This is a genomic window from Bacillus sp. FSL W8-0848 (assembly GCF_038007805.1).
GTDB lineage: Bacteria > Bacillota > Bacilli > Bacillales > Bacillaceae > Bacillus > Bacillus glycinifermentans.
The window spans coordinates 3670735-3786077 of sequence record NZ_JBBOYB010000001.1 but is presented as its reverse complement, the minus strand read 5'-3'; the positions used below and the strand labels follow the sequence as shown (position 1 = coordinate 3786077).

The window sequence follows — 115343 nt, the reverse complement described above, 5'->3', positions numbered from 1 at the left end:
GCACTACTCGATGTATCGAACGAGAGGCTGTGTGAACGAGTACGCAAGCACCATCGAAGATTGTTGGAGTTTGCCAATGCAAGCGGCGCCTTAACTGCTTCTGTGAAAGGAGCGATACACGGTGCACCGGGCAGACAGCATGTGATGAATCTAATTTCAACAAGTGCAGATAGAGATTAATCTGAGAAAAAGCGGCTGCAGTGTCTTGCAGCCGCTTCCCGCTTTATTCGGTATTACGCTCTTTCCTCAAACAGCTTCGCAATCTCAACGACAACGTTCACAGCTTTCACCATATGATCCGCGGAAATGTATTCGTATTTGCCGTGGAAGTTTTCCCCGCCTGTAAAGATGTTCGGACAAGGCAGTCCCATGTAAGAGAGCTGTGAGCCGTCGGTTCCGCCGCGAATCGGTTTGACGACCGGCTCGATGTCCAGGTTTTTCATCGCCTGGTAGGCGATATCGACGATTTCCTTCACCGGCTCGATTTTTTCTCTCATGTTGTAATATTGGTCATTCATGACAACGCTGATGCTGTCTTTTCCGTATTGCGCCCTCAGGTCGTCTGCGATTTTTTCCACTGCTGCTTTCCGCTCGTTAAAACGGTCTCTGTCAAAATCCCTTATGATGTAGTGCAGCTTCGTTTCTGAGACATCGCCGTTGATCGAAAGCAGATGATAAAAGCCTTCATAACCTTCTGTACATTCAGGAGCTTCTGCTTCCGGAAGCCCCGCGTGGAATTTCATTGCGATTTTGGCGGCGTTGACCATTTTACCTTTTGCCGTACCCGGGTGAACGTTTGTTCCTTTGCACGTAATTTTCGCGGCTGCGGCATTGAAGCTTTCGTATTGCAGTTCCCCGAGCGGACCGCCGTCAACCGTATACGCGTATGAGGCGTTGAATGCCGTCACATCGAATTTATGAGGGCCTCTTCCGATTTCTTCATCAGGCGTAAACGCCACTCTGATCTTGCCGTGTTTGATTTCGGGATGGCTGATCAAATATTCCATCGCCGTCATGATTTCAGCGATGCCGGCTTTGTTGTCGGCTCCGAGCAGCGTCGTCCCGTCCGTCGTGATCAATGTTTGGCCTTTGTAACCGGCAAGCTCGGGAAATTCCTTCGGAGATAACACCACGCCGAGCGGTTCGTTGAGCACGATGTCTTTTCCGTCATACTGTTCAACGATTTGCGGATTGACATTCTTTCCGGTAAAATCGGTCGCCGTATCGACATGAGCCAAAAAACCGATCGTCGGCACCTGCTTCTCTGTATTGGCCGGAAGCGTTGCCATGACATAGCCGTTTTCATCGATCGTGACATCCTCCATGCCGATCTGCTTTAATTCTTCAACGAGCATATTGGCGAGCGTCAGCTGGCCCGGTGTAGAAGGGCACGTCTCACTGTTTTCGTTTGACTGCGTATCGACCTTTGCATATGTAATCAGCCGTTCAATCAATTTGTTCTTCATGCTTCCCTCATCTCCATTTGTTGGTTTTATGTTTATCTTATCATGGATGAAGAGAGTACCAGAACCTCAGAATAAACTTTACTGATTAAAAAAATGAGGTTTATGGTTTTGTTCTTTTAATCTATAATTATGAATTGTTTGAAATTATTTCATTATTTGTGTTTATAATCTAAGTGGTAAGGTAGAAGTTATTTATTATAAAAATTAGGGGTGAGAGGGTTGTCTACTTCATTAAAAGAAGTTTTTGGGATATCAAGCAATTTGCTGAAAAGTTATGTTTTAAGACATCATGTAGATGATGATTTCAAAGATAAGATTGAATTAACTGATCACCATATCGTTGTTTTTGGTGAAACTAAAGTAGGCAAGAGTCATTTAAGGAAGAAATATATTACTCCAAATAAAGAGACCGTTGAGATTGATTGCACCAAAGGAGTTGATTTATATGAGATTTATAATCAAATTTTATATAAATGTGGAATTGAAACTTCTGAAACTTTAACTAGCAGTATTGAAAGAGGTGCAAGGCTAAATAAAGATGCGGAAGCGAGTTTATTTCAATTTTTAAAAGCAAAACTTTCTGGAGAATTAACAGAGACACAAGTAATAAGTGAAGTTACCAGAAAAACTATACCTAAGACCACTAGTGTAAGACTAGTAGAAGCATTAAAAGAAAAAAATATAAAATTTATAGTACTTGACGACTTTCATTATTTAAAGCTTGTTGATCAATACTTACTCGCCTACGATTTAAAAATGTTTTATCAAAGTGGAATAAGATTTATTATTATTGGAACGAAAATCAATAAAGGGTATTTTGAAAAATTTAACGGAGAACTATCTCAAAGAATTGATTACATAGATGCTACTAGATGGTCAGAAGAGGATTTAAAGAAAATAAAAGAGCGAGGTTGTGATGTACTAAACATAGATATAAGTGACGAAATAATTGACTACTTTATTGATGCATCCAGTGGAATTGTTGCTGTTTACCAGCAGCTCCTTTCTCATTTTTGTATTGCTAATAATATTAGAAAGACAAATGAAGAATATATAGTTCTCAACGACTTAGACAAGGCAATAAAATGTAATGAAAGCTATTATTTAACGTTAAGTGAGCATTATCTTAAAAGAATTCAGGATATTGCTGATGGGGAAAGGAAAGCGAAATTAAAACTATATTATTATATAATAAAAGTAGTTTTAACATCTGATGTTGAAATTGCCAAAAAAGGATTTTCATTTCAATACTTATTTGATAATCTGAAAAACATCCATCCAATCAAATCAATAAATCATGGCGCTTTAACATCTGTTCTAAATCATTTTGACGAATTACAATCAAAAAAAGATATATTTCCAAAAGTTTTTACTTACTATGATAAAAGATTGTATGTTTCAGATTCATTATTTTATTATATTTTAAAACATTTTAATAAAGAAAAGATTGACGATGTCTTGCCACCTTATGATTTCCAATTGGAATTTGATTTTAATTAAGTGTAATTTAAGTGATAAAACTTTGAAGTCCCAGCGAAGTTTTTCGTTATATAAAAAGCTTCGCTGGTGACAGATATTTTGTCAATTACCTCCGTTCCATGATTAATCAAGTCTCACCAATAGTTGCAATGATGTAGGGTAATCGCCATGCCCCAACTGATTTCTAAACAAAAATCACTCTTCCCCTTATTATATTCGTAATCTAAAAATTTCCTCTCCCAAAGGAAAAAATGTGCATCAAAAAGAAAGCGTTTTCAATGTAAAGTAAAAGCAAACAACCAAAAAAAGGGGGAGGTCATGTGAGCAGGATGGCGAAGGTGACCGAGACGTTTGAACGGGTCGCTTTTAAAATAACAAGCTTCAAATATATCATGGCCATTAAATCGGCTTTTGTCACGCTGATGCCGGTTATCATTGCCGGGGCGTTTGCGGTTTTGATGCAGAATATGGTGATGAGTCCCGAGACGGGGCTGTCGGTTTTCGGGCCTTTTCGTTTTTTGTCTGCGCTTGAGCCGATTATGGCATCGATCAATTATGCGACGCTGAACTTTATCACGATCGGCGCGGTGTTTTTGATCGGGATCGAGCTCGGAAAGCTGAATGGGCATGAATCGTTTTTCCCGGGCTTGATGGCGTTGATGTCTTATATCTGCGTCATTCCATCGACAGTGCTGCTGGAAGTGAACGGTTCAATGCAGGAAGTGATGAACGTGCTGGCTAAGGAGTTTACGGACCCGAAGTCGCTGTTTTTAGGCATGTTTATTTCGATTTTGTCCGTTGAAATCTACAGCAAGCTTGCAAGCATGGACCGGCTCAGGATTAAAATGCCGGACAGCGTGCCGGCCAATGTCTCTGTATCGTTCGGGACTTTATTTCCTTCCATTATTACCGTCACGATCATCGCCAGCTTCGGATTTGCGTTTCATCGGATGACGGGCATATACCTTCATGAAGCCGTATACACTATCGTGCAAAAACCGCTTGAAGGCGCTATTCAAGGCCTTCCCGGCATTCTGCTGCTAGTGTTTGTTGCGCAGTTTTTCTGGGTGATCGGCATACACGGAAACCAGATGGTGAAGCCGATCAGGGAGCCTTTGCTGCTCGCTTCGATCACCGTTAATATGAATGCTTATGCAGCGGGTGAATCGATTCCGAATATCATTACGATGCCGTTTTGGGATGTGTACATGAGCATCGGCGGCTCCGGCGTCACAATCGGCCTGTTGATCGCGATTTTTATTGCGGGAAAACGGGAGGATTTGCGCAGCATTACAAAAATTTCGTTCGGTCCCGGCATCTTCAATATCAATGAACCGGTCATCTTCGGGGTTCCCGTTATGCTGAACCCGCTAATGGCGATCCCGTTTATTGTAACGCCGCTTGTGACGGGTACAATCGGCTACATCGCGACAGCGGCGGGTTTTGCCGGAAAAGCCGTCGTCATGGTGCCGTGGACGACGCCTCCGATTATCAACGCGTGGCTGTCGACAGGGGGAAGCCTCGGCGCCGTCGTCACACAAATCGTATGCATCATCGTTTCCGCGCTGATTTATCTTCCGTTTGTGATGTTGTTGAATCGAAGCCTTACGGTCAGTTCTGAAAAAAATGTTTCCATGTAAAGGCGATGAAAGGAGCGAACGAAATGGCCAGGCAAACGTGGAAGATTCCCGACGATTTTATTCTGGGCGCTGCAGCATCGGCATGGCAGACAGAGGGCTGGGACGGGAAGCGGCCGACACAGGATTCCTATTTGGATATGTGGTACAAGAATGATCCTGATGTATGGCATGACGGATACGGACCGGCGGTGGCAACCGATTTTTATAACCACTACAAAGAAGATATTCAATATATGAAAGACATCGGGCTAACCCACTACCGGACGTCGATCAACTGGTCGCGGTTTCTTTTGGATTATGAAACCGCCGAAGTTGACGAGGTGTATGCAGGCTACATTGATGACGTCATCGATGAGCTGAAGAGGTGCGGAGTAGAGCCGATGCTTTGTCTTGAACACTACGAAATTCCGGCTGTCTTGCTGGAACAGTACGGCGGATGGGGATCGAAACACGTGGCTGGCTTATTTGCGGCATATGCGGAAAAAGCGTTTGAACGGTATGGGGACAGGGTGAAATACTGGTTTACCTTTAATGAACCGATCGTGCCGCAAACTCGGATCTACCTTGACGCGATTCGCTATCCGTACGAGCAGAACACGAAAAAATGGATGCAGTGGAACTATCATAAAGCACTGGCGACGGCAAAGGTCGTGGAGCTTTTTCGGAAAAGGAAGCCAGGTTTCAGAGAAGGCGCAAAAATCGGCGTCATTTTAAATCCTGAGGTCACGTATGCGAGGTCGAGCGCGGTTTGAAACAGAGGAATTCCGGTATAAATAAAAACGTGGCAGCGTCCATCCCGCTTATAAACGGGATGGTCCTTCTTTATGGGGGAAAACAACCTTTATTTGAGTCCCGTGACTAGGTTTGCTGAAGATTTCAATATGACCTTCGTGTGCATGAATAATCTGCCTGGCAATTGCCATGCCCAGTCCGGTGCCTGATGTGTTGGAAGAAGCGTTCGTTCCTCTGTAGTAGCGGTCAAATAAATGCTCCAATGTTTCTTTTTCCATGCCAACTCCATTGTCTTCTATGATAACAGTTAAAGACTGAGACTCACTGTTTTCAATCAAGACCTTAATTTCAGTGCCAGGAGGGTTATGTTTAATACTGTTGGCAATCAGGTTTTCAAAGGCGCGCTGCATGTATTTTTCATCCATATAAAAAGCAATTGTATCTTGGTCCGCCTGAAACTCGAATTGTTTTTCTTTCGATTCAGGCAAGCTTTTCAGACCGGTTAAAGTTTCCCTTAACAAGCCCACTATGTCCTTTTCTTCTTTTTGAATCGGAAAGGCATCATTTTTCAAACGGAAGGTGAGATTGAATTCTTCTATTAATTCTTCCATATACTCTACCCGCTCGTTCATAATGTTTGCAAAATCCCTTACCTTTTCCTTGTTCCACTCATGTTTTTCAGATGATAAAAGAATGGTATATCCTTTAATGACTGACAATGGCGTTTTTAAGTCATGTGAAACGCCTGTCATCCATTCTTCCCTCGTTCTATCCAACTTTTCGCTTTCCGCTTTGTTTTTCTGAAGAATCACCGTAAGATTGCTCATTGCATTCATGAGTTCCTGATATAGTTTATATCCGGGTTTTTTCTTTTTCTTTGGTATGAAAGAGTGAGATGCCGGCTCGGCATATGTTCCTTTGGAGAGATTTTCGATCCATGAAACGATGTAAAGCAAAGGAGCCCCCAGCTGCTTTCCGAAATACAGCGCAACAATAACCCCGATCATGATCATGGAAAGAATCCAAAGCTGGTTTGTCCAATATAGAAACGGATTGTCGGATTTAAATGGTTCACCCATAATCCACGTCAATGTCTTCCCGTCTTTCGTGTCAAACCATGTTGATAGATGAAAGCCTTTTTTAGCGGGGTAAACATAATCAGAGACAAGCTCGCCGGGAATATAGTGGCTTGGAATATTGTCCGGCTTGTTGAAGGAATAAAGCTCATTTCCCTTTTCATCAAGAATCTGGATCCACATATGGTATTCCTTTAAATGGCTGATCGCCTCAGCTTCAACGGATATTTTTCCGCTTTTTACAGCTGTTTGCCGAACGACGCTTGATAACGAAAGGGGTGATTTGTGCGGCTCCCGGTCATTTAGAAAAAAAGTGAAAAAAAGCGTGCTGACGACGAACAGAGCGGTGCAAATCGCAATCAGCAGAATGATTCGGGATATAAAGTGAAACGCAATGCGGTCTCTTAGCTTCATTGCGTTTCACCCGTCTGCTGAACTTCAAAAATATAACCCAGTCCCCTAGCCGTTTTAATCCATTTTGGACGGCCCGGATCTTTTTCGATTTTTTCCCTCAGCCGGCACATGGACCATGACCGTACTATCGCCGTTGTAAAATTCACCCCATACATCCCTGTAGATCTTTTGCTTGCTTAATATTTGATTGGGATGGCTGCAAAAATACAACAACAGCTTAAATTCCTGCGCAGGGCATTCGATTTTTCTTCCATTCACAACAAGCTTCCCTGATGTTTCATCAACTTGAAAGTCCCCGAAATCATAAGACGGCTTGGACGGTGAGGGCGCGGCACCTTTAGATCGTTTTAACTGGGCTTTCACGCGGGCAACGACTTCAAGAGGGTTGAAAGGTTTGGTAATATAATCGTCTCCGCCAAAACTAAAACCTTGCAGTTTATCCAAATCAGACGTTTTCGCTGTAAGGAAAAGAACGGGGATATTCGTAAACCGGCGAAATTGATTGCAAAGAGCAAACCCATCGGTATCCGGAAGCATTACATCAAGCAGTACAATATCAGGCTGCTGCTGTTTTAACAGATAGAGCGCTTCCTCTCCATTTTCGGCATTTAAGACATGAGAGAACCCTTCATTTTCAAACACCACGTTTAATAAATTCAAAATATGCTGGTCATCATCGACGATTAACACTTTGCACTCTCCGAAAGAATGATTCATTTTATGACCTCCACAAATGATACGCTTTCATTTTCACATGAAATAGCTGGCAAAGGAAGTTATGCCGGCTTTAATTTAAGAGATGTTTAACTTTCTTACAATTTTTTATTTCTCACTGCAATCATAAAACGTTAAACAAACCTTTGGAACAGAAGAAAGCTTAGAATATGTAAGCTGCGTGTCCATATATTCGCAGCTGTTTTTGTGTGTTTAGGTAATGTTCAGAAAGAGTTTAAGGCGCATTTATGCAAATGGCTCTATGATAAAGGCGAGGTGAGGAACAGTGATACAAAATGTTGTATTGACAAAAAATTTAACGAAAAAATTCGGAAAGCAAACATCGGTCAGCGGATTAGATATGAGAATCGAAAAAGGGCAAATATATGGTTTCCTGGGCCCGAACGGAGCTGGAAAAACGACAACGATCAGGCTGCTGTTAGGCTTGATCAAGCCTACAGAAGGGAATATTCAGCTATTTGGCCAGGATATCCGCAAAAACCGCATGCAAATTCTGCAGAGAATCGGTTCTCTGGTTGAATCGCCATCATATTACGGAAATTTAACAGGAAGGGAATCTTGAGGTCATTCGCAGGGTTCGGAATTTGTCTGAAGCACGGATTGCAGAAGCGCTTGAGATCGTCCGTCTGTCAAAAGCGGCTGATCGGTTAGCAAAAGAGTATTCGCTCGGGATGAAGCAAAGATTAGGAATTGCGGCCGCTTTAATGAGCAAACCTGATCTTCTGGTGCTGGATGAACCGACGAACGGACTCGATCCTGCCGGCATTCACGAAATCCGGGAGTTGATCAAGGAGCTCCCGGATAGATACGGGATGACTGTTTTAGTATCCAGCCATTTGTTGAGCGAGATTGATCAAATGGCGACACAAGTCGGGATTATTATGAACGGTAAGCTCATTTTCCAAGATGACATCGAGGCGTTGAGGAAAAAGCAAAAACCGCTCCTGAAAATTGGCGTGAATAATATTTATGAAGCCCAATCTATCATACAGAACCGGGGATTGCATGCAGAACTTCGGGAAGGAAATTTGTGGATCAGCGAAACATCCCCCGAGTTTGTTTCAGAAGTCAACGGAATGCTGGTGAAATCGGGAGTTTCTGTTTACCGGTTAGAAGAAGTAAAACGTTCTTTAGAAGACATCTTCCTGGAGCTGACAGGTACGGAGGGGAGCTTATGAAACAAGTGCTGTACGGCGATCTCTTGAAACTCAAGCGTTCCTCTTTGTTTATCGCAGTCTTCTTAGTCCCCCTTGTTGTTCTGGCATATGAGCTGTTAAATCTAACTTACCGTGTGGAATATGTCCAAAGGCAAGCCGAAATGTTCAAGGCCTCTTCTATGTGGCAGTATATGCTTTTTGACAACAGCATGCTGTTTGGATTGGGTTTTCCGTTAGCCGTTACGATCATTGCTTCCATTATTGCAAATATAGAGCATCAGACAAATTCATGGAAGCAAACGCTGTCTCTGCCAATATCAAGAGTAAGGATTTATTTAAGCAAATATATTTGGCTTTTCAACAGTCTGCTTTTAACTGCGGCGGTATTTGCAATAGGCATGGTTGTCCTTGGGAAGGCTTTGGGATTTGAAGGGCCGGTACCGTGGGGGCTTCTATTCGGAGACAGCTTTGCCATGTTGCTTACGGCGCTGCCGATCATGTCTTTTCAATTATGGCTGTCCATCACATTTAAAAACCAGGCCTTTTCGATTCTCATCGGTACGATCAGCTCGATTGTCGGTCTATTTTTAGCTGCCGGAATGACAACGCGGTGGTTTCCGCTCGCTTACCCGAGCCAGTCATCGACCGTCATTTTGCAATATGAGGGTCTTGGGGTCAATCCGGACCTATCCGCTTTTGTCGTGATTAATGTTTTTGCCGGAGTGGCGCTTTTGTTCATGGGGGCCTTTCATTTTAAAAAGCGAGATGTGCTGTAGGAGGATGTATGATGTTAAAAAATATATTGGCTGCCGAAAGGTTGAAATTAAAACGCTCGAAAATCTGGGTGTTGTATGTTTTGGCTCCTTTTATCAGCGTCATATTGGCTTATACGAACTTTCACAATAACTATAAACTGTTTGTGCAGCCGGGCGACAACGAATGGATTGAAGCCTGGACTCAGGTTGCCGTTTTCATGGGATCCTTTGTACTGCCGATTCTTGTAGGCATTTATGCTGCATTTGTCTGCAGAGGAGAACATATAGGAGGAGGGTGGAAGCAGCTTTTGGCTCTCCCGGTTTTAAGATCCCGTGTTTTCTTTGCGAAAAGCGTCATGGTTGCGGTGATGGTGGCTGCGACGATGGGCATCTTATTCATCCTCTTTATGATGGTCGGCTTTCTTAACGGGCTAAAAGGAGATCTGCCTTTTTTCGCGATATTGGGATACGTTGCCCAAGGATCGATTGCCTGCCTTCCGCTTATCGTTCTGCAGCTGATCGTTTCCATCAGGTTTAAGACATTCGGGATCCCGCTTGCGGTCAGCATCGGCTTTACTTTGCCGTCCATACTTGCCGCAAATACGCTATTGGGGCAAATATACCCTTGGACTCTGCCTATGCTCGGGATGTCTCCTCCTGATGAGTCGCCTATTGATTCATACCTGTTGTTTTATGGTGTACTAATTGTTTTGTTTATCTTATTCACGGTGCCGGGGGTAAGAAATTTCTCACGGAGAGATATGGTTTAAGGTCATAAAAAAGCCGCAGCATCGGGCAAGGAACGCATTGATTGTGGAGGGAGCAGACAGGAAAGAAGCCGGAAAGGATTTCTCTATGATATCATCCCGAGAAACGGAATGATATCATAAATCGATATTGCCTATTACCGCAAACCGCTACGCAAAATACTCCGGCCGGTTGATCATAATTTGCTTGTTCATCTGGCTGATGATGCCTTCACAGCGGAGCTTTTTCAAGACGGCGCTGACGGTTTCGCGGGAGGTGCCGGAGATTTTGGCGATTTCCGCCGCCGTGATCGGGCAGCTGATGACGGTTGAGTCGCGTTCTTTTTCACCGAGGCTTTCGGTCAGGTAATAGATCGCTTGCGTCACCCGGTCGTGCGCATGCGAGAGCGTGATTCGCTTAAGCCTTTCTTCATGAAGGGCGAGAATGTCGGATAATTCATTGAGAACATCAAAAAGGAGCGTTTTATTGTCCCTTACGAGATCTTCAAAGATGTTCATGGGAATATAGTAGAGTTCGATATCTGTCAAGGCTTCGGCGGAATAATGGTAATGCTCGTCGCGAAACAAGCCGCCGAATGGAAAAAGCGTATGGGGGCGTACGTAGTCGGTATAAAACATCGATCCCGTTTCGTTTGATTTTTCGAGTTTAATAAAGCCGTCAAGAAGAAGATACATTCGTTCCCGGGGGTCATCTTCCATAAATAAAATCTGGCCTTTATGATAGGTGCGCCAATAGATGAACTGTTTGATGTTTTCCAGTTCTTTTTTATTCAGGGAAGCGAATAGAGGAAACTTTTTCAGATGATGTATGATGTCTTTGTTTTTCATATGAAACGACCACCCTTATCCGTTATTCTTATGATTGTGGCTTATCATTTTAAATTTTACATGTTTTGGGCGGCAGGCAAAAGGAAGAACCCTTCCCGAGCCCTTCCTCATGCCGCTTAGCCCTGTTCGACAATCGTGCCGGCTCTGCCTTCAAGGGCTTCTTTCGCCATTTGAAGGGAGGTGATCACCGCTTTGTTTCCCTTCGCTGCTTCGGCAAACTGAATGGCAGCTTTGACTTTTGGCAGCATGCTTCCTTCTGCGAATTGTTTTTCTTCTATATAGCCTTTCAGCTCTTCGGTTGTAACGCGTTTGAGCGCCCGTTCCGTCGGTTTTAAATAATCGATTGCGACATAATCGACGGCGGTTAAAATAATCAGTTCGGTTGCCTGAACCAGCTCTGCTAATTTGCAAGCGGCAAAATCCTTGTCGATGACCGCGTCGATGCCGCTGACGGCCCGGTTGTCTTCAATGACTGGAATGCCTCCCCCGCCGGCCGCGATGACAATATGGCCTTTTTCGACTAAATCGTTGATGACATCGTATTCAAGGATGGATACAGGGGCAGGTGACGGTACAACGCGGCGCCAGCCTCTTCCCGCGTCCTCTTTAAAGACGATGTCCCCGTTTCCGCTGTTCATCAGCTCTTTCGCCTCTTGTTCGCTGTAAAACGGTCCGATCGGCTTCGTCGGGTTGCGGAAAGCTTCATCATCGCCGCTGACAGCGACGCGGGTGATGACGGTTGCCGCATGTTTGTCTTTTCCTTTCGCATGGAGAGCTTCATCGATTGCGTTTTGCAGCCAGTAGCCGATCATTCCCTGTGTCATCGATACACACGTTTCAAGAGGCATTGCCGGCGTTTTTGGGGAGTCTGCCGCTTTTTGCTGAATCATCAGGCTTCCGACTTGCGGGCCGTTTCCGTGTGTAATAATGATGTCGGTTCCGCTGTCAAGCATATCAGCCAAATATGCTGCCGTTTCCTTCAATGCCTGCTGCTGTGCTTCCGCGCTTGCGTCCCCGGCTTGAATCGCATTCCCGCCCAGTGCAACCACGATTTTTCTTTTTTTCATAATGAAACCACCTCTCGTTCAGTGATGTTAGTTAAATGGAAATGCCTCCAGATGCCAATTTCACGATGGCAAATACAGCCAGGATCAGAATGGCTGCGGCAATCACAAGTTCAGCCCTGTTGAATGCCGGACCTTGCTTATTTTTGCGTACGGCCCGGTATACCAAAATGCCAGGCGCGTATAAAATCATGGTCAAAAGCAGGTAGTCAAGCCCCGCTGCATAGATCAGCCATATGCCGTATATGCTTGCGATCAGCCCGATGATGACGTTTTTCCAGCGGTCGGGCCCCTTGTGCAGCCAGCTGTATTTGAGCTGATATAATCCGGAAAATAAATACGGAATTAAGATGGCTGAGGAAGCGAGCGAAAATGCGAACCGGTAAGCCGCATCCGAAATGATGAACGTCAGCAGAAACAGCTGGATGATGGCATTTGTCAGCGCCAGCGCGTTTGTCGGCGCGCCGTTTTTATTTTCTTTGCCAAACCATTTCGGGAAGACGCCTTCCCGTGCGGCAATCAGCGGCAGCTCTCCGGCAAAAAGCGTCCAGGCCAGCCATGCGCCCAATACGGAAATCACGAGACCCAGGTTGATCAGCACGGCCCCCCATTTGCCGACGATATGCTCCATCATTGCGGCCATTGACGGGTTGGGAAGTCCGGCAAGGCTTTCTTGATTCATGACGCCGAGGGAGAGCATGGTGATCATCACATAAATGGCGAGCACGCTGATCAGCCCGATGACGGTCGCTTTGCCGACATCGCTCGATTTTTTGGCCCTGCTTGAAAACAGCACCGCGCCTTCAACGCCGGTGAACACCCAAACGGTGACAAGCATCGTGCTCTTGATTTGCGTTCCGATTGAGCCCAGCGACAACCCTTTTCCCCAGAAATCACCGGTAAATAAGTCAAGATGAAAAACAAAGATGACGGCGACGATAAAAGCAAAAATCGGCACCAGTTTCGAAATGGTCGTAATCAGATTAATCATGGCAGCGGATTGGACGCCCCGCAGGATCAAAAAGTGAACGCCCCAAAGAATCACGCTTGCCCCGATAATGGAAGCGATATTTTGGCCGTCGCCAAACACGGGGATGAAATACCCGACGGCGCTGAAGAGCAGCGTACCGTATGCGACATTGCCGAGAAGGGCTGCGAACCAGTATCCCCAGCCGCTGTTAAATCCCATGAAATGGCCGAATCCTTCCCGAGCGTAAGTGAAAATACCGCCGTCTAAATCAGGCCGTTTCGCCGTGAGATTTTGGAACGATAAGGCCAAGGCGATCATGCCGGCTCCGGTGATGACCCAGCCGATCAAAATTGCCCCTGCCCCGGCGCCAGCCGCCATGTCGCTTGCGATGTTGAAGGCTCCGCCGCCGATCATTGATCCGATGACAAGCGCAATGAGCGCAAACAGACCCAGTTTTTTTTCTTCCGCCATTTTTGTCACCTCATTCGGTTTAAAGATGGAAAAGGGAATGTTCCCTTTTCCGGTCAGTCAAGGTCGCCAAGTGTTGCCGCCATGACAGCTTTGATCGTATGCATGCGGTTTTCCGCTTCATCGAATACTTTGGAATGCTTGCTGCGGAATACTTCGTCTGTCACTTCCATTTCTTTGAGGCCGTGCTGTTCGTAAACGTTTTGTCCGTATGTTGTATGAAGGTCATGGAAGGCCGGCAGACAGTGCAGGAAGATGACATTGTCATTTCCGGTTTTCTTCACGAGTTCCATGTTGACTTGGTAAGGCTTAAGAAGCTTGATCCTTTCGGCAAACTTGTCTTCTTCTCCCATGGACACCCAGACGTCCGTATACAGCACATCAGCTCCGGAAACAGCCTTGTCTGTATCGTCTGTTACGGTCACGCGTCCGCCGGATTCTTTTGCGAACGTTTCCGCCAGCTTCACGATTTCCTTATCAGGGTAGAGCTCTTGAGGCGAGCAGATTCTGACGTCCATGCCGACTTTGGCTCCGCCGATGAGCAGGCTGTTGGCGACATTATTCCGTCCGTCTCCGATATAGGTCAGTGTGACGCCTTTTACACGTCCAAGGTGTTCTTTAACCGTCATAAAGTCGGCAAGCATTTGCGTCGGATGCCATAGATCGGTTAACCCGTTCCAAACCGGCACGCCTGAATGTTCGGCCAGAGACTCGACTTTTTCGTGTTCAAAGCCGCGGAATTCGATGCCGTCAAACATCCGGCCGAGAACTTTTGCGGTGTCTTCAATCGATTCTTTTTTGCCGAGCTGTATATCGTCTTTGCCGAGATATTCCGGATGAGCGCCGAGGTCAATACAGGCGGTTGTAAAGGCGCAGCGCGTTCTTGTTGACGGTTTTTCAAAGAGCAAAGCGATGTTTTTTCCTTCTAAATAGCGGTGTTTGATGCCCTGTGCTTTTTTGTCTTTCAATTCTTGGGCAAGGTCGAGCAAATAAAGGATTTCTTTTTCTGAAAAATCTTTTTCGGCTAAATAGCTTCTGCCTTTTAAATCGATTGTTTTCTCCATTTTGATTCTCTCCTTTTGACTGGATTGTTTATTTGACATCCTCGCGGTACAGCGGCATGCTCATGCAGCGCGGGCCCCCGCGGCCTCTTGAAAGCTCCCCGCTCGGAATTTCGATGACTTCGATGCCCTGTTCTCTCAAGCAGGCATTTGAGATGTAGTTCCGGTCATAGGTGACAACGACGCCTGGAGCGATAGCGAGCGTATTTGAGCCGTCATTCCACTGCTCCCGGGCCGAAGCGATTTCGTCTCCGCCTCCGCAGAAGATCAGATTCACATCTGAGAGACCAAGCGTTTTCTTCAGGACTTCCGGCAGATTGTGCTCTTCGGTAATTTGAATGTCGCCGTCTTCCGTTTTTCCGCGTTCAAGGACAAAGATCCGCATGTCTCCTTCAGGCCCCTGAATGGCCGGATGAATTGTAAACTGATCCCGGTCGACCATGGTAAACACGGTATCCAAGTGCATAAAGGCCCTGGTTTTCGGTATTTCTACGGCCAGCACCCGGCGGATTTGGCTTTGGCGTTTAAATAGATTTCTGACCAATTGCTCAATCGCCTGGGCGGATGAACGTTCAGAGACGCCGATTGCCACGGTTTCATGATTCAGCACGAGTTCGTCTCCGCCTTCGATATTGAACTTGATATCGCGGTCAAGCCAGATCGGAATATCCTTGTCCTTAAATCGCGGATGGTGCTGGACGATGTAGCGCATGAACAGCGACTCTCTCCGGCGGGCCGGTTCTTTCATTTTGTTGATGGTCAGCCCGCTGCCGATCGCGGCTGCCGGGTCTCTTGTGAAATAAAGGTTTGGCATCGGGTCGAGATAGAATGGATAATGATCATCCATCATCTCGTGCAATTGGGAACGAATGCCCTTTTCCAATTCGTTTTTTCTGATTCCGCTCATCACACGATCGACCATTGCATCCGTAGCGAACGAAAGCAGATACTCTTTTAATCTGTCGAAAGCGCCGTTTATGTCCGCTTTGCTTTCCGTCAAAAGCTCGCTGACAAACCGTTCGCGGACTGATTCGTCTTCAAGCGCTTCCGCTGCCAGCTTCTCTAAATAGAGAACTTCTACGCCTTGTTCTTTAAGAGTTTCTGCAAATTGGTCATGCTCGTGTTGAACGGCCGGTAAAAAAGGAATATCGTCAAAAAGAAGCCGTCCAAGATACTCGGGTGTAAGGTTTTCCAATTCCCGCCCGGGCCGCTTCAGCATGACCGTTTTCAAAGTTCCGATTTCTGAGTAAACGTGAATCGGTGTCGTCATGATCATCCCGCCTCCTAAGCTCTTTTTGTTACATGTACAGCTTAAAACAGCGGGAAAGATGACGCTGTGAAAGCGATAACAGCAAAAATGTGAACTATTTCACTTATTTTTTGATGGGGCAAAAGCAAAAATGAATAAATATGACAAAATGAATATAAACCTTTGTCAGGCCAACAAAGAAAACGTATAAACGCTGTATATTTTTTGCGGAGATTTTTCGAAAAAAATTTTTCGGGAATAAAAAAAGCCGGCCCCGTTTAGGGCGGCTCTGGAGGACGGCATCAGCACAAATTCTCGCAGAATGCTTGAGCCGTTTCAGGAGATTGAGAGATGACAAGGCATGTATCATTTCCGCAAATACAGCCCAGCATTTCGGGACGTCCGAGCTGATCGAGCAAAACACCGATCGTGTGGGCATTCCCGGGCATCGTTTTAATGATGACCAGATTTCCCGAGCGGGTGACCTGCAGGACGACATCCGAAATTTTCTCCTTCAAAATTTTTGAAGGGTTTAATGATAAAGAAGCGTTTGTGCGGTAGACGAGTTTTCCGTTTTCATCGATCTGTTTGACAAGGCACATCTCTTTCATATCCCTTGAAATGGTCGACTGGGAGGCCGAAATGCCGCGGCTCTTCAAAAGGCCGGTCAGCTGCTCCTGCGTTTCAACGGGATGTTCGAGAATGATCTGTTTAATGATCCATTGCCGTTTCTGTTTATCCATATTGGCGCCTCCTAAAAAAAGCAAGCACGTACATCTATTATTATAGGACGTTTTTTCGGTTATACATGGAAGCTATTTTACAGAAAATCAAATCTTTTATGGATGAGAAAGGGGGTTGATAGGCTGCCGAAATTCACTTATAATGCTTGGAGATGACAAATTGATAGAACGAAAGAAAAGGTGGTTTTCTAGGGTTCCGCAATGCCTAAAGCGTTGGTCTGGTCCGAGAGAAAACACATAACGATACATCGTTATGACACGGTGGGATAAAAGCCCAGGAGTTTTTGCTCGTTTCGAGCTCTCTCCTGGGTTTTTATTTTGATCATTTCATCATGGGAAAAGGAGCTGACAAATATGAAAAAGAAAGTCATTGATATCATCATGATTGTGATAGGCGCATTTTTCTTTGCGTTGGCTGTTAACTTGTTTGCGATACCGAACGATTTCGGAGAAGGGGGCGTTACAGGGGTCACCCTCATCTTGTATTACCTGTTTGAGTGGTCGCCGGGTGTGACCAACTTTATCCTGAACGGAATTCTCCTTATCATCGGCTATAGGTTTTTGGATAAAAAAACGACGATATACACGATCATCGCGGTAGCGGCGAATTCGTTTTTTCTGCACGTTACGGAAGGTTGGGCGATCCCCTCTCATGAACTGATCATCAGCGCGATTTTTGCCGGCGTATTTGCCGGCGTCGGAATCGGCATGATCATCCGCGTCGGGGGAACGACAGCCGGATCGGCGATCCTCGCGAGAATCGCCAATAAATACTTTGACTGGAATATCAGCTATGCTTTATTAATGATCGATTTGGTGGTCGTATTCAGTTCTTACTTCATCATCGGAGCCGAAAAGCTGATGTTTACGATCGTCATGCTCTACATTGCCACCAAGGTGATGGATTTCATCATTGAAGGGCTCAATACGAAAAAAGCGATTACGATTATTTCAGAGCGCAAAAACGACATCGCCGAACAAGTCAATACGCTGATGGACAGAGGCGTCACGGTCTTATCGGGCCGCGGCCATTATACGGGTGATTCGAAAGAGATTTTATATATCGTGATCAATAAGCAGGAGCTGTCCATGCTGAAAAAGATCATCAGAAGCACCGACAAAAAGGCTTTTGTCATCATTCACGATGTAAGGGATGTTTTTGGCGAGGGGTTTGTAGATATATCGAAATAGAAGGCTGCCGGATGCCGCCGGCAGCTTTTTTAGCAAAAGCATTAAGTCACTTTACAGAATGGCGATTTTGAACAATGATGAAAAGAAGCATCGGAAAAATGGAAGCATCCTGAAATAAAAAGGAGTTTTCGGTTTTGCATGCCGAAAAAGAAAAAATACGGTTGCTGATGTTAAGGAGGTCTATGATTGGTAAAGGGGAAAAAACGGACAATTGAAGTGAAAAGCAAAATGTTTTTCAGGATTTGGCTTTTTCTTGGTTCATTTGGAATGGGAGCAGCGAGTCTGTGGGTATTCTATATGGGGATCACGTTTCAAACAAAATTTTATCTGTCAGCTATACCTCTAGGGCTAGTATGCAGCTTATTTTTCTTTGTATTATTTTTATCGGCTTTTCCCGCTTTCACGAAAAGAGGAAATGTCATCTTCCGCATCGAAGAAGGAGACTGCGGCCGGCTGTTCACGGAGAAAAAATCGGTGGACATCAAAGATATTAATAGTATCAGAATGGACCGGCATCCCTACAGTCTGAAGGGCATTTTCTTCATGGATGTCCTGATCCAGACGCGAGGGAACGGATTGGTGAGGATTCCGACGTACAACATCCTGCCCGAGCCGGAGTTTTACAAAGCGGTCGAGCTTCACGTCCTCTCATATATGACGGAGGAAGCGCGGCGGGATTGGATCGGCCAGTTTACCGAAGCGCAGAGAAAGGCTTATCTGAATCAGTTTCATAAAAATGCGTAAAGAAAGCAGGAATCGGGCAATCCCTGCTTTGACATCAGAAAGGCGTCTATTATTTGCTCAAATTAAAGTATAATGGATGCTCTTTGGTGAAAAAATTTGGATAAAAAATCAATGTTAAGTCTTTTTCATTCTTTTTTGTGACAAAAGCAATTTGGCCTGAATTTTTTTTGCCTGCCGCCAAGTCTCCCGGTTCAAATTGAGTTTTTAGCGTAACGGTGCTTGCGACGATCTTATGCACTTTTTCATCGCTGTTTTTTAATTCATAGTTTAGCGGGTTGACGGCTACCTGTTCATTGCTGCCGTTTTCCTGCGTGATATCGACGACGACAAGCTGTTCATCATGATTTAATGATGAGCCCTTTGTTTGTCCGTCGGTTGCGAAATATTTGCCGCTGTGTACTTTGTTTACTTTTGAAACTGTAACCGTTTGCCCGTCGCTTGTGGCTTTTTCGCCGATTTTATACGTTTTTTGATCGTTTTGATCTTCTTTTGCCTTTTGTTCTTTATTTGCTTTTTGTTCTGTTTTCGTTTCTTCAGCCTTGTTTTTATGGTCAGCTTCTGTGCTGCTTGATTGTCCGCACGCTCCAAGGATCAATCCGAGAGACAGGAGAGCCGATAGCATGAGAAACCTTTTCATATTCGTTTCCTCCAGATTCATAAAAATACTATTCTGTATTATTCTAGTTATATTGTTTCGGTTTTCAAATAGGTCTATATACTTAAAATTGTCACAAAAGTCGTCCGAACATCCCGAAAATCCAAGTGGGATAAAGTAAAATAGATTGTTGTGAAACCTTTCTCGGAAGACATCCGTCATACTAAAGGCAGTGCAATGGCATCTGAAGCAAAATGATGGAAAAAGATTTTCCGTTTTTCCTATTCTGTGTTATTGTTAATCTAGTTTGCTTTGCATTGATGAACCGCATGCCGGATCAAAAACCGACTAAAATGTTAAAAGGTAGAGGTTATCATGAAAAAAATATTCTCACATAAGCTAAGCTTTTTCTTGTTAGCTGTTATTTTTGTATGGGCTAAAACCTATGCATCCTACTTATTGGAGTTTAATTTGGGCGTGAAGGGAAGCACGCAGCAGTTTCTACTGTTTATTAATCCATTAAGCTTTACCATCGTTTTTCTTGGTTTGGCTTTATTTGCAAAGGGGCGGCGCGCGGCAATATGGATGATTATCCTCGATGCCGTGATGACGTTTGTGTTATATGCGAACATTTTGTTCTACCGCTTCTTTGATGACTTTTTAACTTTTGCAAATCTGAAGCAGGCCGGAAACCTTGGCAACATGTCAGACGGCGTGTTTGCCATCATGTCTCCCCATGACTTCATCTATATCATTGACTTGGTCATTTTGATCGCATTATGCGTGAAAAGGCCTGAACTGAAGGCTTCCCAATTGAAGAAAAGATGGGCTGCTGCGATCGTTTTGGCGGGTGTTCTTCTGTTTTACATCAACCTGCAAATCGCTGAAAAAGACCGCCCTGAGCTTCTGACGAGAACATTTGACAGAAACTATATCGTAAAATATTTGGGGCCGTACAACTATACGATTTATGACGGCGTACAGGCTGCTCAGAACGCGACGCAAAAAGCATATGCCAGCAGCGATGATTTGACGAGCGTCATCAATTATACAAGCTCCCACTACGCGAAGCCGAATGACGAATACTTCGGTGTGGCGAAAGGAAAGAACATCATCAAGATCCATTTGGAAAGCTTCCAGTCGTTTTTGATCGACTACAAACTGAATGGAAAAGAAGTCACGCCGTTTTTGAATAAATTGGCGCATGGCGGAGATGACATGACGTACTTCGATAACTTTTTCCATCAGACCGGACAAGGCAAAACGGCCGATGCTGAGCTGATGATGGACAACAGTCTTTTCGGCCTTCCGGAAGGTACGGCTTTTGTGACGAAAGGGCAAAACACGTATCAGTCGCTGCCTGCGATTTTGAACCAGAAAGAAGGATATACGAGCGCCGTCCTGCACGGGGATTATAAGTCTTTCTGGAACAGGGATCAGGTATACAAGCAGATCGGCTATGACAAGTTCTTCGACGCCAGCTCTTATGACATGTCAGAAGACAACCTGGTCAACCTTGGGTTGAAAGATAAGCCGTTCTTTGAAGAATCCATTCCGATGCTGAAATCGCTGAAACAGCCGTTCTATGCGCATTTGCTCACACTGACGAACCACTATCCGTTCATCTTGGATAAAGAGGATGCAACGCTTGAAAGAGGCACGACAGGAGACGATACGGTTGACGGCTACTTCCAGACGGCGCGCTATCTAGACGAAGCGCTCGAACAGTTCTTCAAAGACTTGAAAAAAGAAGGATTATTCGACAATTCCGTAATCGTCATCTACGGCGACCACAACGGAATTTCCGAAAACCACAACCGGGCGATGAAAGAAGTATTAGGCAAAGAGATTACGCCTTATCAAAATGCAATGAACCAGCGCGTGCCGCTCATGATCCGCGTTCCTGGCAAAAAAGGCGGAGTCAACCATACGTATGGCGCTGAAACGGATGTCATGCCGACATTGCTCCACCTGCAAGGAATCGATAATAAGAACTATATCAACTTCGGTACGGATCTCTTTTCAAAAGACCATGACGAAACAGTCGCATTCAGAAACGGCAACTATGTAACGCCTAAATACACGATGATCGACTCGACGGTATACGATACGAAAACCGGCAAAGAATTAAAGCCGAACAAAGAAACCGAAAACCTGAAAAAACAGGTGGCTGAAAAGCTGAATCTGTCTGACCAGGTTCTTTATAAAGACTTGCTGCGATTCCATAAACTCTCGGATTTCACGCCTGTTGATCCGTCAAAATACCATTATGGAAAAGAAAAAACCAGCGAATAAATCAAAAACGCCTGATGCTTCAAGCCGTCAGGCGTTTTTATTTTTGCTTTTAAAAAGAGTACATTTTCCTATTCATCTCTGCTACTTTCAGACTTATAATTTAAATTATGGAAAAAGGCCTATGAATGAATTTTTTGGAATTTTCAAAAATGATCTTTTAGTCTCTCATATTGGATAATGAAGAGGTGACGGTTCAATGAGCTATTCAGATATGCTAGACCGCATACATGCGGCGATTTCGAGCCAATCAGCCGACCTGGAAGAAAAAATATCAAGGCTCAAACGGGCAAAAAGCAAAATCGAAACGGAACAGAACACGTCTTTGGAAGAAATTAAACAAATCAAAAAACCTGAACTCGATGCTTCATGGAAGGGAAACCGTTCGGAAAAGTTTAATGAAGCGAGAGATGACGCATACAACGAGATGGAAAACATTATAACGGACGATTATGAAGGTTACAAGGCGAGAATTCAGTCCAAGATCGTTATGCTGGAAATCGAGCAGGGGGCTTTATCCGCGGCGAGGGGACTCGCGCATACGGCGGACCAGCTGCTTTCCAAAGGAGAGGAAGCGCTCGAAGAATTGGGCAGCACCATCAGCGACCTGAAACGGCGCTTGTTCTAAGGCAATGGTGAACGTAAGGCAAGAAAATTTTAAAGAAAGGGCTTATGGCCGATGAAAATCTATGAAGCAAAAACTTTGATCTCCGCAATGAAAGAGCGCTCAACACAATATCAAGATTTAAAAGAGCAAATCGACGATTTAAAGAAGCAATTTCAGGGCGTCGTGAACCTGGGGGAAGATTTTCAGGGAGAAGGCGCTGACGCCATAAAAGATTTTTATCAGGCTCAGATTGATGTTGCGGACGCATGGATCGGCTTGATTGATAAGCAGATTGCCTTTTTCGGCGGTATCTCAGGCGCATCCGAAGATCTCGATCTTGCCGGGGATACCGTCGTCAATGTTGATTTTTTAGAAAATGACCTATCAAATGCCTATACGACATCTAAGTCAATCGTCTCTGAACAAAAAAAGGAGCTGCAAAAAATCTTCAATGAGATCGATGACATCATGACCCTTGAAACATTTTCCGCGGACGCTTTCGAAGAGCATCTTGATAAAGCGAAAAAAGAGCGCGAGGAAACGGTCAAAAAAGTCAATCAGTTTGACGAAGATTTAAAATCGGAGTACGCCTTGTCGGAAACGGAAGAAAGCCTTGTTACCGGATTGTACGGTGCGCTTTTTACTGCCACACAGAAGGGAAAGGAAGCATCACCTCTCTACTTTGACGCCAAAGCTTATCACAATAGCGACATCTATAAGCTAAAAGACGATGTAGAAAAAGGCACAGCCGAATATTTGAAGATTAAAAAAGAGCAGGAAGAAGCGAGGAGAATCGCGAAAGAACAGGAGAAGAAGGCAAACAGACCGTGGTATGCAAAAACGTGGGATACGGTATGCACCTTTACCGGTGAAGTCACGGGCTATTATGATTATAAGAGGGCGAAAGACGGCATCGATCCGGTAACGGGCGAGAAGCTCTCAGCGGCAGAGCGGGTCACCGCCGGCGCCATGGCAGCCGCCGGATTCATTCCCGTCGTCGGCTGGGCGGGCCGGGCATTTAAAGGCGGCAAAGCGATATATAAAACGGCGAAAGGCTTAAATGCCGCAGAACACGCTCTTGACGCCTATAAGTCGGCGAAATCGCTCGATTACCTGAAGAAAGCCGAATTCGGAATTTACGGGTTAACGGCAGCAAACGGTTTTGGAGAAGCGATCACGGGCCGAGACATGTTCGGAAACAAATTGACGGATGAACAGCGCAAGCAGAGCCTGTTCAATGCGTTCGCAATAACCGGCGTCGGAGCGGCTGCCCGTTATGCGGACAAACTGCCGGTCAAAAAAATTCCTTACAACGCCCACAGCAGCAAATGGATCAACGATAAGCTGGGCAGGGCAAGAAACGCTGTCGGCAAAGTGAAAAACAGCATCGGCCGCTTTGAAGTGCCTGTCGGCATCCGCGTCGAACAGCTTGCTACACATGCCGGGCCGGTGATGAACAGAATAGGCGTCGAGAAAAAGCCGCTCAGCGACTTGATGGCGTTTTCCGTGAAAGATGGCGGCAGACGGTCAAAACCTCACTGGGATCCGAAGCCTGACGGCATGTCGCAAAAAGATTACGTCGCTCACAACGGCAACAACTACAGCAAGGAAAAAAGAAGAGAATTATACGAGAAGCTGAATAAGAGCAACAGAAGCTACGTAAAAGAAAAAAGGGTGCCGCAGGACCATGAAACATTCCTCAGCGGAGACGACTTTAAACGAACGAAAATCAGGGTGAAGGGCGCCACGGTCTACGAAAAAGACGGTTTGTATTATTACCGTGACACGCTTCACGTTGGGGAAGCCGCCCACGTTGAGGTATTTGACCACACAGGGAGAAAACATTTGGGAGAAGCCGATCCGATCAGCGGAGTCCTGGATGAAAGCAAAGCAGATGCAACCAAATCGATTTCCAAATTAATAAAATAGCCGTATTGAAAGGAAAAAACGATGAAATTACTTGAAATCACTCAATGCAATCTTGATAAAGATGTCTACTTTATGGAAGTGTTTCCGGGGAAAATCGTCATTAATGACGATTATGAAGGAATCATGGTGCTTGATGACCGTTTGAACGTCATCGAAAAGATCGGGTTGGAGGACATCGTCGTTGATGCGTCCTTTAAAAACGCGCTGACCGAGGAATTGGCCGTTTTCTTTCATGATGACAAGAGGCTGTTTTATTTCGATTTAAAGAGCATGGCACATAAGGTGTGCGATATAGAAGGAGACCTTCCCGTTCTGTCAAAATATCATGTTTGGGGCAGCGGTGAGATTGTGTTCGTCACCTATGACGGAGAGTTTTACAGATACGGCACTAGAGACAATGCGTTCCATTGCATTGAACAGGCGTATGTAAAAGAGAAGTATGATTCATTCTATGCGTTTTGGGAGGAAACGAAGGATTTGCCGGTTGTCCGCTATGATGCAGAGAAATCGGAAATCATCGTCAATACAAGAAATAACCGATACTATGTTTACCAGTCTGGCCGGGATAAAATCTTTTTGACATCCGCTTATAAGCCGCATGATGTCGATTTTTCAGGCAATGCGGCGCTGTTCATACAAGAAAATATCATCGAACTGGCGGATCAAACAGAACGGATAACGATTGCGCCGGGAGGCCGGATGGCGTTTTTAAGAGGAAGGTTTCTCGGCCGGGGAAAAATAGCCGTGCTATGCAGCCACAATGACGACCTTATCAGCCAAATTACGGTCTATCAGCTGACAGATTGACTTGGAGAGACCTCTCCAAGTTTTTTTGTGCTTGTTCTAAACATTGCGCCGCCGCATAAGCTTGTATGTGAGAGCCCGATGGAGAGGAGCTGGGGCGGTTGACGACATTGCATTACTTTTTCAAGCTGCATCCTTTGAAAATCCGGGAAGGATGGAAGGTGAAAGAAAACCATTTATATCAAAAGCCGATTCGGGAGGGCCGTCAAACATTATTTGTATTGGAAAATGAAGAGAATCATAAAATGATACAAGTCGAGAGTGCGGGAGATCTCCAGTATGCCGTCAAGATGTTTACTACCGATGAGAAGCCGGTCGCCGATATGCTTCAAATACCGTATGAAAAGCTTGTTGAGAGATTGGAAGAGGTGATATGGAAGGAAGGGGGCGAATCAGGCGGTCCCCGCAATCTTCTGCGGCTTCGGATTCCGGGCGGCTGGAAGGTTTCGCATCATGCCTTAACAGATACGAATCCCGGCGATTTAGATCCCGGGAGCGACGTGTGGCTGTCTGATTTCAAGCGGGATTTGCTTCAGCTTGAGCATGAGGAGGAGCAACTGCTCCTTGATGTGGAATGGTATCCGGAAAACGATCCTGCAGGCCATTATGCCGTTAAACTGATCAAAGACGGCGACTGGAAGCATCCTCTCGAAGAGATGCTGTGCATTCATCCGAAAGAGTTGGCTTATGAACTCGACTCTGTTTTAAAAAAAGCGGGGAAACGCAGTTGATCCTCGCTTTTATTTATGTTTGACAGGGTCAAAAGGCTGCTTTTGTTTCAGGACTATTTATTCAATAAAATGTCATTTTCTTCTTGATAAGGGGTTCTAAATCACTTATGATAGATTCAGATATACATAAACGAAAGGGGTAATGGAAGGTGAAAAAGCTATTTGCTGCACTTTTGTCTTTAGGCCTCATCATCGGCTTTTCTTTTAGCGCCGGCGATGCGGCTGAAGCCAAAACAAAGGTAAAAACATATAAAAACTGCAAGGCGTTAAACAAGGTGTACAAAGGCGGCGTGGCCCGCTCAAAATCGGTCAAGAACAAAGGCGGAAAAACGAAGTACAAGCCGTATGTGTCAAAAGCGCTGTATGACGCCAATAAAAGGCTCGACCGCGATAAAGACAAAATTGCCTGTGAACGATAAGGGCATAAGATCTCCCGAACGGGAGATCTTTTTTTGAAAAAAATGAAAATTAAAACTGCTGCAACATAATCTTTACAGTATGAAGCTATACTGTGTTCCGAATCGCAAAGATAAAGGGGAGTGGAGATTGTGTCAGCAAGTTTAAAAAAAGTCGTGTTGTTTTTATTGATTGGTTTTACTCTCGGTTCATTGCTGCCCAAACGCACAGGCGGCGAAGCCTCACAAAGTGGATGTGATCGCACACAGGGGCGCTTCCGGATATGCGCCTGAAAACACGGTCGCGGCTTTTGACAAAGCGCGCAAAATGAAGGCCGACTATATCGAACTTGATGTTCAGATGTCCAAGGACGGGAAGCTCGTCGTCATCCATGACACAACGGTAAACCGCACGACAGACATCGATTCAGAGGCGCCGGTAAAAGTAAAGGATCTAACGCTTAAAGAGCTGCGCAAGCTTGATGCCGGCAGCTATTTCGGACCTCAGTTCACCGGTGAACGGATTCCGACGTTTGAGAAAGTGCTTGACCGCTATAAAGGAAAAATCGGGCTGCTGATTGAGCTGAAAGAGCCTGCCCTTTATCCGGGGATCGAAGAAAAGGTGGCGGCCGCCCTGAAAAAACGGAAAATGGATAAGCCGAAAAACGGCAAAGTGATTGTCCAATCGTTTGACTTTCAATCCGTCCGCCGCATCCACGAATTGCTCCCATCTGTGCCGACAGGGGTTTTAACGTCCCGTCCTTCCGATCTGACGGATGCCAAATTGAACGAGTTTGCCGGATATGCGAACTATGTCAACGCATATTTAGGGAATGTGGCTGCTGATCCGACGCTCGTAGGCCGCATTCACGCACGGCATGAAAATTACGCCGTGGACCGTGCGTTCCCGTGATGAGGTTCCTCCGCTTTTGCAAGCGGGAGTTGATGGCATAGTCACAGACTACCCGGATTATGTTCCGAAAAAAATACGTTAAACATAAGAAGCCTGCAGATCAGTCTGCAGGCTTATCTTTATCAATAAATCTGGGCCAGGATCAGCAGTGTGAGCGTAACGGTGATGGCGCCGCCGATCCTTGTCGACACCTGGGCAAACGGCATGAGCTCAAGCCGTTCCGCTGCGCTGAGGATGGCGATGTCGCCCGTACCGCCCTGGCCGGAATGGCAGGCATTGATGATCGCGATTTCGATCGGGTACATGTTCAGCCACTTTCCGGTGAAAAAGCCGACGGTCATCATCGTAACGACGACAGAGACAATCGTGATAATGTTGGCCACGTTAAATGCTGCGATCAGCTTGTCCCACGGTGTCATCGAAACCCCGATGGCAAATAGGAGCGGGTACGTAACCGCGGTTGAGAAAAAGCGCGACACGCTGAAGGCTCCGCTTTCAATATGGGCGGGCGCCAGGCGGAACAGCTTGATGGCGACGGCCAATAAGAGCATCATGACAGGTGCCGGAAAACCGAATAAGTCATGGGACAGCATGCCGATCAAATACAGCGTGACTGCCAATATGCCGCCTGCAGCGAAATTCGTAAGGTTAAAAACGCTTTCTTTTTCCTTATCGTGAGACTCAAGCGAAGAAACGTCCCCGTTTTCTGAACGGTCGACTTTTCCATTGCCCGTCCATTCCGGTTTTTTCTTCCCTATGACATTGAGCACGCCTGATAAAATGACAGCGGTTAAACTTCCGAACATAATTGATGGAAGTACCAGCGCAAAAGCATCTCCCTGTGGCATGTGCATAATTTCTGAATAGCCGATCGACAGAGGAATCGCGCCTTCACCGACTCCCCCGGCCATGATCGGAAGGACAATATAGAGCAGCGTATGCTGAAAACCGAGACCGAGCATTGTGCCGACCGCTAAGCCGACTGCTGCAGCGGCGATTGATCCGGCGATCAGCGGAATGAAAATTTTAAGAAATGCTCTGACAAGTGTTTCCCTTTTCATTCCTAAAATGCTTCCAACCACAATTGCAGAAATAAAAAGATAAAGAAAGTTTGAGTTTTCTGTAAACTCTGTAGTCGATTTTACGATATCGTCTGGAATCAAGTGGTAGTACACGATAGCTGAAGGAATAAACGTAGCGATGATCGCGGCTCCCCCGATGGATCGAACGACCGGAATCGATTTACCGATTTGCGCAAAGGTAAAGCCGAAAAAGCCCATGACGGCGATTGATGTCAAGATATCGCTTTTCAAATCGTGCATATATACAAACGTTACAATCAAAGCAAGCAGCAGCAGGTATACAGGAAGCGGAATAATGCCGATCGTGATGTTCATTGCTCTGGCGATAAAGTTATCATCTTTTTCCTTTATCGTTTGAAAAGGCAGGCTTTGCACCTCTGATCTTTGTTCCATATGATTTCCCCCATTCTGTTAATAGTCCCCTTTGTTGATGTGTTATTTAACTAAATTAAGTATACTAAAAAAATCAAAATTCAGACAAGTGCGAAAGAAGACCTATCCCTATGTTCAGAAACTCCGGAGGCCGCCGGAGTTTTCGTCCGCGATCGTTCATTTTTCGAAAAGCCGCACCAAATATCGTTTTTGCTGAAAAATAATAGAATGCCGCCAAGCCGATTTTTCCCGAATTTCCGGTTATTTCAAAAAAAAACGACACAAAAAGGCTCTTAATCCGTCATAAAGATATCAATTATTTAGGCTTTCAGTCTTTTTTTCTGGAAAAAAACCGTTTATTAGGCCGTCATTCAGCCTCAGCAAGGAAGGAACGTTTAAGTCAAATGGTCCGAGAAACAATCAGGGGACATCGCTGATGAACTTTTCTGTAAGGTATATAGACTTATATAAAAGTTATTTATTGATTAAATATAGGTCTTAAGATGTTAATATATTTGAGTGCTAAAGAAATAGAGTGAAACATGTACATAACAATCAAATAGGAGAAAAAAAGATGGAATATGTTTTTTATGGCTATCCGGCGGCAATGATTGCAATCATTTTAACCGCTTTTTTTGGATGTAAAGCGAGCTCGCGCTTTAAAAAGCCGCTCATCATCATGTGCCTTGCAGCAAACGGCGTTTATATCATCTGGCGGTTCGGATTTACGCTGCCGAGCACCGGTCAAATAGTGAACGCCAAATTCTTCAGCCAGCTTTTGAATATCGGCGCGTCTTCCGTCATCGCACAAATAGACGTTCACCAGTTCTTTCGGATAATCGAGATTAAGGCATCCTGACACCGTTTTTTTCAGCACGTGCCGCTCCTCATTATACGTGGCGATTAAAATATCGACCGTCGGCCGGTGATCTTTGTCTTGTAATGGGACAGGGCTTCGCTTCTTTTCCTTCCATACGAGCGTATAAAAGATGACGAGCTGAAAAAAGCCGATGCATTCGGTTGCAAGCAGGATCACCCCCATTGCCGTATCGAGAGGGAAAGCAACGAGCACGCAAAGGCTGGAAACTTAAATCACGCCATGAGCCGCTCGGAGGGAGAGCTGATCGTCACGATGGACGCCGATATGGTCCCGCTGCCTTCCTTCCTGCAAAAGACGGTCGGCTATTTTCAGGACGAAAAGGTCGCTTTCGTACAAACACCGCAGGCGTTTTATAATGAAGACCCTTACCAGTACAACTTATTTTCCGGAACCAATATCCCGAATGAGCAGGACTTTTTCATGCGAAGGCTGCAAGCGGGAAAAGACAGGTTTAACGCGGTGATGTACGTCGGTTCCAATACCGTTTTCAGAAGAACGGCATTGGAAGAGATCGGCGGTTTTGCAACCGGGGTGATCACGGAGGATATGGCGACGGGAATGCTTTTAGAAACGAAATTTGAAGCCGTTTTTGTCAGTGAAGTGCTGGCGGTCGGTTTGGCGCCTGAAACGTGGACGGATTTGCTGAAACAGCGCGACCGCTGGTGCAGGGGGAACATCCAGTGCGGAAAAAAGTGGAATCCGCTTACGTTAAAAGGGCTTTCTCCTATGCAGCGGGTCCTTTATTTTGACGGCATTCTCTTTTGGTTTTTCGGCGTTTTTAAAATGGTGTACATACTGACTCCGATTTTGTTTTTATTGTGCGGCATCCACAGTCTGGATGCAGACGTCTGGTCGATTACCGCCTTTTGGCTCCCGGCCTTTTTAAGCTCATACCTTTCGTTTAAAGCCGTTTCAGATAGACAGCGCAGCATGAGCTGGAGCCATATCTACGATACGTCAATGGCTCCGCACCTGGCGTTGTCTGCTTTGTCTGAGTTTATCTTTAAAAAGCGTTTTGACTTTAAAGTCACGCCGAAAGGAGTCAGCACAAACCGGCGCACATTCAGATACACGACGGCATATCCGTGTGCGGTTTTGCTTGGATTGACGATTGCGGCTCTCGGCAAAACGCTTTATGATTATCTGTTTCATCAAACGTTTGACATCGATGTGGCATCATATAACTTATTTTGGATGCTGTACAATATGGCGGGCCTTTTTCTGGCGATGCTCGTTGCCTTTGACAGACCGCGATTCAGAAGCTCTGAACGTTTTGCGATCAACAAATCAGCGTCTTTTCGGACGGGCGGTGCAGACCGGGAGCACCCGTGCGAACTGGTGGATGTGAGCGATACCGGCGCTCGAATCAGGCTGCCGTACACGGCTGAAGCAAACATTTATTATGAGGCCGACGCCCTTGAGATCGAGACGGTCGGAAAGATTCCGGTTCAGGTAATCTGGACGACGAAAGACGGGGACGATATCGAAATCGGCCTGCGGTTTCATGGATTGGATAGCGATCTGTATGTGAAGCTGATCGGCTATATGTTCAATGAAGAATACGCGAGAAGAGCCGACCGGGAAGAACGTGCGGATACATGGTCAACGGTGCTGCGGTTTTTCATGAAAACCGAGAAAAGCCCCGACGCCTTTAAAAGAAAATTTATCCGTGAAGCGTTTCAGGGAGAGGCGACGCTGCAGCTTCCGGCGCCGTCAGACGAGACGGACAGCGCATCACACCCGATCATGGTCAAGGATATCAGTCTGTCCGGCTGCCAAATCGAAACAAATGTGCCGCTTGAAAACGGCACAAACATCTTGATAGCGATCGATGGCAAACTGACCGGCCGGAGACCGGCGCTCGTCTGCTGGATAAAAAAGAAAAGAAAACGATATACGGCAGGCTTAAAGTTTCTTGACGAAGAAGCGTCTGCATAACATGAATACGACCCGCAAAGCACAGGCTTTCGGGTCTGTTTTGTTACAAATCGTCATGGACGGTCCGGCCGTGTGCAAATGCCATCTTTGGATTCAGCTCATTCTAGCGGTTATGTCGAAACGGCCGGATTTTAATAATGGCTGTTTTGCTGCTCAGAGATAACCGGTATTTCTCGACATGGGCTTTGGAGAGCGGAGAGCTGTAGTAGCCCGGCACGTATTTCGTCAGAAGGGCCTGCATGGCGGATGTTGCTTCTTCCAAATCTGACATGATCCCAGCTTTTCCGAAAAGCATGACGCTCATATATGCGGTGTCGGTTTGGATGGGATCATAAATTGACAAATATTTTGGAAACTCGGTAGAAATCATTGGCCAAAAAGCTGGGCTCCATATTGTTATAAAGGTCAATCACCATGCGGACGACTTCAAAAACAAAGCGGAACAGCACGGTGTAAAGGTTTACCCTGTAGCAGATTTTTGGATGAATCGTGACGGCAGCCCGCAGAAGGCGGTGATGATCGGATTCGGCGGACTTTCGGAAAAAGAAATCGAAGAGGGGATCAAGAGGCTTCACAAAGCGTGGCGTGAATGTTAAAAAATTCCCGCCCGCAATCCGATATGAAGAACGTAACCTAAAGAAAAGAAAGCAGGAAAACGTGTGAAAAAGATGAGAATGCTGCTTCTGCTGCTTTTGGCCGTGTCGCTGTATGGATGCTCAAGCCATGAAGCAAGCGGAGAGGAGAAGGAAATGCCGCCGAAAGCGGAGCAAAAAGAGGCTGTGCCGTCAAAAAAGGAAACGGGGCACACACCGGCCTGGATAAAAGTGAAGGGCCCCGCCCGGATTCCGATTTTGATGTACCACAGCATCTCGTCGGGAAACAGCCTGAGGGTGCCCGAAGCCGAGTTCCGCGGACATATGAAATGGCTGAAAGACAACGGCTATTATACGCTGACGCCGGAAGAAGCCTATACCGTTTTGACCGAGGATAAAATGCCGCGTAAAAAATGCGTGCTGATTACGTTTGATGACGGCTATACGGACAATTACACGAAGGCGTATCCGATTTTGAAGCAATACGGCATGAAGGCGACGATTTTCATGATCGGAAAATCGATTGACCGCAAGAATCATCTGACGGAAGAACAAATGAAAGAGATGAGCCGAAACGGCATCTCAATTGAAAGCCATACGATCAGCCATCTCGAGCTGAACGGGCTGACGCCGGAGCGGCAATTGAGTGAGATGAGCCGTTCCAAAACATTGTTTGACTCTATGTTCGGCCAACAAACCGTGATGCTGAGCTATCCGGTCGGCCGCTATAATGCGGAGACGCTGAAAATGGCCGGGAAAGCAGGCTACAGGATGGCCGTGACGACAGAGCCCGGGGCGGCGTCGCGCGAACAGGGGCTGTATGCGCTGCATCGCGTCCGCATCTCACCCGGGATGTCTCCGGAAGCATTCGGAAGAACGATTGAACACAACAGGTAATAAGGAAAAGCGGCATTCTCCGCGTATGCCGCCTTCCTTATTTTTTTTCGTTTTGCTCCCCCGGGTTCATGATCAGCCGCAGGTCGGGGCGTATACGATCAGACGGCCGCCGGCTTGCCGCCTGGCCAGGTGCGGTTTCGATCACTCTTAAAAATGCGGGCGGTGCAGAAGCCTGACGGACCAGTGTTTTCGTTTCAGCTGTTTTTTTAGGCGATCTTCCGTTTCTGTTATCAAAAAAGAACGAATAAAAAATGAACAGAGCGAATAAAACGAGTAAAAATATCATATGGAAAAAACCCCTCCTTGTCATAAATGTCTTCTTTTAATATCGAACAAGCGTGTGGAAAGTTTTATATGTTTTGTATCAAAATTGTTTTTTGTGACTTTTGTATCGGTTGAAGAGTGGGGATCGTTGTCTTAACATCATTCCCAGTCGGAAGTCCGGTTAAACAACTGAATATTGGAGTGAATGGTGAAAGAATGTGAAGGGAATTCCGGAACATGCCCGGCTGACTGCAGTAAATACTGCATCCAGCCAAAGACCCGAGCAGGAGAAGAAGATGGAGAAAGGAGCCGGCATGTCTTAAAAGCCTCCACCGCCGCCATCGCCTCCACCACCGCTGCAATCACCGCCGCCTCCGAATGAATCGCAGCCGCCTGAGTGATGGCCGTGGGATGAATCAGGACCGCCGGAGAAGAACAACGAAGAACCGCTGTTTCTGTTTTTTTCGTCCGGCGATGTTATGGCGTTGTAGAGGAAGAAAAGGGCCAGTATAAAACAAATAGTTCCAATCATGATATGAAAACCCCCTTATCAATATGACTTCTGTTTTTATACGAACAGGCGGTCAAAAAGTTTCGGGAATTTGTAAATTTATAGTTTATAATAGAAAAAACGGCTTATATGCCGTTTTTTCACTGTTTTATCAATTTGCCCCTGACTGCATTCGGCATGTCGCCGGGCTGTACTTCTTCCCATGTCTCTACATATTTTCCCTTCGCATATACCTTTAGGTAGGCGTTTTTTCGAAGGGAGCCGCTGGCGAGGAATGTTACTTCTTTTTCCTTGCCGGCGTCATTATATCCCTCCAGTGTGTACTCATAGCCGCCCGGACTTAGGTGCTTACCTTCTTTGTTGATCTGGACATACACGTTTTCTTTCGGGATGAGAGGATTGAACCGGTCTGTCACATCATTATGAATGAACAGAAAAGAGCCGATGCATACAACAGCCAAACCGGCTGCGATTAAAGAGATTATTTTTTTCATATCTTATCACCTTAAAAATCCTTTTAATTTTTTTAGATAGCTTTTTCGAATGATCATAAAGAATAATAGTTGGAAGATCAGAAACCCGCCTATCGTCATGAAGAGCGGAGCTGTGAAATGACCGAAACTTTGCGACTCGAGCGTCTTCATCGCGAAATAGGTATGAACTGATGCAAGCGCGAATGGAAAGAAGAACAGGATGGCCAATTGAATCGTCACGCTCTGCGACATTTCCTCTTCGCTCAGGCCGATTTTTGCAAGCGACCGGTAGCGCTCTTGATCTTCCTCAAGATCGGTAAACAGGCGGAAGTAGAGAAAGCTTCCGGATGCCGTAAAAAAGAGAAGTGCAATAAAGAGTCCGATAAACAGGCTCAGGCTTGGAAGCTGAACTGTATCGAAATAAGAAATGGCCTTTGCGTCAAACTGAAATTGGATATGGCCATAGTTTCCGTATATGCTGTTTTTCAGCGATTGGCTGATATCAAGGCTGTCTTTCCAGCGGCCGTATTTATACCCGTACAATGTGACGGCTTCGCCTTGTTTCTTGAGCTTTTCAAAGGTTTTGCCGTTTACGACAACGATGCTGTCTAACGAAATGAGCGGTTTTTTAAAACCTTTCACTTTCAGCCGTTCATTTGCCGGCTTCAGATCTTTGTTCAGCATGTTCAAGGTCCCGGGAACTTCCGTCTTGTCTTTCGCCTCAAAGGTGCTTGGATAATACAGCGCCTCGCCGTCTTTCAGTTCACCCGAATCTGACTTGAAGTGCTTTCGGAATTCGCTTTCAGAGATCAGGAGCACCGGAGGAACGAGATCTCCCTGGCTATAGCTGATATGGATACCTTTTGTCTCTTCCTTTGTATACGAAAAATGTCCTTCCTTCAGCTTTTGTTCAATCAGCTTAACGTGTGCTTGTTCTTTGGTGTTCCCGCTGTTCGATAAGTACTCCATCCCGTATTGAGAATCCATTTTTCCGAGGGAGGTCTTGTAGATCGCCAATGTGCCTGTGGCGGTAAAGGCGACCGCTGAAATGATACAGACGAGAAAGAACAGGCGGGCATTATCTTTCAGCCGGTAGACAAGATCGGATACCCACAGGCCGTTTTTTCCGCGCAAATAAAATGATTTCCGCTTTTTTAACATCCTGAGCAGCCAAATGCTGCTTTGGCTAAAGAAGAAATAAGTCCCGATGATCGTCAGAATTAAGATCGTGACGGCTTGGGGAAAATGGATTTCGTCGGACAATGCAAGCCAGTAGCCGGAGCCGAGGCAGCCGATGCCGATGACCGAAAAGATAAGGGACGGTTTTGGCTCCGGTTTGATTTTCCCGGTGCCCTTGATCAGCTTGACAACGGTTTTTGATTTAATAAACAAGACCGTAAATTGCGACAGCAGAATAAATAGCACGATAAAGCATGCGGCTGTGAGAGCCAGCGCTTTCCAAGGCAGATACAGAGGCAAAGCGTCCATTTCCAGAATATAAGCGCCGACCGTAAAGAAGGTTTTTGCGAAAATCAGACCGCCGATGATCCCTGTAACGATCGAAAGCACGCCGATGATGATATTTTCTGCTGTAATCAGCCTCCTCAATTGACCCGGAGCGATTCCTTGAATGGTGAGTATCCCGAATTCTCTGCTTCTCGACTTGAGAAAGGCGTTTACGGAATAGAGCACAAACAGGATGGAAAAAGCGAAAATCATCCATTCGGCCACCGTCAATCCCCGTTTTGCAATGTTGTTTAAATAGCCTTTTTCCAAAGCGGGGTGGAACAAAAGCATCGCAAAGGTGAAAAAAATCATCACCGAAAACGCGCTGCTTAAAAAGAAGGCGAGATAGGCCCTTTTATTCCGAATGACGTTTTTATAAGCGAACTGTAGAAAGGTCATTGGCGTTTCCTCCCAGCATGGACAGCACATTCAAAATCTCTTCATAAAATACTTGGCGGTTGGCGCCGCGGTGAATTTCGTTGAATAATGTTCCGTCTTTAATAAAAATGACGCGGCGGCAGTAGCTTGCGGCTACAGGGTCATGCGTGACCATCAATATCGTGGCATTGTCGTTTTCGTTAAGATGCTGCATCGTTTCCATCACGTCTTTTGACGCCTTGGAATCGAGGTTTCCCGTCGGTTCATCAGCGAGGATGAGGGCAGGTTGATGAATGACAGCTCTTGCGATGGCTGCGCGCTGTTTTTGTCCGCCGGATATTTCAAACGTCCGTTTATTGAGAAGGGCCTCGATGCCGAGCTTTTCAGCAATCGCCTGAAGCTTTTCTTCCATGACGGAAGGCGGTTTATTTTCAAGCGTTAACGGCAGCATGATGTTTTCGCCGAGCGTCAGCGTATCCAGCAAATTAAAATCCTGGAATACGAATCCGAGCTGCTTGCGGCGAAAGCGGGCGAGTTTCGCCCTTTTTAGATGATGCGGGTCTTCTCCGCGGATCAAAATGTCGCCGGAATCGGGGCGGTCAATGGTTGATATCATATTGAGCAGCGTCGTTTTTCCAGACCCGGAAGGTCCCATAATAGCCGTGAATTCGCCGTCCTCGACATTGAATGAAATATTTTTTAACGCCTGATGAGAGACTTGTCCTTTATATGTTTTATTGATGTTTTTAACGACCAGCATATCAGTCATCATAATCCTCCTTCTTTGCTCTGTGTCGGTGGGGATAAAAAAATCCTCCTTGAAAAAGAGTGTTTCTGCAAACACATCTTATCAAGGAGGATGGGGAAGAGCTATGCGGTTTTATTAAAGAAGACTTACATTTTTGTAAGGAACGAAAATTGAAAGGCTGTCCCTTTTCCGTCTTCAGAAGCAATGCTTACATCATGATCGAGCTTTTCGGCAATCTCTTTTACAAGATAGAGGCCCATGCCCGTCGATTCCTGAAAACGCCGCCCGTTTTCCCCGGTGTAATATGGTTCGAATACCCGCTTTACATCCTGGGAAGGAATTCCGACCCCGTAGTCTTTTATTTCCAAGACGATCCGTTCATCTTGACGGAATATCGTCATATCGATGCGGTCGCTTTTCCCCGCCGAATACTTTACGGCATTTGTGATGACCTGTCCGACTGCGAACCTGAGCCATTTCTGGTCCGTATAAATGACGGCGTCTTCAGCGGGCAGGTGTGTTTTCGGATATACGCGGTGCTGAATAAAGTAGCGTTTATAGTGCTGAATTAACGATTGCAGCAGATTTCCAAGAGACACAGCTTCAATTTTAAAATCCCTTTCAAACAGGTCAAGCCTTGAAGAGTAGAGGAGCGTTTCCAGTCCGTATTCAATCTGCTGGACTTCTTTTTTGATTTGTTTAAAAATGGGCTCATCCTCTTCCTGAATGATCAGGTTGATGACGGAAAGCGGCGTTTTCACCTGATGCACCCATTGATTCATGTAGGTCACCCTGTCTTCCAGCCTGGATTCCATTTCATGAATTTTGCGGTGCTGAAACCGGCTTAGCTCCATATGTTTTTCATACAGCTCTGAGCAAAATTCAGACGTCCCCAAAAAAGGAATTTCCGTATCTTGTTGTTCAGAGCCGAGCCATTGATAGACTCTGTGTTCTTGATACCATTTGTACGACAGATACAGCGCCAGCGCCAGAAGCTGAACGCCGAGCACGTAAAAAAGGTGTGTAAAAGACTGCATGCCGGCAAACCAATAGTAAAAAAACACGAATCCGCCCTGAAGAAGGAATAGAAGGATAAGAACGGCATGGTTTTTTAGAAAAAGCTTCATGACCTCGCCCTCAGCTGATACCCTTCGCCCCTTACTGATTCAATCGAAAAGGGAACGTCCATGCCCCGCAATTTTTTGCGAAGTCTCGCAATATAGACATTTAACGTGTTTTCATCCACAAATGTATCGGTTTCCCATGTCTTTTCCATTAACCGGTCTCTGCTTGTCACCTTTTCTCCTCTTTCAAGCAGCACTTCCAGGAGTCTGCTTTCCTTTTTTGAAAGCTCGTGCTTCTCATCCCGGTAGCGCAGTTCAAATCGTTCGACAAACAACTGAACACCTTCGAATTCAACCACTTTTTCCCCTTGTTTTACCGCATATTCGCCAAAGGCCCTGCGAATCTGGCTTTTAATTTTCGCAAGCACCACCTCATAGGAAAAAGGCTTCTCTATATAATCATCGCCGCCGTTTTCAATCGCCATGACCTGATCCATTTCCCCGCTTCTGGCAGAAATGAAAATGATCGGACAAGTCGAATGCTGGCGGATTTGCCGGCACCAATAGTACCCGTCGTATGCCGGCAAATTGATATCAAGCAACACCAAATCAGGTTTCTCTTCGAAAAAAGTATCGAGGATAGTTGTGAAATCATGCGTTGTAACGGTGTTATATCCGTACTTTTCTAAATAATTTTGCAATAGCTGCCGAATGTCTTCGCTGTCTTCGACAATCATGATTTTCGTCATACGAAACACTCCCATAAACAAACGTTCCGTTCCCGGACGATTGATCTTTCATGCTTAAGAATATCATAAAAAGATATTTTTCATGTGAGCGTTTTATTTTTTGCACACCAAATCATGCTTATTCTGTTTCTGTAGGTTAAAATAGGAATAGACGACCGTAATGTAAAAAGGAGAGGATCAAATGGCAACATATAGAGGTTATATCGGAACATATACAAAAGCAGACAGCAAAGGAATCTATACGTTTGAACTTGATACCGACAAAAAAGCGCTGAGCACGCCAAAGCTTGCGGCAAAGCTGGGCAGTCCGACATATCTCAATATCGCCAAAGACAATAGCATGCTCTATGCGGTGATCAATGACGGTGAACAAGGCGGTGTTGCCGCCTACCGGATTGACGGGAATACAGGTGATCTGCATTTCGTCAACAAGCAAACCGCAGACGGCCCGTCGCCGTGCCATGTCAGCGTCGACAGCGCCAATCAGTATGTGCTTTCCGCCAATTATCACAGCGGAACGATTGCATCCTATACTTTAGATGGAGACGGCAGCTTGGATGCTCCCGCTTCAGAGGTGCAGCATAAAGGATCCGGCCCGCATGAAAGACAGGAGAAGGCGCATGTGCACTATTCTGGTTTTACCCCTGACGAAAACTATGCGGTAGCCGTTGATCTAGGAATTGACCGGGTGATCACCTATCAACTGAAGGAAGGAAAGCTGGAGGAAGTGAAGTCGCTCGCTGTCGCGCCTGGTTCCGGTCCCCGGCATATCGAGTTTCATCCGAAAGAAAAGTACGCGTATGTGCTGACAGAGCTGAGCAATGAAGTTATCGTTCTCGAATATAACCCCGGCCTTGGAGAATTTCGCGAAGTGCAAGTCATTTCCGCCTTGCCTGATGGCTTTGACGGAAAAAGCCAGGGCGGCGCGATTCACGTCACGCGCGACGGCAAATTTGTCTACGCTTCAAACCGCGGACACGACAGCATCGCCGTGTTTGCCGTAAATGAATACTCAGACGAGCTTTCCTTGATCGAGCATGTCTCTACAGAAGGTGAATGGCCGCGCGACTTTGCATTTGATCCTACGGAAGGTTTTTTGATCGCCTCCAACCAGGAAACAGGAACGCTGACATTATATGAAAGAAACGAATCGACGGGCACGCTGACGCTGCTGCAGTCCAACATCCCCGCTCCTGAAGCGGTCTGCGTAAAGTTCTTGCATCGCTTAAATTAAAAAAACTTGATTGGCGATTTTCGGCCAATCAAGTTTTTTTGTATAAAAAGGACAGCCCCCGCTCATTCAGCATCAAGCTGTTTTTTGACTTTGATGAACGCGACCATCTGCCTGATGTCTTCTTCAGAAAGAAGCGCCCCGTCAACCGCCAGTTTGTGCTTGCCCCAATTCGTCAATTCAATTGGTTCGTTTTTGCTCTTCCCATCCCGTGGGTCGTCGATTCTGCCGAGCAAGTAGTCGGTTGAGGTTCCGAATAAATCAGCGATTTCGATAAGCGCCTCCAATGAAGGGCGGCGATAGCCGGATTCATACCCCGCATAGGTGCTTTTCGCAATACCGAGGCGGTCGGCTGTATATTGCAATGACCATTTCTTATTTTTTCTCAGTGTTGTTAATCGATCTAAATTCATATCTTCCGCTCCTTTTGATACACAGTGATTATAGCACATTATGAGCAAAAGTGTACGCGAAATGAATAATCTTTCTTGATTATTTCACATTTGAGGACTATAATTGCAATGAAGGTACGCATAAAGCGTATACAATGCTTATCTGTCGGCCTTTTTGCTCTATATGATCATGCTTTAAAACGTTAAAATACTTCTTAGAGAGGTGTAGCATATGAAAAAGTTACTGCTGCTAACCACCGGCGGGACGATCGCTTCAGTAGAAGGAGAAAACGGGCTCGCTCCGGGGGTTAAAGCGGAAGAGCTTCTCAGCTATTTATCTGATGACCATAAAAATTATACGATAGATTGCCAATCTTTAATGGACATAGACAGTACAAACATGCAGCCTGAACATTGGGTGAAAATGGCTGAAGCGGTATATGAGAACTACGGCCGCTACGACGGGTTTGTCATCACCCATGGTACCGATACGATGGCCTATACGTCAGCTGCGCTTTCCTATATGCTGCAAAACGTCGATAAGCCGATCGTTATCACGGGTTCACAGGTGCCGATTACATTTAAGAAGACAGATGCAAAGAAAAATATTAAAGATGCTGTCCGCTTTGCCTCAGACGGCATCGGCGGGGTGTACGTCGTCTTTGACGGCCGTGTCATTTTAGGAACGAGAGCGATCAAATTAAGAACGAAAAGCTATGATGCTTTTGAAAGCATCAACTATCCTTATATCGCGTTCATCCACGATCAGGAGATCGAGTACAACAAACGGGTTCCTGAAGCAAAGCAAGAGCCGATTGCGTTCGATACTTCTTTAAATACCGACGTTTGTCTGATCAAGCTGCATCCCGGCTTGAAGCCGGAGTTCCTCGATTGTCTGAAAGGCTCTTATAAAGGCGTCGTCATTGAGAGCTACGGCAGCGGCGGCATTCCGTTTGAGAAACGGAATATTTTGGACAAGGTCAATGAACTGATCGATTCCGGAATCGTCGTCGTCATCACGACGCAATGCCTTGAAGAAGGAGAGGATATGAGCATTTATGAAGTCGGCCGCAGAGTCAACCAGGATGCCGTTATCCGATCAAGAAACATGAACACCGAAGCGATCGTGCCTAAGCTGATGTGGGCTTTAGGGAAAAATGGAGACCCGCATGAGGTCAAAAAAATCATGGAAACGCCAATTGCAGACGATATCATTATTTAAACAGAAAGCAGGGTTAACAAATGAATCAGACCGCATATCGGACAGAGAAGGATTTTCTCGGAGAGAAGAACATCCCGGCGGATGTCTACTATGGTATTCAAACATTACGGGCAGCAGAAAATTTTCCGATTACCGGATATAAAATTCATGAGGAAATGATCAAGGCGCTGGCCGTGGTCAAAAAAGCGGCCGCACTTGCCAACATGGAGACGAAGCGTCTCTATAAAGGACTCGGGGATGCGATTGTCCAGGCAGCTGACGAGATCATCGAAGGCAAGCTGCACGATCAATTTATCGTCGATCCGATTCAGGGCGGCGCCGGCACGTCCATGAACATGAATGCGAATGAAGTCATCGGAAACCGCGCGCTTGAACTGCTCGGCCATCAAAAAGGAGAATATATTCACTTAAGTCCGAACACGCACGTCAACATGTCACAGTCGACAAATGACGTGTTTCCGACGGCCATTCACATTTCAACGCTGAAATTGCTTGAAAAGCTGCTCGATACGATGGAGTACATGCTGGGCGCCTTCAAGAAAAAAGCGAGTGAATTCGATCATGTCATCAAAATGGGGCGCACCCATCTCCAGGATGCTGTTCCGATTCGCCTCGGTCAGGAGTTTGAAGCATACAGCCGCGTGATCGAACGCGACATCAAGCGGATTAAACAGTCGCGTCAGCATTTATATGAAGTCAATATGGGCGCAACTGCAGTAGGAACGGGATTAAACGCAGATCCGCGCTACATTGAAAATGTCGTCAAGCATCTGGCAGATATCAGCGGCCTCCCGCTCGTCGGCGCCGACCACCTCGTCGATGCGACGCAGAATACGGACGCTTATACAGAAGTATCGGCAGCATTGAAAGTCTGCATGATGAACATGTCCAAAATCGCAAACGATTTAAGGCTGATGGCATCCGGCCCGCGCGCAGGACTGGCGGAGATTTCCCTGCCGGCGAGACAGCCGGGGTCATCGATCATGCCGGGGAAAGTCAATCCGGTCATGGCCGAGCTGATCAACCAGATTGCCTTCCAGGTGATCGGGAACGACCACACGATTTGCCTGGCTTCTGAAGCCGGACAGCTCGAACTGAATGTTATGGAGCCTGTGCTCGTGTTTAACCTTCTTCAATCGATCAGCATCATGAACAACGGATTCCGTTCATTTACAGATCACTGTGTGACAGGTATTGAAGCAAACGAAAAACGCCTGAAAGCATATGTCGAAAAAAGCGCCGGCGTCATTACTGCCGTAAACCCTCACCTCGGCTATGAAGCGGCCGCAAGAATCGCGAGGGAAGCGATTTTAACGGGCCAATCAGTACGCGATCTGTGTCTGCAAAATGACGTTTTGACAGAAGAAGAGCTAGATCTGATTTTGAACCCTTATGAAATGACGAAACCGGGTATTGCCGGGGCTGAACTTTTAAATCGGGATTAATAAAAAAGGCAGGCGGAAACACGCTGAAAGCATTTTACCGGGATAGAAAAACAGGGTGTTTCCGCTTGCAACTAAAAATTTTGGGGGAGTAAGGATACCATGGGGAAAATAGGATATCATCTTGTCTTTTTTCATGGTATACTTGCTCTGTTAGTTAAATTTTTAGGAAAAAATTGAGTAGAATTTACTATTTTGAAGTAGCTTTTTTGTAAGCGTTTCAAAAACAAGGGGGACTCCAGGTTGAAAGAAGCACGGTTACCATCAATGGTAGAAATCATCATTGTATTAGGTGCATTTTTAGCAATCGTTTGTTCGTTTACAGTAAAATTTAATTTGCCGATACAGTTGGCACTATTCATATCATGGTTTTTGGTGATTTTGCTCGGGCTGCGCCTGGGACACCGTTATGAAGATTTGCAGAAGTCGATTACAACAGGGATTACCAACGGTCTTGAAGCGATATTAATCCTCATTGCAGTCGGCGCTCTGATCGGCACGTGGATAGCCGGCGGAGTTGTTCCGACTTTAATCTATTACGGGCTCGAATTTATTCATCCGAGCATATTCCTGCTTGCCACGCTCATTATTTGTTCGATTACGTCTGTTGCGACAGGTACGTCATGGGGAACCGTCGGTACGGCCGGAATTGCGATGATGGCGATCGGGGAAGGTCTGGGACTGCCCCTTCCGCTCGTAGCCGGCGCCGTTTTATCAGGTGCCTATTTTGGCGATAAATTATCACCGCTTTCAGACAGTACGGTGCTTGCTTCATCTTTATCAAAAGTCGAAGTCATCTCTCACGTAAGGGCGATGCTGTATTTATCGATTCCCGCATATATCATCACAGCGGTGCTCTTTACCGTTACGGGATTTATCTACGGAGGCAAGAACGTTGATTTGGAGAAAGTCGAGTTTTTGAAAAAGTTGCTGCAGAACACGTTTGACATTCATATTTGGATGCTTGTTCCGGCAATCGTCGTCATCGTTCTTCTGGCGATGAGAAAGCCTTCCGTACCGACGATTGCAATCGGTGCTCTCTTGGGAGCCATCTGGGCGGCTGTATTCCAGGGAATGAATTTTTCCGATGCGCTCGGAACAGCGTACAGCGGTTTTTCAATTGATACCGGCATTAAATTTATGGACCAGCTTCTGAACCGCGGAGGAATCGAGGGAATGCTCAGCTCTGTTGTCGTCATTATCCTCGGCCTTGGATTTGGAGGACTTTTGGAACATTTAGGCGTTTTGAAAGTAATTGTGTCCAAGTTCCAGAAAAAGCTGACATCTGCTGGAAACGTAACGCTTTCGACGCTCATTGTCGCCTTTTTAGGGAACGTGTTTGGCTGCGCTATGTACGTTTCGCTGATTTTAACGCCGAAGATCATGGAGAAAAGCTATGACAAGCTCCGCATCGATCGGAGGGTGCTGTCAAGAAACGCCGAGGTCGGAGGGACCATGACGTCGGGGATGGTGCCTTGGTCAGACAACGGGATTTATATGGCCGGAATTTTAGGCATCTCCACCTTCAGTTACTTGCCGTTCATGTGGATGAGCTTCGTTTCAGTCGGACTCGCGATTTTGTACGGATATACCGGGAAATTCATCTGGTATACGGATCAAAAGGATTCATCGGTGCAGTAGCAGCTGATAACAAATCATTGGAGGTATTCTGTGATGAATGGCAAAAATATTATTCGCAATTTAATGATCGAAATTCCTTCAGCACCCGGAAACCTTGGAAAAGTGACCACGGCGATCGGCCTGGCGGGCGGTGATATCGGAGAGATCGAGACGATCAAGGTCGGGCCGCATTATACGATGAGGAGCATCACGGTTCAAGTCGAGCATGAAGAACAGCTGACCGAAATTCTTGATGTGATCCGCAATTTAAAGGACGGCATTCATCTTCATACCGTTTCTGACGACGTCCTTTCCGCTCACGAAGGCGGAAAGATTCACATGAAGAGCAAAATGCCGATCAGGTCGCTCGCAGACTTGAGACGGGTGTATACGCCAGGGGTCGCCAATGTGTGCGAAATTATTAAAGAAGAACCGCAAAAAGCAAAGATTTACACTGGAATCGGCAATTCGGTGGCCATCGTGACGGACGGAACCGCCATTCTCGGCCTAGGGGACATCGGCCCTGTCGCCGGAATGCCGGTCATGGAAGGAAAAGCCGCTCTTTTTGACCAGCTCGCCGGAATCAGCGGCATCCCGATATTGCTTGATACGAAAAATCCTGATGAGATCGTCCAGACGGTGAAAAACATCGCGCCGGGATTCAACGGGATCTTGCTCGAAGATATCGGTTCTCCGCATTGTTTTGAAGTCGAGGAGCGCCTGAAGCAGGAACTGGACATCCCTGTGATGCATGATGATCAGCACGGTACTGCCGTTGTTACGCTTGCGGCGGCGATTTCGGCAGCTAAAAGCGCGGGAGTCGACCTGAAGCAGGCGCACGTCGGCCAAATCGGCCTCGGCGCCGCGGGCGTTGCCATCTGCCGGATGTTTATGGCATACGGAGTGAAACGGGTCGTCGGAACAGATAAATCGATGGAAGCAATGGCCCGCTTGGAGAATTACGGAGGACACGCAGCTGAAAGCATTGAAGAGCTGATGGAAAGCTGCGACATCGTTATCGCGACGACGGGCGTTCCGGGGCTGATCGATAAAAAATGGGTTCGCGAAGGCCAGGTGATTCTGGCTCTGTCCAATCCGAAGCCTGAGATTGAGCCGGAAGAAGCGCTCAAGGCGGGAGCGGCTTACGCTGCAGACGGGCGGTCTGTCAATAATGTTCTCGGATTCCCGGGCATTTTCAGAGGCGCGTTGAATGCAAGAGCAGAATCGATCACACATCCGATGCTCGTGGCCGCAGCCGAGGCCATTGCCTCCTGTACAAAACAAGGCGATTTAGTACCCGATCCGCTGAACCCCGACGTTCATGAGATTGTCGCCGAAGCCGTGGAAAGAGCAACGCTTTCGAGCGGGAGATAATACGGACGGCAGCTGCTTTATCGTAAGACAGATAAGGCGGCTGCCGTTTTTCTTGCAAAAATTAAGGGCGGTTCGACGGATTGGAAATGAATGTACAAGAGATTCGGCTTCGTAAAGATCCAATGGTTATGCAAAGCGCTGATGATGAGTCCCTGATCGGCAAGCCTTTTTGTAAAAAGAGGGATTTCTTCAGGCAAAATGGCGATTTCCGCCATATTCAAGGCGATTCCGTGTTGATCCAGCGACTCGAACATCACTTCTTTCATCGCAATTCCCCGGCTCAGCCTTCCCTGAACAGAGACGTTCATATTCCGTTTTATACTGACAGAACAAACACCGTGCTCCACCCTTGCCTCTCCATTCAATATTTGCCCAAATTGCCGGCAAAGCGTATGAAAACTTTGCATGGTCGAACCCTCCATTTTAAAAAGTAGTAAGATTTTATGAGTCTCCCCATCTTTTCATACCGCTTTTTGCAAATGGAAACTGCCGCTCCTACTTGATCATGTCTTCTGTTTGCGGCCTGTTCGCGAAGTGGTACATGAAGCCCATCATAAAAGCTCCGCCGACGATGTTCCCCAATGTAACGGGGATTAAATTGCGAACCGCCCCATATAACGAAATGGTGTCCGGATGGTCAGTCACCAAAGCGACGGCGAAGGTGGCCATGTTGGCAATGCTGTGCTCATATCCGGAAATAAAGAAACAAAACACAAACAGCATCATGGAGAACATTTTTGCACCGTCTCCTTTTTGGGACATCGGAATAAAAAAGGCAAGACAGACAAGCCAGTTGCAAAGAATCGCCCTGAAAAACAGTTCTGTCATCGGCGAATTCATCTTATGTTCGGCCGCGCTCAGCAAAAAGCTGTTGACGGACGAATCCTTGAACAATCCCGTTGAGAAAATGAGGCCTGCGAATAAGATGGCGCCCATGAAATTTCCCGCATAACTGAACAGCCACATCCCGATGGCATCAAACCAGCGCATTTTTTTGCGAAGCGCCGCAAATGTATAATAAAACGTGTTTCCCGTAAATAAATCTCCCCCGCCGTAGACAATCAGAATAATGGCTCCCCCAAACGTAACCGCGGCAATTGGATATGTGAACGGAGACTGTTCAAGATAAAAGAAATTCCCCGTTTTAAATGCGACGATCACGCCAAACCCGATGAACATGCTTGCCAGCATGGATCGCAAAAAATAGCGAAGCGGGCTCTCTTTAAAGATGCTGCATTTTTTCAATGCGAGCTCTTCCACTAACATGAGCGATTTAGTTTCCATGTTGTACCACCACCATGAAGTAAGGATCTTAGATTACGAACATAAGTATAGCAGGATATTGTGAAACATTTCACAATATCTGTGGATTTTATGTGAACAAATAATCGGGTAAAATCGTCCATAAGTATGAGAAAGTAAAGACAGCCGATCGAACGCTTCCATTTATTCTTTTGTATAAAGTGGCGGGGGTGAAGGAAATGGATGTAAAGAAAATCATTGATAAAGCGGTCCGGGCATCCGCCCGTGATCATGCTGTTCAGAGGATAACAGAAGCAGGCGGGGGCGATATCAACCGGTCTTTTCTCGTGGAGACGGACAAAACCAGGCTTTTCGTCAAAATAAACGATGGAGTGCCGGCCGACTTTTTCGAAAAGGAAGCCATGGGACTTGCAGAACTGAAAAAAACCGGCGCCGTAAACGTTCCTGACGTGATTGGATATAACGGCATAAGCGATCCGGAGCGATTCCTCGTTCTTTCTTATATTAGAGATACCCGGTCTCCAGGGGCGGAGGAAAAGCTTGGCGAACAGCTCGCCGCCATGCACCGGACGGAGAAGCCGTTTTACGGATTGGGGCATGACAATTACATCGGCACCTTTCAGCAGGAGAACGGCGAATATGACAGCTGGCCGGCCTATTACCGGGAAAAAAGGCTGCTTCCGCAAATCGGGCTCGCGCTTGAGAAAGGATTTTTGAATGAAAGGCAGGCGGAGAAGCATGTCAGGCTTGCGGAAACGCTTCCCCGCTGGCTCCCCGGAAAGCCCTGCGCATCCGTGCTTCACGGAGATCTATGGGGAGGCAACTGGATGACGGGGGAGGACGGCTCTCCATATCTCATTGATCCGGCCGTTTTATACGGGGACTTCCGGATGGATTTGGCGATGACCGCTCTGTTCGGGGGTTTCACCGAGAGGTTTTACAGCGCCTATGAAGCGGCGTCGAAAGAACCGCTTGACCGCGACATTTGGCCTTTATACCAGCTGTTTTATGTATACATGCATTTGAATTCTTTCGGAGAAAGCTACTTGCCTCATGCTGAAAGAATTGTAAAACGGTATATGGGCTAAAAAATACCGATATTGTGACAGATTCGGGACACCCTTTCAGGGGTGTTTTTTTATTGATCGGCTGGGCCTTTTAAAGTTTTATGGTAAATAAAACCTATTTGTCGTCAAAAAATGTTTGATTTTTAGTCAAGATTTGGTCACAAATCGACCCATTTTTTAGGTAATTAGATCTTTTTTTCTATAAACAAACGGTGTAAATTACTTATATAAGTAATCTCGAGATTGATTTATAAGTCTATTGTATTAATTTGAAAAGAAACGCCTTTTTGGTAAACCGTTTGCGTCACCTTTCACAGCAATATTGTGAAGTTTTGAACAATCTGATGGAGCATATCAATGGAAATGGAGGAAGCAGGGAATGAACGAATTAATCTTAGCCCGGTTTCAATTCGCTTCAACGACGATCTTTCACTTTATTTTTGTTCCGATGTCGATCGGACTCGTCTTTATGGTTGCCTTGATGGAAACCCTTTACGTTGTAAAGAAAAAAGACATTTACCGGACGATGGCGAAGTTTTGGGGGCACTTATTCTTAATTAACTTTGCAGTCGGTGTCGTCACGGGAATTTTGCAGGAGTTTCAGTTTGGCATGAACTGGTCGGAGTATTCCCGATTTGTCGGCGACGTTTTCGGCGCCCCGCTTGCTGTTGAGGCGCTTTTGGCCTTCTTTATGGAGTCAACCTTCATCGGCTTATGGATATTCGGCTGGGACCGTCTTCCGAAAAAGGTTCATTTGCTTTCCATCTGGCTGGTGTCGATCGGCACGATGCTGTCCGCTTTTTGGATTTTGGCTGCCAACTCATTTATGCAGGAACCGGTCGGTTTTGCGATTAAAAACGGACGGGCCGAGATGACCGATTTTCTTGCGATCATTAAAAACCCGCAGCTATGGGTTGAATTTCCGCACGTCATTTTCGGAGCGCTTGCTACGGGATCGTTCTTCATCGCCGGCGTGAGCGCATTCAAAATGCTGAAAAAGCAGGAAATGAACTTTTTCAAGAAATCGTTTCAGATCGCGATGGTCATTGCGCTTGTTTCAGGTATCGGCGTTGCCTTCAGCGGGCATGAGCAGGCCCAGCACCTGATGAAGAGCCAGCCGATGAAAATGGCCGCGAGCGAAGCGCTGTGGGATGACAGCGGAGACCCTGCCGCATGGACCATGCTTGCCGACATCGACACGGACAAGCAGGTGAACAAGTCTGAAATCAGCATTCCGTATGCGCTCAGCTATCTGGCTTACAAAAAATTCAGCGGCGATGTGCCGGGTATGAAAACACTTCAAAAGGAATACGAAAAAAAATATGGAGAAGGAAACTATATTCCGCCGGTAAAAACGACGTTTTGGAGTTTCAGGATTATGGCCGGCGCGGGAATTCTCATGATTATCGCCGCATTGACAGGGCTTTTCTTAAGCTTCCGCAAAAAGCTTGAAACGAGCAAATGGTTTTTGCGGGTGATGGTCGGGCTGATCGCATTTCCGTTCATCGCCAACACGGCGGGCTGGATCATGACGGAGATCGGACGGCAGCCGTGGACGGTGTTTGGCATATTGACGACAGCACAGTCCGTTTCACCGAATGTATCGGCTGGAATGCTTCTGTTCTCGGTGATTGCGTTCACAGCGATTTATCTCGTATTGGCGATTATCCTTGTCTACTTGTTTGTCCGCGAAATCAAAAAAGGGGCGCAGCACCATGATCATCATGAGGCTGCCGTTTCGACAGACCCGTTTGATCAGGAGGTTTACCATGGTATCTCTTAATGAGCTTTGGTTCATATTAGTCGCTGTGTTGTTTGTGGGGTTTTTCTTTCTGGAAGGTTTCGATTTCGGGGTCGGCATGGCGACCCGGTTTCTCGGGCGGAATGAGCTCGAACGCCGGGTGATGATCAATACGATCGGCCCCTTCTGGGATGCGAACGAAGTCTGGCTGCTGACAGGCGGCGGGGCGATTTTCGCCGCTTTTCCGAATTGGTACGCGACGATGTTCAGCGGATATTACATCCCGTTCGTCTTTGTACTGCTTGCTTTGATCGGGCGCGGCGTCGCTTTTGAGTTCAGGGGAAAAGTGGAAACGGCCAAATGGACGAAGGCGTGGGACTGGGTCGTGTTTTTCGGAAGTCTTTTGCCCCCGTTTTTGTTTGGCGTGCTGTTTACCAGCATTCTGCGCGGCATGCCGATCGATGCCGAGATGAACCTGCATGCCGGCTTTGCAGATTATGTGAATGTCTATTCGGTCACCGGCGGCGTCACCGTTACGCTTCTGTGCCTGCTGCACGGCCTGATCTTTATTACCCTCAGGACGGAGGATGACTTGCGGGACCGTGCAAGACGGCTTGCCGGAAAGGTCGTGTTCGCCGTTTTGGCTGCACTTGCTGCATTTGTTGCGCTGTCCGTCTTTGAAACCGATCTGTTCACAGGCCGGGGCTATGTGACGATTCCGCTTGCTGCTTTGATCGTCGTCTGCTATGTGCTGTCCATCGTATTTATGAAGCGAAAACGCGACGGCTGGACGTTTGCCATGACTGGAGCGGGAATCGCACTGACGGTCGGCACGATATTTACGGCGCTGTTTCCGCGCGTCATGATCAGTTCGGTCAAAAGCGCGTACGATTTGACGATCTACAATGCTTCATCAGGCGCTTATTCTTTAAAGGTCATGACGATCGTCGCGCTCACGCTGCTTCCATTTGTTCTCGGCTATCAAATCTGGAGCTACTACGTTTTCCGGAAACGCATCAGCAGTAAGGAGCCTATGATTTATTAATGGGAAAAGACCTCTTTCAATATAAAGGAATCAAACGAATTCTTGCGGTCCTGACCGCTTTGACCTTGTTGCAGGGCGCCGCCATCATCCTGCAGGCAGAATGGCTTGCAGAGGCGGTGACCCGCCTTTTTAACGGTGAACGAATCAGCGCGCTGTATTCGGTGATGATCCTCTTTCTTGCGGCGTTTCTTTTTCGCCATGCCGTCACGCTCGTGAAGCAGCGGGCGGTTTATCAGTACGCAGCAAAGACCGGGGCCGATATGCGAAAGAGCTTTCTTGAAAAGCTATTTCAATCAGGGCCGCGTCTGGCGAGACAGGAAGGCACAGGACACGTTGTTACGCTTGCGATGGAAGGCATCGCCCAGTTTCGCCGCTACCTGGAGCTGTTTTTGCCGAAGATGGTCAGCATGGCCGTTATCCCGGCGGCGATCGTCTGTTACGTCTTTTTCAAAGACAAATCGTCTGCGGTCATTTTAATGGTGACTATGCCGATTTTGATTGCGTTTATGATCCTGCTCGGATATGCCGCGAAAAGAAAAGCGGACAGGCAGTGGAAAAGCTATGAGATGCTTTCCAACCATTTTACGGATTCGCTCCGCGGTTTGGAAACATTGAAGTTTTTAGGCTTAAGCCGGTCCCATGAGAAAAATATTTTCAAGGTGAGCGAAAGATACCGAAAGGCAACGATGAGCACGCTTAGAATTGCTTTTTTGTCATCGTTCGCCCTTGATTTTTTTACGATGCTGTCTGTTGCCACCGTAGCCGTTTTTCTCGGGCTCGGACTTGTAGACGGTCATATTACGCTCGGCCCTGCCCTTACGGTATTAATCCTTGCGCCCGAATTTTTTCTGCCCGTTCGCGAGGTCGGCAATGACTACCATGCGACATTGAACGGACAGGAAGCGGGAAAGGCGATAAGGAGCATTTTGGATGCCCCCGGTTTTCAAAAAGAAGAGCTTCTTCTGCTCAGTTCTTGGTCAGATGAAGACCAGATTGCATTAAAAAACGTTTCCGTACGTCATGAACATGGGGGACAAGCTTCTTTAAGCGATATCTCGCTATCCTTTAAAGGGAAGAAAAAAATCGGGATCATCGGGGAAAGCGGTGCAGGGAAATCGACGCTTATCGATGTGCTCGGCGGTTTTCTTGATACGTCCGGCGGAGCGATCGAAATCGGGGGAACGCAAAGAACGCATCTCCAGGCGGAAAGCTGGCAGCGGCAGCTTGTCTATATTCCGCAGCATCCGTACATTTTTCCAGATACGCTCAGCGCCAATATCCGTTTTTACCATCCCGAAGCTTCAATTGAAGAAGTGGAACGGGCGGCAAAGGCTGCCGGCCTGATTGAGCTGATTGGCGAGCTACCGTCGGGTCTTGAAGAACGGATCGGCGAAGGCGGCAGGACGCTGAGCGGCGGACAGGCGCAGCGGACGGCGGTCGCCCGGGCTTTTCTCGGAAACCGTCCGATCCTTCTGTTGGATGAACCGACCGCACACCTCGATATTGAAACGGAATACGAAATGAAAGAAACGATGCTGAAGCTGTTTGAGGACAAGCTTGTCTTTATCGCAACCCACCGTTTGCACTGGATGCTGGACATGGATGAAATTATCGTGCTGAAGGATGGGAAAGTGGCGGAAACCGGAACCCATCAGGAACTGATCGAAAAACGCGGCGTTTACTATGATCTGGTGAAAGCGCAGGCGTTTGGAGGTGCATCATGAAGAAGGAACAGTGGATCCTGCCGTATGTGAAGAAAAATAAAAAGCTGTTTTTCATTGTGATTTTGCTTGGCGGAGTGACGGTATGTTCCGCCGCTTTTCTTATGTATACATCCGGCTACTTGATTTCAAAGGCGGCGACGCGCCCGGAAAACGTGTTGATGATTTACGTGCCGATCGTAGCTGTCCGCACCTTTGGCATTTTGCGTGCTGTGGCCCGGTATGTTGAACGGCTGACAGGCCACCACATCATTTTGAAAATCCTGTCCGATATGCGCGTCAGATTGTATAGGATGCTCGAACCGCAGGCTCTGAGGCTGCGTTCGCGCTTTCGTACCGGCGATATGCTCGGCATTTTGGCCGATGATATCGAACACCTGCAGGATATGTATTTAAAAACGGTGTTTCCCGGAGTATCGGCATTGCTTTTGTATACCGTATTCATTGCTGTTCTCGGCAGTTTTTCGTGGCCGTTCGCCGGACTGATCGCGATCTATGCCGCGGTTCTCGTTTTTCTCGTTCCTCTTGTGTCCCTGCTTGTGACAAGGGCGGGAAACATCACGTTAAAAAGGGGGCGCAGCCGCCTTTACCGCCGGCTGACCGATGCTGTTATGGGGGCGAGCGACTGGATTTTCAGCGGCCGGCAAAACGACTTTATCCGCGCTTACGAAGAAGCCGAAGAGCAAATGCTCCGCATCGAAAACAAACGCCAGCGTTTCACCCGTTGGAGGGATTTCTTCGTGCAGTGTCTTGCGGCGGGACTTGTGCTGTTGATGCTGGGCTGGACCGGCGGACAAAGCGCGGAAGGCGCATTGCCCCATACGTTTATTGCCGCATTTGTCCTTGTTGTGTTTCCGCTGACTGAAGCGTTCTTTCCGCTTTCCGACGCTGCGGGGGCGATTCCTGAATACGAGGATTCGCTGAATCGCATGGACAGTCTCCAGCCGGAACAGGAGAAAGGAAATGACGTTCCCCGGGAAAGTGCCGAAGCGGTCGGGTTGCATGACGTCACCCTTCGCTTTGAGAATGTTTCGTTTTCATATGAACACGGGCAGCCGGTATTAAAAGGCGTCTCTTTTACCTTAAAGCAGGGAGAAAAAATTGCGCTTCTCGGGCGAAGCGGTGCCGGCAAATCGACGATCATGGCCATGATCGAGGGGGCGCTTGCCCCAACGGCGGGCCGGGTCATGTTTAACGGAATCGCTGCAGAGGCGCTTGAACATGATATTTCCCGGGTTGTCGGCGTTTTGAATCAAAAGCCGCACCTGTTTGATACGACGATCTTAAATAATATTCGGCTCGGAAATCCCGAGGCGAGCGATGAAGAAGTGTATTGGGCGGCCCGGCAGGTAAAGCTTCATGATTTGATTGAATCGCTCCCTGACGGATATCATACGTCTGTACAGGAAACGGGGAGCCGCTTTTCGGGAGGAGAACGCCAGCGAATCGCATTGGCACGCATTCTTTTGCAGGGCGCACCCGTCATCGTTTTGGATGAGCCGACCGTCGGGCTTGACCCCATCACGGAAAGGGAGCTGCTTTTGACGATGTTTGATGCGCTTAAGGGGAAGACCGTTCTTTGGATCACCCACCATTTGGCGGGAGCTGAAGCCGCTGACCGGATTCTTTTCCTTGAAAATGGAACGATTGAAATGGAAGGAAGCCATAAAGAATTATTGCAAGAAAACCCCCGTTATCGGCGGTTATATCAATTGGATGCACCGGCATTCAGAATGTAATAGAGGCAGCTTCATTTGTGAAGCTGTCTTTTCTTTTTAGCAATATTTAAGATGCGGGTTAACTGGGATTAAGCTGGGGTTGCTACAATAAATTGACATTAAAGGCGAGGAGAGAGAACAATTGAATATTCAGCCCCTGCAAAGTAACAGAATCATTTGGTTGGATCAAGCGAGGGGAATTGCGCTGTTTGGCATTCTGCTTGCAAATATGCTTTTGTTTCAATACGGAATGTGGGACGATTTATCGTTTAAACCGATGGCTTCATATGATCATTGGGCATATGAGTGGACCAGGATTTTTGCCGTCAGCAGCTTCATGCCGCTGTTTGCCTTTTTATTTGGATACGGCATGGTGTTAATGATGGACAGGTTTGATGAGAAAGGGATCGTAAAATACCGCCGTGTATTCTTCCGGCGCTTTCTCGTGCTGGCTGTTTTCGGCTTTTTGCACGGCTGCTTGATTTGGGAGGGGGACATTTTGTTAAGCTACGGAATGATCGGAATGGGACTGCTGTTTCTGTTTATCAACCGGAAACCGAAAACGATTCTGATTTGGGCGGTCAGTTTATTTGCGGTTTATATATTGATCTGTTTTGGAAGCGGGGGAGTGGAGCCAAGTCCCGAGCTGACGGAATTCAACGAGCGAACGGCTGAGGTGATGCAAAGCGGCAGCTATTGGGATATCGTTTCCCATCGGGCAAATGCGGAGGTTCCGTTATTTGACTTTGACGATTCGGCGCCGGAGGGACTATCCGTGATGCTCATCGTTTTGATCGCACCTGTTTTTACCCTTTCACCATTTCTTTTCGGCTTATATGCGGCGAAGAAGAAGTGGCTTCATCAGCCGCGTCTCTATGAAAAGAGAATCCGGAAGGTATTCTTTGTGACGCTCGCAATCGGCCTTCCTTTTAAAGCGCTGCCGATTGTTTGGAAAGATCCGTTCGTATATATGCTAAGCGAAGGCATAGGACCGCTGGCGCTGACATTTTGTTATTTGACGGGGATCATCCTATTGGCGCAGACGAAACAGGGACAGCGCCTGCTAAAACCTTTCGGGGCCGTCGGCAGGCTGTCTTTTACGAATTATCTCATGCAAAGCATCATCATGACGTTCATTTTTTACGGCTATGGACTCGGGTTGTACGGCAGGCTCGGCGTATTGGCCGGAATCGGAATTGCCGTCTTGTTTTTTCTATGTCAGATGGCAGCCAGCATGTGGTGGATCAAGCGTTTCCGCATGGGGCCGTTTGAGTGGCTGTGGCGGCTGGGAACATATTTAAAAGCGCCTGATTTTTTCAAGAAGAACATGACAGAGGGTGGCCGTTCCGTGGCAAAATAGGGATATAGCTTAAATAAACGTTTGTTTAAAAAGGATGTGAATCAGATGTCTCAAGAAGAGCTGCCGACTTGGACTAAAGAGCATGTCAAAGCTTCGCTGCCGCAGAGGGATGATGACAGCCATAAAGGAACATACGGCACAGGGTTATTGCTTGCCGGAACCGGTGATATGCCGGGTGCTGCACTGCTTGCCGGATACGGAGCCATGCGGAGCGGCATCGGAAAGCTTGTGATCGGTACACCCGGAAGTGCCGTGCCATTAATCGTTCCCGTTCTGCCTGAAGCAACCTATTGGCGGGATGGCCTGGAAAAGGCGGCCCGCGGCGAAATCGAAGCACATTATCGGGCGATTGCAATCGGACCGGGACTTCTACCTTCGCAAACGACAGAATTGGCAGTACAGAAGGTCCTGGAGGAAAAATGCCCGGTTGTGCTTGATGCCGGCGCTTTATACATTCGGGTTTATCCGGATCGTCAAGCAGCGACGATTTTGACGCCCCATCCAGGCGAATTTTCAAGAATCACCGGATTGTCAATTCAAGACGTGCAAAAACGGCGCGCTTCTCTGGCTAAAGAATGGGCGGAAAAGCTCGGCGCGACGATCGTTTTGAAAGGAAATGAAACGGTGATCGCTTTTCCCGACGGTGAGTGCTGGAAAAATCCTACCGGCAACAGTTCTTTGGCAAAGGGGGGAACGGGTGATACATTAACCGGAATGCTCCTCGGCATGCTGTGCTGTCATGAAAACGAGAAAGAAGCGGTGCTGAACGCTGTCCACCTGCACGGCGCCTGTGCTGACAGATGGATAAAGACCCGTTCGCCGCATACGCTGCTTGCCCATGAGCTGTCGCGCCTGCTGCCTGATGTGTGGAAGGAGTATGAGGCATAAAAGTAGGAAACGTCCGGGAGCTCCCGGACGTTTCCTCTTGAAATTAAGGATTGACTTTGCCGACGCCGGCATTTTGCGTGACGATCGATTTGACATTGTCTACCCCGTCGAGCGAATAGCTGTAAGGCGGCTTATAGGATGTTGTTGAAGTAGTCGGCATGCTGCCTGTGGAATTAACAAATTTATTATTGGACACGTCCCAATAGCCGGGCTTGTCGCTGTACCAGGAGACGATTGGATCTTTGGCGTTTTCAAACAGGTTGCTTTCAATTTTGAGGAGGGCGCCCATTCTTGAGTTGATGCCGCTTTCGATGATGTTGCTGTAATAGTTGTTGTAAATGTGTCCTTCTCCGAACCGGAAGGCAGGGACGCGGGAATTCAGGTTGTTAAACCAATTGTGGTGGAATGTAATCGTCCGGTTGCTATTATCGCTGTCAGAGTTCCCCATGAGCATCGATTTCCATGCATCATGGACATAGTTCCACGAAAAGGTGATGTATTGGGCGTCTTTTTTGACATCGAATAATCCGTCATAGTAATCTTTATCAACATTCAGGCTGTGGTACAGCTCATTGTGGTCGACCCAAACATTTTTGGACGGACCTTCAATGCTGATTGCATCTTTGTCTCCTTTAGCGACTTCATGAATTTTTAAGTTGCGGATAATGACGTTGTTTGCCCGCCACACTTTAATGCCGATCCCCTTTAATTCCCCCTTTGTTCCGGAGCCGACGATCGACACATCTGATACATCTTTTATGTCAATTTTTGATGCGGATGTATTTGAGGTTGTAATTGTGCCATTGACATAAATTTTTAATGGCGTATTTGGGCTTTTATTTTTTAATGCTGCGAGCAGCTGGTCCCCCGTTGTCACAGTAACCGTCTGGCCGCCTTCTCCCCCGGTTGTTCCTCCGTTTAAAGAAGCGAAGCCCTTTAAGCTGAAATCCGCCAGCGGACTGACCTTTGATGCGGTTGCTGACGCCGCTTCCGCAGATAAAGCCCCCGTAATTCCAAGGATAAAAATGAACATGACGCTTATGATTTTTTTCATTGTTCTCCTCCTCTTTTTATTGATGTCACAAGTATTGGTAAGCGTTTTCATAAAGCTAAGTCGGATGATGATGAAAAACCATGGCGACCCCTCCCTTTTACTGGAATTGGAAAGATCATAGCACAATAGACTGAATAATCTGAATAATCATCATATGAGTTGGGTGCAAGTATAAGCTGATGATTATGATAAATGGCACAGATATGATGCAATGCGCATATCGCGATCGGCTTTTCGGGGGAGGGGATGTTGCATTTTTTTGCAGACAAACGAATTTTCGGGGCATTTCGTCCAAAAAAATAAGGGAAGGCTTTTTAGCCTGTCCCTTCAAAACATAGCCCGCTTATTCATTTTTAACTTCATCCCGCACTTGCACATGATACTGTGCTTTAAATATTTAATCTTTGACCGGCATTTTGGACATAAATGATGAGTCATTATTTATCCTGCAGTTTGCGGAGGACGACGCCTGCAAGTACGTCGATGAACCGCGGATCAGCGTTCGGCATGGGCGGGCGGTAATAATCGGCGCCAAGCTCGTCGGTTACCGTTTTGCATTCAAAGTCATTGTCATAAAGAACTTCCAAGTGGTCAGACACAAATCCGACCGGTGCATAAATGAATGATCGGAAGCCTTCCTGATAAAGTTCCCTTGTTAAGTCTTGGACGTCCGGACCAAGCCAAGGATCCGGCGTATTGCCTTCACTTTGCCAGCCGACAGCGATCTGATCGAATGACAGGCGCTCTGCGATCAATGCCGCCGTTTCTGCGAGCTGCTCGGGATAAGGATCGCCATGCTCCAGAATCTTTTCAGGCAAACTGTGGGCAGAACAAATCACAATCGTTTTTTGTAAATCGTCTTTCGGCATTTGCTTTAAAATCGCGCCGATTTCTTCTGACCAGTAGCTGATAAAGCCTTCCTCCTGGTACCATTCATGAATGGAAGTAATCCGGGGGCCGCCGATCGCCTGTGCGGCTTTTTCGGCGCGTCGGTTGTAGACTTCTGTGCTAAAGGTAGAGTAGTGGGGGGCTAAGACGATGGAAACGGCTTCTTCGATCTGATCCTGTTTCATTTGTTCTACCGCATCTTCGATAAATGGAGAGATGTGTTTTAAGCCGAGATACATGATGAATTCAACATCATCCTGACGGGCATTTAAAGCCTCTTCGAGTTTTTTCGCCTGAACCGATGTGATCTCCGCAAGCGGGGAGATTCCGCCGATATGCTGATAGCGTTTTTTTAAGTCGTCAATCATGTCTTCGCTCGGTCTGTTTCCATGCCTGATATGCGTATAATACGGAATGATGTCTTCTTCCTTGTATGGTGTGCCGTAAGCCATCACCAATAAGCCGATTTTTTTTCTTTCCATGTTTTTCACCTCTGCTGCTGATCTTGACATGTTGTACAAATTCCGTAAATCCCTAAATGGTGTCTGTTAATTTTATAATTCGTTAATTGTGCAGCTGCGTGTTCCACCTCTTTAAGCGGGGGATATTCAAGATCAACGATTTTTCCGCACGAATGACAGATGACATGATAATGGTGCGGTTTAAAAAGTTCATACTTGCTTTTTCCGTCTCCATACGGAAGTTCCTTTACAATTCCGATCCTTACGAACAGTTTCAGATTGCCGTAAATCGTCGGCAGGTTCATGAATGGCAGCTCCCGGTGAATATCCTCCGCTGAAGGGTGGTCATTTATCGAAATCATCGTTTTTAAAATCAACACTCTTTGAGCTGTCACGCGCAAGCCGTGCTTTTTTAACAGTGCGATCACTTTTTCCTCTTCCACATCTACATCCCCTGCCTTTCCGGATTAAGTACAGGCATCCGCGTGAAACGAATGCCTGTACTTGAGAAAATGAGAATAAAGTTGAGAATGAGCGTTTCTTTACACTTCTTGCGGAACAGGCAAGCCTAGTCCTTTTGCGACCCGTGTGCCATACTCCGGATCGGCTTTATAAAAATGCTGAATTTGCCGCAGCTTGATTTCATCTTTTGTCACTTGTTCCATAGAGCCGACGATGTTGCTGATCAGGCGTGAGCGCTCGTCTTCGCTTAAAAGGCGGTACAGATCGCCTGCTTGCGTATAGTGATCATTGTGGTCATAGGCAACGCTGTCCGCTGACCCTGATACAGGATATGCCGTTGTTTTGTTTTCCGGTGTTTCCGCCGGTCCTCCGAAGCTGTTTGGCTCATAGTAGACGGAGCCGCCGCCGTTATTGTCAAAGCGCATTTGTCCGTCGCGCTGATAGTTGCGCACCTCGTTTTTCGGACGGTTGATCGGCAGGCTGTTATGGTTTGCCCCGACACGGTAGCGATGGGCATCGGCATATGCGAACAGGCGTCCCTGAAGCATTTTGTCAGGCGATGGTTCGATGCCTGGCACGAGCGTTCCCGGTGAGAATGTCGCCTGTTCGACTTCAGCGAAATAGTTTTCCGGATTCCGGTTTAATACCATTCGGCCCACTTCAATCAAAGGATAATCTTTTTGAGACCATACTTTTGTGACGTCAAACGGGTCGAAACGGTACGTATCGGCATCCTCCAGAGGCATGATTTGTACGTATAGCTTCCATGCCGGGAAATCGCCTTTTTCGATCGCTTCATATAGATCTTGAGTGTGATAATCCGGATTCTCGCCTGCAATCTTGGCGGCCACTTCTTCCGTCAGGTTTTTAATGCCCTGCTCTGTTTTAAAGTGGTATTTAATCCATACGCCCTCACCTTCGGCATTCACCCATTTGAATGTGTGGCTTCCGAAACCGTGCATGTGGCGGTATGTCGCCGGAATTCCGCGGTCAGACATGAGGATCGTCACCTGATGCAAAGATTCAGGGGATAAAGACCAGAAATCCCACACGGCGTCGGGGTTTTTCAAGTGTGTAACAGGATGGCGCTTTTGCGTATGAATGAAATCAGGGAATTTAATCGCATCGCGAATGAAGAATACCGGCGTGTTGTTTCCGACTAGATCGTAGTTACCGTCCTCGGTGTAAAATTTGACGGCAAATCCGCGCGGATCACGCACGGAGTCCGCTGAGCCGCTTTCACCCGCAACGGTGGAAAAACGAATGAATAGAGGTGTGCGTTTTCCTACTTCCGATAAAAATTTTGCTTTTGTATATTTCGAAACATCGTTCGTTACTTCAAAATAACCGTGCGCACCGGCGCCTTTTGCGTGTACAACCCGCTCAGGGACGCGCTCTCTGTTGAAATGGGCGAGCTTTTCAAGAAGGTGGACGTCTTGAATGAGCGTCGGTCCCCGGGAACCCGCCGTCATTGAGTTTTGATTGTCGCCAACCGGAGCTCCCCAGCTGGTTGTCAGGCTGTTTTTGTTTGTCGTCATAAAAGGATCACCTCGCGTAAAATTTGTTTACAAAAATAATGATAACATTTCTCAAGAAAAAAACAATATTTATTTATAATTATTATAAACAAAAAATTAGACTATTTTTCAAAATGTTATGGTCTTGCCTTTAGGAAGTATACTTCTTTTTGTTTGGGACAAATTAAATATTATTTCCAAATAAAGGAGTGTAGGTATGGATCAACCATCACATCAGCAAAAGTCGGATATGGAAGCGGAAGATACGTTAACCAATCGGCAAGGGCATCCGATAACAAACAACCAGAATATCAGAACGGTAGGCAACAGAGGCCCTTCAACATTGGAAAACTACGATTTTTTAGAAAAGATCAGCCATTTTGACAGGGAAAGGATTCCTGAAAGGGTCGTTCATGCCAGGGGAGCGGGCGCCCATGGATATTTTGAAGCGTACGGCACGGCCGGCAACGAGCCGGTTTCAAAATATACGAGGGCAAAGCTCTTTCAGGAAAAAGGGAAGAAAACACCCGTATTTGTCCGTTTTTCAACGGTCACGCACGGCATCTCCTCACCGGAAACGCTTCGCGATCCGCGCGGCTTTGCCGTTAAATTTTATACGGAAGACGGAAACTGGGATCTCGTGGGAAACAATCTGAAGATCTTCTTTATCCGCGATGCCGTGAAATTTCCCGATTTAATCCATGCATTCAAGCCTGATCCCGTTACAAATGTTCAGGACGGGGAAAGGATCTTCGATTTTATCTCCAATACGTCTGAAGCCATGCATATGATCACCTTTCTGTTTTCGCCTTGGGGCATTCCGGCAAACTACAGGCAAATGCAGGGGTCAGGCGTTAATACTTACAAGTGGGTCAATAAAGACGGTGAAGCGGTTCTTGTGAAATATCACTAGGAGCCGAAGCAAGGCATTAAAAATTTGACCCAAAAAGAAGCGGGAGAGATTCAGGCGAAAAACTTCAATCACGCGACACAGGATTTGTATGAAGCGATTGAGCGGGGGGACTATCCGGAGTGGGAGCTGTTCGTCCAGATCATGAGTGATGATGAACACCCGGAGCTCGACTTTGACTCGCTTGATGATACAAAGCTGTGGCCCGAGGATCAATTTCCGTGGCTTCCTGTCGGCAAAATGGTGCTGAATAAAAATCCGGAAGACTATTTTACAGAAGTCGAACAGGCCGCATTTGGAACAGGGGTGCTTGTGGACGGGCTCGATTTTTCGGATGACAAAATGCTCCAAGGAAGAACGTTTTCCTATTCGGATACGCAGCGCTACAGAGTCGGGGCCAATTATCTGCAGCTGCCGATCAATGCTCCGAAAAAAAGGGTTGCCACCAATCAGAGGGGAGGACAGATGCAATACAAAGTCGACTTGGGGGAAAAACAAAGCCCGCATATCAACTATGAGCCTTCCACGATCAACGGGTTAAAAGAAGCAAAGCAAGACGGCAAGGAATATACGCCGCATGTAGAAGGGAAGCTTGTCCGCGAAAGCATTGACAGGCAAAACAATTTCAAGCAGGCGGGGGAGACTTACAGGAAGTTCGATGATTGGGAAAAAGACGAGCTCATTATGAACCTGGTCAATACTCTTCTTCCATGCGACCAAAGAATCCAGACGAAAATGATCGAGATGCTGAAGCAATGCGACGAGGAATATGGAAGAAGAGTTGAGGAGGGGCTAAAGAACGCCACAAGCCAAAATACATCCAGCAGGGAGCCGATAGGAGCCGAAGGCGCTGAAGACGCGCCGAAACAAGCGGAAGAAAAAGGACATTCCCAGGACCCTTATTAGAGCGGGCAAAGCGAAGATCAACGCCGCAGGATCATCGCTTTTTAAAATTCAAAAAAATTACAAATGTTAACAAAGAATTATATGGTAATATTACACATTAAATGGAAAATAAATTGACAGGGAGGAGTAATGATGTTCAAAAAATTAGCGGTTGGGATTTTAATGGCCGGAATGCTGCTTTCCGGCGCAGTCGGAGCATCAGCAGCGGAACACGGAAAAACAGCTTCCCATGGTATGATTCATCCCTTGAGCACGGCATATACAGATGTAAAGGTTACAGGCAAAACAGTCTACTTTTATATTAAAGGTTTGGAAAATCCATTTAATCTGACATATTATGATAGAGTCGCATGGACAAGCACTAATGAAGAACCCGATACAGTGACGGACAACATTTTGTCTGTGAAAATCCCGTTGAAAACAGGAAGCAGGTATGAGGCGAAATCAAATGAACGGCTTGAGCTGATCAGGGATAAAATCGAGTCGGGCGGCACCGTTTACGGATGGGCAAAAGCGCAGGACGGCTATTGGTATCCTGCCGGCTCCGCGAAAATTTCCTATTGAGCATAGCAAAAAGCAGGCTTCATCCCCGCCTGCTTTTTGTCTTGCCGAATGGTCTTGAAACAACCGCCACTACAGCCGCTGCAAATGACAAAACCCCCGCAAACCAAAACACCTCGCCAAGTCCCAATTGTTCCGCCACTTTCCCTGCAGCGATCGGACCGAGAAAAAAGCCGATCGCATAAAAAGACTGGTAAAAGCCCATGACTGACATTTTCAGCTTCTGCGAACCGATTTGGACAATGCTTGAGAGCAGGAGAGGAAAGATAAGTCCCAATGTCAGCCCGATGACAGCGTGAATCAGGCAGACGGATAAGAGCGTTTTCGCAAACGGCAGTACACAAAGGAAAAGTCCGGTAATCACATAACAAATCAAGATGACGGCGCTGACTGATTTGATGCTGTAAAATATGCACCATACAGAAGCGGCAGCTTGGGGAATGAAAAAGGCGCACATCACCCACAGCAGCTGTTTCTCATCAATGCCGATCGTCTCCGTGTAGATCGGCGTAAATCCGAAAACGGTCATAAATAAGACGGCATGGGCCAAAAATGACAGCAGTGTAATCGTTTTGAGCCGCGGGAGACGCCACGTTTGTTTCACATAATCGGAAACGGGCATCCTTCCGACAGGTTCGCGCGTTCCGTTGTCTTTAATATAAAATGACAGCACAAGCCCGATCAATGAGAAGACGGCGCCGATCCAAAACGGAAACATCCAGCCGAACAAATGAACGAGGTACCCGCTGACAGCCATGCTGACGAACTGCGGAAGCACCGTTAAAAACTGCAAAATGCCCATCGCTTTCGATGAGTGTTCCTTCGGAAAATACTGTGAGTATAAAACCGTAGCCATGACCCACATCGCGGCCGTAATCCCGGCAAGCAGCCGGGCGGTGATCACCATAACGAACGAATCGGACAACAGAAATATCAAACTGCTCAAAAGAGCAGCTGCAAAGCCGGTGACAAACAGATGTTTCCTCAGCGGAGAGAGCACATCAGACAAAATCCCGAATGGAAAACGCAGCAATATCTGCGTGATGCCGTAGCTTCCCAAAATGATCCCAATCGCCGAGTAGGAAAAACCGATGCTGTCAAGATACAGCCCGAAAACGGGGACGTAGATATATGTAGCAAACCAAAAACAAAAGACAGCGCCCCAAAACATCGCATGATCTTTTTTTGCGATTCGTTTTTCTTCAAAAATAAGCTTTTCTTGCAACTCCATCCCGCTTTCTCCCCCTTTAGCTTCAAGTACACCATAATTGGCGAACGGAAAACAAGGTCATTTTTTATTTTAGAATGGAATTGAACGGTTTGCCGACAGATGTCGTCTAATATATGGAGACAAAGGAAAGGGGGATTGTCATTTTAGTGGATCAGACAGATGAAAAAGAACTTGTCATGCAAGCAAAAAATGGAGAAGATGACGCCTTTTCAACACTATTTCGGCTGCATTACCCCTTTTTATATCAATATGTGCTCAAATCAACGCTCCATCCCGATCTGACAGAGGATTTGGTTCAAGAAACGATGCTCAAAGCATATATCAGCCTTCAGCAATTCCAGGGAAGCGCAAAATTTTCAACATGGCTGATTTCGATTGCTTCCCGTCTCATTATCGATCACCAGCGTCGGAAAAAACGGGAATACCGCAGGACGCAGGCAGCCAGGGAGGATGCCTTGCGGAAGATGAAATGGGAATCATCCCTCCGCGGACATGAGTGGAACGACTATTTGGAGATGTTTGCTGCGCTTGAGCCGGAATTCAGAATGCCGATCTTATTAAGGCATTATTACGGGTTCACATACCCCGAAGTGGCAAAGATGCTGAAAATAAAAGAGGGTACTGTCAAATCCCGCGTTCATCATGGCTTAAAGAAAATTCGAAAGGAGTGGGACCGGTGAATGAACGAGAGGAAAAAGAGACGATTTCACATTTGAAGCAGGAGCTGAAAAAAATCGATGCCGCCTTTGAACCTGCCCCTCTCCATCAATTTGAGCTGAACCGGCAGTTAGCCAGGTTTAAACAAGAGCGGAAACGGGCGATGCAGAAGGAATTGCTTTGCTTTATGGTTTCGGCATTTGTGATTTTGTCCTTATATATCACGATTTCGATTCAAGTGCCTGTCTTGTTTTTGACGGTGCAGGGAGCCGCGCTTATACTCCTTCCGGCCCTTGTCATGTTTGAAAAAAAGCGGCGCCGGACGGCGGACGGGGAGGTTGAAATAGATGAACCTTGATATGACTCAAGAAAAATTGACGATTTTGCTGTTGATTTCTCCGCTTTTATTAGTGCAAAGCATTCTCCTTTTTCTTGATGCAAAGAAAAAGGGAAGCAATGCGTGGTTTTGGGGGATTTGGGGGCTCATTCAAACTCCGATGCCTGTATTATTCTACTACTTATTTGTCGTCAGACCCTATCATAAAAAAAGGGGGATGTCGTAATGGCCGCATCTGAAATACCTTGGGCGCTGATTGCCCCGTTAATCGTGTTATATCTTATCCTTGTCATTTCCGCACTGGTGAACTGCTCCAAACAGGAGGAATTAAACGGTCCCAAGTGGCTATGGCTCTTGATTATTGCCGGCATCAGTTTTATTGGGCCAATTTCGTACTTTGTTATCGGTAAAAGGAGGCACATGTGATGCTGTCCGTGAAAGGATTAACAAAAGTTTATCAGCAGCATAAAGCTGTAGATCATCTAAGTTTTGATATTAGGCACCATCAATCTGTTGCACTTCTTGGACCTAACGGAGCCGGAAAAACAACAACGCTGCAAATGCTGTCAGGCCTTTTAACGCCGACTTCAGGGCAGATTCAATTTTTAGGCCGAAAAACCGTAACCCGGAGCCGCATTGGCTATCTTCCTCAGCACCCTGCATTTTTTTCATGGATGACGGCGGAAGAATATTTGCGGTTTGCCGGGAGGCTTTCCGATTTGAGTCGCCGCGATGTTCAAGAGAAAAGCAGGGAAGTATTGCGCTATGTCGGTTTGGAGAAGTGCGGCGACCGGAAAATCGCGGGATTTTCAGGAGGGATGAAACAAAGGCTCGGACTGGCACAGGCTCTGATCCATGAGCCGGAGCTGCTGATTCTGGATGAGCCCGTTTCCGCGTTGGACCCATCGGGAAGACGTGAAGTGCTCGATTTGATGAAGGATTTAAAAAAACGGATGACGATTTTATTTTCTACTCATGTCCTTCATGATGCGGAGCAGGTATGTGATGAGATTATCATGCTTAAAAATGGAACGGCAAGGTGGACAGGACCGCTTTCAGAGTTAAAGACGAAGCATCAAACGCCGTCTTTTATACTAAAAGCCGAGGAAAGCCTTGAAGGGTGGCTCGAAGAACTCCCTTATGTCACAGGGCTCACCCTTGATCAGCCGTCAAAAGCCGAATTTCATTTATCCGATCGGGCATACGTCCGCGAATTATTAGCGGAATGTCTGAGAAGAAACGTGTCGGTCCTCCATTTTGAACAAAAAACACAGTCTTTGGAAGAGATTTATATGAAGGTGATGGGGCTATGAATTCATTTTATATTTTATTTCAGAAAGAGTGGAAAGAGAGCTGGAAGGACGGAAAGTTATTGTGGCTGCCTGTCGTCCTCATATTGATCGGCCTTATGCAGCCGATCAGCCTGTATTATATGCCTGAAATCATTGATATGGCCGGAAACCTGCCGGAAGGGGCAGTCATCAACATTCCAAAGCCCAGCGGTGAAGAGGTTTTGGCCAGTACGCTATCCCAATTTGGGACGGTCGGCACTGCCATCTTCGTATTCAGTGTGATGGGAAGCATTGTGAATGAACGGAACCAGGGCTCGCTTTCACTGATTATGGCGAGGCCGGTGAGCCCGCTTCACTATGTAGGGAGCAAGTGGCTTGCCCACGTCATCCTCGCTTTGGTGTCTTTTGTCGCAAGCTATAGTCTCGTCTTCTACTATACAAATCTTTTATTTACCCCGGTTGCCTTTGCCAGGTTTTTGTTTAGCTTATTGGTTTACGGCATCTGGATTGTGTTTGTGATGACCATTACGCTGTTTTTCAGCGCTTTGTTTCGCCATATTGGAGGTATTGCCGGGGCAAGCATCGGTATGATTGCAGCTGTTTCATTTGCGGGGTCGCTGTTTCCGCGTTTTACCGAATGGACGCCTGATAAAGCGCAAAACCAGGCAGTCTATTTTATCAAGAACGGTTCATGGGACGATGCCTTCGGCTTGATGGTGTTTTCTTCAGCCGGATTTGTGATCCTTCTGTTCGCGTGCATCATATTTGTCTTTAAAAGATATGAATCTTACTGATCAACCGGGCGGGCCCGGTTTTTTCATTTGTCAGAAATGTAAAATTAGATATAATACGATGGAAGACTGGGACTTGCTGATCCGGCAGCAACATAAATGATTGAAAGGGTGATCCAATGAATATAGCAAACAACCAGGCCGGTGTTGCCGATCGGGCGAAAGCGCGGCCGAACCGCGTGTGGATTGCCGTGATATTGGGCATTTTATCCGGGATCGGTCCGATTGTGATCGATTTATATTTGCCGGGGCTGCAGATTTACATACGACTGCGTCCATCGTCCAGCTTAGCTTAACATCGTGCTTACTGGGACTGGCAGTCGGACAAATTGTTATCGGCCCTTTCAGTGATGTGCTCGGAAGGAGGCTGCCGCTGCTCGTATCATTGGCCGTTTTTGCCGCGGCATCTTTTTTGTGCGCGTTGAGCTCATCTGTCTGGGTATTGATCGCCATGCGGTTTATTCAAGGTGCGGCTGGAGCGGGCGGCATCGTGATATCCCGTGCGATTGCCCGTGATTTATATTCGGGTACTGAGTTAACGAAATTTTTCTCGCTGCTGATGCTCGTCAACGGGATAGCCCCGATCATCTCACCGGTGGCAGGCGGACAGCTTATGAAAGTGACTTCATGGAGCGGCGTCTTTTTCATTATCGGCGCTTTTGGCATCATCATCATTCTGGCCGTCATCATTGGAATTAAAGAGTCGCTTTCCCCGGAAAAGCGTACGGCAGGCGGTTTCAAAGAGACGTTCGTCTCTTTCGGAAAGCTTTTCGGCCAGCGGGCCTTTATGGGATATGCATTGGCTCAAGGGTTGATCGTAGCCGGGATGTTCGGCTACATATCTGCCTCTCCGTTCGTTTTGCAAAATATTTACGGGCTATCGGCCCAAGCTTTCAGCTTTTGTTTTGCAGTAAACGGCCTTGGCATTATCATCGCTGCCCAGATTACGGGGAGGCTGGCCGGCCGGTTCGGTGAAGCAGCCCTATTGAGATGCGGGCTGTTGATATCATTGACAGCCAGCCTGATCCTGTTCTTGTCCATCGCCTTTCATGCCCCGCTCATGTTTGTTTTGATCCCGCTCTTTATCGTCGTTTCCTGCATTGGAGTCGTGACGACGTCTGGCGGTTCTCTGGCCATGCAAAGCCAAGGGAAGTCAGCCGGGAGCGCATCGGCGCTTTTGGGGCTGCTGCCGTTTATTTTAGGCGCGGCTGCGGCGCCGCTCGTTGGCATCGCCGGAAGCCATACGGCGATGCCGATGGCTGTCGTCATTGTGTGCTGCAATATCAGTGCCGTGATCTGTTTTAAATCGCTGGCCGGACGCGCGGCGCAGGCGTAAAAAACTCCGGAGCGTGAACCTCCGGAGTTTTTTAACATTTTAGCGCGGAGCGATTTCCACCGTCGTTTCCGCATGGCCGTAGTTTCTTCCCCATTTTTGCAATTCCGCGGTGATTCTATGTGTGCCGGCATTCGGAAGCGTTTTTCGGACCATCACCAGCTTAAACTGGGAGGAGCTGAATGCATACACGGGAACTCTGACGGTTTGTCCGTCATTCAGAATCTGGGTATAGTTTAATGTTCTGCCGTTTAGCGAATCCCTTGTGTTCGCATGGAAGCGGTACGGGAAGTTAAATTCGACGTAGCTCGCGCCGACGAACATATTCGGTTTGTAGGTGACTTCAATGTCGGAAGTCGTCCATTCTTTATTACTTTGGGTGGTTTCGACATGAAGGGCCGGTTCGCTCCTGTAAAAAGCGGCATTTGCTTCCTGGGACGGAAGAATAAAAGAAAACAATGCTGCAGATGCTAGCAGGCCAACACGCATTTTTCCAATAAACTTACGTTTAAGCATCGATTAGTCCCTCCTAAACGGCAATTTGGCTTCTTTTCCTGCTCACTTAATCTATCATTATTTACCATACGGGTAAATATTTTTTGAAAAAAGTTCTAAAAACGTTTACATCTATTATTATGTATCAGAAGCAGTATGATCAGGAAGCCGGCTCCCAATGTGAGCCGGCCGGTATACATTTAACGAGGAACGATCTCCAGCGTAGCTTCCGCATGATTGATGTTCTTTCCGTTCTGCTGCAGTTCGGCTGTAATTCTGTGCGTGCCTGCGTTTGGAAGCGTTTTCCGAACCATCACCAGTTTGAATTCAGACGAACTCAATGCATAGACGGGTACTCTGACTGTCTGTCCGTCATTTAAAATTTGCGTGTAGTCAAGGGTTTTACCATTTAGCGTATCTCTTGTGCTTGCATGAAAACGGTACGGGAAGTTGAATTCAACATAGCTTGTACCGACGAATGTATTCGGTTTGTAAGTAATTTCGATATCAGAGGTTGTCCATTCTTTATTGCTGTTAACGGCTTTGACCTCAAGCACCGGTTTCTGAGTCGGGTTATCCGGCAGCGGATTATCAGGTTTCGGATATTGAGGCGGCTGCGGCTTAGGCTTAAATGGAGGCGGACAAAAAATCGGACCTCTGAAATGACTCGTGCTCACTTCCTGTGCATTTGCTTCATTGGTAGGAAGGATAAATGAAAACAGTGCTGCAGAAGTTAATAGACCAATACTGATTTTACTGATGATTTTTCGTTTAAGCATCAACATGTTCCTCCTAAATGGCAATGTGGTTAGAGGACGTCCGGAAAGCAGCAAGAAAAGGCGGCTATACGATCGCGATCAGCTAAATTCCTTTTCTTGTTTAATTAATCTATCACCATTTACCAAACAAGTAAATATTTTTACGTAAATTTCTTGAAAAAATTTAAAATATTCAATGATTGCTGCTAGTTTTCTGTATTTTACACATATAAAAGAGTCGTATAACGAACAAAATGGATAAATATGGATTAGTTATTGTTATTTTTCGATTTTCAGATTAATCTATTAAAAAACTTCCTGAGGGGGATTGAGGATGGAAAACATTCAATTGTTTCTGGCCGGTGATTCAACGGTGTCGTATTATGATGCTTCGGCTGCGCCGAGAGCAGGATGGGGACAGAGAATAGGGGCGTTTTTAAACCAGGGCGTCCTTGTGCACAATGAAGCGGCGTCAGGGAGAAGCTCAAAGAGCTTTATCGAGGAAGGAAGACTCGAACGGATCATGGAGCATATGCGAAACGGCGACTATTTGTTCGTACAGTTCGGCCATAACGATCAAAAGCCTGATGAGCGCCATACTGAGCCGTATGGTTCCTACCAGGCTTATTTGCGCAAATACGTTGAATGCGCCAGGATGAAACAGGCCAATCCGGTGCTGATTACGCCCGTTCAACGACGATCGTTCGATTCGGAAGGAAGGCTCCGCGACACTCACGGCGATTATCCGGATGCCATGAGACAGCTTGCTGCAGAACTTCGTGTTCCGCTCATCGACCTCACATCAAAAAGCGGCCGCCTGCTTCAGACTTTGGGACCCGAATCGTCAAAAAAGCTGTTTTTATGGCTGAAGCCCGGGGAACATCCAAACTACCCGGACGGAGCGGAAGACGATACCCATTTTTGCGAATACGGCGCAGGGGTAATCGCCGGGCTCGTGGCAGAGGGGGCGAAAGAAGCCGGGCTTGCGTTATGAGCTATTTGAGAATGTTATTCAATTATTTTTCGGAATTTTAGCACTTCATTATCTAATCTATGATACGATCTATTTCATAGAGATTTTTTAAAAGGAGTGCACTCTCTCATGATTCGCCGCTTTTTTTCATACTATAAACCTCATAAACGGCTGTTTATCATTGATTTTACAAGCGCGATCATCGTCGCCGCTTTAGAGCTCGCGTTTCCGCTCGTTGTTCAGTGGTTCATCGATACATTGATTCCAGGGGGCGACTGGGCCGAAATCGTCTGGGTCAGCATCGGACTATTATTCATCTATCTGATCAGCACCGGGCTTCAATATATCGTCAATTATCTCGGCCATAAACTGGGAATCAACATCGAGACCGACATGCGCCAGGAGCTGTTTCAGCATGTGCAGCGCCAATCGTTCAAGTATTTTGACAATACGAAGACGGGGCATATTATCAGCCGCATCACCAATGACCTTTTTGATATCGGAGAGCTAGCGCACCACGGGCCGGAGGATCTGTTTATCGCGGTCATGACCTTTTTGGGCGCGTTCTGGATCATGCTGACGATCAATGTGAAGCTGGCGCTTGTCGCCATTTTGTTCGTGCCGCTCTTGATCGTCCTGATCACGTATTCGAATGTTAGAATGAACAAGGCCTGGCGTGAAATGTACGGGGAAATTGCCGATGTTAACGCAAGGGTTGAGGACAGCGTCTCAGGCGTGCGAGTCGTCCAATCATTCACAAATGAACGTTATGAAATTTCGCGTTTTTTGAAAAACAACCAAAAGTTCCGCAAGGCAAAACTGAAAGGCTATAAAACGATGGCCATGACGACCGCCGGGACATTTTTAATGACGCGTTTCATGATTCTTTCCGTCCTCGTGTTCGGTGCGTGGCTCAGTTTTTCAGGAGGCATGACGTACGGCGAATTTGTCGGCTTTGTTCTTTACGTGAATGTCCTGTTTAAGCCGATTGATAAAATCAGCGCGATTTTGGAGCTTTACCCAAAAGGAATGGCCGGTTTCAAACGGTTTACGGAGCTGATTGATACAAAGCCGCTGATTGTCGACCGGAAAGATTCGATTGATGTTCCGGCTTTAGAAGGAAATATCGTCTTCCGAAACGTTACGTTTGGATATGAAGAGCATAAGCCTGTCTTAAACGGGATCGATTTAACGATAAACGCGGGTGAGACGGTAGCGTTTGTGGGGCCGTCGGGCGCGGGAAAAACGACGATCAGCTCGCTGATTCCGCGTTTTTACGACGTTGACGGCGGTTCGATTACGATTGACGGCATTGACATTCGCAAGATGACGAAGCGGTCCCTGCGTTCACAAATCGGCATCGTTCAGCAGGACGTTTTCCTGTTTACGGGGACGCTGCGCGAAAACATTGCATACGGGAAATTGGATGCAACTGATGAAGATATCAGGCGTGCGGCCAAAATGGCTCATTTGGAGGAGCTGATCGAGTCGCTTCCGGACGGTTACGAAACCGAGGTCGGCGAAAGGGGACTGAAGCTTTCAGGCGGCCAAAAGCAGCGGATCGCGATCGCGAGAATGTTTTTGAAAAACCCGCCTATCCTCATTTTGGATGAAGCGACATCCTCCCTTGACACGGAAACGGAACGAATCATTCAAAATGCGTTGACAGAGCTGTCCAAAGACAGGACAACGCTCATCATCGCCCACAGGCTCGCCACCATTAAGAATGCCGACCGGATTGTCGTGGTAACGGAAAACGGTATTGCAGAAGAAGGATCACACGATGAATTGGTTGAAAAGGGAGGAATATTCGCCAGTCTACATCGCGTTCAGTATCAGTCGTGATATGAAAAGGGCAAGCCCGGATGCGGGCTTGCCTCTTTTGCATTGCTGCGGTTAGCTTAAACCGGTCCGGAATATCAGCGGTTTTCTTTACCGATCTCGGGCAGTACGGTTTTTGCGATCGTCTCGTCGAGCTTTTCGTAATCATAGTAATGAATGGCATCGTAAAGTTCTTCACGCGTCTGCAGATCGTTCAGCACGCCTTTTTGCGTGCCTTTTTCGTAAATTTCCGTAAATGTGCGTTCATACGCTTTTGCCGCGGCGCGCAGGGAAGTGACCGGATAGATCACCATGCTGAATCCGAAAGATTGAAATTCTTCGGCCGTAAAATAAGGCGTTTTTCCGAATTCGGTCATATTGGCGAGCAATGGGGCATTGACGGCAGACGCGATTTCTTTGAATTCGGCTTCGCTTGTCAGCGCCTCTGGAAAAATCGCGTCAGCCCCCGCTTCTTTGTATAGAATGGCCCGCCTGATGGCAGCTTCTGTCCCTTCCACCGCTTTTGCATCCGTACGAGCCACGACCACAAGGGAAGGAGCGGTTTCTTTGATTGCTTTAATTTTTGCGATCATGTCTTCTATCGGGATCAGCGTTTTTCCGTTTAAGTGCCCGCATTTTTTGGGAAGCTGCTGATCTTCGATTTGAACGGCCGCGACTCTGCTCTCAACCATTTCGGCCGCTGTACGCGCGGCATTCAGCACCCCGCCGTAGCCTGTGTCTATGTCGACTAAGACGGGCAGGTTGGCGGCTCTGACAAGCTCGCGGGCTTTATCCGCCATTTCTTCCGAATGGATCATGCCGAGATCGGGCATGCCCCGGCTTGCCGTATAAGCGGCGCCTGACAGGTAGAGCGCTTTGAAGCCGACGTTTTTGGCGGTGATGGCTGCCATTCCGTCATGGACGCCGGGGATTTTAAGGATGTCCGGTGATTTGATAAGCCTTCTGAAAGCGTCGGCCAGCTCGCACTGGCTTGCTTGTTTCGTAACAATCCACATATGAATTCCCCCTAGATTACAAACAGTTCCATAAAGTCCGGGACGGTTGTGTTCTTTAATTGTTGCGGATCATCCAAGAGAGTATTGATATTCTCCGCCTGTCTTGCAGGAAAACGCGTTTTCAGATTGCTGACGAATTTTTCTTTTAGCAGAGGGATGCCTTCATCCCGCCTGCGGCGATGGCCGATCGGGTACTCGATGGCGATATTCTCCGAATGTGTGCCGTCTTTATAAAATACTTGAACAGCGTTTGCGATGCTTCGTTTTTCCGGATCGAGGTAATCGGCGGAATACTGTTTGTTTTCCACCGTTTTCATTTTCGCACGGAGGCGGTCGATCTCCGGATTATGTGCGATTTCGTCTTCATAATGTTCAGCGGTAATCTCCCCGTAAATCAGCCCGATTGCCGTAATATACTGCAAGCAGTGGTCGCGGTCTGCCGGGTTGTGCAGCTTTCCGGTTTTGTCGATGATTCTGATGGCGGATTCGTGGGTCGTGATTACGATACGGTCAATGTCATCAAGTCTGTCCTTCACTTGGCCGTGAAGCTGAATCGCCGCTTCAGCCGCTGTTTGGGCGTGGAATTCGGCCGGATACGAAATTTTAAAGAGGACGTTTTCGATGACATAAGAATCGAGCGGCCTTGCAAGCGTCAACTCTTTTCCTCCAAACAGCACGTCCTGGAATCCCCACGTCGGCGCGGACAGAGCCGTGTGATAGCCCATTTCGCCTTTTAAGGTCATAAGGGCAAGCCGCACGCTTCTGCTTGTCGCATCGCCTGCAGCCCATGATTTCCGCGAGCCGGTGTTCGGCGCATGGCGGTATGTCCTGAGGCTTGAGTTGTCGACCCATGCCTGTGAAACGGCATTGATCACATCCTGTTTCGTTCCGCCCAATAGAGAGCATGCCACAGCCGCAGAAGCGACTTTGACGAATAAGACATGGTCAAGTCCGTTTCTGTTCAGGCTGTTGTTGAGTGCGAGGATTCCCTGGATTTCATGAGCTTTCACAATCGCCGTAAGCACATCGCTCATTGTGAGCGGTTCTTTTCCCGCGGCGAGCCGCTGTCTGCTCAAGAAGTCTGCGCATGCTAAAATCGCCCCAAGGTTGTCAGACGGATGGCCCCATTCAGCGGCAAGCCATGTGTCATTATAATCAAGCCAGCGAATCATGCAGCCGATGTTAAATGCGCCTTGGACCGGGTCCAGTTCAAATTGGGTGCCCGGTACGCGGACGCCGTTCGGGACAACCGTTCCGGGGACGATCGGCCCGAGGTGCTTTGTGCACTCGGGAAATTTGAGGGCCAAGATACCGCAGCCGAGCGTATCCATTAGAACGTAGCGGGCCGTCTCGATCGCCTCTTCACTCGTGATTGTCGCATGTACCGCGTAATCTGCAATGTCTTCAAGCAACCGGTCACACGATTGAGCCGTTGTACTTTGCATAACCATCTAAAGCATCCCTTCCTTCCGTATAAATGTTGTTTATGGCTGAAGACCGCGCGGCCCTGTGTAGCGAACCCGCGGACGAAACAGTCTGTTTTCGTCATGCTGTTCAATGACGTGCGCGCTTAAGCCGGCCGATCGCGCCGCGAAGAAAATCGGGGTGTACAGATCGATCGGAATGCCGAGCAGGTAATAGACCGGGGCGGCGTAATAATCTAGATTCGGATACAGCCCTTTTTCTTCGCGCATCAGCGTTTCACCGGCATCACACATATCGTATAAGTCCTGCCTCCCCGTTTTGTGAGAGAGCGAAAACAGGGCTTTTTTCAACAATGCGGCCCTCGGGTCCATCTTTCTCATATAGACACGGTGGCCAAATCCCATAATCTTTTCTTTATTGGCTAATTTTTGCTGGATCAGTTTGATAAAGCCGGATTTTGTTTCACCTTCGAGAAGCATATGCATGACGGCTTCATTTGCGCCGCCGTGCAGGTTCCCTTTTAGGGACGCGGCTGCTCCTGTAAAGGCGCCGTATATATCCGAATTGGTCGACGCGATGACCCTGGCGGCAAACGTGGAATTCGGCATTTCGTGCTCGCTGTAAAGCACAAGCGTCTGATCAAAGACGTCCGTTTCCTGTTCGCTCGGCTCTTTACCCGTGAGCATGTATAAAAAGTTCTGGCTGTATGACATCTGTTTATTCGGCATAATCGTCTTCTGCTGATGTAGTATGCGGTAGCTGTTTGCGGCAATGTTCGGCACCTGTGCGATCAAGCGAAGCGCTTTTGCCGCATTTGCCGCTTTCGACCGGTCATTCAGTTCAGGGTCATACCCCGACAAAGCCGAAATCCCGGTTCTGAGCGCATCCATTGGGTGGGTATCTTGAGGAAGTGTTGACAGAATGGTGTAAATCCCGTTGGGAAGATCATAAGCGTTCTTTAAAGCGCTTTCAATTCCTTTTAGCTCCATCGCATCCGGTAGCTTGTTTTGGATGAGGAGATACAGGATATCCAGATACGTTTTTTGTTCGGCAAGCCTGATTAAATCATAGCCTCTGATGACGATTTCTTCAGCCGCGGTATCCAGGTAGGAAATTCCCGTTTCACCGGCGACAACACCCTCTAATCCCGGTTTAAAAACATCGTGTTTGCCCATTTTTCCACCTCATTTTCGTTTTTTTAAAAACGAGGCATCGGCTGTTTAGCGGTTGAGTGTATAGCTTTGGAGCGTTTCTTCAATGGAATGTAGGCTTCGTCTGATATGGGAGCGCATGGCTGCTTCTGCCTGACGTTCGTTTCTTTCCTTGACGGCATGATAGATTGCCAAATGTTCATTGAAGGATACCGATGGTTTGTAATGAGGATTTTTGTATCCGCTGATTCTCCGGTACCGTTCGATCCTGTTTTCCAATTGTTCGAGAAATCGCTTGGCTGTTAGATTTACACTGATGGATTGCAAGATAGAATGAAATTCAGAACCGTATTTGACCGTATCCGTATGGCGGTCTTTGGCGGCAGCCATCTTCATTAATTCGAGCCGGTCTTCAAGCTGGTGAAGCTGCTCCGTCGTGGCAAGCCGTGCGGCCTCGGCGGTCAGCAATCCTTCCAGCGCTTCACGGACCTTAAAAACCTCTTTCGCCTCTTCCGGTGAAATCGGACAGACGCGGAGCCGGCCGTTTGGCTGTTTATTGACCAATCCTTCAAGCTCCAGCCTGTAAAGAGCCTGGCGCAGCGGAGTTCGGCTGATTTCCAAGTCCTTTGCAAGATTGTCTTCTACGAGCTGTTCAGAAGGCGAATATTCGAGTTCGATGATTTTTTTTCTGATTTCATTGTAGGCGTAATCACTTGCAGACTGTCTTTTGACTGGATTTGCAGAGCTCATGAAAAAATGTCACCCCTCCTTTTTCTGAATATAAATATAATTGTATACAATTATCCCGATGTGTCAATGCATCGTTTTCCATAAAAAAACAAACACCATCCCTCTTTTCTTAAAGGGGCGGGTGTTTGCTTTTTTTTACGCATATTGATATAGGTGGGGCCGGTCGTCGATCCATCGTTTTAATTCTTCAAGCATTTGCTCATAGCTGACAGGCTGATACGGCACATCATCCCTCGTCATGACGAGGCTTTTATCAGAGCGCACGTCATCATCGGGGATGATCGACACACCTCTCTCAAACGTCTGATTGATGGAGAGGAGCAATTCATATTTTGAGATGAAGCGGTTTCCGGTCAGATGAATGAGACCGGTTAACCGATGCTTAAGCAGCTCCTCAATCGCCTTTGCAAGTTCAAGCGTCGTCAATCCGTTCCAGAAACCGTTTCTAAACCCTGTGATCGTTTCCTTTTGATTCATGAACCAATGAAACAAACCGATGCCGTCTTTCAGTTCAGGTCCAATAATGGACGTTCTGATCGTGAGGTTTCTGTCATCTATGACTTCACCAAGGCTTTTCGTTTGCGCATAGACTGAACCTCCATCTTTTGCATCTGTTTCGGTATATTTTCCTTTCGAGCCTGAAAAAACGCAATCGGTGCTGATGTGAATCAGGTAATAATGATAGTTGCCGCTCATGTCGGATAACAGGTGAGGCAGAATGCTGTTGACATGGATTGCATCGAGCAGATGATGGCGCGCGGCGTCATTTAATATCCCGGTCGCATTGATGACGACGTCGGGGTTCACTTTTTCCAGCAGCTTTTTTAATTCATCTGTGTTCGTGACGTCCAAAAAAAAGCAGTGCGGATCATCTGGCAAGGAATGGCGCTGTGTCCAGAATACGTCGTATTGCGTTTTGGACGCAAAAAATTCCTTCAAGACGTGGCCGGCCATGCCGTTCCCGCCCAAAATCAACAGTTTCACTTAATGAATCCCCCTTCCCTTAGCAGTTCTGCAATCTCGGGTTTCGTCATTAAAAGGTCGTTGGATTGGTACTTCTCAAAGGTCGCTTTTGGATATGTCCGGTAGTGACGGGCCAGCTTTTCTGAAGGATGGGAAGGCAGAATGACATAGTGTTCGGAATCGAAAAGGTAAGTATACGGAACCTCATGATCGGAAACGAGCACTTCGTGGAGCTTTTCTCCAGGCCTGATTCCGATTTCTTTAATTCCGACAGAACTTCCCATCGCTTCGATCAGGACTTCTGCAAGATCCAATATATTGCAGGCCTTCATTTTCATTACGAAAATTTCTCCGCCCAGCGCTTCCTCTGAAGCCTTGAGCAGCAAGTCAATCGCTTCGCCGACTGTAAGAAAGAATCTTGTCATCTCTTTTGACGTCAGCGTGAGATCCTCTCCCTTCTCTATAAAGCGCTTAAAGAGCGGCACCACGCTTCCGTTTGTCCCCAGCACGTTTCCGCCTCTGATGCAGACGAAATCGGTGCGGCCGCTGTAATCGTTGGCACGGATCATCAGCCTTTCGCCCAGCGCCTTGGTCATTCCGTAGAAGTTGACCGGATCGGCCGCCTTATCGGTTGACACGTCAATCACTTTCTTGACCCGCTGGGCGAGCGCTGCGCGTATGACGTTCTGCGTTCCGACGACGTTTGTCTTTAACGCTTCGTCAGGCTGTCCCTCGCATATCGGGACATGCTTCAATGCTGCCAGATGAAAGATATAATCGATATCCTGGCAGGCAGACTCCAAAGAAAGATAGTCCCTTACATCACCGATGATGAACGTTAAGGAAGGATGGTGATTGAATTCTCGCTGCATGCCGATTTGTGTAAATTCGTTCCTCGAAAAAATCCTGATCTCCTTTGGTTTATATAATAATAGTTTTTTGGTAAGTTCCGTTCCCCAGGAACCTGTACCTCCTGTAAGCAGTATTCGGGCGTTTTTAAACATACTACTCCTCCTAAAAACAGATCGTTTGATAGACTGTCAAAACTAGCATATAAATGTATATGTTTTGCAGGAAATTTTGTGTGATAGAACCGCCTGATGCGAGAAAAAATAAGCCATATTAAGAGGTTATCGATTGATGGCACACCATTTTTTTCGAAATGAATATATATATATAGATTTTTTCAGCGCTAGATTGATCAATCATAAAAAATGTTCAACAGCCAAAAAGGAGCAAGATGATGAAAATCATGACGATTCTCGGGACCAGGCCGGAGATCATCCGCTTAAGCCTGATCATCGGCAAGCTTGATCAATTTGCCGGTCAGCACATATTGGTCCACACTGGTCAAAACTATGACGCGAGCTTGAGTGAAATTTTTTTTGATCAATTAAAGGTGAGGCTGCCGGATTATCATATTAAACCGTCTCGGCATTCAACAGGCGCGCAAATCGGCGAAATCTTCACCGAGGTCGAAAAGCTGATATTGAAGCTTGAGCCCGATAAACTGCTCGTGCTCGGTGATACAAACAGCGCGCTTTGCGCTTTTCTGGGCGAAAGGTACGGCATTCCGGTCTATCATATGGAGGCCGGCAACCGCTGCTTCGACAACTCGGTTCCAGAAGAAATCAACCGCAGGGTGATCGATTCGATCGCATCTTTCAACCTCCCCTATACAAGAGTTGCCAAAGAAAATCTGGAAAGGGAAGGCATGCATCCGCAAAGGATATGGGTATCGGGAAATCCGATTTATGAAGTGATGAACCATTACCGGGATGACATTTCAAAACGAAAGCCGCTTGATGCCTTGAATGTACAGAGCAAATCTTTCATATTGGTAACGGCGCACCGGGCGGAAAATGTAGATCATAAAAAGCGGCTGCAAAATATTGTTGATGCCCTGGCATCGCTCGCCGGGACACACAAAATACCGGTTATTTGCAGCGTTCATCCAAGAACAAGAGACCGTTTGCAAAAATTCGGCATTCAAAACGATGAAGGCTTGCTGAAATTTTGCGAACCGTTTGGATTTTTTGATTTCGTTAACCTTCAGCAGCATGCAAAATGCGTCATCACGGACAGCGGAACGGTTCAGGAAGAAAGCTGCATACTCAAAGTGCCTTCGGTTACGATCAGGAACAGCACCGAACGGCCCGAAACGGTCATGTGCGGAAGCAATGTAGTGTCAGGGCTTGAAACGGAGCGGATCGTCGATGCGGCGGAGCTGATGATGCAGGCCAAAACGGATTGGGAGCTGCCGGAATGTTATGATGATCCACTAGTATCAGACAAAATCGTCCATTTTATCTTAGGCGGCCTGAGACATGTTTGACTGACATCTTGAAGCCTTCTATTTCTGGCAAACGTCTGTTGAAAAATGTTAAAATTTATCACAATCAATAGATGCTGCAAAGGAGGCTTCTTCCATGAACCAAGCTTACGAGCTCCTTCCGCCGGAATTCTACCGCATGCCGACGCTTGAGCTGGCGCGGTCGCTTTTAGGGTGTCTTCTGGTCAAAGAAACGGAGGAAGGGATCGCGTCAGGATATATTGTAGAAACCGAGGCTTATAAAGGGCCGGGGGACAGGGCGGCCCACAGCTATGGAAACCGCCGGACAAAACGGACGGAAGTGATGTATCGGGAAGCGGGCCGGGCCTACACGTATACGATGCATACCCATACGCTGTTCAATGTAGTCAGCGCGGGTATCGACGAGCCCGAAGCCGTCCTCGTCAGGGCGGTTGAACCGCATGAAGGCGTGCTGCTGATGGAGAAAAGGAGAAGCGGAAAAAAGCCCCGCGATTGGACGAACGGACCGGGAAAATTGACGAAGGCGCTCTCCATCACAATGGATGATTACGGGAGATTGCTGACGGAGCCCCCTCTCTATATCGCCAAAGGATATATCCCGGACGACATTTCCTGCGGGCCGAGGATCGGCATTGAGAATTCGGGGGAAGCGCGGGAATACCCTTGGCGGTTCTGGGTGAAGGGAAACCGGTACGTCTCAAGATAAAAAACGGCAGGTTTGGCTCAACATTTAACCGGGTAATCATCCATAAAAACGGGTAGGGAGTCATGCCTGCCATGAAAAAACTGTTGAAACGCGCGGTAAAATGGACACCTGTCATTTATCCGATCGCACGGAAAATCATAAAAGACCGAAAAGCCAAAAAAACGTGACAGCCGGCCGCTCCGGCTGTTTTTTCGTTGTTACCTCCTATTGCCCAAATTGACTTGAAAACGACATTATAATAGAGTTTACTTAAATATGAGAGAAATTTCACAAAAAGAATGAATATAGTGTAAACAGCAGGAAAAGGAATCTGCCTGTTTGTTCTAAGGTTTAAGCGATACATATGTGAGGGAGGGCTTTTCTATGCTCAATGCTCGGCTCAGCAATATTCTCAGCGAATTGATGACAGCGGACTCACCCTTGACCAGCGCATATTTGGCAAACGGATTGAATGTTACCTCCAGAACGATCAGATCAGATATAAAAGAACTAGACCATCTTCTCTCTAAAAACGGGGCTTCCATCACATCCATCAGAGGCGCCGGTTACCGGCTGTCCATCCAAAATGACCACCTCTTTCGGCAATTATTGCAAAATACGTTCCAAGAAGAATTTTCGCATCCCGTTTTTCCGAATGAACGCATTCTCTATCTATTAAAAAGACTGCTGCTGACAGATGAGTATCTCAAGCTTGAAGATTTGGCCGACGAAATGTTCATCAGCAAATCGACGGTTCAAAACGATATGAGAGACGTTCGAAAAAGGCTGAAATCGTACGATATAGAATTGGAGATCAAACCGAATTACGGATTCAGGCTAAAAGGGGATGAAATAAAGCTGCGCTATTGCATGGCTGAACATATTTTTCCGAAAAGGGAAACGGAAATTGACATCCTGAACACCCGGATTTCCATTCTGCCGAAAAAAGAGCTGGAGATGATCCGCCAGACGATTTTGGAAAGGATCAACGAAGGCCAGATTTCCCTGTCTGATATCGGACTGAACAACTTATTGATTCACATTGCCATCGCCTGCAAACGAATCCGCAGCGGAAAACGCGTCTCGCTTTTTTCACAGGACGTCAAGGAAATTATGAATCATAAAGAATATGGCGTCTCCCGGAAGATTGTCCGGGCGCTGGAAGAAAAGCTGAAGGTGACGTTCCCGGAAGAAGAAACGGCCTATATTGCCATTCATCTGATGGGAGCAAAAAGAACGGCGATGGCGAAGCTCAGCAAGGATAAAATGGAAGGCTTTATCGATGCGGAAACCGACAGGCTTACGGAATTGATGCTGGAGGAGATCGAGCAAAAATTCAAGCTCGGCATTAAAAACGACAAAGAATTGAAAATCGGCCTCAGTCTTCACTTAAAGCCGGCTTTAAATCGCTGCCGCTACGGAATGAACATCAGAAATCCGATGCTCGACGCCATTAAAGCCAACTATCCGCTTGCTTTTGAAGCAGGAATCCAAGCCGGCGAAGCGATCAAAAAGGAAACGGGGTTCGACATTCAGGAAAGCGAAGTCGGCTATCTCGCTTTGCATATCGGCGCTGCTATGGAAAGAAGGAAAATGAATACCCCGTCAAAGCGCTGTATGATCGTCTGCGCCTCAGGAGCAGGAAGCGCCATGCTTCTTCAGGACAGACTGCGTTCGAAATTCGGCTCAAAGCTTGAGATTATTGGAACAGTCGACTATTATAAGCTGAATCAAATCCCGCTTCATGCCCTCGATTTTGTGATCAGCACCATTCCGCTTCCAAAAGAGCTCCCGATACCCGTCGTGAAAGTAAATGCGATTCTCGGCGGGGAGGATCTGGCAAGAATCGAGCATATTCTCGCCCCGGATACAGAGCTGGCCGCGAAGTATACACGTAAGGAGCTTGTCTTCCTGCAGGAAGATTTTCAATCAAAAGAGGACGTCTTGCGCTTTCTTTGCGATCAGGTAACAGCGCTCGGCCTTGCTGAAGAAGGGTTTGAAGCGTCGGTTTTCGAAAGGGAGTCTGTTGCGCCGACATGCTTTGGGAATCTTGTCGCTATTCCCCATCCGATGACCCCGCAAACGGATGCTACGTTCTGGGCGGTATGCACGCTGCAAAAGCCGATAGAATGGCAGGGTAAAAGAGTTCAATTCATCTGCCTTCTTTGCGTTGAAAAAGGCAATACATCCAATCTCCAGAGCATGTACAAGTTATTGGGCAACGTTTTAGACGATCGGTCAATCGTTAGGGAGCTGCTGAAATGCAAGACGTATGAGGCGTTTATGTCCGTTTTCAGAAAGAACAGCCGGATCCAGCCCTTTTCCGAATAATACTTGTCCCCCTGTCTTTTTTCCGGAGGGCTGAGGAAAATCATTGAGTTAATATGAAAGCGGTTTCATATTATGATAAAACCGTAAAACATATAAGAACTAAACCGGAAAAGGGGGACATCTAAACATGAACATCTTATTGGCCTGTGCAGCAGGCATGTCAACTAGTCTGCTCGTTACGAAAATGGAAAAGAGCGCAGAGGAACAAGGGAAAAACTATAACATTTGGGCCGTCTCCGGGGGAGAAGTCCAGAATCATATCGATAAAGCCGATGTATTGCTTCTCGGTCCGCAAGTCCGCTATATGCTTCCCCAATTAAAAAAGCTGGGAGAGTCAAAAGGCGTACCCGTCGACGTCATCAATACGGTCCATTACGGAACCTGCAATGGAGCAGAAGTGCTGAAATCCGCTGAACGGCTTGCCGGGGCTTAGAAGGAGGACGGGGGATGTGAATAAATTCAACCTGTTCTTAGAAGAGAAGGTCATGCCGATCGCCGGCCGGATAGCGGCACAGCGCCATTTGCAGGCACTGAGGGACGGCATCATTCTGACCATGCCGCTGATTATTATCGGTTCGCTGTTTCTCATTTTGGCGAATTTGCCGATTCCCGGCTATGCCGATTTCATGGCGGGCATTTTCGGCGACAAGTGGGCCGAGAAGCTAAGCTACCCGGTAGGTGTCAGTTTTGATATTATGGCGCTTATCGCAACCTTTGGAATCGCTTACCGCCTTGCCGAAAAATACGGCATCGATGCGCTGTCATCAGGAGCAATCGCGGTAGCGGCTTTCCTTCTGGCAACGCCTTATCAGTTTCCGTTTACACCGGAAGGCTCCACTCAGGAAATTCTCGTATCAGGCGGAATTCCGATTTCCTTAATGGGAAGCAAAGGCCTGTTTGTCGGCATGCTGATCGCGATGTTTTCCACTGAAATATACCGCTGGGTCGTTCAGAAAGACATCGTCGTGAAGATGCCTGACGGCGTTCCGCCGGCCGTAAGCAAGTCATTTATCGCCCTGATTCCTGGATTTTCCGTCATCGGTCTGATCTGGCTTGCCCGACTTTTGATCGAAATCACGCCTTTTGAAAGCCTGCACAATGTCATCAATGTAGTGTTGGGTACGCCGCTCTCCATACTCGGAGGCAGCCTCGGCGGAAGCCTTGTTGCCGAAACCGTCCAACAGCTGCTGTGGTCCTGCGGTTTGCACGGGGCGAATATTGTAGGCGGGGTCATGTCGCCGATCTGGTATGGCGCAATGGATGAAAACCGTCTTGCTTTTCAAGCAGGCGAAGTTCTGCCGAACATTTTTACTACCCAGTTTTTCGAAATCTGGATTAATATCGGCGGTAGCGGAGCGACCTTGGCGCTCGTCGTCACGATGGTTCTCAGGGCGCGAAGCAAGCAGATGAAGCAGCTCGGTAAACTTGCAATCGGGCCGGCTATTTTTAATATCAATGAACCGATTATTTTCGGAATGCCGATCGTCATGAACCCGATGCTTTTGCTTCCGTTTATCGTCTCACCGCTCTTGATGATGGTCGCAACCTACATCGGAATGAGCACGGGGCTCGTCGCAAAACCGGCTGGAATCGCAGTCCCTTGGACGATGCCGCCGCTCTTCTCGGGCTATTTGGCAACCGGAGGGAAAATTTCGGGAGCGGTCATGCAGTTCATCAATCTGTTTATTTCGTTTGCCGTGTACTACCCGTTCTTTAGGATGTGGGATAAGCAAAAGCTGAAAGAAGAAAACGAACTCGAAACTGTGCCGCCTGCAAATGAAAATCAGCAGATCGGCGTATAAAAAGGGGGTGCAGTCATGACCGAGGAGTTGGAGCAGACGATTTTTCAAATCATTCTGCACGGGGGAAACGGCAGGAGCTTTTGCATGGAGGCGATTGCTGCTGCGAAGAAAGGCGATTTTGCCGAAGCGAAAAAAAAGATCCGGGAAGCCGATGAGGAATTGATCAAGGCTCATCACTTTCAAACGGCCCTTATCCAAAACGAAGCCAAAGGGGCAAAAACAGAGCCCACGCTGTTGATGATTCATGCGCAAGACCACTTAATGAACGCGATGACAATGAAAGATTTGGCGTCGGAAATTGTTGATTTATACGAAAACATGAATATCCGCGGAGGTGTCAATTAATGAAAAAAGGCTTGAAAATCGTAACGATTGGCGGAGGGTCAAGCTATACGCCCGAGTTGGTTGAAGGATTGATCAAAAGATATGATGAGCTGCCGGTAAGCGAACTGTGGCTTGTCGATATTCCGGAAGGGGAAGAAAAACTCAACATCGTCGGCACGCTGGCAAAGCGAATGGTTGAAAAGGCGGGTGTCCCGATCGATGTCCATCTGACGCTTGACCGCAGAGAGGCCTTGAAAGACGCAGATTTCGTCACCACCCAATTTCGCGTCGGTCAGCTTGAGGCAAGGGCAAAGGATGAAAGGATTCCGTTAAAATACGGTGTTATCGGCCAGGAAACAAACGGTCCCGGCGGCTTGTTTAAAGGACTCCGCACCATTCCGGTCATTCTCGGTATCGCAAAGGACATCGAAGAGCTTTGTCCTGACGCGTGGCTTGTCAACTTTACAAATCCGGCAGGCATGGTGACGGAAGCGCTGCTTCGCTACTCAAATCTGACGAAACTCGTCGGTCTGTGCAATGTGCCGATCGGCATGAAAATGGGAGTGGCAAAAGCGCTTGATGTTGATGAAAGCCGCGTGGAAATCCAATTTGCCGGTTTGAATCATATGGTGTATGGACTCGATGTCTTCCTCGACGGCGTCAGCGTCAAAGACAAAGTGATCGAGGCAATGGCGGATCCGGCAAATGCGATGACGATGAAAAACATTTCCGGCGAATCGTGGGAGCCTGACTTCATCCGCGGCCTTGACCTGATTCCGTGCGGCTACCATCGCTACTATTATAAAACGAAGGAAATGCTTGAGCATGAAATAGAGGCTTCAAAAACGGAGGGAACCCGCGCCGAAGTCGTTCAGAAAGTGGAAAAAGAACTGTTCGAATTATATAAAGACCCAAATTTGGCGATAAAGCCGCCGCAGCTTGAAAAGCGGGGAGGGGCATATTACAGCGATGCGGCCTGCAACCTGATCAGCTCAATTTATAATGACAAGCACGACATTCAGCCTGTCAATACGATGAACAATGGTGCGATCGCAAGCATTCCTGACGATTCTGCGGTAGAAGTGAACTGCGTCATAACGAAAAACGGTCCAAAACCGATCGCGGTCGGAGATTTGCCGGTCAAAGTCAGGGGCCTTGTCCAACAGATCAAATCGTTTGAACGCGTCGCGGCTGAAGCCGCCGTGACCGGAGACTACAACACGGCTCTTGTCGCCATGACGATCAACCCGCTCGTTCCGTCTGATAAGATCGCCAAGCAAATACTGGACGAAATGCTTGAAGCACACAAAGAGCACCTTCCGCAGTTTTTTAAATCAGTCGAAGCATAGATGGATTGCCAAGGTTCCGGCAGCTCGCCGGAACCTTTGTTTTTACATATTGGCGCTTGCTTCTTTTTCTTTTTGAAGATCTGCACGGCTCGCTTTGGCAAGCTGTGTAAACAGCAATATTCCAATGCCGGAAAGGATTTCGATGAAACCGCCGATTGCGATCACCTTGCCCGCGCTGAGAATTTGTGCAGCATATCCGCAGGCGATCGCACCGAGAGGAAGCGATAGGTTTGTGATCGTATGAATAATTGCGTACACCTGAGGCTGATCATCGCCTTCCACAGACGTTTGAATGATCGTAAACTCCGGAACATTGATCGAGCTGATTGCGGCTCCAAAGGCAAAGGCGGCGAGAAAGACGAGCGGCAAAAACGTATTCAGCCCCGTAATGAAATAGGCCGTTCCTTCCAATATCCCGGCTGTAATAAAGAGCAGCCCGTACCTGTTGATTTTTACTTTGGCAAGGATGAATCCCAATAAAAACGCTCCTCCGGCTGTCGTAGCCTTCAACAGCGAATGGATGAACGGCGTGCCGTTTAAATCTTCCGCTACATAAACCGCTGAAAGCGCCTCCCATGGCGATGCCGCGAGATTCATGAATATGCAATAAATCGCAAGCGGGAATAACACCTTATGATGCCGCACAAGAGTAAATCCCCTTTTCAGCCTTGCAAAATATGTGCCTCTTGGTTTGGAAGCGTCTGATTCAGCATGCTGCTGAGCCATCTGCTGCTTAATGCAGAGGACAAAAAAACCTGAAATGATATAGAGTGTGAACGATGTGATCAGGGTCGGCGCAGGACCGATAAACGTAAGAAGCACCCCGCATAATGTAACAGCACCAAGCCTCACAATTTCCGAGGAAGACTGGAGAATTGCGTTAGCTTTTTGAATCAGCTGTTCATTCACGATCTGGGGAATCAATGTAATGGACGCCGGGTTGTATGTCGCGCCGGTCGCCGAATGGATAATCATCAGCCCGAGGACAAACCACATCGGCGAAAAGCCGTTATAGTAGCATAACGGAATAGCAAGTACGATGACTGCTCTCGTCAAGTCAGAAAAATACATCCAGAATTTCAGCGCGCTTCTTTTCACCAATGGACCTGCCAGCGGCGCCAGAAAGGCCTCAGGCAAAAAGGTGACGGCGAGCAGAAGGGAGGTGCCGATTGCGCCTTTCCCGTCAAAGATCAAAAACCATAAAATAGAGTTGAAGGCGAAGCAGTCGGCTGAAATCTTAATGATTCTGGAAAAAAAGAGAAACGTGAAGTTTTTTTTCCAGACGCTTATTTCTCCATTTTTTTTCTCCATCTTCAAAGTCCTTTCTTCATTGCTGCCTGAACGGTTTTAATGTCTCCTTTCAAGTAAGAGTAGAGTTTCATATGTATGTAGATGATTTTAACATATTTTATATAAAATGGAATGGAGTTTTAGCGGGGAATTTTTCAGAGGGGCTTGGGACGTACCGTATATGAGGAAAAAATGATGAAATGAAAAGGCTGCCGGCCCCCTGTTGCATGAGGGCCGGACAGCTTAGCACGGTTGGCTGACCGAATCGACTTCAACCGTCCAGCCGAATGGATCGGGCAAAGCGCCTCTTTGAATCCCTGTTATCGTATCGTACAGTTTTTTGGCGATTTCACCGGTTTCACCGCCGTTAATGACGAGGCTTTCACTTTTCCAAATCAGCTCGCCGACAGGGGAGATGACAGCTGCCGTTCCGGTGCCGAACGCTTCTTCAAGCAAACCGTCCCGGTGGGCTTGAATCAGTTCATCTACGGATATTTTCTTCTCGGCTACAGTGAGGCCCCATTGTTTTAACAGATGGATGACGGAATTTCTCGTAATGCCTTCCAGGATGCTGCCGTTTAAAGCAGGCGTGACAATTTCACCGTTGATTTTAAAGAAGATGTTCATGCTGCCCACTTCTTCAATGTATTTTTTCTCGATTCCGTCCAGCCATAAAACTTGTGAAAAACCTTTGCTTTCAGCCACTTCCTGCGCTTTCAGGCTGGCGGCGTAATTTCCCGCCGTTTTCGCGTTGCCTGTACCGCCTTTAACGGCGCGGACAAATTCGCTTTCAACGGCGATTTTCACGGGGCGGATGCCTTCCTTGTAATAGGAGCTGACCGGCGACAGGATGATCAGCAGCTTGTACATCTTGGACGGGGCGACGCCGAGGTAAGGCTCTGTCGAAATAATGAAAGGACGGATGTAAAGGGACGTTCCCTCTGCTGACGGAATCCACTCTTTGTCGATCTGAATGAGCTGTTTCAGGCCTTCCAGCACCGTATCGGGATCCACTTGCGGAATGCAGAGGCGGTCGTTTGATTTGTTCAGCCGTTCAACGTTTTTCTCCGGCCTGAACAAAAGAACCTTTCCTTCGTTTGATACATAAGCTTTCAACCCTTCAAAAACGGACTGGCCGTAGTGATATACCATTGCAGCCGGATCCATTTCGATCGGCTGGTAAGGGACGATTCGCGGATCGTGCCAGCCGTTTTCAACCGAATAATCCATGATGAACATGTGATCGGTGAATACGCGGCCGAATTCAAGATTGTCCGCTTCGGGCTTTTGCTTTTTCGTCTGACTGAGCTGTACGCTGATGGTTTGTTTTGTCATATTCATTCTCCCTGCCGTTCATAATCTTTTTCCAAAAAATATTTATATTCTATTTTAAACCTTATATTTATAATCGCAATAGATTTCAGAGAAATTTGTAAAATAGAATTATTGGAAATATTAAAAAATATTTTTCGCGAAATAAAAAGGATCCCCTAAGGGCGGGAATCCTTTTTATAGAAGTCTTCGATTGCTTTGTCTACATAGACCCAGCCTTTCCAGCCGAGATGGATCGTATCCTTCAGGAAATAAGGATCATATTCATGGCCGGACAAATCGGCCACCTGAAAGCCTTCTGCTTCGATCTGTTTTTTGATCTTTGCATAGTAACCGGTCCGTCCTTTTTTAGGTACGCCGGTGTAGTCATACCATTTGCCGTGCACCGGAACCGATATAAACAGAGGATCGGCGCCCGATTCCTTCAGGACATCCATCATCATTTGAAAATCGCCGTATTCGACCGACTGTACATAAGACAAATGTTTTTTTCTGTTTTTTAGCTTCGCCATTTTCGGCTTTATTTTTCTGAATGCCTCATCTATTAATTTAAACTTGTTTGACCGGGATTCCTTTTCGCCAAGCTTTGCAGCCATCTGCTTCAGCTCGCTCCACGATTTGCCCTTGACGCTTTGTGAAATCGTGCGCTCAGGGCCGGGACTGTCAACCATTGAATAGTAAAGGTCCTTTTTTTCCAGCACGCTTCGATAAGCTTTGGCAGCCGGCGAAAGAAGGGACAGTGTCGTATGATCCTGCTTTAGCTCCGCCTTATAAAGGGCTGCGAGCAGAGCATCATTTTTGACGGCATGGTATTTCAGCATGCGCTTGATCATTTTTTTCTTTACATTTTGGTCGATTTTTTGGTTGAACAGTAGATCGTATGCCTGTAAAGCTGAGAAATTCGGCGCGAAATGGGATTCATCAGATCCTTTTTTCTGGAACCATTGCGGAGATATGATAAACACCAGTTTCTTCCCCTTTAGTTGATCCATATGAGCCGCGAAATTGATTGCATGGATCAGGGATTGCGAACCGCCCTTTCCGACCAGGTAAGGAGTAAATCCTTTATTATTTACTTCAAAATAATTGGACGGATGATAAGGGTCTAACCGGGACAGTTCGGATGATCCGTAGATCGGGAGGTACTTGGAATCTTCAAGCATCTTGCTTTGAAGGTACGTTCCCTGGAACATCATCGGATTCAGCTCCGTAGCCGATTTTTCGACCCGATCTTTAGGAACAAATGCCTCAAGCCATGAATTCGGGATTGAGATCGTGGTGAAAAAAAGTAAAAATGCCAAAATGATTGGCCCGAATAAAAAACGCTTTTTCATTATCTCAACTCATTCAGCTGCTTTATGATTTGATTTGGCGTGTTCCATGCATCCCGGTCAAATTCTGTAATCGGTACGGTGATGTTAAAGCGGCTTTCAAACGCGAGCAGCAGTTCTACGGTTCCGAATGAATCCAGTATTCCTTCTTCAAAAATATCGATATCCGGGTTCTCCTTGACGATATCGTCCTGACAAACCTCTGCTATAACTGAAAGCACTTCTTGATTAAAGTCCATTATTGAAATCTCCTTTTAATGAATTAGTTTTCCTGAGAAAATAAAAAATCCAAAGCATACAAAATGGAAGGTCACCACAATTGAGACTGCTGTCGTCAGCTTGTTGTTCGGCCACCATTTATACTTCTTATTCCATTTTTCAAAGAAGTTGAAGCCTACCATGAGCAGTGCGTGATAAAGCCCGTAAACGATGTACTGCAGGGCAAGGCCGTGCCATACGCCCATCAGCAGAAACAGCAGCACATATCCGATATTAGACACCGCCATGCGGTTTTTGATCCATTTTTTCTTTGTCATCCAGAAGACAAAGCGCATAAATACGTAGTCTCTGAACCAGAATGAAAGGGACATGTGCCAGCGGTTCCAGAAATCTTTAATATTGCGGCTGATAAACGGCATATTAAAGTTTTCCGGCGACTTGATCCCCATGATATAGCTGATGCCGACCGCAAAAGCGGTATAGCCGGCAAAATCGAAGAACAAGTAAAGGCTATAAGCGTACATGTATCCGAGTCCATGTGCAATCTTGCCTGACGTGAGATGCGACAAATTCAAAATAATGTACGTATTAATGCAATAGCCGATAATGAATTTGTATAAAAAGCCGAGAAAAATTTTGTTGATTCCTTTGTAAAGCAGCTCTTCATATTGCTCTTTCGTCCAGACCGTCTGCTCGTCTTTTTCAAAACGGCGGTACCTGTCGATCGGCCCTGATGAGATGGTCGGGAAAAAGAGAATAAAATAAAGCAGTCTGCTGACGGGAAGCTGTTGTTTGATCAGCCCGTCGCGGGTTTCAATAATAAGCTGAACCCCTTTAAAGGTTAAGTACGAGATTCCGAGAAAGCTTGCCCAGTTGTTCAGGCCAAGGAACGGCAGCAGCTTGGAAATTGCCAGGGGCAGAATCGAAGCTGCTGCGGCCAAACAAAACACAAAGCCGCTGTTCGCTTTTGAACGGTAGGCAATATAGCCTTTGATCAGCACCGTTTGCCAAAGCGTAAACAGGCAAAGAGCGATGAGCCCGTGCAGGCTGTTTGAAAAAATGAGAGCCAGCACGACAACGGAGACCGCCATATTGTAAAAGCGGAAGCTTTTTCCGTTGAGACCGAGAATGATGGTCGGCGCGAGCAAAACTGCTAAAATGATGAAGAAGAGAAATGAACCGTACGGTGTCATATTGTTACCTCTTCTTTAAGCCGTTTCCGGTCAATTTTGCCGTTCGCAGTCATCGGAATCTCTTTTTGATACACGAATTTTCTCGGGATCATATAAGCCGGCAGCGTACTGCCAAGGTCTTTCTTAATGGCGCTCGTCAGCTGGTATTCCTTTTCGAAATCGTGTTCGGCAGGCACGATCATCGCGATCAGATACTCGATTTTCTCCTCGCGGTAGAATGGAATCACCACGGCAGACTGGACGTACTTCGAACGATTGATTTGATATTCGATCTCTTCCAGCTCGATGCGGTAGCCGTGCAGCTTAATTTGGAAATCGAGCCTTCCCTGGAAGAACAGCAGGCCGTTTTCTTTGTAGCCGGCGTCTCCCGTGCGGTAAGCCGCTTCACCGTTATATGAGAAAAACACTTTTTCCGTCAGCTCTTTTTCGCCTAAATAGCCTTTGCTGACGCTTTTTCCGGTGATGATAATCTCGCCTTTTTCACCGTCTTGAACAGGTTCACCGTCTTCATTGACGATGACAATATCAGTATCGGGCTTCGCCGAACCGACAGGAAGGGAAGAGTACCGCTCCAAAATGTCGTCTGTCACTTCAATGGAGGTGACGGCGACCGTTGCCTCCGTCGGGCCGTATGTATTGAAGACCCGGGCTTTCGGAAATCTTTCTTTCAGCTGTCTGGCGACTGATGCAGGGAGCGTTTCTCCGCAAAACATAAATACGCGGAGGCCCGGCAGCAGTTCCTCTGAAAAGGACGGATCCATCAGGCACATTTGTGCAAAGGAAGGAGTCGATGTCCAGACATTGACGTTTGATTGTTTCAGCGCTTCAAACAGAATCTTCGGCCTGTTGATCATATCTTTCGTAACGGTCCACAGAGTACCTCCCGCCTGCAGGCAAGGATATAGGTCCATTACCGATAAGTCAAAGGAAAACGGCGCCTGGTTTAAAAACACGTGACCGTTCTCAACCGGAAAATCTTCTGTCACCCAGTTTGCAAAGCTTTGAAGATTATCGGCTGAAATTTGCACACCTTTTGGATTTCCGGTGCTTCCGGACGTATAGATGATGTAAAACGTCTCTCCGTCCTTCACCCAGTTATCCGGATTTGTCTCGAGCTGTTCACCTGTGTCAAGGTGCTCGGGTGTGACCACGGATATGAGGGCATCACCCGTATCGAGATCGGTTCCGGAGTTGTTGAGCAGCAGCCCGGCTTTTGAGCTTTTGATGATCTTCATCACCCGGTCCGCCGGGATCGAAACATCCACCGGTACATATGGGTGGCCGGCTTTTACGCAGGCGAGGAAAGAAACTGCCATTTCCGGCTGCATATGACCGTAGACGATGATGGGTGAACGATCGCCGATCGTTTCTTTTTGAAGCCGGCAAGCGAGGCGCTCCGACTGTGACCACAATTTGCTGTATGAAAGCGTCTTGTCATCATTCACAAATGCAAGTGCATCGGGTTGTGTTTGTGCATAATGTTTAATCGTTTCTATCAGTTTCATTTTTGATTCTCCATTAAAAGTCGTTATAAATATATGAACCTGTATTTGCTGTATGGAATCCGTAAATCAAAAACAACAGCAGCAAAATAAGAAAGTAATAGGAAGTGTTTAGGAGCCACTTCATTGTTGTTTTTTCATACAACATTTTCAGCTTTGTTAACATTGATCTGTTCCTTTCCCTTATGAAATAGCCGTCACAACAGTATAAGACGAATTTAATTTATAAAAGTTTCATTTCTTCAAAAAAAGTGGAAAAAAATTTGTGGCGTTTTGTTCAAAAAACCTTAAGTCCCAACAGCCTATTATAAACATATTGTGCTGAAGATCAATCCATCCTTCTCTTTTCTTTTTGGAAAACGAATCCAACTTTTGAAACATAAAAAAGGATCATAAGAAACAGCGCTTATGATCCTTCTGATAAAATTAAAAAAAGGGATGCCGGGGATTAATAAACAAATGCTGTCCCGACGATGATGAGCAGGATAAATAACACGACGATCAGAGCAAAGTTAAAGTGACCACCCATTGTGCTTCACCCCCTTGTTTTAATATAAAATATGAAACAAATGATGCTTTCGAAAGGGATATCCATTTAGAAATACAGAAAATAATTAAGAAAACTATTTTTTTATAGAAAAAAACAAGTTCTTTATGTTCGAAACCTTAACGGAAATGGAACCGTCTACTGTTTTGAAAAGAAATCAATTTGATATAAGGAGACCAATTATGGAAACTTCAATAGATCAAATAGCAGGATTGCCGCAGCATCAAATAGAAGATTTTCGAAAGCTGATGGAAGACTGGAAAAATGAACTTTTAGTTTATAAATTCGCTTTAGACCAAATGGATACGAAATTTTCGATTATCAGCCAGGAATACAACTTAATTCACGGCCATAATCCGATCGAACACACGAAATCACGCGTGAAAAACTTTGAAAGCCTGATCAACAAGCTTGTAAGAAAAGGCTGCGATATTACAACGAGCGCTGCCAAAGAGCATATAAACGATATCGCCGGACTGAGAATCGTTTGTTCATTTTTGTCGGATATCTACAATATGGTCGAAGTGCTGAAAGAACACGAAGATATTAAAATTTTAAAAGTGAAGGACTACATCAAAAATCCGAAGCCAAACGGCTACAGAAGCCTTCATTTGATTGTAGAAGTGCCCGTTTATTTGACAAACCGGGTGGAGCATGCCAAGGTGGAAATCCAGATCAGAACGATCGCCATGGATTTTTGGGCAAGCCTTGAGCATAAAATTTACTATAAATTAAATAATGAAGTGCCTGATCGGCTGACAGACGAGCTGAAAGAAGCCGCCGATATCGCCAATTATCTGGACGAAAAGATGCTTCATATCAGAAGAAAAGCAGATCAATAAAGAAAGCCGGGACGAGACGTGATCTGCACCCTGTCAAGTAGACAGTGGAAATAACTAAAACACACTAGACGGCTTTAGCCCTGTATTCCACCGGGCTGAGGCCGTTTAGTTTTTCTTGTAGACGATCGTGGTTGTAAAAGTGGATATATTCATCAATTGCGCTTTGAAGTGCCTCAAATGTCTCGTACGAATTCCGTCTGTATTTCTCGCATTTTAATTTCCCCCAAAACGACTCAATGGGGCCGTTATCAATACAGCGGCCGACGCGGGACATACTCTGTGTCATATTTGCGTTTTCAATCATCCTTCTAAACTGGTGGGACGTGTATTGAAAACCTCTGTCGCTGTGAAGGAGAGGACGTGCGTTTGGGGCTGCCTCAAGCGCTTGGTTCAAGGTTTTAAACACAAGGGCGTTATTATTGGACTTCCCCAGCACATAAGACACGACCATTCCCTCATGAAGATCTAGAATGGCACTGAGGTACGCTTTCCGATGGCCGTATTTTAGCTCCGTCACATCGGTCACCCATTTTTGATTTGGTTTGTCCGCTTTAAACTCTCGATTCAGGATGTTTTCGGACACATGTTGAGGCGTCGCTTTGCCGTAACGTTTTTTCTTCCGCCGAATGACACACTCTAGCTTGGCGATTTTCATCAGCCGATAGATGCGCTTATGATTGAGGCGCTCTTTAAAGCGGCGCTTCATGTTTAAGGTCATTCTGCGGTATCCGTAGATACCGCCAATTTGTTCATGAAGAAGCGTCATCTCGGCGATAATCTTTTCATTCTGTTTTTCTCTCGCTGAAGGTACGCGTTTTTTCCATTTGTAATACCCTTGGCGCGAAACTTCGGCAATCTCACATAACATTTGAACAGAGAAACTTTCTTTTCGATTCAGCTCTAAAATGGCGAGATATCGATCTTCGTACCGACTCTGACTCAGAACCGCCTCCTTTTGATCTCTTCCAACTTTTTTAAGAACGCATTCTCTGCACGCAAACGCTCATTTTCCTGTTCCAGCCGTTTGTTTTCCCGTTGAATTTTTTCTTCAGGTGTCAGTTCTTCTTCGGTTTTGCGTTTTCCCCGTGTATCTTTTAAGGCTTCTTCTCCACCTTCTTGATACTTTTTCACCCATTGATACACCTGTTGATAGGAAACTTGATGAATCTCCATCGATCTGGCGTAATCTTTTCCGTGGGCTAGGCAATCCTTCGCAATCTTAATCCGTTCTTCCAAAGAAACATTCTTCCGTTTGGTCATTAAACGATTCCTTCCTCTCCCACTGTCTTTTAACGTTTTATGACCATTATAAAGCTCGACCCACTTCATGAGCACGGATTTACTGGAAATCTTATATTTTCTCGAGATTTCTCTTTGAGAGTAGCGTCCGGATAAGAAGTCTTTCACGGCATTGTATTTTAATTCTGCGGGATAGAACTTATGGCGCTTTGAACGTTCCAAACTCTCCACACCCGCCATATCATGCGATGTTCTCCATTCACGAATCGTTTCGGCATGAATGCCATATTTTTCTGCGATCTCCTTCACCGAATTATTGCCCTGATCACATTCTGATAGAATATTCAATTTTTCTTCTTTTGAAAACCATTTTCCAGCCATGAAAAAACTCCCCCAAGGCAAACAGATTTTTTTATTTCATCTGTCTACCTTTAGGGGAGCATATCAACGTTCGCCCGGCTTTTTTTCGTCTGCCTGTCAGAGCCGTTCCCTCCCGGGTGCACTGTGCGGCTTTCTTGACAATGCAATTGTCCGGGCGCATTCTTGATGTGGCGTCTCAGATGATCCGATTAAACAGATCCTGCCAATTACATATCGTTTTCAAGATTTATTTTGAAAACAAAAGTGAATCGAAAAAGTGAATCGAGAAAAAGATAATAAATATGAGGAGGTCTTGATATGAGCGGACTGCAAATGGATTTCAACAAAACTGCACTTGTACTCATCGACTTGCAAAAAGGAATCGTCAATATTCCCGGAGGAGATGCCGTCGTGAAAAAGGCAACCAAATTAATTGACGTGTTCCGCCAAAAACAAGGTTTTATCTGCTTTGTGAATGTCGCGTTTCACGATGGGAAAGATGCGTTAAAGCCGGTAACAGATCAGACTGGGCAGGTTCCGGGGGAGCGCCCGTCCGATTGGGCCGAATTCGTACCTGAACTGGGGATCACAGAAGGCGACTATACGGTCACAAAGCGTCAATGGGGCGCTTTTTTCGGAACGGATTTGGATCTCCAGCTTCGGCGCCGCGGAATCGATACGATTGTGCTGTGCGGAATCGCCACCAATATAGGGGTGGAAAGCACGGCCCGCGAGGCGTTCCAGCTAGGCTATCAACAGATCTTTATTACGGACGCGATGACGACATTCAGCGAGGAAGAGCACGAAGCCTCAATCCGTTTTATTTTTCCTAGAATCGGCAGGCTTCGGACAACGGAAGAGTTTCTGGAAGAGCTGTGATGAAAATATCCAAGAAAAGTAGGGCGTTGTTTTTGACGACCGTCGCATCTGGAACCATGCTGAATCCGCTGAACTCTTCCATGATTTCATTGGCTCTTCACAGCATTCAAAAAGAATTTCAATTGTCATTTACGACCGTATCGTGGTTAATTTCATCCTTTTATTTAGCCAGTGCGGTCGCCCAGCCCGTAACAGGCAAACTGGGAGATTTAATCGGCAGGAAAAAGATGTTTTTGTCCGGCCTGATTCTCGTTGCCATTTCCGCAATCGGGGCCCCGCTGGCTCCCGCTTTTATGGTGTTATTGGTGATGCGGCTGTTTCAATCTATAGGGAGCAGCGCGATATACCCGTCAGGAGTCGGGCTGATCAGGAGCCATATCCGCGATCGCCAGGCGTCGGCTCTAGCCGTTCTCTCGATCTTCGCTTCCGCGATGACGGCATTGGGGCCGACGGTGGGAGGCTTTTTAATCGTCTGGGGCGGATGGCCGGCCATTTTTACGGTTAACTTTCCGTTTATCATCTTCAGCTTTGTATTTGGGCTGCTTATGTTTCCGAAAGATGAAAAAAGAGCCGGCTTGAATGTCAAATCTGTTTTGAAGCAGCTTGATTTGCCGGGCATCATCTTATTTGCCTGCGGCATCGTTCTTTTGTTGTCTTTTTTACTTTCTTTAAGCACCGTTCCCCGTTATGCGGAAGGGGTCTCCGGACTCATTCTGCTGATCGTGTTTATCATGTGGGAACACCGGACGGAAAAGCCGTTTATCGATATGCGCCTGTTTATTTCGCATCGGGCTCTGTCATCGGTGTATATTCAATTTATTATTTTGAACATTTTTAATTACTGCCTGTTCTTCGGGCTTCCGAGTTATTTTCAGGATGAGATGCACCTTTCCGTTCAAACGAGCGGGCTGTTGATGCTGTTTATGTCAGGAATGAGCATCATCGTGTCGCCGCTTACGGGCAGATGGATAGACCGCTCAGGCGAAGCGCAGCCTGTATTGATCGGGGCTTGTCTGATGATCGCCGGCGCGGTTCTGATGACGCTCTTTTTCGTGGAGGCGCCGATGATATGGAAAGGCCTGATCCTTTCCTTGCTCGGCATCAGCTACGGTCTCGGCAACGTTGCCCTGCAGGCTGCGATGCTGACGGCAAGCCCGAAGGACATCGTCGGTACGTCTTCTGGACTCTTCCAAACGTGCCGCTACTTGGGCTCGATCCTTTCCTCAGTCATTCTCGGCATGTTGTTCGGAAAAGAAATCACGGCCCATCATTTTCAGGAATTGGGAATCATCATGATTGTCGTCGCCATCGGAAGCCTGATCTTTAGTTTCCGGTTTGTCAAATTGGCGAAGGATCTGGATTGACTAAAATAGAGCTGCAGGGTGCGGCTCTATTTTTTGTTATGACGATTCATTCAAAACTGAACAAAAAATGAGTAATATACTGAGAGCGGTGAAACGATGGTCATACGTTTTTTATAGGAAATCAACGGCTGTGCTTTTTGGTCACAATCGTGATCATCATAATGACTATAAAGAGAAACGAATAACTGTATAAGATAAGGAAACACAATACATCATCTCCTAATAAATTTTTGAGAAGATAATAAATAAAATGTTGACTGTTGCAATAATAAGAGCACCGAGGATTACAATAAATGTATGTGCACTCAAGTTTATAGCGTTATTTGCCAGTAATATAAAAAAAATAAAGAGATATCCCATCAAAATAAAATAATTATAAAACATGGCTTTTTGTTGTATTAATTTATAGCGCTCATCATTTTTCGCAAATTGAGGATACAAATAACCTAATCTGAAAAACATGATAAATAAAGAAAAAGGCAGAAAAGCCATTTCAAATTCAGATTTTCCATTAACCCATGAGCTAAAAAAGTATATAGACTTAAAATCAACATCAAAAAACTGATTGTGAAATTACCTGATCGCGAATTCATGATTTACCTCCTTAAACATCTTCGCTGTCCAGAATAAATAATTCATCTACTGCAGTTTCAAAAAGCTTAGCCATCAAAATTGCTAACCGAAGAGACATAAAGTTTAGAAACTAAGGTTTCTTAGGATTAATTGTGCTTTTTACCCTCCTGTGAAACCACCTTAATAAATGAACTTTACATCAATGCAACTATACAAAAGGGCCCGAGAGTCCCGAAGCAGAACATGCGCAAAAATCCTTAAACAAAAAATGAGCGAAATCCGGGTATTACCGGAGAGCTCGTAGTCTCGGGCGACAGCGGGAGTGAAGATGGCGCTGCATGTCGGAGGTGATCGGCACAAGTCGTTCTCCATGCTGATCGTCTTTTTATTTTGGTGTTTTGTCCATGGATTGTCGCGGCAGCCCTACATTTAGGAGCCGATCTGATATGAGGTATACTGAAAAGGCGAGGGAGTGCGCTCCCGAAAAACGACGGCCTGCCTGTGATCTTATTAATGTGTTGGCGGCCAAACACGTCTCAGAAATGACCTAAAAAGGATGATGAACATGAACCAGAAGCTGATTCAAATCAGTCAAAACGTACTGTCGGCCTGTCTCGGGCTGAAAAAAGGGGAGTCTTTTCTGATTGTCTGCGACGACAATAAAAAAGGTCTGGCAGAATCTTTGTATCTGGCGGGACAAGCGCTTGAGGCGGAAACGATGCTTGCGGTCATGAAGACAAGGGGAAAACCGGGCGAAGAGCCGCCGCCGTCAATTGCTTCGGCAATGAAGCATGCAGATGCCGCCGTTTGCATTACCGAGCATTCTTTGACCCATACAAACGCCCGGAAAGAAGCTGCGAAAGCGGGAACGAGGATTGCGACGATGCCGGGGATTACGGAAGACATGTTTTTGAACGGCGCGATTTCCGCCGATTATGAAAAAGTAAAGGAAAGAACGGAAAACGTTTGTGAGGTCCTTTCAAACGGACGGTCTGTCCGTATAGATAAGGCGGGCTATATTCTTACGTTTTCAATCGACGGAAGGAAAGGGATTCCGAGCACCGGCATGTATTTGAATCCCGGGGAATCCGGCAACCTGCCTTCGGGTGAAGCGTATATCGCGCCGCTTGAAGGTACGGCAAACGGCCAAATCGAAATAGACGGGTCGCTGGCCGGCATCGGAACATTAAGCTCACCGCTCGTGTTAACGATTGAAGACGGACGGATCACGGATGCTGAGGGCGATGCCGCCGAACAGCTGCTGAACATTCTTGGGAGCGGCGACGGCCGGTGCCTCGGCGAGTTCGGCATCGGGACAAATGACCGCGCCAGAATAACCGGTGTCGTTCTCGAAGACGAAAAAGTTCTCGGCACCATACACACCGCATTCGGAAGCAACAACACGTTCGGCGGCACGATTGCAGCGGGTGTACATATTGACGGGGTGGTAACAAAGCCGACGGTTTATATTGATGATGAGCTGTTCATGGAAAATGGGACATTAAAAAAACAGAGCTGACGAGGCTCTGTTTTTTTAAAACGCGAATTATTGCGCCCGGCGTTCTTCCTTTTCGACTAAATCGTATACCGCTGTCCCGGCGATTTGCCCGGCCGTTTTCAGCCGGTCTTTGCTGATATGCTCAATCGTGTCGTAAGGGGTATGATACCATGGCTCCAAGGATTCGGTCCCCGGCTCCATCCAAATAAAATTGGCTGAATCGATTCCCGCGTCATGGAAAGGAACGTGATCTGATGAACCGCCCTTTCTCAAGGCTAGAACATCCTTTCCGATGTTCGCTGCGGCATTTTTGCTTAATTCCCAGATGAGATTTGCGGAACCGTCAGGTGTATTGATATAAAGCTGTGAAGCATTTTCCCAGCTTGTAGCGACCATGTCTAAGTTGAAGTTTGCTTTGCTTCTTTTTAATTCCTCCCCGGACAGCTTGCTGACATAATATCTCGAGCCGACAAGCCCGATTTCTTCAGCACCGAACGTAATAAAGCGGATTTCTTTATCGGTCGGGATGTTTTTCATAATCCGCGCCAGCTCAAGGACGGTGGAAGTTCCCGATGCATTGTCATTGGCTCCGGGCGCTTCGGGGACGCTGTCATAATGCGATGTGACATACACGATATCCGGATTTTTGATTCCTTTCGGTTTACGGACGCCGATGACGTTTTGAGAGGTTTGATTCGGGAAGGACTTGAGCTTTAGCGTTGCTTCCCGTTCTGTGAGCAGTTTTTCGCCGTCTTCCTTTTTGACGCCGACGACCGGAATGCCGGTTTTATTCCCGCTGAGGTTTGGCGTAAGCGGAACGAGGCTGTCTGCATTGTTATAGATGATAACCCCGGCAGCGCCCGCATCTTCCGCATTTTTCACCTTTTCATAAAACGTCAGCTCCCCTCTTAAAATAACGGCGATTTTCCCTTTCGCTTCTTCTGTGAAATCGCCGGCAAGACCGAGTCCGGCGTCATAGAGCGGAGCGGTCAGACCTTTGCCTGAAGTAGGAGCCGAACCTGCCGCAGGCCGGGACGATATTTCACTGCCACGGACGGTGAGCGTTCCTTCTAATCTGTCGGGGATGCTGAACGTCTGTGTACTCACTTTCAAATTCGATTTTTTCATTTGAGACGCGATGAATGCCGCGCTCTTTTTTTCTGCTTTCGTGCCTGTTACACGCGGCCCGATCGTCTCGCTTAAGTGGTAAATCGTTTGGTAAGCGCGGTTCTCATTGAATTTCTTGGCGATTTTCCCTTCCTGTTTCGATTGAATCGCTTGCGCTGCATGTACCGCGGACGTGCCCTCGGCTGCCGGCAGGAAAACGCCCCCCATAAGAACGGCTGCAGCCATACTAATGGCCATCATTTTCTTCTTCATTTCAAACCCTCCCTGATCGATCTTTAGTACAGAAAGATTCGCATTGCGAAAGAAAAATCCTGCCCCGGAAAAATAAATGAGGCGTAAGACTCGTTCAGTGCTGTTTATAAGGGAAGCGAGATCCATAAAAAAGAATCTGTTTGATATAAAAAAAGCAGTTGACGGGCGGGGTCCTTTCTGATTAAAATACGTCGAATAATCAGAATTCTGATTTTGAATCACATATGTGAATGGTGGAGGGTGTTATGTCTGTAAAATCCGCAGTACGCGTCATGCGTATATTTGAACTGCTTACAACCCATCCGGATGGGTTAACAATAAAGGAGATCGCAAGAGAATTAGCGCTTCCGCAGAGCAGCACATTCCACTTGGTTGTAACGCTTTTTGAAGAAGGCTATCTTCAGCAGGATGCGGGTAAGCGCTACAGGCTTGGAGCAAAGCTGATTCAAATTGGAACCGCTGCCATGGAATCGGTTGATATATCAGCCCAGGGCGTTCCTTATTTAAAACGGCTGATGGACGGCGTGCAGGAAACGGTGTTCATGGCCGTCCTGTCCGACGATCAGCTTGTCTATATTGCAAAGATCGACAACAACCGGTCGATCAGAACGACCGCACAGCCCGGATCGCGAAAGCCGCTATATTGCACAGGTCTCGGCAAAGCCTTTTTAGCCTTCATGCCGGAGGACGAAAGAAGGAAGCTTATCGACCGCATCGAATTCGTCCGGTTTACAAAAAACACGATGACAAGCAGGGAACAACTGGAGGAACAGCTGAAACAGTTTGCAGAATTGGGATATGCAATTGATGACGAAGAAAATGAAGAAGGCTTGTTTTGTTTGGCAGCTCCGGTATACGGATCAGACAGCGTCATCAAGGCGGCCATCAGCACGGCGGGACCCAAGGACCGCATGTTGAAAAGGAAGGATGTCATTGCCGAACAGCTTCTTGAAACAGCGGGAAAAATAACGGAAGCAATTGGCGGCTATGTTCAGCCGCCCCGCATGAAGGGGGGATTTTGATGGATGTCATAAGCATAGGAGAAGCGATGGCACTGTTTACTCCGAATGAAGACGGTCCCCTCAGATACGCGCGAAACTATTCTGCGAGAATTGCGGGAGCCGAAACAAACACATTGATCGGCCTTGCTAAGCTCGGGAAAAAAACGGGCTGGATCAGCAGGCTGGGAAAGGATGAGTTCGGGGCCATGATTCTTTCTTCTGTAAGAGGGGAAGGGGTCGACGTCAGCCGGGTCAAGATCGATGCGGACGCACCGACAGGCTTGTTTTTTAAAGAAAGGGCAAACGAGGCGCAAGTAAATGTCTTCTACTACAGGAACGGCTCTGCCGCAAGCTTTCTCGAAAAGGGCGATATCGATGAGGATTATATCAAAAACGCCGGTTTTCTGTACATTACCGGGATCACGCCGGCTTTGAGCGAGAGCGCTTCAGAAGCGGTGTTTTATGCGGTTAAGCTTGCCAGAAAGCATCATAAACCGGTCGTATTTGATCCGAATGTAAGAAAAAAGCTCTGGGAACCGGAACGTGCGAGACAGACGATATTGGAACTTGTCAAACAGTCTGATGTCGTTTTGCCGGGACTAGGCGAAGGCCGGTTTTTATTCGGGACAGATGATGAGAAAGACATCGCAGAGGCTGTTCACCAGCTCGGTTCTGATATTGCCGTCGTCAAGCTGGGGGCAAAAGGGGCCTACTACTCTTCCAAAAATGAGAGCGGTTACGAAAGAGGCTACGAGATTCAGAGAGTAAGAGATCCCGTGGGAGCCGGAGACGGCTTTGCCGCCGGCATTCTGTCGGGCTTGATTGAAGGCATTCCGCTCCCGGAGGCTGTTAAAAGAGGCTGCGCGGTCGGCGCTATGGTGACATTGGTAAACGGTGATATTGAAGGGCTGCCGGACCGCGATCGATTGTTTGCGTTTATGGAGCAATCCGAAGAGGACGATGTCAGCCGATAGACTTCAAATGAAAGGGTGAGAGAGATGGAGGCTTTATCACAAATTGAAAAACATAAAGTCATTGCGATCGTCCGCGGCTATCATGCGGATGATGCACTCAAAATCGCGGAAGCGTTAAAAGAGGGCGGCATCAGGCTGGTAGAGATGACGCTTAACTCGCCTCAGGCGCTGAAAGCGATAGAGGCCGTTTCAGAACGATATGGAGATGACATGCTTGTCGGAGCGGGCACGGTGCTCGACGCCGAATCGGCGAGAGCGGCTTTGTCGGCCGGTGCCCGGTTTATCCTGTCCCCGACCGTCAATGAAGAAACGATTAAGCTGACAAAACGGTATGGGGCGGTGAGCATTCCGGGAGCTTTTACCCCGACTGAGATTTTGACGGCTTACGAAAGCGGCGGGGATATCATCAAGGTGTTTCCGGGAACGATGGGACCAGGCTATATCAAGGATATTCACGGGCCGCTCCCGCAGATTCCCCTGCTTCCGACGGGAGGCGTCGGATTGGACAATATCCGCGAGTATTTGGATGCCGGAGCCGTCGGAGCGGGAATAGGAGGCGCCCTCGTCAAAACGAATGAAGAGGTCACAGGTCCGTATTTAGAAAACCTGAAAGAAAAAGCAAAGCAATTTGTCGAAGCAATCAAAAGGGGATGAGTGATATGAAGATTACAGGCTTTGAATGTTTTCAAGTGCCGCCGCGCTGGCTGTTCTTAAAAATCGAAACGGATGAAGGCATCACCGGATGGGGTGAACCGGTGATCGAGGGCAAGGCCGCAACCGTTAAAACGGCGGTCGGCGAATTAATGGAATACTTGATCGGCAAAGACCCGATGGATATTGAAGATCACTGGAACGTAATGTACAGAGGCGGGTTTTACAGGGGCGGCCCGATTCTGATGAGCGCGATAGCGGGAATCGATCAGGCGCTTTGGGACATTAAAGGAAAATTTTATAATGCACCCGTCCATCAGCTTCTCGGCGGGAAGTGCAGAGACTCCATTAAAGTCTATTCATGGATTGGAGGAGACCGGCCTCAAGACGTCGGTCTGGCCGCAAAGCAGGTGGTCGAAAAGGGTTTTACAGCCGTCAAAATGAACGGTACGGAAGAGCTCCAATATATTGACTCGCACGAAAAAATCGATCAGGTGATCGAGAGAATCGCGGCCGTCAGGGAAGCGGTCGGCCCCTACGTTGGCATCGGCATCGATTTTCACGGCAGGGTGCACAAGCCGATGGCAAAAATATTGGCGAAGGAGCTTGAGGCTTTTCGTCCGATGTTCATTGAAGAGCCTGTGCTGCCGGAGAACAATGAGGCGCTCAGGGATATCGCAAACCTTGTCTCGATACCGATTGCCACAGGTGAGCGGATGTTCTCAAAATGGCAGTTTAAACAACTGTTGACAGATGGCTATGTCGATATCATCCAGCCCGATTTGTCACATGCCGGAGGCATTACTGAATGCAAAAAGATCCTCTCGATGGCGGAAGCGTTTGATGTCGCGGCGGCCCCTCACTGTCCGCTCGGCCCGATCGCACTGGCGGCCTGCCTGCAGGTTGATGCGACTTGCCACAACGCCTTCATTCAGGAGCAGAGCTTGGGGATCCATTACAATAAAGGCACGGATCTGCTCGATTATATGCTGGATCAAGATGTCTTCTTCTACGAAGACGGCTATGTCCGCATTCCAAACGGGCCCGGCCTCGGCATCGATATCAACGAAGATCATGTCAGAAAAATGGCCGAAATCGGACATAACTGGCGAAACCCGGTATGGCGGCACAGCGACGGCAGTGTGGCAGAATGGTGAAAAATGATGGCGTTTTCATTCTAAAAAAGGTGTGAGGAAGGGAGAGGCGTAATGAAAGCAGCAAATGCAAAAGGGAAACCGACGAAGGTTCGGGTGCGCGTATTGTTGTTTATCTTTGTATGTGTCGTGATTAATTATATGGACCGCAGCAATATTTCGGTGGCCGCCTCACGGTTGGGGGACGACCTGAACTTATCAGCCGTTCAATTAGGCTTGATTTTTTCGGCCTTTGGCTGGGCATATTGTGCGCTGCAAATCCCGGGAGGCGGTCTTGTCGATCGGTTTGGCCCGAGGCTTGTCTACGGCTTTACGCTGATTACCTGGTCGCTTGCAACATTGCTGCAGGGGTTTGCCCGCGGCTTTGGCTCGCTTTTCGGTCTGCGGCTGGCGACAGGTGCCTTTGAGGCGCCGGCCTTTCCGGCGAACAACCGGGTGGTGACGTCATGGTTTCCTGAGCAGGAAAGGGCATCAGCCATCGCCTTTTATACATCCGGGCAGTTTGCGGGCCTCGCGTTTTTGACGCCGGCGCTTACTGCCATCCAGCATATCGTCGGCTGGCGCGGCCTGTTTATCGTCACAGGTGTGATCGGAATCATCTAGGGTATCGTCTGGTATGCGTTTTACCGTGATCCGGACCGTCATCCGAAAGTTAACAAAGCCGAGCTCGAACACATAGAAAAAGGCGGGGGAATCGTCCGCCGGCGTCAGGAGACAAAAGAGGAAAAAAACGCATTCAATTGGACGCATTTCAAACAGGTGACTGCTCACCGGAAGCTGTGGGGCATATATATCGGCCAATTTGCCGTCAATTCAACGCTATGGTTTTTTCTCACATGGTTTCCGACATACCTTGTGAAATATAGGGGGCTTGATTTTCTGGAGTCCGGTTTTCTTGCTTCGCTTCCTTTTCTTGCGGCCTTTATCGGTGTGCTGTTGTCTGGATTTCTGTCCGACTTTCTCGTGAAAAGGGGCGTATCCGCAGGGGTGGCCCGCAAGACCCCGATCATTACCGGACTATTCCTGTCGATTTCGATTATCGGGGCCAATTATGTTAATCAAACATCGTTGATTATACTGTTTATGACCCTTGCTTTTTTTGGGAACGGCCTTGCCTCCATCACATGGGTGCTCGTGTCTTCTCTTGTACCGAAGCACCTGATCGGGCTTACGGGAGGTGTCTTTAATTTCGTCGGAAGTCTCGCTTCAGTCATCGTTCCGATTGTCATCGGCTTTCTGGCTGACGGCGGAAGCTTTGCTCCCGCACTCGTCTTTACCGGGGTTCTTGCCTTAACTGGCGCTATCCTATATCTTTCTCGTAGGAAAAGTCGAACGGATTCAACTGCAAGACGAGTCAAATGAAAACCGAAATATCTCGATATAAAGATTCTCGACCACCGAATGATCGGCGGTTTTTTGGCTTTTTAGGAATAATTTCCGGGATTCGCCGCAAAATAACGGAAAACTATTCGATCAGGTGCTTCCAATGAATACATATTTTCGAAAAGATTATCATCTCGGTTCTTTTCATTTTTTTTCAACACCGCATATCGTGACATTGCTCGTGATTGCAGCACTCGGCGTTTGTCTGTTCGTCTTTCGGCGGACCCTCCAAGAGCCTAAATGGAACCGGGTGATTCGTTATGCTTTTGTTACGATTCTGATCATTTCAGAGATCAGTTATCATTCGTGGTTCATTTATGTCCGCTCATGGACGCCGCGCTATTGTCTGCCCCTTCATCTGAGCGATCTTTCCGTTTATCTCGTCATCATTTTGCTGCTCACAAAAAATCTGAACTTGTTTAAATTCCTATACTTTGCCGGATTGGGAAGCGCGCTTCAGGCCATGCTGACACCGGATTTGGGAAGATACGGTTTTCCGCACTTCAGGTTTTTCGAATTTTTCATTTCCCACGGGCTCGTCGTGCTGGCCTGCCTGTTCATGGTTGCCGCCGGGAAGTATAAACCGACGGTTCGCTCTCTTTGGATCACCTTTCTCATCATCAATGTATACGCGGGTATCATATTCGTGATCAACCGCATGCTGGAATCAAACTATATGTACATGATGAGAAAGCCGGGAGGCGGCGCATCGCTTCTCGATGTTCTCGGACCGTGGCCGTGGTATATCCTGTCGTCAGAAGCTGTGACTATCGTTTTCTTCTATCTCCTGTATGCTCCGTTTTGGATGAAAAAGAAAATGGAACGGTGACGTGTTTATTTTTCGAAAAAGGGGAATAGAACAAAAAAAGAGAAGGAGATGGAAACGATATGAAAAGCGACAGTACCATGCACATTATTTCTTGTACAGACAATAACTATGCACAGCATTTGAGCGTCATGTTCACCTCGCTGCTAATGAACATGGACAAAAATCGCGATGTCAAGCTGTACGTGATTGACGGCGGTATTGAAGAGGAGAATAAAGAACGGCTGAAAAAAACGGTCCATCGTTTCGGAGTTCCCGTCACATTTCTCGATGTAGAAAAAAGCAGGTACGACCGCGCCGTCGAGAGCAGCCATATTACAAAAGCGGCATACTACAGAATTTCGATTCCTGATTTGATCAGGGACGAAACCGTGAAGAGAATGATATATGTTGATTGTGACGCACTGGTGTTAGAGGATATAGCAAAGCTGTGGGATATGGACATTTCCCCTTATTTTGTAGCGGCAGTCGAAGACGCCGGCCAGCACGAACGCCTGAAAAAAATGAAAATCAGCGAAACTGCGAAATACTTCAACTCCGGCCTCATGATTATAGATATGGACAAATGGAGAAAACACAGCATTTCGGAAAAAGTGATCAACTTTATTAACAGCAACAGCGAAGACATGTTTGTATTCCATGACCAGGATGCGCTCAACGCGATTCTTTATGACCAGTGGCATGATCTTCATCCAAGATGGAACGCCCAGACCCATATCATGCTGAAGGAAAAAACGCCGGCGACTCTTTTGGACAAGAAGCGGTATATGGAAACAAGGGCAAATCCTGCAATCGTCCATTTCTGCGGAGGGAACAAGCCTTGGAATTCGCAAACCGCACACCCGTATGCACGACATTATTTTGAGTATTTGAAGCGCACAGCATTCCATCAGCCTGCCGACCTTTCTAAAAACCATGTCAGTTAACATGCCAGCCTTCTTTTTTTAGCTTAGATTCCTATATATAATCACGATAACCCTAACGTATCCCCATATCCGCTTGTTTCCTCATGATGGAAACAAGCATTTTTCTGGTCGCGAAATGAACAAAGAATGGAGGAAAAGCATGGCTAAAGTGCTGGTGACGCTAAGCGAACTTTTTTACCGCGCCGCTCCGCGCTTGAAAGAAAAGATTGAGGAGCTTGGGGCGGAATGCCTTTTTTTAGATTCGGAGAATGTAAGAAGAGAGGCTTTAATCACCCATGTCAAGGATGTCGATATTTACGTTCTCGGTGTTGAAAAAGCGGACCGCGAGCTGATCGATGCTGCCGGGAAGCTGCGCTATATCATCAAATTCGGCGCCGGAGTCGACAATATTGATGTGGCATATGCAAGACAGAAGGGGATTTCCGTCACGAATGCCCCGGGACAAAACGCGTCATCAGTCGCTGACCTGGCATTCGGCCTCCTCTTGGCAGGCGCAAGGTCGATTCCCCGGACAAATGACGACGTCAAAAACGGGATTTGGAAGATTTCCATGGGATATGAGCTTGATGGAAAAACGCTCGGGCTCATCGGTTTCGGGGAAATCGGCAAAAAAATCGCCAGACGTGCATCGGGATTTAATATGAATATTATGGCATACGGCACATACAAAGATTACAAATCGGCAAAGCAATTGAATGTGCGCTTTGCTGAACTCGATGACCTGCTGGCGAAATCTGATTTCGTCTGCATCAGCACATCATTGAGGCCGGAAACGTTTCATCTGGTGAACGAAGAACGCCTGGCGAAAATGAAAAATACGGCTTTTCTGATCAATATTGCCCGCGGAGAAGTCATCGATGAGAATGCGCTTATACAAGCGCTTGAACAGAATAAGATCCGGGGTGCAGCGTTGGATGTTTTTGAGACAGAACCTCCATCTGCCCGGGTTACAAGCCTCCCCAATGTGATCTGCACCTCTCATATCGGCGGTGCAACTTTTGAAAGCATCAGGCGCATTGAAAAAATTACATCGGAAAACATCGAAAGGTTTCTAGGCAACGAGCCTTTAACATTCACCGTAGAATCGGGCAAAGCACGGACATAAAGAAAGAGGCGGTACAAAGGAAACCGTCTCTTTTTTCTTTAGGATCTTTGGAAAAACTCCACCAATTCTCCATCAGGACCGAAAATAAAGAAATAGCGGTAGCCGTTCGGCAGTTCGGTGATTTCGTCTTCAAAAAGCTGAATGTCCCTTTCTTTTACACGGGCGAAGTCCTCATCAATATGATCGGTAGAAACGGCAAAGTGATGAACCTTTCCTTCCTGCGGAAGCTTGTCATTGTATCCCTCGATAAGCTCGAGTTCCGTTTCGTTCCGGTTTTCAAATCCGAGAAATGCAAGCTTCATGATGCCGTTCGTGTGTGTGAGCCTGTCTTTCAGCTTCATGCCGACAACGTCCTGATAAAATGCAATCGAAGCCTCAATATCTCTTCACCATTAGACCTACATGGTCGATTTGTGCCATATCGTCTTTTCTCCTCCTTTTTCTACACCATCTTAAAAAATCGGAATCATCTGTCAATTTAATGATCTTCCTTTGCATAAAAACAGGGACGGAGCGTTATGGTAGGATAGAGAAATACTAAACATAAGGACTGAACAGAATGAAGACGCTAAAGATCAAGCAAGCCTATGCAGCAAAGATTAAAAAAGGCTATCCCCTCATTTTAAAGGAAGCCGTTTTATCCAAGTGCGACGATATCGCTGAAGGATCGCTCATCGGCCTCACCGATGAAACGGGCGGTTTTTTGGGGAAAGGCTATTACGGAGTGCAGAATAAAGGAATCGGCTGGGTGCTCACGCAAAACAGGGATGTGCCCATTGACCAGCAGTTTTTTCTCAGCCGTTTGGCAAAAGCTTTTCAAGAGCGGGACGAGCGTTTCTGCGATTCCGATACGACGGCATTCCGCGTATTTAACGGAGAGGGCGACGGAATCGGCGGATTGACGATCGATTATTATGACGGATATTTTTTGATCCAGTGGTACAGCAAAGGCATTTATGCCTATAAGGAATCGGTTGTGGCAGCGCTCGATGAACTCTCGGACTACAAAGCCATTTACGAGAAAAAACGGTTCAGTTCGGCCGGGCAGTATGTCGAAGACGATGATTTTGTAAAAGGAGCGAGAGGAGAATTTCCGATCATCGTAAAAGAAAACGGGATTCATTTTGCTGTCTATCTCAATGACGGCGCCATGACCGGCGTTTTTCTCGATCAGCGCAACGTCCGGAAGGCGATTAGAGACCGCTATGCAGAAGGAAAAACAGTATTGAACACTTTCTCATATACCGGCGCGTTTTCCGTCGCTGCTGCGTTAGGCGGCGCGGCGAAAACGACAAGCGTCGATGTCGCAAACCGCAGCTTGAACAGGACAATCGAACAGTTCAGCGTGAACGGCCTTGATCATGAAGCGCACGATATTAAAGTAATGGATGTGTTCAACTACTTTTCGTATGCTGTCAAAAAGCAGCTCTCTTATGATCTGGTCATTCTCGATCCGCCCTCTTTTGCAAGAACGAAAAAACGTACGTTCAGCGCTGCAAAGGATTACAAAAATCTGCTGAAAGAAACGATTGCGATCACCAAAAACGAAGGCGTTATCGTCGCTTCGACAAACAGCAGCGCCTTCGGAATGAATAAGTTTAAAGGGTTTATCGATGCGGCGTGCAAAGAAACGGGGACAAGCTGCACCGTCCTTGAAGAATATTCGCTCCCCGAAGATTTTAAAACGGTGAAAAGCTATCCGGAAGGCAATTATTTAAAAGTCGTGTTTTTGCGGATTCATCACCGATAAAGAACGGTTTCTTTCAATAAAAAATCTGAAAACGATACCTCTTGAGAGATTATTCATGTATATTGATATTACGTGAAAAATTGAACAGGGGGACGTTATGGATTACGGAGTCATGTTATCAATTGGAATTTATATGGCTGGAATGCTTTTGATTGGATATTTCGCCTACAGGCGGACATCCAATTTAACCGATTATATGCTTGGCGGAAGAAACCTTGGACCGGCTGTCACCGCTTTGAGCGCGGGCGCTTCAGATATGAGCGGCTGGCTTTTGATGGGCCTTCCGGGTGCGATGTACGTAAACGGGCTGAGCAGCGGCTGGATTGTCGTGGGACTGACGGCCGGAGCTTATTTAAACTGGCTGTATGTCGCACCGAGGCTTAGAACGTATACGGAAACGGCCGGCAACAGCATCACGATTCCCGATTATTTTGAAAACCGTTTTAAGGACGGTTCGAGAATTTTAAGGATTACATCAGCCTTTGTCATTTTGATCTTTTTTACCTTTTATACGTCATCCGGAATGGTCGCTGGAGGAGAGCTCTTCAAAACCGCCTTTCATCTCGATTACCGGATCGGCATCTGGCTGACGGCCGGTGTCGTCGTTTTGTACACGCTGTTCGGCGGCTTTTTGGCGGTAAGCTGGACCGACTTTGTACAGGGAACGATCATGTTTATTGCGCTGATCCTGGTGCCCCTCGTTGTTTTTATCCATTTAGGGGGAATTGCGCCTGCTTTTTCTGATATCAGCGCCGTCGATCCGCACCTTCTGCAGCCGTTTAAAGGAACGACTGCGATTGGCGTACTGTCGCTCCTTGCATGGGGGCTCGGCTATTTTGGACAGCCTCATATTATCGTCAGGTTTATGGCGATTTCCAATGTGAAAGAAATGAAGAGCGCCCGCAGGATCGGCATGAGCTGGATGATATTCTCAATCTGCGGCGCGATGCTGACAGGTCTTATCGGCATCGCCTATTTCAGCGTAAACCACCTGCCTTTAAAAAATCCGGAAACGGTATTTATCGTTCTTTCTGATCTGCTGTTCCCTTCCGTAATCACAGGGTTTTTGCTGGCGGCCATTTTGGCGGCTGTGATGAGTACGATTTCCTCGCAGCTGCTCGTCACGTCAAGCGCGCTTACGGAAGATTTTTATAAAGCGTTTATTCGGAAGAACGCATCTGACAAAGAGCTTGTTCTTGTCGGAAGGCTTGCTGTTCTTGTCATTTCGCTGATCGCGCTGATCATGGCGCTCCATCCGAACGAAACGATTTTGAACCTTGTCGGCTATGCGTGGGCCGGTTTTGGAGCAGCCTTTGGGCCGGTTGTCCTGCTGAGCCTGTATTGGAAGCGGATGACGAAGTGGGGAGCGCTTTCGGGAATGCTCTCGGGCGCGCTTACGGTTATCGCCTGGGAACAGGTAAAAGCCTTTGCTGCGGTCTATGAACTGATTCCCGGTTTTATTGTGAGTACGGCTGTCATCGTGATCGTGAGCCTGCTGACGAAAAAGCCTTCGGCCGAGATTGAAAGCGAGTTTGATACGGCTGTAGAAAATCTGAAAAAGTAAAGGAACATGGAAAAAGGGCCTCCGAAGTTTGATTCGGAGGCCCTTTTTTGGCTACACGGCAATAAGCGAAATAAGAAATGGCGCGGCGCAAAGCGTAATGATCGCTGCCAAAATCATCGATACGCTTGAAATCGTTCCGGATACGGAGCTGAGCTCAAACGCTTTTGACGTACCGGCGCCGTGTGCGCTTGTTCCAAGCAGCACGCCTCTGGCGATTTCATTATCGATTCTGAAATAACGGATGACCATCGGGCCGATCACTGTGCCGAACAAAGCGGTCAAAATGACAAACACGGCGGTAACCGCAGGCACTCCGCCGATCATTTCAGAGACGCTCATTGCGATTGGCGTTGTCACTGATCTTGGAACGAGGCTCTCAATAAGATCCGCATTCAGCTTGAACAGCTTTGCGATAAACGCTGTTGACAAAATGGCGATGCAGCTTCCTACCGCCACGTTAATGATAATTTCAGCGGCATACTTTTTTAAAATAGGAAAGTATTTATACAGCGGAATCGCAAAAGCTACAGTAGCCGGCTGAAGCATATCGGTTAAAAGGCGCCCTCCGGCATTGTAGGCGTCAAAAGGCACGTTGATCAAAAGCAGCAGGCCGACCAATATGAGCGGCGTGATCAGTAAAGGCGAAGCATACACCTTCGGATGGCGTTTGTACACCGCCTTGGCTCCCATATAGATCAAGACTGTTGCGATCAGACTTAAGCATCCGATGAACATGTTTTTTTCCTTTCCTTTCTTTTAGCAATGATTTGCGTCAGCATCCCTGTCGATACCATAACGACAAACGTGCTGATCAGAACGACGAGTATAATGCTTGTTCCGAAGTGTTTGAGAATATCCCCATAGTTCATAATCCCGACTGCTGAAGGGATAAAGAACAATAGAAGTTCCGCGAGAAGCCACAATGCCCCGATTTCAACCCATTCAAGCTTAATGACCTTGAAATGGAGGAGCGCAAAAACGACGATAATCCCGAGGATGCTTCCGGGAATATTTATATGAAGAACGTCTACAATCAGATTCATCAAACGCGCAATGAAAAATAAAAGAGCGACCTGACTTATTCCTTTAATGAATGTTTTCATGTCATTATCCCCCTTTCTAGACAAAAGTGTACATGAGATTAAAGTATAGGTAAAATACATATACAGAATAATGATTATTCATTTTATCTATATGGGAATACGAGAAATCAGGGCGAAAGAAACAGTTAATTGACTAAAACTGTAAAACGGCTGACGGAATAGACTTCCTGTTTTCTGTGACCATTACACCTTCCTGCTCCCGTGTCTTTGGTCTTTCCACGATGAGAAGAGGGATTGGATTCGTGCAAAAAGACTGGTCTGATATTCTTAAAAAACGGCTTGTTTCAGATTGTTCACCATGTACAAATCCCTAAAAACAGTATTTAAAGCCTATTCAACATCCGTGCTTTTCGACTTAAACTATAAATATTGGAAATGTGCGCAAGTCTAGTAAAAGATGTGAATCTATGCTTGATCGGATCAAGAAAAAGTCATTCCACATCATCATGCAATTTC

At 47.0% G+C, this 115343-nt stretch carries 102 protein-coding genes, 9 pseudogenes and 1 riboswitch (1 of these 112 running past the window's edge); of the genes and pseudogenes, 62 read left to right on the top strand and 49 right to left on the bottom strand.

Annotated elements, in window-relative coordinates:
- Positions 1-180, top strand: partial view of a carbohydrate kinase family protein gene (locus tag NSQ39_RS19915; protein WP_216898894.1) — the 3' end only. Its footprint begins 807 nt before the window's first position; only the last 180 of its 987 coding nucleotides appear in the window; its start codon lies off the left edge, out of view; it ends in the stop codon at positions 178-180.
- 53 nt (positions 181-233) lie between these two features.
- On the opposite strand, the gene pepT is transcribed toward NSQ39_RS19915, so the two are convergent.
- Positions 234-1466: a peptidase T gene (pepT, locus tag NSQ39_RS19910; protein WP_341016689.1), complete on the bottom strand. Its 1233-nt coding sequence runs from the start codon at positions 1464-1466 to the stop codon at positions 234-236.
- Positions 1467-1676: 210 nt separating this feature from the next.
- Between pepT and NSQ39_RS19905 the strand changes: the two genes are divergently transcribed.
- From NSQ39_RS19905 to NSQ39_RS19895, 3 genes and pseudogenes are all read left to right on the top strand, one after another.
- Positions 1677-2966 carry an ATP-binding protein gene (locus NSQ39_RS19905; protein WP_309245906.1) on the top strand — a complete coding sequence of 430 codons (1290 nt, stop codon included), beginning with the start codon at positions 1677-1679 and terminating at the stop codon, positions 2964-2966.
- Between the two features lie 308 nt (positions 2967-3274).
- Complete coding sequence (locus NSQ39_RS19900) at positions 3275-4585, top strand: PTS sugar transporter subunit IIC (protein ID WP_216898937.1); 1311 nt, start codon at positions 3275-3277, stop codon at positions 4583-4585.
- A 23-nt stretch (positions 4586-4608) separates the two neighbouring features.
- A pseudogene (locus NSQ39_RS19895) lies at positions 4609-5331 on the top strand (glycoside hydrolase family 1 protein); the annotation flags it as partial.
- A gap of 54 nt (positions 5332-5385) precedes the next feature.
- On the opposite strand, the gene NSQ39_RS19890 reads toward NSQ39_RS19895, so the two are convergent.
- Positions 5386-6807 (bottom strand): sensor histidine kinase, encoded by a 1422-nt coding sequence (locus NSQ39_RS19890; protein ID WP_175075970.1) that lies wholly within the window; start codon positions 6805-6807, stop codon positions 5386-5388.
- A pseudogene (locus NSQ39_RS19885) lies at positions 6804-7524 on the bottom strand (response regulator transcription factor). The gene NSQ39_RS19890 and the pseudogene NSQ39_RS19885 overlap by 4 nt, the downstream one beginning before the upstream one ends.
- Before the next feature lie 286 nt (positions 7525-7810).
- On the opposite strand from NSQ39_RS19885, the pseudogene NSQ39_RS19880 reads away from it, so the two are divergent.
- The 3 genes and pseudogenes from NSQ39_RS19880 to NSQ39_RS19870 all read left to right on the top strand — a co-directional run bounded on the left by NSQ39_RS19880 (position 7811) and on the right by NSQ39_RS19870 (position 10224).
- Positions 7811-8720 (top strand): annotated as a pseudogene (locus NSQ39_RS19880) (ABC transporter ATP-binding protein).
- Entirely contained in the window at positions 8717-9475 is a 759-nt protein-coding gene (locus NSQ39_RS19875; protein ID WP_175075971.1) for an ABC transporter permease, read from the top strand. Before NSQ39_RS19880 ends, NSQ39_RS19875 begins: the two are co-directional and overlap by 4 nt.
- 11 nt (positions 9476-9486) lie before the next feature.
- A complete protein-coding gene (locus NSQ39_RS19870) occupies positions 9487-10224 on the top strand; it encodes an ABC transporter permease (protein ID WP_175075972.1) in 738 nt (245 codons plus the stop codon).
- A 147-nt stretch (positions 10225-10371) separates the two neighbouring features.
- Here NSQ39_RS19870 and NSQ39_RS19865 read toward each other — a convergent pair whose 3' ends face one another.
- The 6 genes from NSQ39_RS19865 to argR all read right to left on the bottom strand — a co-directional run bounded on the left by NSQ39_RS19865 (position 10372) and on the right by argR (position 16604).
- Complete coding sequence (locus NSQ39_RS19865; RefSeq protein WP_046130068.1) at positions 10372-11049, bottom strand: Crp/Fnr family transcriptional regulator; 678 nt, start codon at positions 11047-11049, stop codon at positions 10372-10374.
- 116 nt (positions 11050-11165) lie between these two features.
- Positions 11166-12116, bottom strand: a complete 951-nt coding sequence (gene arcC, locus NSQ39_RS19860) for a carbamate kinase (protein WP_175075973.1) — start codon at positions 12114-12116, stop codon at positions 11166-11168.
- 31 nt (positions 12117-12147) lie between these two features.
- On the bottom strand, positions 12148-13554 hold the full coding sequence (gene arcD, locus NSQ39_RS19855; protein ID WP_046130070.1) for an arginine-ornithine antiporter: 1407 nt from the start codon (positions 13552-13554) through the stop codon (positions 12148-12150).
- Between the two features lie 53 nt (positions 13555-13607).
- Positions 13608-14615 carry an ornithine carbamoyltransferase gene (argF, locus tag NSQ39_RS19850; protein WP_175075974.1) on the bottom strand — a complete coding sequence of 336 codons (1008 nt, stop codon included), beginning with the start codon at positions 14613-14615 and terminating at the stop codon, positions 13608-13610.
- 28 nt (positions 14616-14643) lie between these two features.
- Positions 14644-15882: an arginine deiminase gene (arcA, locus tag NSQ39_RS19845; protein WP_046130076.1), complete on the bottom strand. Its 1239-nt coding sequence runs from the start codon at positions 15880-15882 to the stop codon at positions 14644-14646.
- Between the two features lie 281 nt (positions 15883-16163).
- The gene (argR, locus tag NSQ39_RS19840; RefSeq protein WP_046130072.1) at positions 16164-16604 is read right to left on the bottom strand and encodes an arginine repressor; all 441 of its coding nucleotides are present in this window, start codon (positions 16602-16604) and stop codon (positions 16164-16166) included.
- Between the two features lie 177 nt (positions 16605-16781).
- Positions 16782-16887: riboswitch (guanidine-I (ykkC/yxkD leader) on the top strand.
- 71 nt (positions 16888-16958) lie between these two features.
- Between argR and NSQ39_RS19835 the strand changes: the two genes are divergently transcribed.
- Both NSQ39_RS19835 and NSQ39_RS19830 read left to right on the top strand, forming a co-directional pair.
- Complete coding sequence (locus NSQ39_RS19835; protein WP_175075975.1) at positions 16959-17795, top strand: YitT family protein; 837 nt, start codon at positions 16959-16961, stop codon at positions 17793-17795.
- A 186-nt stretch (positions 17796-17981) separates the two neighbouring features.
- Positions 17982-18539, top strand: coding sequence for a YfjD family protein (locus tag NSQ39_RS19830; protein ID WP_175075976.1), 558 nt, complete (start codon positions 17982-17984; stop codon positions 18537-18539).
- Positions 18540-18588: 49 nt separating this feature from the next.
- Here NSQ39_RS19830 and NSQ39_RS19825 read toward each other — a convergent pair whose 3' ends face one another.
- Positions 18589-19176, bottom strand: coding sequence for a DUF4352 domain-containing protein (locus tag NSQ39_RS19825; RefSeq protein WP_175075977.1), 588 nt, complete (start codon positions 19174-19176; stop codon positions 18589-18591).
- 333 nt (positions 19177-19509) lie between these two features.
- Between NSQ39_RS19825 and NSQ39_RS19820 the strand changes: the two genes are divergently transcribed.
- The 7 genes and pseudogenes from NSQ39_RS19820 (at position 19510) to NSQ39_RS19790 (ending at position 26887) form a co-directional block, all read left to right on the top strand.
- On the top strand, positions 19510-21429 hold the full coding sequence (locus tag NSQ39_RS19820) for an LTA synthase family protein (protein WP_046129346.1): 1920 nt from the start codon (positions 19510-19512) through the stop codon (positions 21427-21429).
- A gap of 196 nt (positions 21430-21625) precedes the next feature.
- The gene (locus tag NSQ39_RS19815; protein ID WP_046129347.1) at positions 21626-22054 is read left to right on the top strand and encodes a YwqH-like family protein; all 429 of its coding nucleotides are present in this window, start codon (positions 21626-21628) and stop codon (positions 22052-22054) included.
- A gap of 51 nt (positions 22055-22105) precedes the next feature.
- Positions 22106-23962 carry a ribonuclease YeeF family protein gene (locus NSQ39_RS19810; RefSeq protein ID WP_175075978.1) on the top strand — a complete coding sequence of 619 codons (1857 nt, stop codon included), beginning with the start codon at positions 22106-22108 and terminating at the stop codon, positions 23960-23962.
- A 21-nt stretch (positions 23963-23983) separates the two neighbouring features.
- Complete coding sequence (locus NSQ39_RS19805) at positions 23984-24769, top strand: hypothetical protein (protein WP_175075979.1); 786 nt, start codon at positions 23984-23986, stop codon at positions 24767-24769.
- Positions 24770-24867: 98 nt separating this feature from the next.
- The gene (locus NSQ39_RS19800) at positions 24868-25497 is read left to right on the top strand and encodes a hypothetical protein (RefSeq protein ID WP_175075980.1); all 630 of its coding nucleotides are present in this window, start codon (positions 24868-24870) and stop codon (positions 25495-25497) included.
- A gap of 149 nt (positions 25498-25646) precedes the next feature.
- On the top strand, positions 25647-25916 hold the full coding sequence (locus NSQ39_RS19795; RefSeq protein WP_046129351.1) for an excalibur calcium-binding domain-containing protein: 270 nt from the start codon (positions 25647-25649) through the stop codon (positions 25914-25916).
- 129 nt (positions 25917-26045) lie between these two features.
- Positions 26046-26887 (top strand): annotated as a pseudogene (locus NSQ39_RS19790) (glycerophosphodiester phosphodiesterase).
- Positions 26888-26927: 40 nt separating this feature from the next.
- Here NSQ39_RS19790 and NSQ39_RS19785 read toward each other — a convergent pair.
- The gene (locus NSQ39_RS19785; RefSeq protein ID WP_175076558.1) at positions 26928-28280 is read right to left on the bottom strand and encodes a 2-hydroxycarboxylate transporter family protein; all 1353 of its coding nucleotides are present in this window, start codon (positions 28278-28280) and stop codon (positions 26928-26930) included.
- 601 nt (positions 28281-28881) lie between these two features.
- Positions 28882-29301: a glycosyltransferase gene (locus NSQ39_RS19780; protein ID WP_236809749.1), complete on the bottom strand. Its 420-nt coding sequence runs from the start codon at positions 29299-29301 to the stop codon at positions 28882-28884.
- A 6-nt stretch (positions 29302-29307) separates the two neighbouring features.
- On the opposite strand from NSQ39_RS19780, the pseudogene NSQ39_RS19775 reads away from it, so the two are divergent.
- Positions 29308-31077 (top strand): annotated as a pseudogene (locus tag NSQ39_RS19775) (glycosyltransferase family 2 protein); the annotation flags it as partial.
- A 103-nt stretch (positions 31078-31180) separates the two neighbouring features.
- On the opposite strand, the gene NSQ39_RS19770 reads toward NSQ39_RS19775, so the two are convergent.
- The gene (locus NSQ39_RS19770) at positions 31181-31348 is read right to left on the bottom strand and encodes a hypothetical protein (protein WP_236809742.1); all 168 of its coding nucleotides are present in this window, start codon (positions 31346-31348) and stop codon (positions 31181-31183) included.
- 397 nt (positions 31349-31745) lie between these two features.
- On the opposite strand from NSQ39_RS19770, the gene NSQ39_RS19765 reads away from it, so the two are divergent.
- A complete protein-coding gene (locus NSQ39_RS19765; protein ID WP_082094029.1) occupies positions 31746-32567 on the top strand; it encodes a polysaccharide deacetylase family protein in 822 nt (273 codons plus the stop codon).
- Between the two features lie 37 nt (positions 32568-32604).
- Here NSQ39_RS19765 and NSQ39_RS19760 read toward each other — a convergent pair whose 3' ends face one another.
- The 7 genes from NSQ39_RS19760 to NSQ39_RS19730 form a co-directional block, all read right to left on the bottom strand.
- Positions 32605-32853, bottom strand: coding sequence for a hypothetical protein (locus NSQ39_RS19760; RefSeq protein WP_175076555.1), 249 nt, complete (start codon positions 32851-32853; stop codon positions 32605-32607).
- Positions 32854-33150: 297 nt separating this feature from the next.
- Entirely contained in the window at positions 33151-33363 is a 213-nt protein-coding gene (locus tag NSQ39_RS19755; RefSeq protein WP_175076554.1) for a hypothetical protein, read from the bottom strand.
- Between the two features lie 119 nt (positions 33364-33482).
- Complete coding sequence (locus tag NSQ39_RS19750; RefSeq protein WP_046129355.1) at positions 33483-33836, bottom strand: YxeA family protein; 354 nt, start codon at positions 33834-33836, stop codon at positions 33483-33485.
- Positions 33837-33842: 6 nt separating this feature from the next.
- A complete protein-coding gene (locus NSQ39_RS19745) occupies positions 33843-35720 on the bottom strand; it encodes an FtsX-like permease family protein (protein ID WP_216898879.1) in 1878 nt (625 codons plus the stop codon).
- Positions 35695-36468, bottom strand: a complete 774-nt coding sequence (locus tag NSQ39_RS19740) for an ABC transporter ATP-binding protein (protein ID WP_046129357.1) — start codon at positions 36466-36468, stop codon at positions 35695-35697. Before NSQ39_RS19740 ends, NSQ39_RS19745 begins: the two co-directional genes overlap by 26 nt.
- 125 nt (positions 36469-36593) lie before the next feature.
- The gene (locus NSQ39_RS19735) at positions 36594-37574 is read right to left on the bottom strand and encodes a sensor histidine kinase (protein WP_216898877.1); all 981 of its coding nucleotides are present in this window, start codon (positions 37572-37574) and stop codon (positions 36594-36596) included.
- Positions 37571-38260, bottom strand: coding sequence for a response regulator transcription factor (locus NSQ39_RS19730; RefSeq protein WP_216898876.1), 690 nt, complete (start codon positions 38258-38260; stop codon positions 37571-37573). The genes NSQ39_RS19735 and NSQ39_RS19730 overlap by 4 nt, the downstream gene beginning before the upstream one ends.
- Before the next feature lie 181 nt (positions 38261-38441).
- On the opposite strand from NSQ39_RS19730, the gene NSQ39_RS19725 reads away from it, so the two are divergent.
- Positions 38442-39494, top strand: coding sequence for a lactonase family protein (locus tag NSQ39_RS19725; RefSeq protein ID WP_175076552.1), 1053 nt, complete (start codon positions 38442-38444; stop codon positions 39492-39494).
- 62 nt (positions 39495-39556) lie between these two features.
- On the opposite strand, the gene NSQ39_RS19720 is transcribed toward NSQ39_RS19725, so the two are convergent.
- The gene (locus NSQ39_RS19720) at positions 39557-39904 is read right to left on the bottom strand and encodes a helix-turn-helix domain-containing protein (RefSeq protein WP_046129361.1); all 348 of its coding nucleotides are present in this window, start codon (positions 39902-39904) and stop codon (positions 39557-39559) included.
- 211 nt (positions 39905-40115) lie between these two features.
- On the opposite strand from NSQ39_RS19720, the gene NSQ39_RS19715 reads away from it, so the two are divergent.
- The 4 genes from NSQ39_RS19715 to NSQ39_RS19700 all read left to right on the top strand — a co-directional run bounded on the left by NSQ39_RS19715 (position 40116) and on the right by NSQ39_RS19700 (position 45541).
- Positions 40116-41105, top strand: coding sequence for an asparaginase (locus NSQ39_RS19715; RefSeq protein ID WP_065894701.1), 990 nt, complete (start codon positions 40116-40118; stop codon positions 41103-41105).
- A 20-nt stretch (positions 41106-41125) separates the two neighbouring features.
- Positions 41126-42550: an aspartate ammonia-lyase gene (gene aspA, locus NSQ39_RS19710; protein ID WP_046129363.1), complete on the top strand. Its 1425-nt coding sequence runs from the start codon at positions 41126-41128 to the stop codon at positions 42548-42550.
- 240 nt (positions 42551-42790) lie between these two features.
- Positions 42791-44188 (top strand): Na+/H+ antiporter NhaC, encoded by a 1398-nt coding sequence (gene nhaC, locus NSQ39_RS19705; RefSeq protein ID WP_046129364.1) that lies wholly within the window; start codon positions 42791-42793, stop codon positions 44186-44188.
- Positions 44189-44221: 33 nt separating this feature from the next.
- On the top strand, positions 44222-45541 hold the full coding sequence (locus tag NSQ39_RS19700; RefSeq protein ID WP_046129365.1) for an NAD-dependent malic enzyme: 1320 nt from the start codon (positions 44222-44224) through the stop codon (positions 45539-45541).
- 17 nt (positions 45542-45558) lie between these two features.
- Here NSQ39_RS19700 and NSQ39_RS19695 read toward each other — a convergent pair whose 3' ends face one another.
- On the bottom strand, positions 45559-45948 hold the full coding sequence (locus NSQ39_RS19695; RefSeq protein ID WP_046129366.1) for a DUF1259 domain-containing protein: 390 nt from the start codon (positions 45946-45948) through the stop codon (positions 45559-45561).
- Positions 45949-46036: 88 nt separating this feature from the next.
- Complete coding sequence (locus NSQ39_RS19690; protein WP_046129367.1) at positions 46037-46825, bottom strand: formate/nitrite transporter family protein; 789 nt, start codon at positions 46823-46825, stop codon at positions 46037-46039.
- A gap of 197 nt (positions 46826-47022) precedes the next feature.
- Between NSQ39_RS19690 and NSQ39_RS19685 the strand changes: the two genes are divergently transcribed.
- The 7 genes from NSQ39_RS19685 (at position 47023) to NSQ39_RS19655 (ending at position 56344) form a co-directional block, all read left to right on the top strand.
- Complete coding sequence (locus NSQ39_RS19685; RefSeq protein WP_046129368.1) at positions 47023-47892, top strand: fructosamine kinase family protein; 870 nt, start codon at positions 47023-47025, stop codon at positions 47890-47892.
- Between the two features lie 358 nt (positions 47893-48250).
- Positions 48251-49654, top strand: a complete 1404-nt coding sequence (locus NSQ39_RS19680; protein WP_046129369.1) for a cytochrome ubiquinol oxidase subunit I — start codon at positions 48251-48253, stop codon at positions 49652-49654.
- Positions 49641-50657, top strand: coding sequence for a cytochrome d ubiquinol oxidase subunit II (gene cydB, locus NSQ39_RS19675; RefSeq protein WP_175076551.1), 1017 nt, complete (start codon positions 49641-49643; stop codon positions 50655-50657). The genes NSQ39_RS19680 and cydB overlap by 14 nt, the downstream gene beginning before the upstream one ends.
- Positions 50657-52381 (top strand): thiol reductant ABC exporter subunit CydD, encoded by a 1725-nt coding sequence (cydD, locus tag NSQ39_RS19670; RefSeq protein ID WP_175076550.1) that lies wholly within the window; start codon positions 50657-50659, stop codon positions 52379-52381. The genes cydB and cydD overlap by 1 nt, the downstream gene beginning before the upstream one ends.
- On the top strand, positions 52378-54117 hold the full coding sequence (cydC, locus tag NSQ39_RS19665) for a thiol reductant ABC exporter subunit CydC (RefSeq protein ID WP_175076549.1): 1740 nt from the start codon (positions 52378-52380) through the stop codon (positions 54115-54117). The genes cydD and cydC overlap by 4 nt, the downstream gene beginning before the upstream one ends.
- Before the next feature lie 121 nt (positions 54118-54238).
- Positions 54239-55456: a DUF418 domain-containing protein gene (locus NSQ39_RS19660; protein ID WP_175076548.1), complete on the top strand. Its 1218-nt coding sequence runs from the start codon at positions 54239-54241 to the stop codon at positions 55454-55456.
- Positions 55457-55501: 45 nt separating this feature from the next.
- Positions 55502-56344, top strand: coding sequence for an NAD(P)H-hydrate dehydratase (locus NSQ39_RS19655; RefSeq protein WP_046129373.1), 843 nt, complete (start codon positions 55502-55504; stop codon positions 56342-56344).
- A 43-nt stretch (positions 56345-56387) separates the two neighbouring features.
- Here the strand turns inward: NSQ39_RS19655 and NSQ39_RS19650 are convergent, their stop codons facing one another.
- From NSQ39_RS19650 to katA, 4 genes are all read right to left on the bottom strand, one after another.
- Complete coding sequence (locus tag NSQ39_RS19650) at positions 56388-57398, bottom strand: pectate lyase family protein (RefSeq protein ID WP_046129374.1); 1011 nt, start codon at positions 57396-57398, stop codon at positions 56388-56390.
- 437 nt (positions 57399-57835) lie between these two features.
- Entirely contained in the window at positions 57836-58768 is a 933-nt protein-coding gene (hemH, locus tag NSQ39_RS19645; protein ID WP_175076547.1) for a ferrochelatase, read from the bottom strand.
- A gap of 5 nt (positions 58769-58773) precedes the next feature.
- The gene (locus NSQ39_RS19640) at positions 58774-59190 is read right to left on the bottom strand and encodes a Fur family transcriptional regulator (protein ID WP_046129376.1); all 417 of its coding nucleotides are present in this window, start codon (positions 59188-59190) and stop codon (positions 58774-58776) included.
- Between the two features lie 99 nt (positions 59191-59289).
- Positions 59290-60747, bottom strand: coding sequence for a catalase KatA (gene katA, locus NSQ39_RS19635; RefSeq protein ID WP_046129377.1), 1458 nt, complete (start codon positions 60745-60747; stop codon positions 59290-59292).
- A gap of 196 nt (positions 60748-60943) precedes the next feature.
- On the opposite strand from katA, the pseudogene NSQ39_RS19630 reads away from it, so the two are divergent.
- Positions 60944-62542, top strand: a pseudogene (locus NSQ39_RS19630) (catalase).
- A 132-nt stretch (positions 62543-62674) separates the two neighbouring features.
- Complete coding sequence (locus NSQ39_RS19625; protein ID WP_046129378.1) at positions 62675-63106, top strand: hypothetical protein; 432 nt, start codon at positions 62675-62677, stop codon at positions 63104-63106.
- A gap of 19 nt (positions 63107-63125) precedes the next feature.
- Here NSQ39_RS19625 and NSQ39_RS19620 read toward each other — a convergent pair whose 3' ends face one another.
- A complete protein-coding gene (locus NSQ39_RS19620) occupies positions 63126-64334 on the bottom strand; it encodes an MFS transporter (RefSeq protein WP_216898870.1) in 1209 nt (402 codons plus the stop codon).
- Positions 64335-64480: 146 nt separating this feature from the next.
- Here NSQ39_RS19620 and sigY point away from each other — a divergent pair, with 146 nt between their 5' ends.
- From sigY to NSQ39_RS19585, 7 genes and pseudogenes are all read left to right on the top strand, one after another.
- Positions 64481-65014 carry an RNA polymerase sigma factor SigY gene (sigY, locus tag NSQ39_RS19615; RefSeq protein WP_046129380.1) on the top strand — a complete coding sequence of 178 codons (534 nt, stop codon included), beginning with the start codon at positions 64481-64483 and terminating at the stop codon, positions 65012-65014.
- A complete protein-coding gene (locus NSQ39_RS19610) occupies positions 65011-65349 on the top strand; it encodes a YxlC family protein (RefSeq protein ID WP_046129381.1) in 339 nt (112 codons plus the stop codon). Before sigY ends, NSQ39_RS19610 begins: the two co-directional genes overlap by 4 nt.
- Positions 65339-65554, top strand: a complete 216-nt coding sequence (locus NSQ39_RS19605) for a hypothetical protein (protein ID WP_046129382.1) — start codon at positions 65339-65341, stop codon at positions 65552-65554. Before NSQ39_RS19610 ends, NSQ39_RS19605 begins: the two co-directional genes overlap by 11 nt.
- Positions 65554-65754 carry a PLDc N-terminal domain-containing protein gene (locus NSQ39_RS19600; RefSeq protein ID WP_046129383.1) on the top strand — a complete coding sequence of 67 codons (201 nt, stop codon included), beginning with the start codon at positions 65554-65556 and terminating at the stop codon, positions 65752-65754. The genes NSQ39_RS19605 and NSQ39_RS19600 overlap by 1 nt, the downstream gene beginning before the upstream one ends.
- Positions 65754-66641, top strand: a complete 888-nt coding sequence (locus NSQ39_RS19595; protein WP_046129384.1) for an ABC transporter ATP-binding protein — start codon at positions 65754-65756, stop codon at positions 66639-66641. Before NSQ39_RS19600 ends, NSQ39_RS19595 begins: the two co-directional genes overlap by 1 nt.
- Positions 66638-67414, top strand: coding sequence for an ABC transporter permease (locus NSQ39_RS19590; protein WP_046129385.1), 777 nt, complete (start codon positions 66638-66640; stop codon positions 67412-67414). Before NSQ39_RS19595 ends, NSQ39_RS19590 begins: the two co-directional genes overlap by 4 nt.
- A gap of 116 nt (positions 67415-67530) precedes the next feature.
- Positions 67531-68747, top strand: a pseudogene (locus NSQ39_RS19585) (multidrug effflux MFS transporter).
- A gap of 39 nt (positions 68748-68786) precedes the next feature.
- Here NSQ39_RS19585 and bslB (NSQ39_RS19580) read toward each other — a convergent pair.
- Together bslB (NSQ39_RS19580) and bslB (NSQ39_RS19575) are read right to left on the bottom strand one after the other, a co-directional pair.
- Positions 68787-69260, bottom strand: a complete 474-nt coding sequence (gene bslB, locus NSQ39_RS19580) for a biofilm surface layer hydrophobin BslB (protein WP_046129386.1) — start codon at positions 69258-69260, stop codon at positions 68787-68789.
- 179 nt (positions 69261-69439) lie between these two features.
- The gene (gene bslB, locus NSQ39_RS19575) at positions 69440-70018 is read right to left on the bottom strand and encodes a biofilm surface layer hydrophobin BslB (RefSeq protein WP_046129387.1); all 579 of its coding nucleotides are present in this window, start codon (positions 70016-70018) and stop codon (positions 69440-69442) included.
- A gap of 313 nt (positions 70019-70331) precedes the next feature.
- Between bslB (NSQ39_RS19575) and NSQ39_RS19570 the strand changes: the two genes are divergently transcribed.
- Positions 70332-70991: a rhamnogalacturonan acetylesterase gene (locus NSQ39_RS19570; RefSeq protein ID WP_302052206.1), complete on the top strand. Its 660-nt coding sequence runs from the start codon at positions 70332-70334 to the stop codon at positions 70989-70991.
- A 108-nt stretch (positions 70992-71099) separates the two neighbouring features.
- On the top strand, positions 71100-72815 hold the full coding sequence (locus tag NSQ39_RS19565) for an ABC transporter ATP-binding protein (RefSeq protein ID WP_175076545.1): 1716 nt from the start codon (positions 71100-71102) through the stop codon (positions 72813-72815).
- A gap of 74 nt (positions 72816-72889) precedes the next feature.
- On the opposite strand, the gene prpB is transcribed toward NSQ39_RS19565, so the two are convergent.
- The 6 genes from prpB to NSQ39_RS19535 all read right to left on the bottom strand — a co-directional run bounded on the left by prpB (position 72890) and on the right by NSQ39_RS19535 (position 79100).
- Positions 72890-73807 carry a methylisocitrate lyase gene (gene prpB / locus NSQ39_RS19560; protein ID WP_216898866.1) on the bottom strand — a complete coding sequence of 306 codons (918 nt, stop codon included), beginning with the start codon at positions 73805-73807 and terminating at the stop codon, positions 72890-72892.
- Positions 73808-73818: 11 nt separating this feature from the next.
- Positions 73819-75252 (bottom strand): bifunctional 2-methylcitrate dehydratase/aconitate hydratase, encoded by a 1434-nt coding sequence (locus tag NSQ39_RS19555; RefSeq protein WP_373688010.1) that lies wholly within the window; start codon positions 75250-75252, stop codon positions 73819-73821.
- Positions 75253-75291: 39 nt separating this feature from the next.
- The gene (gene mmgD / locus NSQ39_RS19550; RefSeq protein ID WP_046129392.1) at positions 75292-76407 is read right to left on the bottom strand and encodes a citrate synthase; all 1116 of its coding nucleotides are present in this window, start codon (positions 76405-76407) and stop codon (positions 75292-75294) included.
- Positions 76408-76452: 45 nt separating this feature from the next.
- On the bottom strand, positions 76453-77133 hold the full coding sequence (locus NSQ39_RS19545) for a GntR family transcriptional regulator (protein ID WP_175076542.1): 681 nt from the start codon (positions 77131-77133) through the stop codon (positions 76453-76455).
- A 135-nt stretch (positions 77134-77268) separates the two neighbouring features.
- Positions 77269-78117, bottom strand: coding sequence for a dTDP-4-dehydrorhamnose reductase family protein (locus NSQ39_RS19540; RefSeq protein WP_175076541.1), 849 nt, complete (start codon positions 78115-78117; stop codon positions 77269-77271).
- On the bottom strand, positions 78114-79100 hold the full coding sequence (locus NSQ39_RS19535) for a polysaccharide biosynthesis protein (RefSeq protein WP_175076540.1): 987 nt from the start codon (positions 79098-79100) through the stop codon (positions 78114-78116). Before NSQ39_RS19535 ends, NSQ39_RS19540 begins: the two co-directional genes overlap by 4 nt.
- A 239-nt stretch (positions 79101-79339) precedes the next feature.
- Here NSQ39_RS19535 and wecB point away from each other — a divergent pair, with 239 nt between their 5' ends.
- The 7 genes from wecB (at position 79340) to licH (ending at position 86901) form a co-directional block, all read left to right on the top strand.
- Positions 79340-80431: a non-hydrolyzing UDP-N-acetylglucosamine 2-epimerase gene (gene wecB / locus NSQ39_RS19530; RefSeq protein WP_175076539.1), complete on the top strand. Its 1092-nt coding sequence runs from the start codon at positions 79340-79342 to the stop codon at positions 80429-80431.
- 94 nt (positions 80432-80525) lie between these two features.
- Entirely contained in the window at positions 80526-81116 is a 591-nt protein-coding gene (locus NSQ39_RS19525) for a DNA-3-methyladenine glycosylase (protein ID WP_175076538.1), read from the top strand.
- A 363-nt stretch (positions 81117-81479) separates the two neighbouring features.
- Positions 81480-83426: a BglG family transcription antiterminator gene (locus tag NSQ39_RS19520; protein ID WP_175076537.1), complete on the top strand. Its 1947-nt coding sequence runs from the start codon at positions 81480-81482 to the stop codon at positions 83424-83426.
- Between the two features lie 127 nt (positions 83427-83553).
- A complete protein-coding gene (gene licB, locus NSQ39_RS19515) occupies positions 83554-83859 on the top strand; it encodes a PTS lichenan transporter subunit IIB (RefSeq protein ID WP_046129399.1) in 306 nt (101 codons plus the stop codon).
- Positions 83860-83875: 16 nt separating this feature from the next.
- Positions 83876-85228 carry a PTS cellobiose transporter subunit IIC gene (gene celB, locus NSQ39_RS19510; protein ID WP_175076536.1) on the top strand — a complete coding sequence of 451 codons (1353 nt, stop codon included), beginning with the start codon at positions 83876-83878 and terminating at the stop codon, positions 85226-85228.
- Between the two features lie 15 nt (positions 85229-85243).
- Positions 85244-85573 (top strand): PTS lactose/cellobiose transporter subunit IIA, encoded by a 330-nt coding sequence (locus NSQ39_RS19505; protein WP_175076535.1) that lies wholly within the window; start codon positions 85244-85246, stop codon positions 85571-85573.
- Complete coding sequence (gene licH / locus NSQ39_RS19500) at positions 85573-86901, top strand: 6-phospho-beta-glucosidase LicH (RefSeq protein WP_175076534.1); 1329 nt, start codon at positions 85573-85575, stop codon at positions 86899-86901. The genes NSQ39_RS19505 and licH overlap by 1 nt, the downstream gene beginning before the upstream one ends.
- Positions 86902-86943: 42 nt before the next feature.
- Here licH and NSQ39_RS19495 read toward each other — a convergent pair whose 3' ends face one another.
- The 8 genes from NSQ39_RS19495 to NSQ39_RS19460 all read right to left on the bottom strand — a co-directional run bounded on the left by NSQ39_RS19495 (position 86944) and on the right by NSQ39_RS19460 (position 94297).
- Positions 86944-88212: an MFS transporter gene (locus tag NSQ39_RS19495; protein WP_216898864.1), complete on the bottom strand. Its 1269-nt coding sequence runs from the start codon at positions 88210-88212 to the stop codon at positions 86944-86946.
- A gap of 222 nt (positions 88213-88434) precedes the next feature.
- Entirely contained in the window at positions 88435-89526 is a 1092-nt protein-coding gene (locus tag NSQ39_RS19490) for a branched-chain amino acid aminotransferase (RefSeq protein WP_175076532.1), read from the bottom strand.
- Between the two features lie 155 nt (positions 89527-89681).
- On the bottom strand, positions 89682-90857 hold the full coding sequence (gene dltD, locus NSQ39_RS19485; RefSeq protein WP_175076531.1) for a D-alanyl-lipoteichoic acid biosynthesis protein DltD: 1176 nt from the start codon (positions 90855-90857) through the stop codon (positions 89682-89684).
- Positions 90857-91093 carry a D-alanine--poly(phosphoribitol) ligase subunit 2 gene (dltC, locus tag NSQ39_RS19480; RefSeq protein ID WP_006639558.1) on the bottom strand — a complete coding sequence of 79 codons (237 nt, stop codon included), beginning with the start codon at positions 91091-91093 and terminating at the stop codon, positions 90857-90859. Before dltC ends, dltD begins: the two co-directional genes overlap by 1 nt.
- Before the next feature lie 15 nt (positions 91094-91108).
- Positions 91109-92266, bottom strand: coding sequence for a D-alanyl-lipoteichoic acid biosynthesis protein DltB (gene dltB, locus NSQ39_RS19475; RefSeq protein WP_046129406.1), 1158 nt, complete (start codon positions 92264-92266; stop codon positions 91109-91111).
- Entirely contained in the window at positions 92263-93771 is a 1509-nt protein-coding gene (dltA, locus tag NSQ39_RS19470; RefSeq protein WP_175076529.1) for a D-alanine--poly(phosphoribitol) ligase subunit DltA, read from the bottom strand. The genes dltB and dltA overlap by 4 nt, the downstream gene beginning before the upstream one ends.
- A 13-nt stretch (positions 93772-93784) precedes the next feature.
- Positions 93785-93934: a teichoic acid D-Ala incorporation-associated protein DltX gene (locus NSQ39_RS19465; RefSeq protein WP_046129408.1), complete on the bottom strand. Its 150-nt coding sequence runs from the start codon at positions 93932-93934 to the stop codon at positions 93785-93787.
- A gap of 282 nt (positions 93935-94216) precedes the next feature.
- Positions 94217-94297 (bottom strand): YjcZ family sporulation protein, encoded by an 81-nt coding sequence (locus tag NSQ39_RS19460; RefSeq protein ID WP_175076562.1) that lies wholly within the window; start codon positions 94295-94297, stop codon positions 94217-94219.
- A gap of 200 nt (positions 94298-94497) precedes the next feature.
- Between NSQ39_RS19460 and NSQ39_RS19455 the strand changes: the two genes are divergently transcribed.
- Positions 94498-95157, top strand: a complete 660-nt coding sequence (locus NSQ39_RS19455) for a GTP pyrophosphokinase (RefSeq protein WP_046129410.1) — start codon at positions 94498-94500, stop codon at positions 95155-95157.
- A gap of 64 nt (positions 95158-95221) precedes the next feature.
- On the opposite strand, the gene NSQ39_RS19450 is transcribed toward NSQ39_RS19455, so the two are convergent.
- Positions 95222-96777, bottom strand: a protein-coding gene (locus NSQ39_RS19450; protein ID WP_341016623.1) for an IS3 family transposase whose coding sequence is annotated in 2 segments (ribosomal slippage) — positions 95222-96120 and positions 96120-96777 — 1557 coding nt in all. Because the reading frame shifts where the segments join, the coding sequence is not laid out codon by codon here.
- A 297-nt stretch (positions 96778-97074) separates the two neighbouring features.
- Here NSQ39_RS19450 and NSQ39_RS19445 point away from each other — a divergent pair.
- The 3 genes from NSQ39_RS19445 to NSQ39_RS19435 all read left to right on the top strand — a co-directional run bounded on the left by NSQ39_RS19445 (position 97075) and on the right by NSQ39_RS19435 (position 101091).
- Positions 97075-97635 carry a hydrolase gene (locus NSQ39_RS19445; protein WP_046130672.1) on the top strand — a complete coding sequence of 187 codons (561 nt, stop codon included), beginning with the start codon at positions 97075-97077 and terminating at the stop codon, positions 97633-97635.
- Positions 97635-98999, top strand: a complete 1365-nt coding sequence (locus NSQ39_RS19440; protein WP_216899565.1) for an MFS transporter — start codon at positions 97635-97637, stop codon at positions 98997-98999. The genes NSQ39_RS19445 and NSQ39_RS19440 overlap by 1 nt, the downstream gene beginning before the upstream one ends.
- Before the next feature lie 1138 nt (positions 99000-100137).
- On the top strand, positions 100138-101091 hold the full coding sequence (locus tag NSQ39_RS19435; protein ID WP_216899567.1) for an aminopeptidase: 954 nt from the start codon (positions 100138-100140) through the stop codon (positions 101089-101091).
- A gap of 27 nt (positions 101092-101118) precedes the next feature.
- On the opposite strand, the gene NSQ39_RS19430 is transcribed toward NSQ39_RS19435, so the two are convergent.
- Positions 101119-102450, bottom strand: a complete 1332-nt coding sequence (locus NSQ39_RS19430; protein WP_175076528.1) for a M28 family peptidase — start codon at positions 102448-102450, stop codon at positions 101119-101121.
- A 245-nt stretch (positions 102451-102695) separates the two neighbouring features.
- On the opposite strand from NSQ39_RS19430, the gene NSQ39_RS19425 reads away from it, so the two are divergent.
- The 8 genes and pseudogenes from NSQ39_RS19425 to NSQ39_RS19390 all read left to right on the top strand — a co-directional run bounded on the left by NSQ39_RS19425 (position 102696) and on the right by NSQ39_RS19390 (position 110470).
- Positions 102696-103472, top strand: coding sequence for an IclR family transcriptional regulator (locus NSQ39_RS19425; RefSeq protein WP_175076527.1), 777 nt, complete (start codon positions 102696-102698; stop codon positions 103470-103472).
- Positions 103472-104425, top strand: a complete 954-nt coding sequence (locus NSQ39_RS19420) for a sugar kinase (protein WP_175076526.1) — start codon at positions 103472-103474, stop codon at positions 104423-104425. The genes NSQ39_RS19425 and NSQ39_RS19420 overlap by 1 nt, the downstream gene beginning before the upstream one ends.
- A gap of 24 nt (positions 104426-104449) precedes the next feature.
- Positions 104450-105079 (top strand): bifunctional 4-hydroxy-2-oxoglutarate aldolase/2-dehydro-3-deoxy-phosphogluconate aldolase, encoded by a 630-nt coding sequence (locus NSQ39_RS19415; RefSeq protein WP_175076525.1) that lies wholly within the window; start codon positions 104450-104452, stop codon positions 105077-105079.
- Positions 105080-105084: 5 nt separating this feature from the next.
- Complete coding sequence (gene dgoD, locus NSQ39_RS19410) at positions 105085-106233, top strand: galactonate dehydratase (RefSeq protein ID WP_046130661.1); 1149 nt, start codon at positions 105085-105087, stop codon at positions 106231-106233.
- A gap of 51 nt (positions 106234-106284) precedes the next feature.
- Positions 106285-107614: pseudogene (locus NSQ39_RS19405) on the top strand (MFS transporter).
- Between the two features lie 102 nt (positions 107615-107716).
- Positions 107717-108442, top strand: a complete 726-nt coding sequence (locus NSQ39_RS19400; RefSeq protein ID WP_175076524.1) for a YwaF family protein — start codon at positions 107717-107719, stop codon at positions 108440-108442.
- 59 nt (positions 108443-108501) lie between these two features.
- Positions 108502-109365: a glycosyltransferase family 8 protein gene (locus NSQ39_RS19395; RefSeq protein ID WP_046130658.1), complete on the top strand. Its 864-nt coding sequence runs from the start codon at positions 108502-108504 to the stop codon at positions 109363-109365.
- Positions 109366-109504: 139 nt separating this feature from the next.
- A complete protein-coding gene (locus NSQ39_RS19390; protein WP_216899570.1) occupies positions 109505-110470 on the top strand; it encodes a phosphoglycerate dehydrogenase in 966 nt (321 codons plus the stop codon).
- Positions 110471-110508: 38 nt separating this feature from the next.
- On the opposite strand, the pseudogene NSQ39_RS19385 reads toward NSQ39_RS19390, so the two are convergent.
- Positions 110509-110890 (bottom strand): annotated as a pseudogene (locus tag NSQ39_RS19385) (VOC family protein).
- A 139-nt stretch (positions 110891-111029) separates the two neighbouring features.
- On the opposite strand from NSQ39_RS19385, the gene NSQ39_RS19380 reads away from it, so the two are divergent.
- Positions 111030-112220 (top strand): class I SAM-dependent rRNA methyltransferase, encoded by a 1191-nt coding sequence (locus NSQ39_RS19380; protein ID WP_175076522.1) that lies wholly within the window; start codon positions 111030-111032, stop codon positions 112218-112220.
- A gap of 97 nt (positions 112221-112317) precedes the next feature.
- Positions 112318-113784: a sodium/proline symporter PutP gene (gene putP, locus NSQ39_RS19375; protein ID WP_046130655.1), complete on the top strand. Its 1467-nt coding sequence runs from the start codon at positions 112318-112320 to the stop codon at positions 113782-113784.
- 51 nt (positions 113785-113835) lie between these two features.
- Here putP and NSQ39_RS19370 read toward each other — a convergent pair whose 3' ends face one another.
- Positions 113836-114519, bottom strand: coding sequence for a CidB/LrgB family autolysis modulator (locus tag NSQ39_RS19370; protein ID WP_046130654.1), 684 nt, complete (start codon positions 114517-114519; stop codon positions 113836-113838).
- Positions 114501-114887, bottom strand: a complete 387-nt coding sequence (locus tag NSQ39_RS19365; RefSeq protein ID WP_046130653.1) for a CidA/LrgA family holin-like protein — start codon at positions 114885-114887, stop codon at positions 114501-114503. Before NSQ39_RS19365 ends, NSQ39_RS19370 begins: the two co-directional genes overlap by 19 nt.
- Between the last annotated feature and the right edge of the window lie 456 nt (positions 114888-115343).

Bases quoted from the DNA above. Each gene is read 5' to 3' on its own strand.
- pepT (WP_341016689.1), bottom strand. From the start codon at position 1,466: ATGAAGAACAAATTGATTGAACGGCTGATTACATATGCAAAGGTCGAT.
- NSQ39_RS19900 (WP_216898937.1), top strand. From the start codon at position 3,275: ATGGCGAAGGTGACCGAGACGTTTGAACGGGTCGCTTTTAAAATAACA.
- NSQ39_RS19890 (WP_175075970.1), bottom strand. From the start codon at position 6,807: ATGAAGCTAAGAGACCGCATTGCGTTTCACTTTATATCCCGAATCATT.
- NSQ39_RS19875 (WP_175075971.1), top strand. From the start codon at position 8,717: ATGAAACAAGTGCTGTACGGCGATCTCTTGAAACTCAAGCGTTCCTCT.
- NSQ39_RS19870 (WP_175075972.1), top strand. From the start codon at position 9,487: ATGTTAAAAAATATATTGGCTGCCGAAAGGTTGAAATTAAAACGCTCG.
- NSQ39_RS19865 (WP_046130068.1), bottom strand. From the start codon at position 11,049: ATGAAAAACAAAGACATCATACATCATCTGAAAAAGTTTCCTCTATTC.
- arcC (WP_175075973.1), bottom strand. From the start codon at position 12,116: ATGAAAAAAAGAAAAATCGTGGTTGCACTGGGCGGGAATGCGATTCAA.
- arcD (WP_046130070.1), bottom strand. From the start codon at position 13,554: ATGGCGGAAGAAAAAAAACTGGGTCTGTTTGCGCTCATTGCGCTTGTC.
- argF (WP_175075974.1), bottom strand. From the start codon at position 14,615: ATGGAGAAAACAATCGATTTAAAAGGCAGAAGCTATTTAGCCGAAAAA.
- arcA (WP_046130076.1), bottom strand. From the start codon at position 15,882: ATGACGACACCGATTCACGTTTACTCAGAAATCGGAACTTTGAAAACG.
- argR (WP_046130072.1), bottom strand. From the start codon at position 16,604: ATGGATAAACAGAAACGGCAATGGATCATTAAACAGATCATTCTCGAA.
- NSQ39_RS19835 (WP_175075975.1), top strand. From the start codon at position 16,959: ATGAAAAAGAAAGTCATTGATATCATCATGATTGTGATAGGCGCATTT.
- NSQ39_RS19825 (WP_175075977.1), bottom strand. From the start codon at position 19,176: ATGAAAAGGTTTCTCATGCTATCGGCTCTCCTGTCTCTCGGATTGATC.
- NSQ39_RS19820 (WP_046129346.1), top strand. From the start codon at position 19,510: ATGAAAAAAATATTCTCACATAAGCTAAGCTTTTTCTTGTTAGCTGTT.
- NSQ39_RS19815 (WP_046129347.1), top strand. From the start codon at position 21,626: ATGAGCTATTCAGATATGCTAGACCGCATACATGCGGCGATTTCGAGC.
- NSQ39_RS19810 (WP_175075978.1), top strand. From the start codon at position 22,106: ATGAAAATCTATGAAGCAAAAACTTTGATCTCCGCAATGAAAGAGCGC.
- NSQ39_RS19805 (WP_175075979.1), top strand. From the start codon at position 23,984: ATGAAATTACTTGAAATCACTCAATGCAATCTTGATAAAGATGTCTAC.
- NSQ39_RS19785 (WP_175076558.1), bottom strand. From the start codon at position 28,280: ATGGAACAAAGATCAGAGGTGCAAAGCCTGCCTTTTCAAACGATAAAG.
- NSQ39_RS19780 (WP_236809749.1), bottom strand. From the start codon at position 29,301: ATGGGGGTGATCCTGCTTGCAACCGAATGCATCGGCTTTTTTCAGCTC.
- NSQ39_RS19770 (WP_236809742.1), bottom strand. From the start codon at position 31,348: ATGTCAGATTTGGAAGAAGCAACATCCGCCATGCAGGCCCTTCTGACG.
- NSQ39_RS19765 (WP_082094029.1), top strand. From the start codon at position 31,746: ATGAGAATGCTGCTTCTGCTGCTTTTGGCCGTGTCGCTGTATGGATGC.
- NSQ39_RS19760 (WP_175076555.1), bottom strand. From the start codon at position 32,853: ATGATATTTTTACTCGTTTTATTCGCTCTGTTCATTTTTTATTCGTTC.
- NSQ39_RS19755 (WP_175076554.1), bottom strand. From the start codon at position 33,363: ATGATTGGAACTATTTGTTTTATACTGGCCCTTTTCTTCCTCTACAAC.
- NSQ39_RS19750 (WP_046129355.1), bottom strand. From the start codon at position 33,836: ATGAAAAAAATAATCTCTTTAATCGCAGCCGGTTTGGCTGTTGTATGC.
- NSQ39_RS19745 (WP_216898879.1), bottom strand. From the start codon at position 35,720: ATGACCTTTCTACAGTTCGCTTATAAAAACGTCATTCGGAATAAAAGG.
- NSQ39_RS19740 (WP_046129357.1), bottom strand. From the start codon at position 36,468: ATGACTGATATGCTGGTCGTTAAAAACATCAATAAAACATATAAAGGA.
- NSQ39_RS19735 (WP_216898877.1), bottom strand. From the start codon at position 37,574: ATGAAGCTTTTTCTAAAAAACCATGCCGTTCTTATCCTTCTATTCCTT.
- NSQ39_RS19730 (WP_216898876.1), bottom strand. From the start codon at position 38,260: ATGACGAAAATCATGATTGTCGAAGACAGCGAAGACATTCGGCAGCTA.
- NSQ39_RS19725 (WP_175076552.1), top strand. From the start codon at position 38,442: ATGGCAACATATAGAGGTTATATCGGAACATATACAAAAGCAGACAGC.
- NSQ39_RS19720 (WP_046129361.1), bottom strand. From the start codon at position 39,904: ATGAATTTAGATCGATTAACAACACTGAGAAAAAATAAGAAATGGTCA.
- NSQ39_RS19715 (WP_065894701.1), top strand. From the start codon at position 40,116: ATGAAAAAGTTACTGCTGCTAACCACCGGCGGGACGATCGCTTCAGTA.
- aspA (WP_046129363.1), top strand. From the start codon at position 41,126: ATGAATCAGACCGCATATCGGACAGAGAAGGATTTTCTCGGAGAGAAG.
- NSQ39_RS19700 (WP_046129365.1), top strand. From the start codon at position 44,222: ATGAATGGCAAAAATATTATTCGCAATTTAATGATCGAAATTCCTTCA.
- NSQ39_RS19695 (WP_046129366.1), bottom strand. From the start codon at position 45,948: ATGCAAAGTTTTCATACGCTTTGCCGGCAATTTGGGCAAATATTGAAT.
- NSQ39_RS19690 (WP_046129367.1), bottom strand. From the start codon at position 46,825: ATGGAAACTAAATCGCTCATGTTAGTGGAAGAGCTCGCATTGAAAAAA.
- NSQ39_RS19685 (WP_046129368.1), top strand. From the start codon at position 47,023: ATGGATGTAAAGAAAATCATTGATAAAGCGGTCCGGGCATCCGCCCGT.
- NSQ39_RS19680 (WP_046129369.1), top strand. From the start codon at position 48,251: ATGAACGAATTAATCTTAGCCCGGTTTCAATTCGCTTCAACGACGATC.
- cydB (WP_175076551.1), top strand. From the start codon at position 49,641: ATGGTATCTCTTAATGAGCTTTGGTTCATATTAGTCGCTGTGTTGTTT.
- cydD (WP_175076550.1), top strand. From the start codon at position 50,657: ATGGGAAAAGACCTCTTTCAATATAAAGGAATCAAACGAATTCTTGCG.
- cydC (WP_175076549.1), top strand. From the start codon at position 52,378: ATGAAGAAGGAACAGTGGATCCTGCCGTATGTGAAGAAAAATAAAAAG.
- NSQ39_RS19655 (WP_046129373.1), top strand. From the start codon at position 55,502: ATGTCTCAAGAAGAGCTGCCGACTTGGACTAAAGAGCATGTCAAAGCT.
- NSQ39_RS19650 (WP_046129374.1), bottom strand. From the start codon at position 57,398: ATGAAAAAAATCATAAGCGTCATGTTCATTTTTATCCTTGGAATTACG.
- hemH (WP_175076547.1), bottom strand. From the start codon at position 58,768: ATGGAAAGAAAAAAAATCGGCTTATTGGTGATGGCTTACGGCACACCA.
- katA (WP_046129377.1), bottom strand. From the start codon at position 60,747: ATGACGACAAACAAAAACAGCCTGACAACCAGCTGGGGAGCTCCGGTT.
- NSQ39_RS19625 (WP_046129378.1), top strand. From the start codon at position 62,675: ATGTTCAAAAAATTAGCGGTTGGGATTTTAATGGCCGGAATGCTGCTT.
- NSQ39_RS19620 (WP_216898870.1), bottom strand. From the start codon at position 64,334: ATGGAGTTGCAAGAAAAGCTTATTTTTGAAGAAAAACGAATCGCAAAA.
- NSQ39_RS19605 (WP_046129382.1), top strand. From the start codon at position 65,339: ATGAACCTTGATATGACTCAAGAAAAATTGACGATTTTGCTGTTGATT.
- NSQ39_RS19600 (WP_046129383.1), top strand. From the start codon at position 65,554: ATGGCCGCATCTGAAATACCTTGGGCGCTGATTGCCCCGTTAATCGTG.
- NSQ39_RS19595 (WP_046129384.1), top strand. From the start codon at position 65,754: ATGCTGTCCGTGAAAGGATTAACAAAAGTTTATCAGCAGCATAAAGCT.
- NSQ39_RS19590 (WP_046129385.1), top strand. From the start codon at position 66,638: ATGAATTCATTTTATATTTTATTTCAGAAAGAGTGGAAAGAGAGCTGG.
- bslB (WP_046129386.1), bottom strand. From the start codon at position 69,260: ATGCTTAAACGTAAGTTTATTGGAAAAATGCGTGTTGGCCTGCTAGCA.
- bslB (WP_046129387.1), bottom strand. From the start codon at position 70,018: ATGCTTAAACGAAAAATCATCAGTAAAATCAGTATTGGTCTATTAACT.
- NSQ39_RS19570 (WP_302052206.1), top strand. From the start codon at position 70,332: ATGGAAAACATTCAATTGTTTCTGGCCGGTGATTCAACGGTGTCGTAT.
- NSQ39_RS19565 (WP_175076545.1), top strand. From the start codon at position 71,100: ATGATTCGCCGCTTTTTTTCATACTATAAACCTCATAAACGGCTGTTT.
- prpB (WP_216898866.1), bottom strand. From the start codon at position 73,807: ATGTGGATTGTTACGAAACAAGCAAGCCAGTGCGAGCTGGCCGACGCT.
- NSQ39_RS19555 (WP_373688010.1), bottom strand. From the start codon at position 75,252: ATGCAAAGTACAACGGCTCAATCGTGTGACCGGTTGCTTGAAGACATT.
- mmgD (WP_046129392.1), bottom strand. From the start codon at position 76,407: ATGGGCAAACACGATGTTTTTAAACCGGGATTAGAGGGTGTTGTCGCC.
- NSQ39_RS19545 (WP_175076542.1), bottom strand. From the start codon at position 77,133: ATGAGCTCTGCAAATCCAGTCAAAAGACAGTCTGCAAGTGATTACGCC.
- NSQ39_RS19535 (WP_175076540.1), bottom strand. From the start codon at position 79,100: ATGTTTAAAAACGCCCGAATACTGCTTACAGGAGGTACAGGTTCCTGG.
- wecB (WP_175076539.1), top strand. From the start codon at position 79,340: ATGAAAATCATGACGATTCTCGGGACCAGGCCGGAGATCATCCGCTTA.
- NSQ39_RS19525 (WP_175076538.1), top strand. From the start codon at position 80,526: ATGAACCAAGCTTACGAGCTCCTTCCGCCGGAATTCTACCGCATGCCG.
- NSQ39_RS19520 (WP_175076537.1), top strand. From the start codon at position 81,480: ATGCTCAATGCTCGGCTCAGCAATATTCTCAGCGAATTGATGACAGCG.
- licB (WP_046129399.1), top strand. From the start codon at position 83,554: ATGAACATCTTATTGGCCTGTGCAGCAGGCATGTCAACTAGTCTGCTC.
- NSQ39_RS19505 (WP_175076535.1), top strand. From the start codon at position 85,244: ATGACCGAGGAGTTGGAGCAGACGATTTTTCAAATCATTCTGCACGGG.
- licH (WP_175076534.1), top strand. From the start codon at position 85,573: ATGAAAAAAGGCTTGAAAATCGTAACGATTGGCGGAGGGTCAAGCTAT.
- NSQ39_RS19495 (WP_216898864.1), bottom strand. From the start codon at position 88,212: ATGGAGAAAAAAAATGGAGAAATAAGCGTCTGGAAAAAAAACTTCACG.
- NSQ39_RS19490 (WP_175076532.1), bottom strand. From the start codon at position 89,526: ATGACAAAACAAACCATCAGCGTACAGCTCAGTCAGACGAAAAAGCAA.
- dltD (WP_175076531.1), bottom strand. From the start codon at position 90,857: ATGAAAAAGCGTTTTTTATTCGGGCCAATCATTTTGGCATTTTTACTT.
- dltC (WP_006639558.1), bottom strand. From the start codon at position 91,093: ATGGACTTTAATCAAGAAGTGCTTTCAGTTATAGCAGAGGTTTGTCAG.
- dltB (WP_046129406.1), bottom strand. From the start codon at position 92,266: ATGACACCGTACGGTTCATTTCTCTTCTTCATCATTTTAGCAGTTTTG.
- dltA (WP_175076529.1), bottom strand. From the start codon at position 93,771: ATGAAACTGATAGAAACGATTAAACATTATGCACAAACACAACCCGAT.
- NSQ39_RS19465 (WP_046129408.1), bottom strand. From the start codon at position 93,934: ATGTTAACAAAGCTGAAAATGTTGTATGAAAAAACAACAATGAAGTGG.
- NSQ39_RS19460 (WP_175076562.1), bottom strand. From the start codon at position 94,297: ATGGGTGGTCACTTTAACTTTGCTCTGATCGTCGTGTTATTTATCCTG.
- NSQ39_RS19455 (WP_046129410.1), top strand. From the start codon at position 94,498: ATGGAAACTTCAATAGATCAAATAGCAGGATTGCCGCAGCATCAAATA.
- NSQ39_RS19445 (WP_046130672.1), top strand. From the start codon at position 97,075: ATGAGCGGACTGCAAATGGATTTCAACAAAACTGCACTTGTACTCATC.
- NSQ39_RS19440 (WP_216899565.1), top strand. From the start codon at position 97,635: ATGAAAATATCCAAGAAAAGTAGGGCGTTGTTTTTGACGACCGTCGCA.
- NSQ39_RS19435 (WP_216899567.1), top strand. From the start codon at position 100,138: ATGAACCAGAAGCTGATTCAAATCAGTCAAAACGTACTGTCGGCCTGT.
- NSQ39_RS19430 (WP_175076528.1), bottom strand. From the start codon at position 102,450: ATGAAGAAGAAAATGATGGCCATTAGTATGGCTGCAGCCGTTCTTATG.
- NSQ39_RS19425 (WP_175076527.1), top strand. From the start codon at position 102,696: ATGTCTGTAAAATCCGCAGTACGCGTCATGCGTATATTTGAACTGCTT.
- NSQ39_RS19420 (WP_175076526.1), top strand. From the start codon at position 103,472: ATGGATGTCATAAGCATAGGAGAAGCGATGGCACTGTTTACTCCGAAT.
- NSQ39_RS19415 (WP_175076525.1), top strand. From the start codon at position 104,450: ATGGAGGCTTTATCACAAATTGAAAAACATAAAGTCATTGCGATCGTC.
- dgoD (WP_046130661.1), top strand. From the start codon at position 105,085: ATGAAGATTACAGGCTTTGAATGTTTTCAAGTGCCGCCGCGCTGGCTG.
- NSQ39_RS19400 (WP_175076524.1), top strand. From the start codon at position 107,717: ATGAATACATATTTTCGAAAAGATTATCATCTCGGTTCTTTTCATTTT.
- NSQ39_RS19395 (WP_046130658.1), top strand. From the start codon at position 108,502: ATGAAAAGCGACAGTACCATGCACATTATTTCTTGTACAGACAATAAC.
- NSQ39_RS19390 (WP_216899570.1), top strand. From the start codon at position 109,505: ATGGCTAAAGTGCTGGTGACGCTAAGCGAACTTTTTTACCGCGCCGCT.
- NSQ39_RS19380 (WP_175076522.1), top strand. From the start codon at position 111,030: ATGAAGACGCTAAAGATCAAGCAAGCCTATGCAGCAAAGATTAAAAAA.
- putP (WP_046130655.1), top strand. From the start codon at position 112,318: ATGGATTACGGAGTCATGTTATCAATTGGAATTTATATGGCTGGAATG.
- NSQ39_RS19370 (WP_046130654.1), bottom strand. From the start codon at position 114,519: ATGTTCATCGGATGCTTAAGTCTGATCGCAACAGTCTTGATCTATATG.
- NSQ39_RS19365 (WP_046130653.1), bottom strand. From the start codon at position 114,887: ATGAAAACATTCATTAAAGGAATAAGTCAGGTCGCTCTTTTATTTTTC.